At 62.1% G+C, this 115,343-nt stretch carries 91 protein-coding genes, 6 tRNA genes and 3 pseudogenes (1 of these 100 running past the window's edge); 53 read left to right on the forward strand and 47 right to left on the reverse strand.

Annotated features, from left to right (window positions below; translation table 11 throughout):
• Positions 1-200 precede the first annotated feature (200 nt).
• The 4 genes from BJP08_RS01670 to BJP08_RS01685 form a co-directional block, all read right to left on the reverse strand.
• Positions 201-288: transfer RNA gene (locus tag BJP08_RS01670), tRNA-Ser, on the reverse strand.
• 49 nt (positions 289-337) lie between these two features.
• Entirely contained in the window at positions 338-544 is a 207-nt protein-coding gene (locus BJP08_RS01675) for a CsbD family protein (protein WP_070363288.1), read from the reverse strand.
• 90 nt (positions 545-634) lie between these two features.
• A complete protein-coding gene (locus tag BJP08_RS01680; RefSeq protein ID WP_071567969.1) occupies positions 635-1,063 on the reverse strand; it encodes a nucleoside deaminase in 429 nt (142 codons plus the stop codon).
• A 41-nt stretch (positions 1,064-1,104) separates the two neighbouring features.
• Positions 1,105-1,578, reverse strand: coding sequence for a tRNA adenosine deaminase-associated protein (locus BJP08_RS01685; RefSeq protein ID WP_070975138.1), 474 nt, complete (start codon positions 1,576-1,578; stop codon positions 1,105-1,107).
• A 52-nt stretch (positions 1,579-1,630) separates the two neighbouring features.
• On the opposite strand from BJP08_RS01685, the gene BJP08_RS01690 reads away from it, so the two are divergent.
• Positions 1,631-2,662: a prephenate dehydrogenase gene (locus tag BJP08_RS01690; protein WP_255364726.1), complete on the forward strand. Its 1,032-nt coding sequence runs from the start codon at positions 1,631-1,633 to the stop codon at positions 2,660-2,662.
• Positions 2,663-2,747: 85 nt separating this feature from the next.
• Here the strand turns inward: BJP08_RS01690 and BJP08_RS01695 are convergent, their stop codons facing one another.
• The 4 genes from BJP08_RS01695 to mgtE all read right to left on the reverse strand — a co-directional run bounded on the left by BJP08_RS01695 (position 2,748) and on the right by mgtE (position 14,262).
• Entirely contained in the window at positions 2,748-4,661 is a 1,914-nt protein-coding gene (locus BJP08_RS01695; protein ID WP_071567970.1) for a hypothetical protein, read from the reverse strand.
• Positions 4,662-4,800: 139 nt separating this feature from the next.
• The gene (locus BJP08_RS01700; protein ID WP_071567971.1) at positions 4,801-12,312 is read right to left on the reverse strand and encodes a carboxypeptidase regulatory-like domain-containing protein; all 7,512 of its coding nucleotides are present in this window, start codon (positions 12,310-12,312) and stop codon (positions 4,801-4,803) included.
• A gap of 443 nt (positions 12,313-12,755) precedes the next feature.
• A tRNA-Arg gene (locus tag BJP08_RS01705) sits at positions 12,756-12,831 on the reverse strand.
• A gap of 69 nt (positions 12,832-12,900) precedes the next feature.
• Positions 12,901-14,262, reverse strand: a complete 1,362-nt coding sequence (gene mgtE / locus BJP08_RS01710) for a magnesium transporter (RefSeq protein ID WP_071567972.1) — start codon at positions 14,260-14,262, stop codon at positions 12,901-12,903.
• 253 nt (positions 14,263-14,515) lie between these two features.
• Between mgtE and BJP08_RS01715 the strand changes: the two genes are divergently transcribed.
• Positions 14,516-16,924, forward strand: coding sequence for a hypothetical protein (locus BJP08_RS01715; protein ID WP_071567973.1), 2,409 nt, complete (start codon positions 14,516-14,518; stop codon positions 16,922-16,924).
• A gap of 12 nt (positions 16,925-16,936) precedes the next feature.
• On the opposite strand, the gene BJP08_RS01720 is transcribed toward BJP08_RS01715, so the two are convergent.
• From BJP08_RS01720 to BJP08_RS01735, 4 genes are all read right to left on the reverse strand, one after another.
• On the reverse strand, positions 16,937-17,761 hold the full coding sequence (locus tag BJP08_RS01720; RefSeq protein ID WP_071567974.1) for a fumarylacetoacetate hydrolase family protein: 825 nt from the start codon (positions 17,759-17,761) through the stop codon (positions 16,937-16,939).
• 264 nt (positions 17,762-18,025) lie between these two features.
• A tRNA-Arg gene (locus BJP08_RS01725) sits at positions 18,026-18,101 on the reverse strand.
• A gap of 1 nt (position 18,102) precedes the next feature.
• Positions 18,103-18,194: transfer RNA gene (locus BJP08_RS01730), tRNA-Ser, on the reverse strand.
• Between the two features lie 81 nt (positions 18,195-18,275).
• Positions 18,276-18,360 (reverse strand) — tRNA-Ser (locus BJP08_RS01735).
• 62 nt (positions 18,361-18,422) lie between these two features.
• Here BJP08_RS01735 and BJP08_RS01740 point away from each other — a divergent pair.
• Positions 18,423-19,415, forward strand: coding sequence for an NAD(P)H-quinone oxidoreductase (locus BJP08_RS01740; RefSeq protein ID WP_083428345.1), 993 nt, complete (start codon positions 18,423-18,425; stop codon positions 19,413-19,415).
• Here the strand turns inward: BJP08_RS01740 and BJP08_RS01745 are convergent.
• Entirely contained in the window at positions 19,412-20,638 is a 1,227-nt protein-coding gene (locus tag BJP08_RS01745; protein WP_255364728.1) for an aminotransferase class V-fold PLP-dependent enzyme, read from the reverse strand. The two genes, BJP08_RS01740 and BJP08_RS01745, sit on opposite strands and share 4 nt — an antisense overlap.
• A gap of 158 nt (positions 20,639-20,796) precedes the next feature.
• On the opposite strand from BJP08_RS01745, the gene BJP08_RS01750 reads away from it, so the two are divergent.
• Together BJP08_RS01750 and BJP08_RS01755 are read left to right on the forward strand one after the other, a co-directional pair.
• Positions 20,797-21,648, forward strand: a complete 852-nt coding sequence (locus BJP08_RS01750; protein ID WP_083428360.1) for an ABC transporter permease — start codon at positions 20,797-20,799, stop codon at positions 21,646-21,648.
• A gap of 16 nt (positions 21,649-21,664) precedes the next feature.
• Positions 21,665-22,453 carry an ABC transporter ATP-binding protein gene (locus tag BJP08_RS01755; RefSeq protein ID WP_071567977.1) on the forward strand — a complete coding sequence of 263 codons (789 nt, stop codon included), beginning with the start codon at positions 21,665-21,667 and terminating at the stop codon, positions 22,451-22,453.
• Positions 22,454-22,594: 141 nt separating this feature from the next.
• Here BJP08_RS01755 and BJP08_RS01760 read toward each other — a convergent pair whose 3' ends face one another.
• Positions 22,595-23,731 (reverse strand): hypothetical protein, encoded by a 1,137-nt coding sequence (locus tag BJP08_RS01760; protein ID WP_143109981.1) that lies wholly within the window; start codon positions 23,729-23,731, stop codon positions 22,595-22,597.
• Positions 23,732-23,921: 190 nt separating this feature from the next.
• Here BJP08_RS01760 and BJP08_RS01765 point away from each other — a divergent pair, with 190 nt between their 5' ends.
• Positions 23,922-24,839: a glycosyltransferase gene (locus tag BJP08_RS01765; RefSeq protein WP_071567979.1), complete on the forward strand. Its 918-nt coding sequence runs from the start codon at positions 23,922-23,924 to the stop codon at positions 24,837-24,839.
• Here BJP08_RS01765 and BJP08_RS01770 read toward each other — a convergent pair.
• Both BJP08_RS01770 and BJP08_RS01775 read right to left on the reverse strand, forming a co-directional pair.
• Complete coding sequence (locus tag BJP08_RS01770) at positions 24,826-25,218, reverse strand: GtrA family protein (RefSeq protein ID WP_070363298.1); 393 nt, start codon at positions 25,216-25,218, stop codon at positions 24,826-24,828. The two genes, BJP08_RS01765 and BJP08_RS01770, sit on opposite strands and share 14 nt — an antisense overlap.
• Positions 25,219-25,223: 5 nt before the next feature.
• Positions 25,224-25,667, reverse strand: a complete 444-nt coding sequence (locus BJP08_RS01775; protein ID WP_071568072.1) for a hypothetical protein — start codon at positions 25,665-25,667, stop codon at positions 25,224-25,226.
• 31 nt (positions 25,668-25,698) lie between these two features.
• On the opposite strand from BJP08_RS01775, the gene BJP08_RS01780 reads away from it, so the two are divergent.
• The 8 genes from BJP08_RS01780 to BJP08_RS11970 all read left to right on the forward strand — a co-directional run bounded on the left by BJP08_RS01780 (position 25,699) and on the right by BJP08_RS11970 (position 37,211).
• Complete coding sequence (locus BJP08_RS01780; RefSeq protein ID WP_071566682.1) at positions 25,699-25,917, forward strand: hypothetical protein; 219 nt, start codon at positions 25,699-25,701, stop codon at positions 25,915-25,917.
• Positions 25,918-26,016: 99 nt separating this feature from the next.
• Complete coding sequence (locus tag BJP08_RS01785) at positions 26,017-27,432, forward strand: FAD-binding oxidoreductase (RefSeq protein ID WP_071567980.1); 1,416 nt, start codon at positions 26,017-26,019, stop codon at positions 27,430-27,432.
• Positions 27,433-27,459: 27 nt separating this feature from the next.
• The gene (locus BJP08_RS01790; RefSeq protein ID WP_071567981.1) at positions 27,460-28,224 is read left to right on the forward strand and encodes a decaprenylphospho-beta-D-erythro-pentofuranosid-2-ulose 2-reductase; all 765 of its coding nucleotides are present in this window, start codon (positions 27,460-27,462) and stop codon (positions 28,222-28,224) included.
• Between the two features lie 50 nt (positions 28,225-28,274).
• Complete coding sequence (locus tag BJP08_RS01795; RefSeq protein ID WP_071567982.1) at positions 28,275-30,260, forward strand: galactan 5-O-arabinofuranosyltransferase; 1,986 nt, start codon at positions 28,275-28,277, stop codon at positions 30,258-30,260.
• Between the two features lie 11 nt (positions 30,261-30,271).
• Complete coding sequence (locus tag BJP08_RS01800; protein ID WP_369816366.1) at positions 30,272-33,616, forward strand: arabinosyltransferase domain-containing protein; 3,345 nt, start codon at positions 30,272-30,274, stop codon at positions 33,614-33,616.
• An 18-nt stretch (positions 33,617-33,634) separates the two neighbouring features.
• Positions 33,635-34,519, forward strand: a complete 885-nt coding sequence (locus tag BJP08_RS01805) for a cutinase family protein (protein WP_071567984.1) — start codon at positions 33,635-33,637, stop codon at positions 34,517-34,519.
• A 44-nt stretch (positions 34,520-34,563) separates the two neighbouring features.
• Complete coding sequence (locus tag BJP08_RS01810) at positions 34,564-36,414, forward strand: M13 family metallopeptidase (RefSeq protein WP_071567985.1); 1,851 nt, start codon at positions 34,564-34,566, stop codon at positions 36,412-36,414.
• Positions 36,408-37,211, forward strand: coding sequence for a hypothetical protein (locus BJP08_RS11970; RefSeq protein WP_071567986.1), 804 nt, complete (start codon positions 36,408-36,410; stop codon positions 37,209-37,211). Before BJP08_RS01810 ends, BJP08_RS11970 begins: the two co-directional genes overlap by 7 nt.
• A gap of 706 nt (positions 37,212-37,917) precedes the next feature.
• Here BJP08_RS11970 and BJP08_RS01820 read toward each other — a convergent pair.
• From BJP08_RS01820 to BJP08_RS01835, 4 genes are read right to left on the reverse strand one after another with little or no spacing between them, the layout of a single operon-like run.
• Complete coding sequence (locus tag BJP08_RS01820) at positions 37,918-38,682, reverse strand: VOC family protein (RefSeq protein ID WP_071567987.1); 765 nt, start codon at positions 38,680-38,682, stop codon at positions 37,918-37,920.
• Positions 38,683-38,970 carry an RNA-binding S4 domain-containing protein gene (locus BJP08_RS01825; RefSeq protein WP_070477226.1) on the reverse strand — a complete coding sequence of 96 codons (288 nt, stop codon included), beginning with the start codon at positions 38,968-38,970 and terminating at the stop codon, positions 38,683-38,685. It lies immediately after the preceding gene.
• Positions 38,971-38,972: 2 nt separating this feature from the next.
• Complete coding sequence (locus BJP08_RS01830) at positions 38,973-39,305, reverse strand: heavy metal-binding domain-containing protein (RefSeq protein ID WP_071567988.1); 333 nt, start codon at positions 39,303-39,305, stop codon at positions 38,973-38,975.
• A gap of 29 nt (positions 39,306-39,334) precedes the next feature.
• Positions 39,335-40,060, reverse strand: coding sequence for an SDR family oxidoreductase (locus BJP08_RS01835; RefSeq protein WP_071567989.1), 726 nt, complete (start codon positions 40,058-40,060; stop codon positions 39,335-39,337).
• 252 nt (positions 40,061-40,312) lie between these two features.
• Between BJP08_RS01835 and BJP08_RS01840 the strand changes: the two genes are divergently transcribed.
• Both BJP08_RS01840 and BJP08_RS01845 read left to right on the forward strand, forming a co-directional pair.
• Positions 40,313-40,879, forward strand: coding sequence for a sugar O-acetyltransferase (locus BJP08_RS01840; protein WP_071567990.1), 567 nt, complete (start codon positions 40,313-40,315; stop codon positions 40,877-40,879).
• Positions 40,872-43,064 (forward strand): ATP-dependent RNA helicase, encoded by a 2,193-nt coding sequence (locus BJP08_RS01845; protein ID WP_071567991.1) that lies wholly within the window; start codon positions 40,872-40,874, stop codon positions 43,062-43,064. The genes BJP08_RS01840 and BJP08_RS01845 overlap by 8 nt, the downstream gene beginning before the upstream one ends.
• Here the strand turns inward: BJP08_RS01845 and BJP08_RS01850 are convergent.
• Entirely contained in the window at positions 43,030-43,713 is a 684-nt protein-coding gene (locus BJP08_RS01850) for a Rib/alpha-like domain-containing protein (RefSeq protein WP_071567992.1), read from the reverse strand. The two genes, BJP08_RS01845 and BJP08_RS01850, sit on opposite strands and share 35 nt — an antisense overlap.
• A gap of 53 nt (positions 43,714-43,766) precedes the next feature.
• Between BJP08_RS01850 and BJP08_RS01855 the strand changes: the two genes are divergently transcribed.
• Complete coding sequence (locus BJP08_RS01855; RefSeq protein WP_071567993.1) at positions 43,767-45,230, forward strand: basic amino acid/polyamine antiporter; 1,464 nt, start codon at positions 43,767-43,769, stop codon at positions 45,228-45,230.
• A 16-nt stretch (positions 45,231-45,246) separates the two neighbouring features.
• Here BJP08_RS01855 and BJP08_RS01860 read toward each other — a convergent pair whose 3' ends face one another.
• Positions 45,247-45,837 (reverse strand): TetR/AcrR family transcriptional regulator, encoded by a 591-nt coding sequence (locus BJP08_RS01860; RefSeq protein WP_177221700.1) that lies wholly within the window; start codon positions 45,835-45,837, stop codon positions 45,247-45,249.
• 7 nt (positions 45,838-45,844) lie between these two features.
• Entirely contained in the window at positions 45,845-46,591 is a 747-nt protein-coding gene (locus tag BJP08_RS01865; protein WP_071567994.1) for a TSUP family transporter, read from the reverse strand.
• 25 nt (positions 46,592-46,616) lie between these two features.
• Here BJP08_RS01865 and BJP08_RS01870 point away from each other — a divergent pair, with 25 nt between their 5' ends.
• Positions 46,617-47,642, forward strand: coding sequence for an AbrB family transcriptional regulator (locus tag BJP08_RS01870; RefSeq protein WP_071567995.1), 1,026 nt, complete (start codon positions 46,617-46,619; stop codon positions 47,640-47,642).
• Between the two features lie 4 nt (positions 47,643-47,646).
• Here BJP08_RS01870 and BJP08_RS01875 read toward each other — a convergent pair whose 3' ends face one another.
• Positions 47,647-49,338 (reverse strand): DUF885 domain-containing protein, encoded by a 1,692-nt coding sequence (locus BJP08_RS01875; RefSeq protein WP_071567996.1) that lies wholly within the window; start codon positions 49,336-49,338, stop codon positions 47,647-47,649.
• A gap of 134 nt (positions 49,339-49,472) precedes the next feature.
• Here BJP08_RS01875 and BJP08_RS01880 point away from each other — a divergent pair, with 134 nt between their 5' ends.
• Together BJP08_RS01880 and BJP08_RS01885 are read left to right on the forward strand one after the other, a co-directional pair.
• Positions 49,473-50,543, forward strand: a complete 1,071-nt coding sequence (locus tag BJP08_RS01880; protein ID WP_071567997.1) for an ROK family protein — start codon at positions 49,473-49,475, stop codon at positions 50,541-50,543.
• An 84-nt stretch (positions 50,544-50,627) separates the two neighbouring features.
• Positions 50,628-51,920 carry a dicarboxylate/amino acid:cation symporter gene (locus tag BJP08_RS01885; RefSeq protein ID WP_071567998.1) on the forward strand — a complete coding sequence of 431 codons (1,293 nt, stop codon included), beginning with the start codon at positions 50,628-50,630 and terminating at the stop codon, positions 51,918-51,920.
• A gap of 6 nt (positions 51,921-51,926) precedes the next feature.
• Here BJP08_RS01885 and BJP08_RS01890 read toward each other — a convergent pair whose 3' ends face one another.
• Together BJP08_RS01890 and BJP08_RS01895 are read right to left on the reverse strand one after the other, a co-directional pair.
• Complete coding sequence (locus BJP08_RS01890; protein WP_083428347.1) at positions 51,927-52,550, reverse strand: TetR/AcrR family transcriptional regulator; 624 nt, start codon at positions 52,548-52,550, stop codon at positions 51,927-51,929.
• 14 nt (positions 52,551-52,564) lie between these two features.
• Positions 52,565-53,152: a TetR/AcrR family transcriptional regulator gene (locus BJP08_RS01895; RefSeq protein ID WP_071568000.1), complete on the reverse strand. Its 588-nt coding sequence runs from the start codon at positions 53,150-53,152 to the stop codon at positions 52,565-52,567.
• A 51-nt stretch (positions 53,153-53,203) separates the two neighbouring features.
• Here BJP08_RS01895 and BJP08_RS01900 point away from each other — a divergent pair, with 51 nt between their 5' ends.
• Together BJP08_RS01900 and BJP08_RS01905 are read left to right on the forward strand one after the other, a co-directional pair.
• Entirely contained in the window at positions 53,204-54,523 is a 1,320-nt protein-coding gene (locus BJP08_RS01900; RefSeq protein ID WP_071568001.1) for a M20/M25/M40 family metallo-hydrolase, read from the forward strand.
• 41 nt (positions 54,524-54,564) lie between these two features.
• Positions 54,565-55,104, forward strand: coding sequence for a hypothetical protein (locus tag BJP08_RS01905; RefSeq protein WP_071568002.1), 540 nt, complete (start codon positions 54,565-54,567; stop codon positions 55,102-55,104).
• A 3-nt stretch (positions 55,105-55,107) separates the two neighbouring features.
• Here the strand turns inward: BJP08_RS01905 and BJP08_RS01910 are convergent, their stop codons facing one another.
• Positions 55,108-56,277 carry an alpha-amylase family protein gene (locus BJP08_RS01910; RefSeq protein WP_071568003.1) on the reverse strand — a complete coding sequence of 390 codons (1,170 nt, stop codon included), beginning with the start codon at positions 56,275-56,277 and terminating at the stop codon, positions 55,108-55,110.
• A 50-nt stretch (positions 56,278-56,327) separates the two neighbouring features.
• Here BJP08_RS01910 and BJP08_RS01915 point away from each other — a divergent pair, with 50 nt between their 5' ends.
• Both BJP08_RS01915 and BJP08_RS01920 read left to right on the forward strand, forming a co-directional pair.
• A complete protein-coding gene (locus tag BJP08_RS01915; RefSeq protein ID WP_071568004.1) occupies positions 56,328-56,903 on the forward strand; it encodes a TetR/AcrR family transcriptional regulator in 576 nt (191 codons plus the stop codon).
• Positions 56,904-56,936: 33 nt separating this feature from the next.
• A complete protein-coding gene (locus BJP08_RS01920) occupies positions 56,937-59,066 on the forward strand; it encodes a hypothetical protein (protein ID WP_071568005.1) in 2,130 nt (709 codons plus the stop codon).
• A 222-nt stretch (positions 59,067-59,288) separates the two neighbouring features.
• Here the strand turns inward: BJP08_RS01920 and BJP08_RS11830 are convergent.
• Both BJP08_RS11830 and BJP08_RS01925 read right to left on the reverse strand, forming a co-directional pair.
• Positions 59,289-59,666 (reverse strand): annotated as a pseudogene (locus BJP08_RS11830) (SRPBCC domain-containing protein); the annotation flags it as partial.
• 36 nt (positions 59,667-59,702) lie between these two features.
• Positions 59,703-60,944 (reverse strand): annotated as a pseudogene (locus BJP08_RS01925) (glutaminase); the annotation flags it as partial.
• A 75-nt stretch (positions 60,945-61,019) separates the two neighbouring features.
• Here BJP08_RS01925 and BJP08_RS01930 point away from each other — a divergent pair.
• Together BJP08_RS01930 and BJP08_RS01935 are read left to right on the forward strand one after the other, a co-directional pair.
• Positions 61,020-62,447, forward strand: a complete 1,428-nt coding sequence (locus tag BJP08_RS01930; RefSeq protein ID WP_071568006.1) for an ATP-binding protein — start codon at positions 61,020-61,022, stop codon at positions 62,445-62,447.
• Between the two features lie 78 nt (positions 62,448-62,525).
• Positions 62,526-63,686, forward strand: coding sequence for a globin domain-containing protein (locus tag BJP08_RS01935; RefSeq protein WP_071568007.1), 1,161 nt, complete (start codon positions 62,526-62,528; stop codon positions 63,684-63,686).
• On the opposite strand, the gene BJP08_RS01940 is transcribed toward BJP08_RS01935, so the two are convergent.
• The 4 genes from BJP08_RS01940 to BJP08_RS01955 all read right to left on the reverse strand — a co-directional run bounded on the left by BJP08_RS01940 (position 63,658) and on the right by BJP08_RS01955 (position 65,762).
• On the reverse strand, positions 63,658-64,353 hold the full coding sequence (locus tag BJP08_RS01940; protein WP_083428348.1) for a metalloregulator ArsR/SmtB family transcription factor: 696 nt from the start codon (positions 64,351-64,353) through the stop codon (positions 63,658-63,660). The genes BJP08_RS01935 and BJP08_RS01940 overlap by 29 nt on opposite strands.
• Positions 64,350-65,006 (reverse strand): metalloregulator ArsR/SmtB family transcription factor, encoded by a 657-nt coding sequence (locus BJP08_RS01945; protein ID WP_083428349.1) that lies wholly within the window; start codon positions 65,004-65,006, stop codon positions 64,350-64,352. Before BJP08_RS01945 ends, BJP08_RS01940 begins: the two co-directional genes overlap by 4 nt.
• Positions 65,007-65,278: 272 nt before the next feature.
• Positions 65,279-65,542, reverse strand: coding sequence for a type II toxin-antitoxin system RelE/ParE family toxin (locus BJP08_RS01950; protein ID WP_071568008.1), 264 nt, complete (start codon positions 65,540-65,542; stop codon positions 65,279-65,281).
• Positions 65,526-65,762, reverse strand: coding sequence for a ribbon-helix-helix protein, CopG family (locus BJP08_RS01955; protein WP_071568009.1), 237 nt, complete (start codon positions 65,760-65,762; stop codon positions 65,526-65,528). The genes BJP08_RS01950 and BJP08_RS01955 overlap by 17 nt, the downstream gene beginning before the upstream one ends.
• 291 nt (positions 65,763-66,053) lie before the next feature.
• On the opposite strand from BJP08_RS01955, the gene BJP08_RS01960 reads away from it, so the two are divergent.
• Positions 66,054-67,358 carry a multicopper oxidase domain-containing protein gene (locus BJP08_RS01960; protein WP_255364730.1) on the forward strand — a complete coding sequence of 435 codons (1,305 nt, stop codon included), beginning with the start codon at positions 66,054-66,056 and terminating at the stop codon, positions 67,356-67,358.
• Between the two features lie 9 nt (positions 67,359-67,367).
• Here BJP08_RS01960 and BJP08_RS01965 read toward each other — a convergent pair whose 3' ends face one another.
• From BJP08_RS01965 to BJP08_RS11355, 6 genes are all read right to left on the reverse strand, one after another.
• Complete coding sequence (locus BJP08_RS01965; protein WP_083428350.1) at positions 67,368-68,678, reverse strand: hypothetical protein; 1,311 nt, start codon at positions 68,676-68,678, stop codon at positions 67,368-67,370.
• The gene (locus BJP08_RS01970) at positions 68,679-70,145 is read right to left on the reverse strand and encodes an MFS transporter (RefSeq protein ID WP_071568011.1); all 1,467 of its coding nucleotides are present in this window, start codon (positions 70,143-70,145) and stop codon (positions 68,679-68,681) included.
• 9 nt (positions 70,146-70,154) lie between these two features.
• Entirely contained in the window at positions 70,155-71,153 is a 999-nt protein-coding gene (locus BJP08_RS01975; protein ID WP_071568012.1) for a S66 peptidase family protein, read from the reverse strand.
• On the reverse strand, positions 71,153-71,749 hold the full coding sequence (locus BJP08_RS01980) for a hypothetical protein (RefSeq protein WP_071568013.1): 597 nt from the start codon (positions 71,747-71,749) through the stop codon (positions 71,153-71,155). Before BJP08_RS01980 ends, BJP08_RS01975 begins: the two co-directional genes overlap by 1 nt.
• 1,176 nt (positions 71,750-72,925) lie before the next feature.
• Positions 72,926-73,369, reverse strand: coding sequence for a hypothetical protein (locus BJP08_RS11350; RefSeq protein WP_143109982.1), 444 nt, complete (start codon positions 73,367-73,369; stop codon positions 72,926-72,928).
• 312 nt (positions 73,370-73,681) lie between these two features.
• Complete coding sequence (locus BJP08_RS11355; protein ID WP_143109983.1) at positions 73,682-74,077, reverse strand: hypothetical protein; 396 nt, start codon at positions 74,075-74,077, stop codon at positions 73,682-73,684.
• Positions 74,078-74,452: 375 nt separating this feature from the next.
• Here BJP08_RS11355 and BJP08_RS11975 point away from each other — a divergent pair.
• The 4 genes and pseudogenes from BJP08_RS11975 to BJP08_RS02005 all read left to right on the forward strand — a co-directional run.
• Positions 74,453-74,728: pseudogene (locus tag BJP08_RS11975) on the forward strand (hypothetical protein); the annotation flags it as partial.
• 389 nt (positions 74,729-75,117) lie between these two features.
• The gene (locus tag BJP08_RS11360) at positions 75,118-75,597 is read left to right on the forward strand and encodes a hypothetical protein (RefSeq protein WP_143109984.1); all 480 of its coding nucleotides are present in this window, start codon (positions 75,118-75,120) and stop codon (positions 75,595-75,597) included.
• A complete protein-coding gene (locus BJP08_RS11365; protein WP_071568015.1) occupies positions 75,597-75,914 on the forward strand; it encodes a hypothetical protein in 318 nt (105 codons plus the stop codon). The genes BJP08_RS11360 and BJP08_RS11365 overlap by 1 nt, the downstream gene beginning before the upstream one ends.
• The gene (locus BJP08_RS02005) at positions 75,914-76,306 is read left to right on the forward strand and encodes a hypothetical protein (RefSeq protein WP_071568016.1); all 393 of its coding nucleotides are present in this window, start codon (positions 75,914-75,916) and stop codon (positions 76,304-76,306) included. The genes BJP08_RS11365 and BJP08_RS02005 overlap by 1 nt, the downstream gene beginning before the upstream one ends.
• 475 nt (positions 76,307-76,781) lie before the next feature.
• Here the strand turns inward: BJP08_RS02005 and BJP08_RS02010 are convergent.
• Positions 76,782-76,865 (reverse strand) — tRNA-Leu (locus tag BJP08_RS02010).
• A 137-nt stretch (positions 76,866-77,002) separates the two neighbouring features.
• On the opposite strand from BJP08_RS02010, the gene BJP08_RS02015 reads away from it, so the two are divergent.
• The 9 genes from BJP08_RS02015 (at position 77,003) to BJP08_RS02055 (ending at position 88,436) form a co-directional block, all read left to right on the forward strand.
• The gene (locus BJP08_RS02015; protein WP_083428353.1) at positions 77,003-77,908 is read left to right on the forward strand and encodes a DUF3662 and FHA domain-containing protein; all 906 of its coding nucleotides are present in this window, start codon (positions 77,003-77,005) and stop codon (positions 77,906-77,908) included.
• Positions 77,909-77,953: 45 nt separating this feature from the next.
• A complete protein-coding gene (locus BJP08_RS02020; RefSeq protein WP_070363634.1) occupies positions 77,954-78,409 on the forward strand; it encodes an FHA domain-containing protein in 456 nt (151 codons plus the stop codon).
• The gene (locus tag BJP08_RS02025; RefSeq protein ID WP_071568017.1) at positions 78,406-79,794 is read left to right on the forward strand and encodes a PP2C family serine/threonine-protein phosphatase; all 1,389 of its coding nucleotides are present in this window, start codon (positions 78,406-78,408) and stop codon (positions 79,792-79,794) included. The genes BJP08_RS02020 and BJP08_RS02025 overlap by 4 nt, the downstream gene beginning before the upstream one ends.
• Before the next feature lie 2 nt (positions 79,795-79,796).
• Entirely contained in the window at positions 79,797-81,149 is a 1,353-nt protein-coding gene (locus BJP08_RS02030) for an FtsW/RodA/SpoVE family cell cycle protein (protein ID WP_071568018.1), read from the forward strand.
• Positions 81,146-82,603, forward strand: a complete 1,458-nt coding sequence (locus BJP08_RS02035) for a penicillin-binding transpeptidase domain-containing protein (RefSeq protein WP_071568019.1) — start codon at positions 81,146-81,148, stop codon at positions 82,601-82,603. Before BJP08_RS02030 ends, BJP08_RS02035 begins: the two co-directional genes overlap by 4 nt.
• Positions 82,600-84,141, forward strand: a complete 1,542-nt coding sequence (locus BJP08_RS02040) for a serine/threonine-protein kinase (RefSeq protein WP_071568020.1) — start codon at positions 82,600-82,602, stop codon at positions 84,139-84,141. Before BJP08_RS02035 ends, BJP08_RS02040 begins: the two co-directional genes overlap by 4 nt.
• Positions 84,142-86,178 carry a Stk1 family PASTA domain-containing Ser/Thr kinase gene (pknB, locus tag BJP08_RS02045; protein WP_071568021.1) on the forward strand — a complete coding sequence of 679 codons (2,037 nt, stop codon included), beginning with the start codon at positions 84,142-84,144 and terminating at the stop codon, positions 86,176-86,178.
• Between the two features lie 52 nt (positions 86,179-86,230).
• Entirely contained in the window at positions 86,231-86,500 is a 270-nt protein-coding gene (crgA, locus tag BJP08_RS02050) for a cell division protein CrgA (protein ID WP_070363346.1), read from the forward strand.
• Positions 86,501-87,032: 532 nt separating this feature from the next.
• Positions 87,033-88,436 (forward strand): hypothetical protein, encoded by a 1,404-nt coding sequence (locus BJP08_RS02055; protein WP_071568022.1) that lies wholly within the window; start codon positions 87,033-87,035, stop codon positions 88,434-88,436.
• A 288-nt stretch (positions 88,437-88,724) separates the two neighbouring features.
• Here the strand turns inward: BJP08_RS02055 and BJP08_RS02060 are convergent, their stop codons facing one another.
• The 3 genes from BJP08_RS02060 to BJP08_RS02070 form a co-directional block, all read right to left on the reverse strand.
• Positions 88,725-89,381: a rhomboid family intramembrane serine protease gene (locus tag BJP08_RS02060; protein ID WP_071568023.1), complete on the reverse strand. Its 657-nt coding sequence runs from the start codon at positions 89,379-89,381 to the stop codon at positions 88,725-88,727.
• 302 nt (positions 89,382-89,683) lie between these two features.
• Complete coding sequence (locus tag BJP08_RS02065) at positions 89,684-90,916, reverse strand: MFS transporter (protein ID WP_071568024.1); 1,233 nt, start codon at positions 90,914-90,916, stop codon at positions 89,684-89,686.
• A gap of 118 nt (positions 90,917-91,034) precedes the next feature.
• Positions 91,035-92,276, reverse strand: a complete 1,242-nt coding sequence (locus BJP08_RS02070) for a Fic family protein (protein WP_071568025.1) — start codon at positions 92,274-92,276, stop codon at positions 91,035-91,037.
• Positions 92,277-92,846: 570 nt separating this feature from the next.
• Between BJP08_RS02070 and BJP08_RS02075 the strand changes: the two genes are divergently transcribed.
• The 10 genes from BJP08_RS02075 (at position 92,847) to BJP08_RS02120 (ending at position 107,291) form a co-directional block, all read left to right on the forward strand.
• A complete protein-coding gene (locus BJP08_RS02075; protein WP_071568026.1) occupies positions 92,847-93,143 on the forward strand; it encodes a hypothetical protein in 297 nt (98 codons plus the stop codon).
• Positions 93,144-93,214: 71 nt separating this feature from the next.
• Entirely contained in the window at positions 93,215-94,729 is a 1,515-nt protein-coding gene (locus BJP08_RS02080) for a class I SAM-dependent DNA methyltransferase (protein ID WP_071568027.1), read from the forward strand.
• A complete protein-coding gene (locus BJP08_RS02085) occupies positions 94,730-95,863 on the forward strand; it encodes a restriction endonuclease subunit S (protein ID WP_071568028.1) in 1,134 nt (377 codons plus the stop codon).
• Positions 95,864-97,543: 1,680 nt separating this feature from the next.
• On the forward strand, positions 97,544-97,858 hold the full coding sequence (locus tag BJP08_RS11180) for a helix-turn-helix domain-containing protein (RefSeq protein WP_083428364.1): 315 nt from the start codon (positions 97,544-97,546) through the stop codon (positions 97,856-97,858).
• Positions 97,779-99,059 carry a type II toxin-antitoxin system HipA family toxin gene (locus BJP08_RS02095; RefSeq protein ID WP_071568029.1) on the forward strand — a complete coding sequence of 427 codons (1,281 nt, stop codon included), beginning with the start codon at positions 97,779-97,781 and terminating at the stop codon, positions 99,057-99,059. The genes BJP08_RS11180 and BJP08_RS02095 overlap by 80 nt, the downstream gene beginning before the upstream one ends.
• Positions 99,060-99,202: 143 nt before the next feature.
• The gene (locus BJP08_RS02100; protein ID WP_083428354.1) at positions 99,203-102,589 is read left to right on the forward strand and encodes a DEAD/DEAH box helicase family protein; all 3,387 of its coding nucleotides are present in this window, start codon (positions 99,203-99,205) and stop codon (positions 102,587-102,589) included.
• Positions 102,590-102,691: 102 nt separating this feature from the next.
• Positions 102,692-104,038, forward strand: coding sequence for a citrate transporter (locus tag BJP08_RS02105; protein WP_255364732.1), 1,347 nt, complete (start codon positions 102,692-102,694; stop codon positions 104,036-104,038).
• A gap of 1 nt (position 104,039) precedes the next feature.
• On the forward strand, positions 104,040-105,059 hold the full coding sequence (locus BJP08_RS02110) for an asparaginase (RefSeq protein ID WP_071568031.1): 1,020 nt from the start codon (positions 104,040-104,042) through the stop codon (positions 105,057-105,059).
• A gap of 87 nt (positions 105,060-105,146) precedes the next feature.
• Positions 105,147-105,806: a GntR family transcriptional regulator gene (locus BJP08_RS02115; protein WP_071568032.1), complete on the forward strand. Its 660-nt coding sequence runs from the start codon at positions 105,147-105,149 to the stop codon at positions 105,804-105,806.
• A 33-nt stretch (positions 105,807-105,839) separates the two neighbouring features.
• Positions 105,840-107,291, forward strand: coding sequence for a DUF5129 domain-containing protein (locus BJP08_RS02120; RefSeq protein ID WP_071568033.1), 1,452 nt, complete (start codon positions 105,840-105,842; stop codon positions 107,289-107,291).
• 490 nt (positions 107,292-107,781) lie between these two features.
• Here BJP08_RS02120 and BJP08_RS02125 read toward each other — a convergent pair whose 3' ends face one another.
• Genes BJP08_RS02125 through BJP08_RS02135 form a run of 3 tightly spaced genes read right to left on the reverse strand, consistent with a single transcriptional unit; the run spans position 107,782 to position 111,538 of the window.
• Positions 107,782-108,303 (reverse strand): peptidylprolyl isomerase, encoded by a 522-nt coding sequence (locus tag BJP08_RS02125; protein WP_071568034.1) that lies wholly within the window; start codon positions 108,301-108,303, stop codon positions 107,782-107,784.
• Positions 108,304-108,344: 41 nt separating this feature from the next.
• The gene (gene metE, locus BJP08_RS02130) at positions 108,345-110,597 is read right to left on the reverse strand and encodes a 5-methyltetrahydropteroyltriglutamate--homocysteine S-methyltransferase (protein WP_071568035.1); all 2,253 of its coding nucleotides are present in this window, start codon (positions 110,595-110,597) and stop codon (positions 108,345-108,347) included.
• Complete coding sequence (locus BJP08_RS02135; protein ID WP_071568036.1) at positions 110,594-111,538, reverse strand: methylenetetrahydrofolate reductase; 945 nt, start codon at positions 111,536-111,538, stop codon at positions 110,594-110,596. Before BJP08_RS02135 ends, metE begins: the two co-directional genes overlap by 4 nt.
• A 241-nt stretch (positions 111,539-111,779) precedes the next feature.
• On the opposite strand from BJP08_RS02135, the gene BJP08_RS02140 reads away from it, so the two are divergent.
• Complete coding sequence (locus BJP08_RS02140) at positions 111,780-112,340, forward strand: hypothetical protein (RefSeq protein ID WP_071568037.1); 561 nt, start codon at positions 111,780-111,782, stop codon at positions 112,338-112,340.
• Between the two features lie 3 nt (positions 112,341-112,343).
• Here BJP08_RS02140 and BJP08_RS02145 read toward each other — a convergent pair whose 3' ends face one another.
• Positions 112,344-112,910 (reverse strand): TetR/AcrR family transcriptional regulator, encoded by a 567-nt coding sequence (locus tag BJP08_RS02145; RefSeq protein WP_071568038.1) that lies wholly within the window; start codon positions 112,908-112,910, stop codon positions 112,344-112,346.
• Between the two features lie 88 nt (positions 112,911-112,998).
• Between BJP08_RS02145 and BJP08_RS02150 the strand changes: the two genes are divergently transcribed.
• Positions 112,999-113,610, forward strand: a complete 612-nt coding sequence (locus BJP08_RS02150; protein WP_071568039.1) for a hypothetical protein — start codon at positions 112,999-113,001, stop codon at positions 113,608-113,610.
• Positions 113,607-115,343, forward strand: the 5' portion of a protein-coding gene (locus BJP08_RS02155; protein WP_071568040.1) for a YhgE/Pip domain-containing protein. It continues 357 nt past the right edge of the window; the window shows 1,737 of its 2,094 coding nt (coding positions 1-1,737); it begins with the start codon at positions 113,607-113,609; its stop codon lies off the right edge, out of view. Before BJP08_RS02150 ends, BJP08_RS02155 begins: the two co-directional genes overlap by 4 nt.

The following is a 115,343-nucleotide window of genomic DNA, read 5'->3' on the forward strand; positions in this document are numbered from 1 at the left end:
AGGACGCCCAGCCCTCTACGACAACGCTATCGACACCGACTACACCCACTCAATCGGCATTCAAAAAGGCCAAATCTAACCCCCGCGACACGCCGAGCCAGACACACATTTTGACCCTTAACCCGGCACTCGCGCACTCGGGCCCCCAAAAACCAAAAAACAACGCACCCCAGGCGAACCCAGAGTGCGTTGTTTTTAATTGGCGGTAGCGGCGGGATTTGAACCCGCGGAGGTTTTACCCTCACTCGCTTTCGAGGCGAGTACCTTCGGCCGCTCGGACACGCTACCGCAAACCAGAGTAACGGTTCTTGCCCGAGCAACCAAATCAAGGCGGGGACTAGTCGTTCAGTTTGTCCTCGACCTTGGCGGCTACCTCGTTTGCCTTGTCCTTGACGGAGTCGGCAGCCTCGTTGACCTTATCCTTTGCATCGCCAATGAGCTGGTTGGCCTTGCCTTCGTTCTCGAGGGACTTGTCGTCGGAAAGCTTGCCAGCTGCTTCCTTAGCGGTGCCCTTCAGCTTGTCTGCTGCTCCTTCAAAAGCCATGTGATTGCTCCTTTTCGTTTCGTTCTTAAGCTAACGGTTCCCCATCGTAGCCACTTTGGCAGGGCGGCACTGTAACGATTCGGTTAAGTATTAGCGCAGGTCCCGGAAAAATTCGGCGAGCAGTTCCGCGTTTTCGGGTTCCATGATCCCGCCGCGGACTTGGATTTGGTGGAGGTGGTGAGGGTCGCGGAGGGCGTCAAGCAGGGAGCCAACGGCGCCGGTTTTGGGCTCGAAGGCGCCGAAGATGAGCGAGTCGATGCGGGCGCCGAGCAGGGCCCCGGCACACATGGTGCAGGGTTCCAAGGTGACGACGAGCTCGCAACCGTCAAGGCGCCAGGTCCCGAGGGTGCGCGCGGCGTCCCGGATCGCTTCGACTTCAGCGTGGGCGGTGGGGTCTTGGCGTTGTTCGCGCCGGTTGACGCCGCGGCCGATCACCTCGCCGCCAGCGTCGAAGACGAGGGCGCCGACGGGCACGTCGCCGGGCGGGGTCGTTGCCGCGAGGTCGAGCGCTTGTTGCATGCGGGCGGTGGCGCGCCGCTGCCAGCTTGAGCAGGCCACCGTTACCGCAGTGCTTCGTGAAGTTCGTCGGCGAAGCCGAGGGCGTCGGCGATGTCGTCGATGAGGTCGGCGGGTTCTTCGTCGGCGTCGAGGAGCAGGCTGAGGCGTTCTTCGGTGAGGCCGAGGTCGGCGAGGATGTCGAAGTCGCCGTCGGCCCAGCTGTCGGTGTCGTCGAGGTCGATGTCGGGGATGTCGCAGCCGGCTTCTTCGAGGGCGTCGGCGGCGTAGTCGTCGTCGACGGCGATGGGGGCGTCGCTAAGGAGGATGCGTGCCCTGTTTGGGCCTGGGCGCAGCACCACAACGTACTCATTTTCGACGTTGAGCAGCGCAAACGCCGGGCCTTCGCTGCGGAGGCGGCGTACTGCGGCGATGGTGTCTTCCAGCGAGTCGAAGCTGTCGTTGTAGCGGTGCACGGACCATGCGCCGTCGTGCTGGGCGACTGTCACTGCGTACCCGTCTGGAAATTCCTGTGCCATGTCTCACGACATTAGCCTGCACGCAGTGAATTTGTCACTAGAATGTGAAACCGTGACTGCCTCATTCCTACATTCTTCGCGCCACCTGCCTCCCGTCTGCATTGTTGGGCTGGGGTTGATCGGTGGCTCCATCATTCGCGACCTCACCGCGGCCGGCCACGATGCGTTCGGCTACACGCACTCGAATGCGGGCACGAGGGCTGCGCAAAAAGATGGTTTCGACGTCACCAACGACCTCGAGGCCGCACTGCAGAAGGCAGAGGCGCAGCAGGCCCTGATCGTGATCGCGGTACCGATGGATGCGGTGGCGACCGTCCTGGACGCCATCGCGGAGCACGCCCCGAGCTGCGGCATTACAGACGTGGTCAGCGTGAAGCAGCCGGTGTACGACCTCGTGCTGGAGCGCGGTCTCGAGGAGCGCTACGTCGGCGGGCACCCGATGGCGGGCACCGAGTTTTCGGGCTGGTCGGCGTCCCATGAGGGGCTGTTCCAGCGCGCGGCGTGGGTGGTGACGTATGACTACGCGGAGAGCGTCGACAAGGTGCCGCAGACGTGGGCGAGCCTGTTCGCGGACGTGTGCAGCCTGGTGGCGGTAACGGGCGCTGAGGCGGTGCCGGTGTCGGTGAAGCGCCACGACGAGGCCGTGGCCCGCGTGTCCCACCTGCCGCATGTGATCGCGGAGGCCCTGTCGGTGGTTGGAGATCGCGGGGGCACGTTGGCGCAGTCGTTGGCAGCGGGCTCGTTTAAGGGCGCGACGCGCGTCGCTGGCACGGACCCTTCGCTGGTGCGCAACATGTGCGAGACCAACGCCGAGAGCCTGGTGCACATCATCGACGAGTTCACCGAACTTCTTGCCGACGCCCGCTCCGCCCTCGCAAGCGACTCTCCTTCCATGAAGCGTCTCGCCGAGAACGGCCACCGGGCCCATACCCGGATGTTGGCGCGTTCGGGTGCGCGGCGTGAGTCGGTGTCGCCGGTGAAGATTTCTTCGCGTCCTGTGATGCGCCTGCACCCGGGTGCGCCGGGGTGGGTGAAGCAGCTGCGCCAGATCGAGTCGTTGGGCGGGCGCGTCGAGGTGTTCTAACTCGCGTTTGCTGGGTACGGCAAAGGCCCGAGGGGATCACTCCCTTCGGGCCTTTCCTATGCGCTGCGTACGCGCCTTATGCGCCTTATGCGTCGCGGCGACGTCCCATGAAGACGTACGCGCCGCCGATCAGGAACAGCACGATGCCGAGCGTGATCACGCCGGACATCGGGGTACCGGTATCGGCGAGGTCCCCGCTGCGGGTCGACGTGGTCGTCGAGGAGGACTTGCTGGAGCTGCGCTTGCTGGTGCTCTTCGCCGTGGAGCGCGTGCCAGCGGTGCTGCGGGACGTTGCGCTGGTGGTGCGGCCGGTGGACACGGTGCCGGAGCTCTTCGAGTTGGAGAACGTCGAGGTCGACTTGGTCGAGGTGGTCGTCGACTTCGAACCTGCAGCGCCTGCGCCGGCACCCGCGAGGGCGCCGAACGCGCCGAGCAGCGGCTTGACTTCCTTGAACACCTCAAGGATCTCCTGCGGCTTGGACATCGTGCTCGTTGCGCGAGTGTCCTTGGCCAGGGTGATTTCCTTGAGCAGGTCGTCCTTCTTGATCTGGACGGACTTGTTCTTGAACCCTTCCGGCACCTCTGCCAGACAGACGATGAAGCCCTTGTTGTTGAGTTCTGCGGGCAGGGTCGTCGACATGTAGCCGTCGGCGTCGGTCGAGCCGTCGAGCTCCAGGTTGTCCAGGCTCGGCACGATCAGGCGTGCGCCCTCAACTGGCTTCTTATCGCTACCGCTGCCTGCGTAGATCTCGACGTCGAGCGTGCGTGGCTCCGCGGCCTCTTCTTTCTTAGTGGTCGTGGTCTGAGTCGTTGTCGTTGCAGGCGTCGACGTCTCCTGCGTCGTTGGCTCGGTAGGCTTCGGCGTCTCCGTCACCGTGGACTCAGCGGCTTCCGCGTTTTCCGCAGGCTTGTCCGACTTCTCGGACGGCGTCTCCTTCTCCGTGTCAGCGTGCTTGATGGCGGTGAATCCGAACTTCTTGTCGGTGCCGAGCACCTCGCTGAGCGTGTCGTCGCCGTCCTGGGAGAACGTGGCCACGAGCTCGTCGCCAGGGCCGATCTTGAGCTGCGTCGGCTTGAACTCGACAGTGTTGCCGTCCTTGTCACCCGCAACGAAGACGTCGGTGTCCTTGGTCACCGCGTAGGCGACCTCGCCGAGGCGCTCGATGCCCTCAGCCTTCACGCCGTGGGCAACCTTCAGCGTGGTCACGCTGAGCTTGTCGGTATCGGTGTTCAGGGTCCACAGTGCCGGCTTGCCGTCGAGGGTCTCGGCATATGCGTGCAGGTATTCGCCCTTCGGGTCGGTCTTCTTCGAAGCTGTGCCCCACGCACCCGGTGCCTTGAAGTCCTTTGGCTTGCTGAAGGTATCCATCGTCACCTTGTGCTCAGTGAACACTGGGGTGGTGGTTGCGCTCAGCTTGTCCAGGTCGATGGCGTAGTAGGTGTCGCCGTCCTTCGAGAGTTCCTCCGACACGATCAGGCGGCCATGAGAGGTGATGGTCGCCGTAGTGATGTCGGTCGGAAGAGCGCCGTGCTCGGCGCGTGCAGCCCCAAGGTCCTCGACGAGGCCCGTCGCTGGGTCGATCTTCAGCAGGTGGTGCTCCTGCGGCGCGGTCGAGAGGGCATAGACGCTGCCGTCGCTCGGGTGCCCCGCGACCGCCGTGTACTTCCACGCACCGGATTCGAGCTCTACACCGCTCGTGCCGGTGCCCGGCTTATCGCTTGTCGACGCCCCCTTCGCCTTCGCTGGCGTCGTCGCCAATGCTGGCGCACCCGCAACCGACGGAGCGACACTCACGGTTGGGGTGGCGCTGGCGCTCGGCGTCACGCTGGAGGAGGCGCTGCTCGAAGGGGCGGTTGCTGTCGTGGTGACTGACGCCTGGGTGGGCGTCGCGGTCGTGGTGTCAGCGTTCGCTGCAACTGGGACGAGTGTGAATGTCCCGGCGAGCGCAGACGCCATCGCTAGGCGGCCGTAGTAGCCGGCGGTCTTCGAATTCTTCATTGTTCCCTCTCGTGTAGGTTGCGGGGCTGCAAACCCAATAATCCACTATTCAATGTACAAAACGCACTGGTACTTCTCAAGCAGCAACCCGCCACCATTTTTCGTGGTGGCGGGTTGCTTTTCGGTGTTGTCCTACGGCTTAGGCAGCTTTCTCTTTACTGCCCGTATTGCCTCCCTTGCTGGAACCGTCGACTCCGGCTTCGCAGGCCGCGTAGGCCAGGCCAACCGCAATGGCACCAACGGCGACCAGGATGACAGCCAGCACTCCCGGACCGGCGGCCGGGTGCAGCTGCTCAAGCTGACGGCTGATCTGGTTCATCCAAGCCGGGCGCTCGATCGCGAGCTGTGGCATCGCCTGGTTAAACTGCTTGACCACGGCGTTGAACTGGTCTTCGTAGATGACCAGGCTGCCCGCCATCGCGCCGACCAGCAGGCCGAGCGGGATGAGGTACATCGCCGGGTTAGAGGCCGAGGAGGTCTCCGTGATGCAGCGCCCAAGGGAGCTGCCTTCCTTCGGTGCCTCCACCTTCACGAACGGGATGTCAATGTTCGTCGTCCCCTCAGTGGTGACCTCAAACAGCTTGGTGGTGATCTTCCCACCCTTCGCTGCCTGCTCAGTGGAGATTCCGTACTTGCCACCGAGCTTCATGGTGTCGTCGGATGGGTTGGTGACGCGCAGCTTGTACTTGCCTGGCGTGACCTTTCCGTAGGCGAACTTACCGTTGCCGTCGACAGTTGCGCTCAAGGAGGTCTTGTTGTCCTCCGAGATGAGCTCCACCTTCGCCCCAGCCAACACGCCAGCTGGCAGCCCGCTGAGCTGGCCGGCAATGTTGCCGAGGAGCGGCTTGCCTTCGGAAACAATCACGTGCGCGTTGCCCCACGAGTTCTTGTTCGGGGACACCGTCAGGATTGATGGTGGGTCCTCCTCGAAGATGCCGCTTTCTTCCTTGATGCCTGGGCTACGCCGCGGCTGGTCGAGGTCCGCCTTGACCAATGCCTTGTTGTGGTGACGGGTGCCTGGCTTCAGCGGAGGCAGCACCGCGGAGAGGAAGACACGCTCACCTGGAAGAAGGGTCCGGTTCCAGTCGCTCGGCAGGTCGATTTCCATCGGCTTGCAGTCTTCGGAGTCGGATTCCGTCTTGTCTTCGTTCCACTCACACACCTGGTCCGTCAGGGTGACGTTGTACATCGGTGCGGAGCCACGGTTCATGATCTCGTACGTGAAGTACATGTCTTCGTCCACGTCGAGAGACACCGGCTTATCCTTATTGACGCCGAATCGCGCGTTGACCTTCTTCTCAACAGAGGCCGAACCAATGCGCGCCACAGCGTTATTAGGTGTCGACGCCACCATTTGGCCCTTGCTGTTCTTGCCGTGTACAGCCGCGATGTTATTGACGACGGACATGTCCTTCTGTGGAGGCATGACCGCGGAGAAGAACACGTGCTCACCCGGCGCCAACGCACCCTTGAAGTCCTTCGGCTTTACAACCTTGGCATCGCCGAGGAACGGGTCGTCGAGGGTGATGTCCGTGATGACTTCGTCGGTTTCGTTGGTGATCAGGAAGCCGTACACCAGGTCCCAGTCCTCGGGGAGGATCGGTGCGCTGTCCAAGTCGTCGGCGTCGTAACCGCGGATGCGCTTGCTCAGCTTGAGCTGCTTCTCCGTGAGGTGGACGCTCGGGATGGCGGCGTCCTTGCCAGGCTTCACCGGGACGTACATCGGGTCAACGTTTTGGATCCCCTGCGGGGTGAAGACCTCGATGGTGGTCGTACCCGGCAGCGCCTTGTCGAAGACGAACTTACCGTCCTTATCCGTGGAGACCTGCGTGGTCTTACCGCGCGAGTCGGTTGCGGTAACGATGACGCCTTCGATCGGCTTGCCGGTGCCGTCATCAATGACACCTTCCACGTTGCTTCGAGGAGCCTTTACGGTAACGAACCCAAGCTCAACCGCCTTATCCTCAGTGACCGTAACCTTCTTCGGCCATCCCTCCGGCTTTGGCCAGCCTTCTGGAACGTCAATGTCGATCGTGTAGTCACCTGGCTCGAGACGATCCGTGGTGAAGTAGCCGTCCTTACCGATCTTCACGGCTGGCAGTGTCTCGATAGGCTTGCCGTTTTCGTCCAAACGCGGCGTGCCGTCCTTGTGCTTGGCGGTACCAGTAATGCGCATGGTGCCGCCCTTGATCGAGTAGTTGCCGTCGTCGAGCAACCAACCGCTAATCGTGCCTGCTGCAGCGCCCGGCTTCGGGTTTGGCGTCGGCTTGCGGTTAAGGTAAATGCTCACGTCGTCATTGGTCCTACCAGCGGAAACCACGACTCGTTCATAGCGAGGCGCGTTGTAACCATTCGGCGCATCCACCTGGATGACATACTCGCCCGGCTCCAGACCGGTCGCGGTAAAGATGCCGCTAGCGTTCGTCGTGACCTGCGTCGAACCGCCACCAAGACGAAGGATATTCACCTTCGCACCGGAAATTGGGTCCACAGGCTTGCCCTCGTTCAGGCCAAGCACGCTGCCCTGCAACGCACCCGTAGTAGGTGTGGTCTCCACAGGAAGCTTCTCCAGCGTGATGTCCTGAGCGTAGTTATCGGTACCCGTCTCAATGACCACGGAAATAGCTGCTGGCTCGCGGTAGCCTTCAGGCTGCGCGATCTTCAGCTGGTAGTCACCAGATGGGATGCCGTCTCGGCGGAACGTACCGTCTGCGTTAATCGCAACCGGGTAGCGGCCAGCCGCGCCGACGAGCACCAGGCCCGTCTGCGGCAACGGGGCACCCGTCGACTTGTCGTAGACACCGCCGATGAAGCTACCGGTCTCGGCCTTCTCGGCACTCTTCTTCAGCGTGATTGTCGGAACCACGCGTTCCTTGCCAGCGTCGATCCTTACTGGGATGTTCTCCACGGGCTCGTAGCCAACTGGCTGCGTTACCGTAAGGCTGTACGACCCAGCTGGGATGGTGGCGTCGTCAAACGTGCCGTCCTCGGCGACGCTGACGTCGATAGTCTTGCCCTTACCAGTGGTTGGTTCGAGCGAGATGCCCACATTCGCAACTGGGTTGCCGGCTTCGTCCTCAACCTTGCCCTTGATGGTGCCCTTCGTAGGCTTCGCCTCAAGATCGATGTTCAGCGCGGTTTCCTCGGCAGGGTTAACCGTGGCCTTCAGATCACGAACCGGGAGGAACTTCTCCGGCTGCGCAACATCGACCGTGTACTCGCCCACTGGGACCTTCGTGAAGGAGAACGTGCCGTCTTCCGCGGACACAGCATCAATAGGCTGCTGGCCGGGACGGTGCAGCTTGACCCTGACGTTGCCAACAGGCTCGCCGTTTTCGTCACGGACTGTACCTGCGACCTCACCGATCTCCGCGATGAACTTGATCAGTCCGAGGTCAGCTTCCTTGGCTGGGTCCACCGTCAACGCCGGGACGCTCACGCGCTTGTAGTTCTCCGGGGACGTCACCTCAACCTTGTAGGTGTCCGCGGGAAGTTCTGGCACGACAATTTTTCCTTCATCGTTCCAAGTCAGATCAATGGGGTCGCCGGAGTGTGGGACCAGGCGGATCTCGGCGCCTTCGACGGATTTGTTATTCGAGAACTCGACCAGGCCCTTCAGGCTGCCTGGCTTGCGCTGCAGAATCACCTGCACCGGGTTCGTACCCTGGCCGAGCACAATCTCAAAGCTTTCGCTCTCGCCCGCAAGGTGGGTGCCAGTTTCCTCGACCTTCACCGTGTAGGTGCCAGGCTCCATCTTGTCGAACGCGAAGCCGCCGTCCTGATCGGTGGACTGAGTCCTGATCGCCTTGCCGTCCTGGATCAGCTGAGCCTCGACGCCTTCGATGGCATTGCCGCCGTCGTCGAGCACGGAACCGTTGAGGCGCTTGAGGTCGCGGGTAACCTCAATGATCACGCCGTTGCGGGTTTCGCCTGGCTGCAGTTCGGTGACCGTCAGGTTGTTACCGGTGTATTCGCTCGAGGGCTGGACCTCGAAGGACGAGTTGCCTTCACTGAGGCCCTCGACACCGAATGTGCCGTCCTCACCTGACGTGACAACTTCCTCCGTGCCATTGCTCTTCACGTGAATCGTTGCGCCTGCAACTGGATTGCCGTTTTCGTCGACGACGGTACCGTTGACCGTGGCCTTCCTGTTTTCCACGAAGACAAAGGTGGGATCGGTTTCAGCTCCTGGCAGGAGCACGACACCCGACTTGGAACCACCCTTATGGCGCTCCGTTGGCTCCACCTCGACCGTGTATGTGCCTGGGCGCAGACCGTCGAACGTGTACATACCTTTATCGTCGCCGGTAGCCGTGGTGACCTTACCGTTCGCGTCAATGGCCTTGATGACCGGTTTCTTAATCTCGCGCTGCTTTACGACGTCGCGGACTACAACCTGCATGGAAACGTCTTTGCGACGCAGCTCAATCGTGCGGTCGATTGCGTCCGCTGCATTCACCTGGAACTCAATGGGGGCAGCCTCGTCATATACAGCGGACCCTTCGACAGACACCTTGTAGGTACCGACTGGGACGCTTTCAAAGACGGCCTTGCCATCCGCAATGGTTGCGCCCCTATTAATCGGCGTCTTATCGAGGTCAAACTGCCTCCCCTCGAGCTTCACGCTGACACCACTTACCGGCTGGCCATCATCGTCAGTGACGTTAATGGTGACGGTGCCCGCGGCGCGGGTAACAGTGAACGAAGTCCTTGCAGTTTGTGCCCAATTCACCGTCACCGGCCCCACCGCGTAGCCGTGGTTGTCGCTCGCCTCAACCTTGACGGTGTAATCGCCGGCGGGAAGGTCTCCAGAGGTGTAGACGCCAGCGGGGCCTTCACTCCACCTGGTGTCGACCCCGGCGATGTTCAGCTTCGCGCCACTGACTAGCTCTCCGGCCTCGTTGCGGACAGTCGCCACGATTGGCGCCCGGTTTTCCTTCAGATCGAAATTGACCTTCGCAGTCTGCCCGGCCTTCACCGTGACAGACTTCGTCGTGTCGAAGAAACGGTTGTTACCAGGGTTCTTCACGGTAACTTCGTACTCGCCCGGGAACAGCTTCGCCTTGCTTGTGCTTGCGAACGAGAAGTTGCCATCGAGACCAACACCGACAGTACCGGTGTACCCGCTGTTGCTGCCCTTGCCTTTCACGTCCACTGAAACGCCGCCTGCAGCAAGTTTCCCGTCAATAGTGACGGTGCCTTCAATGCGGGAGGTAGCACGGCTCACCGTGATATCGTCCAGCGTTTGTGCCTGCGCCGGCTTCAGAGCAGTAATCGCCTTCGAAGCTCCCGCATAGGAACGATCGGCAGCATCATCAACAGTTACCAGGTCAGTACCGGCTGCCACCCTATCGAGCGTGTAATAGCCGGCACTGTTCGTGCGCGTCGTCTCAAGGCCTGCACGGACCAGCGCATTTGCTACGGGTTCGTTGTTATCGTAAACGACTCGACCGGTAATCCGGCCTGGATTCTTCCGCAGACTCACCTCACGGACAGGCATATTGGTCCGGGAATCAATATTGACAGTCCGAGGAGCATCCTCAAACGTGTACATGTCACCCAAGTCGCCCTTTGGAGAGGTCAGCGTGAGGTAGTAGTTACCTGGGTACAGCACCTGCTCAACGTAGCCGGGACCTTCAGTGATACCAGCACGAGGTTGCGCATCCTTCACCCTGTGGTTCGGGTCTGGAGTGACTGCCCACTTGATGCCTGGGACACCCGTGCCGTCAGAAAGGAACTGGAGACGAAGGTTCCGCGTCTTAAACCTTGGCTGCAAAGGATCCGTGAACTCGTACACAGTGCTGCTGTCGGTGCTATTCCCCGGAACAGTGTCCGTCAGCTCCTCGGTGTAGTCAGTCCCAGCGACTTTCACCTGAACCCGCGCCGTCGGCTTCACACCGTTGACAATGAACTGGCCGCGGCCGTCTGTTTCATCGGTCTTGCCATTGACAGTGACATCAACGCCAACAATTGGCTTACCAAACTCATCTTTCACCTCGCCCTTGTACGTGGCGAGGGAATCTGAAACCACAGCCTGAACTGTCTTGTAGTCGCCGGGGAAGACGGATGCGACTCCGTTACCAACGTTCTTGCCGTTTTGATCGATGAGCTTAACCGAGATCTCGCCCGGCTGAACGACTCCGAGGTCGTAGAACTTGCTACCGTCGTAACGCCTTTCCTCCGTACGACCGTTGTATGTCACGCGGATCTTGCCACCGTCGAAGTTCTCGTTGCCCGGGACGACGACCTCCACCCGCGCGTGAGCTTGCTTCAGCGTCGGGCTGAAGGAGATGCCGTCAACCTCACGATTGTTGACGTCTACATACCGCGAGACAGTATTGATGTAGTCACCGGAGAGCTCAAAACGGTAACGTCCGTTATCCAGCCCCACTACCTGGTACCACGAATCGGTTACTGGCGCCTCGTTCACCTGGCGATTGTACCGGTCATACACCTTCACCGTCAGGCTTTGCGCAACATTGTAGGAGCCAATAGAAGGCAGGAATACTCTGCCGTTCACTTCCTTGCGCTGAAGGTAGACGACGACATCGTTAGAATTTTTGCCCGGGATGGTAAACCGCTGCGGTGCCGACGGGAAGTACTCCCCCGAACCGCCGTAGCGAACTTCGTAATCGCCGTAATCCCCTGTGAGGTGCGCGGCAGTCCAGCCCCCATGCCAATAGGTGAACTCATTGCTTGACCCAAGGTCGGTGCGCTTAAACAGGAAATTACCGCCGGTGTTTTTCAGCGGTTTTCCAAGGCGGTTTTGAGGGTGGATCGTCACCTTTCCCTGAAGCACATCAAGCTCAATTTTCAGGTCGGCCTGCTTGCCGGCCTCAACCGTTACGGTTCCATTGAGCGCCTGGGTCTTGTCATTGAGGTACGCCTCCCATTTGTAGGTACCAGGATCAAGGTTTTCACTCCTAAATGATCCGTCATAATTGACGCCCACCTGTTTGTTATCGATCTTCAGCGAGACGTCGGACTTCTTGTAGTTACCCGGGACGCTGACGTTACCGCTTACCCAACCCTGTTGGGGCTTGCCGTCCTCGTGGCTATACCCCTTCAAAGGACCTGTGCCGAACTTGTTGAACGTCTCAACATCGAGCCCCTGCTCAGGCACAACTTCAAGCCACTCCAGGTGGCCCTGAAGGTAGCACGGCGCCGAAGCCGGGCACTGCGACGAAAGATCCAGCTGGTACGAGGTGCCGTTGTTCACAATGGAGAGATCAAACAAGCCCCAATCGCGTACCTGATTTTCAGTGCCCCGCATTTGCCGGACACGCACCTTACCGAGCGACGGAAGTGGACCCTTGCCGGTCCACTTCGGCGTAATGGTATAAATGCCGTAGTAAGGCAGGGGTGCATTGGAGTTTGGGTGAGCGTACCTCCACTGAACCCTTCGTACGGTTTCTTTCCTCTTAGTGTTCGGGTTCTCTTCCGAACTGACGGGCTTCGACTGAACAAAATCCGGATTCTTCTTCAGGTCCTCATCTGCCGCAGCTGATGGCAGCGCCACCTCGGCGGCGTGGTCGCTCACGGCGGGGACAGCCATCCCACCGAGCGCCAGAGAGAAAGCGGTCGCCGTAGCAACAGCCGCTTTGCGAATACTGGAAAACAGCCCACGTCCGGACCTACCGTTTCCGGTCATTATTGTCTCCTGATTCGTAAGTTATTGAGAGAAATTCGAAGCAGAGGAGCAAGCGCACAGACTTCTCCTAAGTAATCTGTACAAATATACGTCGTTTACCACTGCCGACTCAACCTAAGAGCTACATATACGCAGCGAAAGAAACACAAAGCCCATCGTCGCGACCCCCTACCTATCGACACCCTCTCCGACCTGCACTTTTAGACCAAATCACACGAACACACCACCAGAACCTTGCAAAACCCTGAGAATGGCAGATCCCAGCGATTCCCCAGGCCGCAATCGCCGAGGGCCGAGTGACAAAAGACGCAATTCAAAAACCGCGCCCAACATATGCGCAGGTTACCAAAGGGCTAGCCACTAGGGGGTGCGTCCTTTGTCACTGGCGCAACAAATAGGAAAGCAGAAACCCCAGCCCACACGCTGTGGGTTGGGGTTGTATTTGGTGCGCCCGGAGGGATTCGAACCCCCAACCTTCTGATCCGTAGTCAGATGCTCTATCCGTTGAGCCACGGGCGCGGTGTTTCGCTGCTTTGTAAGCAACGAAAGAGACTCTACACCGAAACGACGAGTGCAGCAAAACGCCTGTTAGATGCCCAGAACTGCCTTCGCGATGAAGAAGTAGATAATCAAGCCGGTCGCATCGCAGAACGTGGAGATGAAGGGATTGGAGAACACGGCAGGGTCGGCGCCGATGGTCTTGGCGATGATCGGCATGACGCCGCCCACGGTCGCGGCCATCGTGCACACCAGCAGCAGCGTCAGCCCAATGACGATACCGACCGACTGGCCGAACACCAGCCCTGCCAGCACAAAGCCCAACGTGCCGAGCACCGCGCCGAGCAGCATACCCACCCGCATCTCACGCCACGCGACCTTGGCCACGTCGCGGTTGCGGACGTCGTTGAGCGCCAGCGCTCGGGTCACAGTGGTGGCGGCTTGGTTGCCAGTGTTGCCGCCGGTGCCCGTCAGCAGCGGGATAAATAAGGACAGCACCACGGCCTTCTCCAGCGTGTCCTCGAAGATGCCGAGCACCTGCACAGTCAGGATCGCGGAGACCGCGAGCACCAGCAGCCACACGATGCGGCTCTTGACCAAGGCTTGCACGGGAGTGGAGAGGTACGGGCGTTTCAGGGACTCGGACGCACCGAGGCGGGCGGTGTCCTCGCTGTCTGCTTCCTCGACGATGTCATGGGCCTCGTCGTAGGTGAAGATGCCCACCAAGTGGTGGTCATTATCGACGACCGGCAATGCCAGCAGGTTCGACGACAGGAACCAGCGGGCGGTGTCCTCGGCGCCGTCGGCGGCGTAGGCGTACTGCGCTTCCCGCATGACTTCGGAAACGGGCTGGTTGGCGCGGGATTGGAAGAGGCGTCGTAAAGAAACGATGCCTACGAGCGTGCGCTGCGCATCGGTGACGGGGACGGTGTAGATCGTCTCCAGGTTGTCGACGTTCTCACGCAAATTATCGACGACCTCTTTGACCGTCATCTGCGGCGTGACCAGGGGAACCTCCGGCGACATCGCGCGGCCGACCGTCCCCTTCTCGTATCCGAGGACAACGTTGGTGACGCGCTGGTCGTCCTCGTCGAGCTCGTGCATGAGGCGGGCCGCAACCTCGGGTGGCAGCTCGTCGAGGAGTGCCACGCGGTCCTCGGCGCCGAGGGCGTCGAAGAAGCCGACGACGGCCTCGTCGCCAAGCGCGGCGACCATATCAGCCTGGTGGGCCGGGTCCAGCACGTCGAAAACTATCGCGGAACGTTCCGGCGACAGCAGACGCAGGATCTTCGCACCGTTCGTGACGTCGGTGCGCTCAATCATCGCGATGATGTCCTTGAGGCGGACGTGCTTCAGCTGTTCTTGGAGTTCCGTCAGCCCTTCAATTTCAGGGTCGTGATCCTCCAGCCGACGCTCGAGCTCGTAGAGCTGCTCGGGGTCATTAATCTTCATCTCCGCGTCCTTTCACCTCACCGCCACCGGCCAAGTCAAGCATTGCAAGCGTAGCCGCACCTACCCCCGAAGGTGGAATGGCACACCCCACAAAAACTCTATTAGCTGCACGTTTTGCCTATTCCAAAGTTTGCGGGCGCGGGCGCGGGGGTAGAAATGTTAGATTTTACTGAACAGAAACGATACCTCTCTGTGACATACCTGTGCTGCAGGTCCAGTACAGCGTTTCAGCTCTTGAGCAAAGGACAAGTTTATGGCATACAGCACGCGCTCAAAGCGCATCTCTATCGCCGCCGGTGCGCTTTCGATCGCGCTGGTCGCCCCATTCGTCAGCGTCTCGACGTCCGACCTCCCCGCAGCCCACGCACAGACAGTGGCGACGCAGGCCTCCGACTTCGACACGCCTGAAGAGGTCAACTTCTGGGACACTGATTCGGTCCAACTCAAAGACCTCGCCCTGAACCCGGGCGACAAGGTAGAGACCTACTACAGCTGGACGACGGTCGGCACGTACCGCTGGAAGGTCACCGCCGACGAGCTGGGCGTCCTGACCGTGGGACGCCCGAGCGACGGCTTGGCGTTCAGCAGCAAGGTCGGAAAGACCGTCGAGATCCCGGTCAAGGTCACCCCAATCGCCGGCGATCCATACGAGGCGACGCTGAAGATCGCCGTCAAGGACGAGAAGCCAGCCGAGGAAACCACCACGTCCGAGTCTTCCGAACCGGAAGCGCCAGCGGACCCTTCCGCGGCGCCATCTGAGCCTTCCGAGGCACCGTCTGAGCCTTCCGCGGCACCGTCTGAGTCCTCCGAGCCGGAGGCACCAGCCGAGTCGGAGGGGCCGTCGACAAGCGAGAAGGCCCCAGCCCCTGAGGCGCCGAAGCTCGACTTCGACAAGACCTACGAGGCCGAAAACTTCTGGAACAAAGAAACCGTCGCCGTGCCGGACGCCAAGCTCCAGCCCGGCGACAAAATCGCGTCGACCTACTGGGACAGCACCACACGCTGGCCGGTGGAAGTTGACGCGGAGGGCAACGTCACCATCGGCAAGCCGTGGAACAAGATCACCTTCAACAACGCCATCAAGGCAGGCAGCGCAGATATCCCTGTCACCATCACGCCGAAGGAAGGCGAGCCCTACTCCGGCACCCTGAAGGTCAAGCTCACCGACACCATGCCTCCCGCAGAGTGGGAAGGCGACCTGCCGGACTTCAGCAAGATCTACTCTGTCGACTTCGAGAAGCAGCGCGTGAAGCCGGTCCCAGGCCTGACCCTGCCGACGAACGTGACGATTGAGCGCAGCGGCGCGAAGTACCCACTCTGGTCCTTCACCAACGTCAACGGCGAAGTCCAGGTCAACGCACCCGCCACCTTCACCCCAGGCGTGTTCGACCTGCCAGTCAAAATTAGCGACGGCACCTCCACCGTCGAACGCACCATCCGCATCAACGCCACCAACCCGCAGACCACCGGTGGGGAAATCGCGAAGGGCATCGGCGGCGTTCTCGGCCCGATCCTGGGCGGCCTGATCGGCGGCGGCACCGGCGGCCTCGGGGGTACCCTCGGCAACCTGCTCGGCGGGCTGCTCGGTGGTGGCTCCGGCGGCTCCGGCGGCTCTGGGGATGGCAAAGGCGGCTCGGGTGGTGGGCTACTCGGCAACCTCAAGGGCATGCTCGATGGCCTGATCAAGATTGAGAACGGCGCGTTCCGCTTCGAAAACAACGGCAATAACAACGGCAACAACAACGGCCAAGTCACCGTCACCAACAACGCGAACCCGACCGTCAACATCTCCGACAACGGGTCCAACAACGGCAACCCGCAGGTCAGCGTCGTCGTCACCGACAACGCCAAAGTCAACGACAGCGGCAACAACAACGGCAACCCGAACGTTGTGGTCACGGGCAACGCCAACCCGACCGTGAACATCTCGGATAACGGGTCTAACAACGGCAACCCCAACGTCGTGGTGACCAACAACGCGAACCCGACCGTCAACGTCTCCGACAACGCGAACAACAACGGCAGCCCAGACGTAAAGATCTCGGACAACGCCAAGGCCACCGTCGTGGTGACCAACAACGCGAACCCGACCGTCAACGTCTCGGACAACGGCAACAACAACGGCAACCCCGTGATCACCAACAACGCCAACCCGAACGTACAGGGGCTCCCACTCAGCTCCGGCGGCGGCTCCTCGAAGCGTGGCCAGCAGGGCGGCGAAGGCCAGGGCAAGAGCGGTTCCTCAAAGGGCGACGGCGGTTCCTCGAACCTGAACGCACGCGTCGGCACCGAGGGCGGCAGCTCCGACCCACGCTGCATCGCCACGCTCGTCGGGCTCGGAATCCCGCTTCTGGCTATCGTCCCGGTCGTACTGTCGAGCCAGCTCGGTATCAACGTTCCGGGCGTCGATAAGAACGCGATCGACCGCACCATCCGCGACACCGCACGCTCCCTCAACATGGACGCGAGCACGCTGACCGCGGTCGGCGGTGGCCTGGTCGGCGTCGTGGTGACCCTGCTGGCGATCGCCGGCCTCCGCAGCTGCGTCCCGAGCGTCAAAGACGTCGACATCACCGTCGGCAGCTCCGGCAACCAGGGCCAGCAGCCGACCAGCTCGGTGACCACCACCGCGCCAGTCGTCCCCACCACCCCCGCGAAGTAAGGGCGCCGGGCGCTACTCGAACACAGTTCGGTTCGAGATGCGCCCCAACCCCTCAACCTCAATCGTGACGACGTCCCCGTCGCCCACGTAACGCTTCGGGTCACGCGCATGCCCAACCCCGCCCGGCGTACCAGTCAGGATGGTGTCGCCGGGGTTCAGCGGGTAAATGTGCGAAATGTACTCAATCAAAAACTCCGGCGTGAACACCAGGTCAGACGTCGAATCGTGCTGCACCACCTCGCCGTTGAGGCGCGTCGTCAGCTGCCCCGCCCCGCTCCACTCGTCGCGAGTGGTCAGCCACGGCCCGAACCCCGCCGACTTCTCCAAGGACTTACCCTGGTGCCACTGCAGGGTGGCGTACTGGTAGTCCCGCATCGTGTAATCGTTCGCCACCGCGTAGCCCGCAATGTGGTCAGCCGCGTCGGCCTCGGCCACCCTGCGCGCCCTCTTCCCGATCACCACCGCCAATTCCCCCTCCCAGTCCAGGGCACCCGTGGCCCACTCGGGAACGTGCACATCGTCATAGGGGCCGGTCAGCGCATCGGCGAACTTGATGAACAACGTCGGCACCTTCGGCAGCTCACGGCCCATTTCCTGAATGTGGTTCGCGTAGTTCATCCCAACGCAAATGACCTTGCCCGGCCGCGCCACAACAGGCGCCAGGTCCTCGTCCCGGAAGGTAACCTGCTCCCCTTCCACCGCGGCGAGCTCCTGCCAGTTTTCTTGGGCGAGGAGTTCCCCGACATCCTGAAAACCGAGGGTCACTGCAGTCGTTTCCCCGGTGCGTCGCGCGGCGGCTGTGCCCCCATCGGGGAGGCGAAGTGTCATCAGTTGCATAGTGCGATTCCTTTCGGTGCGTGCGTAGGCATGACGCTACCGTCGCAGGCATGTGTGCGCACCAGATTCGCTGATGGGCTGGGAGAAAATGCGGTACCCCAGCCGATTGAGTGACAAAAGACGCAAAGCGATAAATAGCGCCTGACATACGTGCAGGTCACAAAAGGGCTAGCGAATTAGAGGTGCGTCCTTTGTCACTGCCGACAAATAGGCAAATAGGAAAGCAGAAACCCCAGCTCACACGCGGTGGACTGGGGTTTGATCTGGTGCGCCCGGAGGGATTCGAACCCCCAACCTTCTGATCCGTAGTCAGATGCTCTATCCGTTGAGCCACGGGCGCGTGGCGGAGACGACAGGATTTGAACCTGCGGCCCTCCGCAAAGAGGGCAACTCCTTAGCAGGGAGCCCCATTCGGCCACTCTGGCACGTCTCCAGACCTTCGCCCATAGTACACGCACCACGAACGGGGAACAAAACGAAGGCCCCTCACCAACCGGTGAGGGGCCTTCTTGTGCGGAGACGAGGGGATTTGAACCCCTGGAGGTGTGACCCTCGCTGGTTTTCAAGACCAGTGCATTCGGCCGCTCTGCCACGTCTCCAATGTTGCGTGATTCTACAGCACCCCCTTGCCGAACGCGAAAATTCAGTACGCTGGCCCGGTATGAGCAGTATGAGCACACAGAACACTATGCAGGCCATCGTCCAGACTGATACCTCGGACCCGCGTGCCCTCGAACTGACTACCGTTCCCCTCCCGGAGCTGAAGGAGGGTGAGGTGCTGCTGAAGGTGCACGCCGCGGGTGTGAATCGCGGGGACCTGATGCAGGCGAAGGGGATGTACCCGCCGCCGAAGGGTGAGTCGGAGATTATGGGGTTGGAGTGCGCAGGCACCGTCGCTGATCCGGGCACGACCGGCCGCCAGCCGGGCGAGGAGGTCGGCTGCCTGCTGGCCGGTGGTGGCTACGCCGAGTACGTGGCGGTGCCGGAGGGCCAGCTGACGCCTAAGCCGAATAACCTCACCCTCACGGAAACCGCCGGCATTGTGGAGGCGGCCGCCACGGTGTGGTCGAATCTGGGGATGGTCGCCGGGCTGCAGGCCGGGGACAAGGTGCTCATCCACGGGGGTGCGGGCGGCATCGGCTCCTTCGCGATCCAGCTGTGCAAAGCCATAGGCTGCGAAGTCGCCGTGACGGCGGGGAGCGCCGAGAAGCTCGAGTACTGCAAGACGCTCGGCGCGGACAGGCTCATCAATTACAAGGAGCAGCGCTTCGAGGAGGAGCTCGCCGGCTGGGCGGACATCATCCTGGACGTCATGGGCGGCTCCTATCTGGAAGCCAACATCAAGACGCTGGCGGTGGATGGGAGGCTCGTCGTCATTGGGCTACAAGGTGGACCGAAGGGCACGCTCAGTCTGGGTCGCATGCTCACACGCCGCCAATCGGTCCACGCGACAACGCTGCGCGCCCGCCCACGCCCCATGAAGGCAGCCATCGTGGCAAGCACGGTGGAGCACGTGTGGCCACTCATTGAAGCAGGCCGCATCAGGCCCAACGTCTCCCGGACCTTCCCCCTTATCGACGCCCGCTGCGCCCACACCTACCTCAACTCCGGCGAACACACCGGCAAGGTCGTCCTGGAGATCGAAACCGTTTAGGCCAGGGAGGCCACGGTGCGGATCAGCTGCTCGATGTCCACTTCCGTATTAAAAGGACCAAGCCCGACGGCGACCGCGCCACCCATCTCGGCGACGCCCATGTCCTGGAGGAGCGGGGTGGTCGGGGCGGGCGTCGATACGATGCCGTTGGCGAAGAGCCGCTGGTGCACCGTCTCCGCCGGCACGCCGTGCACCCCGAATACCAGGCGCGGGGTGTGCTCCAGGTGGGCACCCTCGGCGGCCTCGCCGGAGACACCCACAATATGCACCGACGGCAGGGTACCCAGGAAGGTGTGCAGGTCGTCGCGCAGGCCGCGCATGTAGCGCTGCGTCAACCCCATCGAGAACTCCAGGCGGTTGCGGCGCGTCTTGCGGCGACCCGGCTCCTCCACCAAGCGCGCGTAGTGGTCGACGATCGCGGACACCCCGCCGGCCAGGCCCGTCGATACGTCGAGCTGCAACGCCGACATATCCAGCCTGCCGAACATCGCCTCATCCCGGAACACCAGCGCCGCCACCTGCGGCCCGCCGAGCTCCGCGACGTCAATACCCAAAATGTCCGCGCCGAAACTATCGAAATCCATTAGGTAATACGGCGCGTACGCCGAAACGTCCGCCAGCACCCACGCCCGGGAACGCTCCCGCACCGTGTCCGCAATATCCGCCACGCGGACCACAGACCCCAGCACCTCATGCGCCGCAGGGACCGCCACCAGGCGCGTCGAACCGTCCACCAGCTCACCAAACTGCCAGGCAGGCACATCACCAGTTGCCAAATCGGTCTGCGCCCAACGCAACTGCGCATCCCCCACACAACGCGCCAACGCATCCGTCAACACCGGGCGGTCCGCATTACACACCACCACCGACGAACGATGCCGAAACAGCGGACGCATCGCCAACACCAACGCCGAATACAACACCGGAAGCGACGGCCCCAACACCACACGCTCAGGCGAAACGTTGCACAGGTCGGCGATGGCGGAGCGGGCGTCGAAAAGAAAACTTTGCCCCTCGGGCACACCGACAGTCGGGCGAGCATGCGAACCGACCCGCGGCTCCGGGCGCGCCACCGCCGTCGACATACGGAACGACCGCGCAACCGCCGCCGAAACCCGCTCCGGGATCTGCGGACAATCATGCGCATTCATGTAGGTCCAGCCGTCAGAAAGAGAGGTGTACAGCCCACGCACACTAGCAACGTCATACGACTGCAACGACACCACGACCTCCTCCAGGCAACACTTCCAATCATTATGCACTCCCAAACACCGCAGCGCACGCCACCCACAGCACCCTGCCGAAACACCGCCAACCGCCCGTGCAAGCTAGGGTATGAACCGTGCACAATACAAACCAGCTCCGAAACGACGTCGCAAGGATGACCTCCGAGCCACACCACGACGACGCTCCGAAATCACAGTCGAAAACGCTGAAGCTGGCATTCCGCGACCTCATCCGCGGATGGGGCCAGCACGAACTCTGGCTCCAACTCGGCTGGCAGGACATCAAACAGCGCTACCGACGCTCCACCCTCGGCCCGCTCTGGATCACCATCGCGACCGGCGTCATGGCGCTCGCCCTCGGCCTCCTCTACTCCATGCTGTTCCAAATCAGCGTGCGCGACTTCCTCCCCCACGTCACCGTCGGCTTCATCATCTGGGGATTCATCTCCGGCTGCATCAAAGACGGCGCCGAAGTCTTCATCGAAAACGAAGGCCTCATCAAGCAGCTGCCGTCGGCCCTGTCCGTCCACGTGTACCGCCTCGTATGGCGCCAACTCCTCTTCCTCGCGCACAACCTGGTCATCTGGGTCATCCTGGTCCTCGCGTTCCGCATCGACCTCGGCTGGCAAGTCCTCCTCGCCATCCCAGCGATGGCACTCCTCGTGGTCAACGGCGTGTGGGTGACCATGCTCTTCGGCATCATCGCCACCCGATTCCGCGACGTCGCCCCGCTCCTAGAAGCGCTCGTGCAGCTACTGTTCTACGTCACCCCGATCGTCTGGACCACCCACACGCTCAAGGTGCAAGGGGGCGACGTCGCCAAGCGAGCCATGCTCGCCGAAATCAACCCCCTCTACCACTACCTCGAGATCGTCCGCGCCCCCATGATCGGCCAGGAACTCGCCGGCTACCACTGGATCATCGTCGGCGTCTGCACCATCATCGGCCTGCTGCTCGCCCTGCTCGCCATGCGCCAAATGCGCTTCCGCGTGCCGTACTGGGTCTAAGGAGAAGAAGTCACACATGGTTTCCATCGATACCTACAACGCCTGCGTCGACTTCCCAATTTTCGACGCCAAATCCCGCTCACTCAAAAAAGCAGTCATGTCCTCCGCCGGAGGCAAAATCGGCAAAAATGCCTCCAACACCGTGGTCGTCGAAGCACTCAAAGACATCAACCTCCACCTGCGCGAAGGCGACCGCGTGGGCCTCGTCGGCCACAACGGCGCCGGCAAATCCACCCTGCTACGTTTGCTCTCCGGCATCTACGAACCAACCCGCGGCGTCGCCGACGTCCGCGGCCGCGTCGCCCCCGTCTTCGACCTCGGCGTCGGCATGGACCCCGAAATCTCCGGCTACGAAAACATCATCATCCGCGGCCTCTTCCTCGGCCAGACCCGCAAACAGATGAAAGCCAAAATGGACGAAATCGCCGAATTCTCCGAACTCGGCGACTACCTCTCCATGCCACTACGCACCTACTCCACCGGCATGCGCGTCCGCCTAGCCCTGGGCGTGGTCACCTCCATCGAACCCGAAATCCTGCTCCTCGACGAAGGCATCGGCGCCGTCGACTCCGCCTTCATGGCCAAAGCCCGCGTGAGGTTAGCGGAACTCGTCGAACGCTCCGGCATCCTCGTCTTCGCCTCCCACTCCAACGACTTCCTGGCGCAGTTGTGCAACACCGCCCTATGGGTGGACAAAGGCGAAATCAGGAAAGCCGGCCTGGTCTCCGAAGTCGTCGGTGCCTACGAAGGCCCCGAAGCCGGCCAGTACGTCGACGACCTGGTCAAGCGGTTCCAGGCGGAGTAGGCGCCGGGCTGGTCTCCCTCCGTCCGCTCCGAAAAAGTTCCCGCGCCCGGGAATCATTTTGGGTTTTGGGGTGGTTCCGTTCGACCGACACTTGCATTTCCCCAGGTGGCGACACACGTCCACGAAGAAAGGTCCCGGTTTTCAAAATCCGTTGGGAACTTTTTCAGCCTGCGCAGCGCCCCGGCCTTCGCGCATCAGCTTTTCGATCAGGTCAAGGCACTCAAACATCGTGGCCGCCGAACACCGCGCCGGTGTCCAACCCTGCGCAATCATCTTCAGGGTGATCGAGGAGTCCTTATTGCGCTGTTGGTAATCGGAATGGTGCGCCCCGTCGTACATGACGGCAATCTTCAACTCGGGAATGGCAAGGTCAAACACAGTAACAAGCTGGCCACCGACCCTCAGCGGCACTTGTTCTTCTACTGTGCAGCCATGCCGGTCGGCCAGGGCGGCAACCAGCAGGCGCATTTCAGTCTCTTTTGGCGAGTCTGCCAATGCGCTGCTGTGCAGCAACACCTTGTGCAGCCATGCGGCATCGATTTTGTGCCTGGCTGCCTTGGCGATGCTACTGGGGGTGATGTCCCAGAAACGGCGCACGCAGTCCACTAGTTGGATGCCTCGGATCTCTTCGGGGGCCAACCCTTCTACAGTGATGGTGTTCCACCGGTGTTCACCGCGTTTGACCTGGACAAGCGCCTGGATTACGGCGGTAAGTGGTGTGACTGCTTGCAGTGATACACCCCGGTGGGTGACGGTCCATATTGCAAGTAAGGTCCGCGACCTGCGGATTGTTGGGCGGCAGGGGCCGCCGAGGCTGGTGTGACCGGAGGTGGTCACCAGGGTGGTGTCGGCGCCTTCGACGAGATACGGCAACCCGTAGAGCGCGAGCGCCGAGAATCCGGCGATGATGCAGCCACGTTGTTCTACTGCGTGTGCGATTGCACGCACTGCTGCCGGGGCGTGATAACTGAGGTTTCTGGGATGATAGCGAGCGTTGTTTTGGACTTGCCATGGTTGTAGGCAGTGCTCGGTACGCAGGTAGCGGCGCAGACTGACCTGGTGGTACGAGCGATCAGGTGTTCGCTGCTTTTGGTGGATCAGGGGCGTGTCGAGGTCGATGGTCATGCCGTTGTAGAGAGTGTTCATACCGTTTAGACGTAACAACGGCGTGTTCGGCTCCCTCGGTCCTGTTATTTTTCGACGCCCACAGCCCCGCCCGCCGCCCGCCGAGAAAGTTCCCCACGTTTTTTGAAAACCGGGACCTTTCTTGGTGGACATGTGTCGCCACCTGGGGAAATGTAAGCTCCGGTCGACCAGAACCGGCCTCAGACCCAAAATGGTCCCCGGCTCGGGAACTATTTCGAGGAGACTGCGAAGACCCCTTGGTTTGCAGGGGTTTCGCGGGCTAAAACGCCATGAACCCGGACGCACCACCACCCCGCCCAGCCGATGGTGCACAATATGAGGCATGACTGGAACTGGAACGGCACACCTGAAACGTAGTGGTTCGACGGCGGCGGTGATCGTGACGCATAAGCGTGTCGAGATGCTGCGGCATTCCCTGGAGCAGGTGGTGAACCAGACGCACCCGGTGCAGTGGGTGATCGTGGTGGATAACGGCGCTGAGCAGGCTGTTCGTGAACTGCTAGAGGAGTTGGCTGGGGATCGGGCGGTGTATTTGCCGTCGAAGACGAACTTGGGTGGTGCTGGCGGGTTCGCGTATGGCTTTTTGACGGCGCTGGCGTTGGGGGCGGACGCGATTTGGTGCGCGGACGATGATGGTCGCCCGGCGGATCACGGCGTGTTGGAGGAGCTGTATCGGGTGGCGGAGCAGCACCGGCTGCATGAGGTGAGCCCGGTGGTGGCGAATATTGGGGATCCGGCGAAGTTGGCGTTTCCGCTGCGCCAGGGCTTGGAGTGGAAGCGGACGACGGCTGAGTTGGAGGGGTCGTTTTTGCCGAATTATGCGTCCTTGTTTAATGGGGCGTTGATTTCGGCGGAGGCGATGGAGCGGATTGGTGTGCCGGATTATCGCCTGTTCATTCGGGGTGATGAGGTGGAGTATCACCGGCGTTTGTCGCAGTCGGGGCTGCGGTATGGCACGGCGCTGACCACGAAGTATTTGCACCCGGATGGGTCGGGTGAGTTCCACCCGATTATGGGTGGTCGGGCGCATGCACAGTGGCCGGATAATGAGTCGAAAAGGTATTTCACGTATCGGAATCGCGGCTACATCATTAATCAGCAAGGGATGAAGAAGATGAAGCTGCAGGAGGTGGTGCGTTTCGGGTGGTTCTTCTTGGTGGAGCGGAAGGACCCGAAGGGCTTCCTGCAGTGGCTGCGTCTGCTGCGGATGGGGGCGCGGGAGGACTTTAGGCGTCCTTAAAGATGACTTTGCTTTGGAGGACGAAGTTGGTCACGGTGGCAACGCCTTGGGCGATGACGAAGGACACGGCGTTCTTCCACGAATCTTGCAAGCCTAGCGACGACAACGGCTCGTCCGTCACCCTCCACAGCAACATCTGCACCGCGAAGGTGGTGGCGTAGAGGATGAACACGGCGCTGGCTTTTTTGGCGTCGATTTTGGCGTTGAAGGCGAACTTGGAGTTCAGCACGTAGGCGGAGATGGTCCCGAAGACCCAGCCCACGGCCTTGGCAAGATCGCGTTGGACGTCGAGGGCTTGGTCGAGGGTGTTGGTGATGCCGAAGTCGATGACGGCGCAGCCGATGCCGATGATGAGGAATGGCAGCACCTGCTGCTTCATCGCGCTCACAGTTGTTTCACCCCGAGGTACGCGAGGGCTGCGACGGTGCCGATCGCCACGTTGGGCTTTGCGACGCCCCTCCGGCCCAGCCAGCCTGCCAGTTTCTTCTGGGCCTGCACCCCGGCGGCGAAGGCGCCGACGGCGGCCACGGCGATGCCGCCGATAGTGAACCAGGTGGTGGCGATGGATTCGGCTTCGCCCTGTTCGGATTCGAGGACGGCGGTGAGGTCGTTGCGTGGGTCCTCGTCGAAGGCGTTGAAGGCGGCGATGGTGGCGAGGTTCGCGGCGCCGAGGAGGGTCCAGGCCAGCGCCTTCCGCGTGGTGAAGTCTGGGACGGAGGCTGCGGCGAGGATGTAGGCGGCTTGGATGCACTGGCCGCCGAAGGTGTCGTCGAGGGCGTTGTAGTCGATGGTGGGCTCGTCGACAAGTGATTGAATCGTGTCAGTCATGGTGTCCAATGCTACTAGTAGGGTGAAAAGCATGAGTAAGCATGAGGAGATTCATGAGGCGGCGCAGCGCGTCGAGGTGCCGCTGTCTGATTACATGGTAAGGCTGTTCGCGGAGGAGCTGCCGTTTGTGGATTCGATGTCGCGTGGTCGCATCTATGAGCTGCTGCGGGAGCATAAGGCTGCGGGGAAGCCGGAAATTACGTCGCAGGAGGAGCTTCCTGCAGAAATCAGGGAGCTTATGGACCTTTAGTATGATGCTTTTATAGGTTTTCCAACTTACATCATTTAGACTCGAACCGAATGTCTTCGCACTTCGGCGAAGCTACGACGACAAGAAGAAGCGAAAGAGATGGAACTACACACCAATCTTAAGTCACTCTACGGCTGGGGCCGCACCGCTCCGTCGACCGCGCATGTCCTGTCCACGCCTGACGTGGAGGTCATCAAGGAGGCCGTCGCACAGGTCGCGCACGATAACGAGAGCCTGCCGGAGCACGCTCGCCGCGGCATCATCGCCCGCGGCCTGGGACGCTCCTACGGCGACCCGGCACAGAACGGTGGCGGCCTGGTCATCGACATCAACGCGCTGAACAAGATTCACTCGATTGATCCGGAGACCGGCATCGTCGACGTGGACTCGGGCGTCAACCTGGACCAGCTGATGAAGGCGGCCCTGCCGTACGGCCTGTGGGTTCCGGTGTTGCCGGGTACCCGCCAGGTCACCATCGGTGGCGCGATCGGTCCGGACATCCACGGTAAGAACCATCACTCCGCTGGTTCCTTCGGCGACCACGTGGTCTCCATGGAGCTGCTGGTGGCGGACGGCCGCGTCCTGCACCTCGAGCCGGAAGGCAGCGCGGACGACCCGGACGGCACGCTGTTCTGGGCGACGGTCGGCGGCATGGGCCTGACCGGCATCATCCTGCGCGCACGCATCCAGATGACCAAAACGGAGACCGCGTACTTCCTGTCTGACACGGATCGCACCAGCACCCTGGATGAGACGATCGCGCTGCACTCGGACGGCTCCGAGGTCAACTACACCTACTCCTCCGCGTGGTTCGACGCCATCTCCGCGCCGCCGAAGACGGGCCGCTCCACCATCTCCCGTGGCTCGCTGGCGACGCTGGCGCAGCTGGAGGAGTACGCGCCGAAGCTGGCGAAGGACCCGCTGCGTTTCAAGGCGCCTCAGCTGATGACGGTGCCGGACATCTTCCCGTCGTGGACCATGAACAAGCTGACGCTGTCCGCCATCGGCGAGGCCTATTACATGATGGGCGCCCCGAGCAAGAACGACATCAAGAACCTGACGCAGTTCTACCAGCCGCTCGACCTGATTGGTGAGTGGAACCGCGGCTACGGCAGCGCGGGCTTCCTGCAGTACCAGTTCGTGGTGCCGACCACCGCTGTGGAGCCGTTCAAGGACATCATCTACCAGATCCAGTCCTCCGGCCACTACACGGCACTGAACGTGTTCAAGCTGTTCGGCGAGGGCAACCGCGCGCCGCTGTCCTACCCGATGAAGGGCTGGAACGTCTGTGTGGACTTCCCGATCCGCCCGGGCCTCAACGAGTTCCTGGACCGCCTGGATGACCAGGTGATGGAGTTCGGCGGCCGTCTCTACCTGGCGAAGGAGTCCCGTACGTCGGCGGAGAAGTTCCACAAGATGTACCCAGGTCTGGAGGGCTGGCTGAAGACCCGCCGCGAGATCGACCCGACCGGCGTCTTCGCTTCCGACATGTCCCGCCGCCTCGAGCTGAACTAGCTGAATGAACTGAAGGAGATTTTTCACATGTTGAATGCAGTAGGCCAAGCGCAAAACATTCTGCTCGTGGGTGGCACCTCGGACATCGGCCTCGCCATTGTGCGCGAGTTCGTGTCCCGCGGAGGCAACCCGAATGTCACGCTTGCAGCTCGCAAGAACTCCCCGCGTATCGACGCCGCCGTTGCTGAGGTCACCAACGCAGGTGCAGGCTCCGTTGAGGTCCTGGACTTCGACGCGACCGATTTCGCGTCTCACCCGGACGTGATCAAGCAGGTGTTCTCCGGTGGCGATGTTGACGTCGCCGTGGTTGCCTTCGGCACCCTGGGTGACCAGGAGCAGCTGTGGCAGGACCAGGCGGCAGCCGTGGAGTCGGCGCAGGTGAACTACACCGCGTTCGTGTCCGTCGGCGTGCTGTTGGGCCAGGAGATGAAGCGCCAGGGCCACGGCACCATCATCGCGATGAGCTCCGTTGCGGGCCAGCGCGTGCGTCGCTCCAACTTCGTGTACGGCGCGTCGAAGTCTGGCATGGATGCCTTCTACCTCCAGTTGGGTGAGGCGCTTCGTGACTCCGGCGTGAAGGTGACTGTGGTTCGCCCAGGCCAGGTGCGTACCAAGATGACGGATGGGCTGGAGGAGGCTCCGCTGACCGTCGATAAGGAAGAGGTAGCGCAGGCTGCCGTTGAGTCGGCGCTGAAGGGCGAGCCGAGCGTGTTCGTGCACAAGCTGTTCGGCCCGATTTCCTTGGTGCTGCAGCACATCCCAGCGGCGATTATGCGCAAGCTCAACTTCTAATTCCCGGCGGGGAACGTGGTGGATGCGCTGCGATGTGCCAAACTGAGTGCATGACAGATACATCCATCCAACCCACGCTGGAGTTCAAGACCGTCGACTACGAGCCTGACTCTGTGTCATGGACGTCGGCGGTCTTGCGCATGCTTGCGGCCGGTGCCAGCGCGGCGGTGGTGACGTTGGCGGTGTGGTACGTGCTGCACTCCACGTCGCTGCCTGCGTTTAATACCTCGATGGTGACGCGCGCCCTGTCCACGGGCGGCTCTTTCGTTGTGATTCTGTGCGCGGCGTTGGCGTGCTGGGCGTGGGTGCGGAAGCGCCTGTCGCGGCCGGTGCGCGTGCTGTGCCAGGCTGTCTGCGGGCTGGCCCCGGCTGGTCTGGTGATTACGGCGTTGGGGATCCCGCTGGCGTCGACACGCCTGTGGCTGGACGGCATCCAGGTGGATCAGGGGTTCCGTACCCAGTTCTTGAGCCGGATGACCGAGGTGGCCACCAACCAGGACATGAACTACCTGGACCTGCCTACCTTCTACCCGATTGGGTGGTTCTGGCTTGGCGGGCGCCTCGCGCACCTACTGGGCATGGAAGGCTGGGAGGTATACCAGCCGTGGGCGCTGGTATCGCTGGCTGCTGCGGCGTGCGCGCTGGTACCGATTTGGCGCAAGCTGTGCGGCTCCCTGCCGGTATCCACGCTGATCGCCCTGGTGTCGACGGGCATCGTGCTCACCGAGACTCCTGACGAGCCCTACGCGGCGATCGTCGCCCTCTTCGCCCCCGCGGCCGCTGTCACCGCGTACAAGGCGCTGACGGGCTCCTGGCAAGCCACGGTGGTGCTGGCGCTCTACCTGGGCGTTTCCGCCATGTTCTACACCCTGTTTACTGCGATCGCCGCGCTGACCGTTGTGGTGATCGCGGTGCTGTTGTGGTTCCGCCGCAAGTTCGCGCGCGGCCCCGTCGTGCACCTTTTGGCTTCCGGGGTGGGTGCGCTGTGCATCGCGGCGATCGGTTGGGCGCCGTACCTGTACGAGTCGGCCTTCGGCGGTTTCGACGTGCGCCACACCGCGAACCACTTCCTGCCCGCCCAGGGCACGGTGATCCCGCTGCCGTTCTTCTCCCTGTCCATCATCGGCGTGCTGTCGGTGTTGGGTCTGATCTTCATGGTTGGGCGCCTGCATGTGCCTGAGGTGGCGTCGTTAGCTGTGATGGTGGTGGTCTGCTACACCTGGGTGATCGTCTCGATGTTTGCGTCGCTGCTGGGCACGTCCCTGCTGGGGTTCCGCATCGAGGTATTGCTCATGCTGCTGTTTTCCACGGTGGGCATTTTCGCGGTGGCGGACTTGCGCACTGCGGGCGTCGATTATTACTACCCGGGGCACTTCAAGGAGCGCACGCAGCGCGTGATCACCGCGGTGCTCATCATCGTGGTGGCTGCGGGCACGCTCTCGTTCGTGCAGCGCATCCCGGCGGTCAACGAGGCACACATTGACCAGGCGTACTCGGATACGGACGGCTTCGGCGAGCGCGCCGACCGCTTCCCGCCGGACCCGGGCCGCTACTACGGCGAGATCGACGAGTTCATCCAGTCCCACGGTTACACCCCTGGGGAGACCGTGGTGTACACGGATGAGATCAACTTCATGGCGTTCAAGCCCTACCACGGCTTCAACGCGTTCACCAGCCATTACGCTAACCCGCTTGGGGAGTTCCACCTGCGCAACGAGGCACTTTCGCAGTGGGCGAAGCTCTCCTTCGACGCCCCCGAGAAGCTCGACGCAGCGATGCAGGAGGCGAAGTGGACGGCGCCGCAGGCGTTCATTTTCCGCGGAACCATGAGCGATGACCCGCGCGAGGACGCCACCGAGAACCGGGACGCGGCGTGGAAGACGCACATCGGCCACAACATCTTCCCGAGCGAGCCGAACGTGCGCTACGAAGGCCTGTTCTTTAACCCAAAGGCGTTCCCGAGCTCGGCGTGGGACGCGAAGCAGATTGGTCCGTTTGTTGTGGTGGTTCGCAATGCTGCCACGCCTGAGAAGTAGAGTATGCCCCTGTGACAACTGAGACATCCGTGAATCCCGTGAACCCACAGAGTGCGGCGGGCACGCCTGGCGCGCAACAACCCCGGCGCGCCCCGCGCCAGCTGGTGCTGACGACCGTCGTGTCTGGCTTCATCGCCTTCGTGTTACTGCTGCTGACGCCGCTGCTGCCTGTGACGCAGGTGCAGTCGTCGGTGCAGTGGCCGCAGGGCGACTCGGTGGGGTCGGTGAACGCCCCGCTGATTTCGCTGGCGCCGCAGGAGATTGACATGACGGTGCCGCTGGAGGCGACGCGCCACCTGCGTGAGGGCCAGAGCATTATTGTGTCGACGCTGCCTGCCTCCTCGGAGGAAGCGACCGACCGTGGCCTGTTTGTGTCTGCGCCTGATGGCGGGCTGGTGGTCAGCTCGATTAATAAGGTGCTCTTCGAGTTGAGCCCTGGTGAGCTGGCGGGCCTTGGCCCGGATAAGCAGCTGCGGGTGCATATCACGGATGAGCAGGCGGAGATTTCGGTGCCAGGCACCAGCTTCGAGGAGGTCCTCGACGACGATGATTATCGCCCGCAGCTCAGCGGGTTGTACTCGGAGCTGAAGGAGGAGGCGTCGGCACAGCTTATCGACGCCGGGCTCGCCGCCGACATCGAGATCAACTCTCGCTTTACGTCCAGTCCGACCCTGGTGAAGTCGCTGGCGATGTGGCTGGGCCTGGCTGCGATGGCGGTGAGCCTGTGGGGGCTGTGGCGCCTGGACCAGCTGGATGGGCGTCGTATCCCGGTGTTCAACCGTCGTTGGCGCACGTTCAAGCCGCTGGACGCGGTGGTGCTGGCGGTGCTGGGGTTCTGGCACGTGTTCGGCGCGAACACCTCGGATGACGGCTTCCTGTTGACGATGGCGCGGGTTGCGAACGACTCGGACTACATGGCGAACTATTACCGCTGGTACGGCGTGCCAGAGGCGCCGTTCGGTTCCCCGTTCTATGACGTGTTGGCGCTGCTGGCGAGGGTGACGACGGCGTCGATGTGGATGCGCCTGCCGACGCTGCTGGCCGCCATCTTGGTGTGGTGGCTGATTTCGCGCGAGCTGCTGCCGCGCTTCGGTTCGGTGATTGCGGACCGCCGCATGGCGTACTGGACGGCGGCGTTCGTGTTCCTGGCGTTCTGGCTGCCGTACAACAACGGCACCCGCCCGGAGCCGATTATCGCGATGGGGTTGACACTGACGTGGGCACTGTTTGAGCGCACGATCGCGACGAAGCGGCTGGCCCCGGCGGCGCTGGGCACGGTGGTGGCGGCGTTCACGCTGGCCTGTGGCCCGACGGGCCTGGCGGCGGTGGGCGTGTTCCTGATCTGCCTGCCTGAGGTGTTCCGCATCATGAACAAGCGGCGCGCGATTGCGCCCGGTATCGCGTACGTGGCGGCGTTTCTGGCGGCGGGCTTCGCGGTGATGGTGCCGGTGTTCAAGGACCAGACGCTGGCGACCGTGTTGGAAGCCACCAAGGTGCGTGGCGAGGTCGGCCCGGCGCTGTCCTGGTACTCGGAGTGGGTGCGTTACGGCACGCTGTTCCAGGAGGCTGTCGACGGCTCGCTGTCGCGCCGCTTCCCGATGCTGGTCTTCGCCTTCTGCGTGGTCCTCATCCTGTTTTCGATGGCGCGCCACGGCGCTATCCCGGGCACCCCGGCGAAGCCGACGCAGCGCCTAATGCTGATCATCGGGCTGTCCACGTTCTTCTTGATGTTTACCCCGACGAAGTGGACGCACCACTTCGGTATCTACGCGGGTATCGGTGGCGTGGTTGCGGCGCTCGGCGCGGTGGTACTGTCTCACTTTGCGCTGCAGTCGGCACGCAATCGTACGTTCGCGATCGCCGCGGTGCTCTTCCTGCTCTCCCTGAGCCTGGCGGGTTGGAACGCCTGGTGGTACGTGTCCTCCTTCGGCGTGCCGTGGTGGGACAAGAACCCGCAGGTCAAGGGCATCGAAGCGAATACGGTGCTGCTGGGGATCACGCTGGTGGTTGCCCTGGTGGGCGTCGTCCAGTGGCTGCGGCCACGCTCCGACTCCCCTGATTCCGTGCGGGAGCGCGCTGCGGCGTCGCGCTGGGCGGGCGTGATGTCGGCGCCGATCGCCGTCGCCGCGATCCTCATGGTGGCGTTTTCCTGCCTGACCTTCGTGAAGGCGTTCGCGGAGCAGGCTCCGAACTACTCGGTGGGCATGGGCAACGTGAAGACGTTCAAGGGCGACGTCTGCGCCCTCGGCAGCGAGATCTTGCTGGAAACCGATACGAACGACTCCTTCCTCACCCCTGTCGACGGGGTACCGCTGGGCCGCTCGCTGGACTCCGGCGTGAACCGCGCCTTCCACCCGGACGGCGTGCCTGCCACGATCGCGGACGACAACGCGGACACAACGGATACGAAGACGGGCGATGAAACCGCCATCGAGACGGTCCAGTCGGACGCGAACGAGGAGCAAACGTTCTCCTCAGATGCCCGCAGCACGGAGGGCAACCGCCCGTTCACGCTGCGCGGCGTCAACGGTTCCACGGTGCGCCTGCCGTTCAACCTGGACTACAACCGCATTCCAGTGCTGGGCACGTTCGACGAGCGCGCAACACGCACGGCATACCTGGAAACCACTTGGTTCGAGCTACCGCAGCAGCGTGACGACGCCCCCCTGCTCGTCACGTCCGTGGCCGGCAAGATCGCCCACCACGACATTAATGGCGTCGAAAAGGACGGTGCCGAGCTGGCGCTGGAGTATGGTGTGCGCGGCGACGACGGCTCCATCACCACCCTGGGTGAGGTAGAGATGCTGGACCAGGGCCCGACACCGAAGTGGCGCAACCTGCGCTACCCCATCGCCGACCTGCCAGAGGAGGCGAACGTTGTGCGCCTCGTCGCCGAGGACGCCTCGCTGGCGGAGGACGACTGGATGGCGCTGACCCCACTGCGCAACCCGACGCTGCAGCCGCTCAACGAGATGTTCGACTCGAACACCCCGGGCCTGCTCGACTGGTCGGTGGCGTTCCAATACCCGTGCCAGCGCACCTTCAACCACTTCGCGGGCGTCACCGAGATCCCGGAGTTCCGCATCATGCCGGACGCACCGGGCAAGCAGCAGCTCTCCGGCTTCATGGACTTTTTGGGTGGCGGCGCGCTGTCCACCGCGGAGGCCGTGAACTACTCCTACCAGGTGCCGGGCTACATGAAGGGTGATTGGCAGCGTGACTGGGGTTCCCTGTCGCGCTACCAGCTGCGCACGAACTCGGTTGGCGAAGTGCCAGCGCTCGCTGAGATCCAGCTGGAGGAGGTCACCCGTTCAGGGTGGTGGACCCCAGGCCCGATGAAGATTCGGGAGGTCTAGGCGCTAAGATGAGGCGCCATGCGCGCTTTCTCATCCCTCCGCTCCCTACTTGTTGCCGCCGCTGCCGCCGCCCTTGTCGCGGTTGGTGCGGCGGCGCCTGCATCTGCGCAACAGCTGCAGCTGCCGGCGCCGATTGCGCCGTCGTTCCGCCTGCCGAGCCTGCTGAAGTCGCAGGGCTGCAAGTCGGAGTACTTGATTGCGGTGCCGGGTGGCGTCAATACGATGCCTGGGCTGCCGCGCAACCTGCCGCACGGCGGGAACGTGTGGCTCACGGGTGTGCTCACCCAGCTGTTTACAGGCGGCCAAGTCCAGCCGCTGTGGATCGCGTACGACGCCGCCCCGTTCGCCACTACGCAGTACCGGACGGCGTCGAATCGCGGCTACGCGGAGACGAAGAAGGCCGTTGCGGGCATCGCGCACGCCTGCCCGAACGCGCGCTTCAGCTTCACCGGCTACTCCCTGGGCGCGGACATTGTGTCGCGGATGCTCAATAACATCGCGCATGACCGCGGCCCCATCGCGAAGGAACGGGTCGCTTCGGCCGCGCTGTTTTCCACCCCCTACCAGGGCGGTAACGGCGCGGTGCTCTCGGCGGGGACGTCGCCACACGTGCGGGGTGCGCTCGGCGAGCTGGAGGGCGGCTACGGCGAGTTGGGCGAACGGGTGCTGGAAATCTGCAACACCGGCGACATCGTGTGCTCCCCATCCGAGGAGCAGCGCAAGATCGTCGACCCTGCGATGGACGTCAACCTGAGCAGTGGCGAGATGCCGGGCTGGGTGGTTGACATCGCGCGCGCGAACGACGGGCGTACGAGCAGCATCGTCCGCTCGATCGGCGCCCACGGGTCCTACACGCTGCCGCAGCAGTTTGAGGCCGCGAACTGGATCGCCAACCACCGCTAGTCCCGTCAACGCGCATGTCCGCCCCACACGTTAGAGTTGTGGGCATGCATGATCTTTTTCATCACGTAAACGGCGAGTGGGTCGACTCCCACGAGATCCCGGCCGACCGCGGCATCGACGGCTCCTTCTACGCCCTGCGCGACAAGGCGGAGGAGGACGTCCACGCGATCGTCTCGGAGACCAGCGACCTGTTCGCCTCCTTCATGGATACCGACGCCATCAACGCCGCAGGCACCGCGCCCCTGCAGCCGGACCTGGACCTCATCGCGGTGAAAGACATCGAGGAGTTCGCCCACAACTTGGGCGTGCTCGACCGCACGGGTGTTGGCTCCCCGCTCGCCTTCTGGGTTGAGAAGGACTCCCAGGGCGAGGACAGCGTGCCCTACCTGGTGCAATCCGGCCTTGGCCTGCCGGACGAGGCCTACTACCGGGAAGAAGCCCACGCGGAGACCCGCGCCGCATACCAGAAGCACGTGGCCCGCATGCTGGCGTTCCTGGACCCGGCCTACCTGCTGGGGCTCACGCCTGAAGTGGCGGCGCAGCGCATCATGAACCTGGAAACCCAGGTGGCGGCCAGCCATTGGGATGTGGTGCGCAGCCGGGACGCGATGGCTACTTACAATCCGGTGGAGCTGGCGGAGTTGCCGTCGATAATTGTGACGCTGCTGCGCGGCGCCGGGCTTCGCGACGGCCGCGTAATCAACATGATGCCCTCCTTCACCGAGGACTTAGCGACGATGCTTCGCCCCGAAACGCTTGCCGACTGGCAGCTGTGGGCGGCGTGGACCGTGCTGCGTTCCCGCGCGAGCGTGCTCACTGAGGAGATCGGGCGCGCCAACTTCGAGTTTTACGGCACGGTGCTGTCCGGCGCGACGGAGCAGCGTGACCGCTGGAAGCGCGGCGTCGGCCTGGTGGAGTCGCTGGTCGGCGAGGAGATCGGGAAGGAGTACGTGGCGCGCCACTTCCCCACCGAGTCGAAGGAGCAGATGCTCTCCCTGGTGGACTACCTGGTTCGGGCCTACGAGCAGCGCATCAGCACACTTCCGTGGATGACCCCGGCGACGCGCGAGCGCGCCCTGGAGAAGCTGCGCCTGTTCCAGGCGAAGATCGGCTACCCGGAAACCTGGCGCAGCTACGAGGGCCTCACCTTTGACCCTTCCGGCGAGCAGCTGGTGGCCAACGTGCGCCGCGGCGCCGCCTTCGAGCACGACTACCAGCTGGGCAAGGTCAGCAAGCCCTCGGACCGTTCCGAGTGGGTGACCACGCCACAGACCGTCAACGCGTTCTACAACCCGGTGGTCAACGACATCACCTTCCCCGCCGCGATCCTCCAGCCGCCGTTCTTCGACCCGGAGGCGGACCCGGCGCGCAACTTCGGCGCGATCGGCGCCGTGATCGGGCACGAGATCGGCCACGGTTTCGACGACCAAGGCTCGCGTTACGACGGCCACGGCAACCTCAACTCCTGGTGGACCGACGAGGACCGCGCCCACTTCGAGGAGCGCACCGCGAAGCTGGTGGTGCAGTTCCAGGGTCTGGTGCCTTCCGTGCTGGAAGGCCAGGACGTCGCGGGCGTCAACGGCGAGTTCACCCTGGGCGAGAACATCGGCGACCTGGGTGGACTTGGTATCGCGGTGGTGGCGTACCAGCTCTACTGCGAGGACAATAACGTCGAGCCGAACCTGGCGGAGCTCTTCCTCGCGTGGGCCCGCGTGTGGCGTTCGAAGGCGCGGCCGGAAATGGCGGCGCAGCTGCTGGCGATTGACCCGCACTCGCCGAACGAGTTCCGCTGCAACGTCATCGCCTCCAACGTTGACGAGTTTTACGAGGCCTTCGACGTGGAGCCCGGCTCCCCGATGTGGATCGCCCCGGAGGATCGGGTGAAGATATGGTAGACGAATCGTCGCTGAAACCCGGCGAGGAGGGCGCGCACTACCCGCTCAATGAGCAGGGCTCCGAAGAGTTCCAGGTCGGTGGCGTGGAGCGCACCCTGCCGGAGTCCGAGCAGCTCGCGCAGCTGGTGTCCTACATCGAGGCGTCCTACGAGGACTCCCCGCAGTACTTGGCGTTGCTGCCGGACCGGATTACGCACGCCGCGATGCTGATGCTGGGTTCCGCGGTGGACCACCAGATGCCGGGCGTGGCCCTGACCGGGGACGTCTCGGTTGAGGACGCCCCGCTGGGCCAGCTGTTCACCTCCTCCAAGGCGCCCGTCAAGGGCGGCGTGTGGGTGGTGTCCTGCTACGACGGGCCAGCGGACGCCCGCGAGTTCTCCTGGCGCCCCGAGGTTGCCGCCTGCGCCGAGCAGGCCGGGGCCCGCGCCTACGACGTGGACGACCCGGCCGACGTCGCCGCCGCCGTGCACGCCGCGCGCCAAGAGGGCGCGGATGTGGTTGCTGTGTGGGGAACGGGCGCCTCGTGCGCGCTGCTGCCTGCGGGCGCGGACGCCTACGTGCTCACCTTCCCCACCGAAGCCACCGAAGCCGCCGGGTCAGCTGGGGCCTTCGCGGAAGCTGACGCGAAGGTGCTGCTCCAGCGCGCGTCCGACGCGGCTTGGGAACAGCCCTCAGTCGAGGGGGCGGAAGTGAAAGAGTACGTCTCCACCGGGGTGATTGCCACCCCGGCCCAGTACCGGCGCAAGGTCCTCGATGCCGCGGAGTTTCTTGCCGGACTTGCTCCTGCCGAAGGCTGACGCGGGTGTGGCGTCGTGGCGCTGCACGACGCCACGCCGCACGTCGACGGTGTTGTGGTAGGCGCTGCCGTTCGTCAGCGCCGCCACCGCCCACGTCTCATCCAGCGTGGTGCCCCAAGACACCGAGGCGGTTGCGGTGGACGCTTCGTTGGCCCAGCCCATCTTGGAACCCTCCACGCCGCGCAGACGCGCAGTGCCGAACTGCTGCCCAAACCCGTCAGAGGCCACCAGCGACTGCCGACGCATCCCGTCCAGCAGCGGCTCCGCCACCGGGTCCCACAGGATCGCCGCGACAAAGGTGGCCACGTCCCTCGCCGAGGTCAACGTAGTACCCCACGCCCCGACGCGCTGCGTGCGCTCCAGTGAAAAGTCGGCAGCGATCTCGTCGATCGCCTGCGGGTAGCGGGCGTCGAGCTCCTCTGCGATGGCGTCGTTGGAGACGCGCACCATCTCCTCAACCTGCGCCTTCTCCTCCTTGGTGCCGTTGTAGAGCACCCAGTAGCCCAGGTAGAGCTTGGCCAAGGACAGGGCGGCGCGGGGTTCCTCGCCCGCCGGGGAGATCGACACCCGACCGTCCGGGTGCACCACCGCCAACGCAGTGCGCTCCCGCGTGTAGCCGGGGTTCACGTGAAAGCCCTGCAACGCAGGCATCAGCGCGCACACCAGTAGCGCCGCAATCCACTTCTTCAACACGGTGCTTCGCGCCCTAGAGGTTCAGGATCGAGTCCGCTTCGCTGACGTCCTCACTGACCGGCTCCGGCACCTCGCACAGGTACACGTTCGCGCCGGTGGCGTCCTTCGCCCCGAGCATCGGGCCGAACGGGCTCACCGTCGGGCCAGCCAGCACCTGGCCTCCGCCCATGCGCACCGCGTGGGATGCCGTCTCAACGTCCTTGACGCCGAAGTAGGAGTGCCAGACCGCCGCCAGGCCGTGCTGCTTCAGGCGCGGGTCCAGACGCAGGCCCAGGAACGCCGCGCCCTCCTGCAGCGCAATGTAGTAGCCGGTCTCCTTGCGCATCTCCCAGTCGAACAGCTCACCGTAGAAGTCAACCGTGGCCTCATCCGGCGCGACGCACTCGTACCACACCGGCACCCCCGGCTCACCAGCGGCGACGAAGGCGTCCTCCCCCGCGGGCCGCATCAGGCCGAACAGGCCACCGGATGGGTCGGCGCACACCGTCATCACCCCGAAGTCCACCTCCTGGGAGCTCAGCACCTTGCCGCCCAGCGACTCCACACGCGACTCAATCGAGCCATCCGCATCCATGAAGTACGTCACCCACAGGTCCCGCTCCTGCTTGGTCGGCACGAAGCCCGCAACCGGCAGGCCGTCCTTCCGGGCAACCCGGTACGTCTCACCCGTGACGTCCCACCCGAGTACTTTCGAGTAAAAGTACGCGGACTTCTGCACGTCCTTGGTCAAACAGTCCTGCCAGTACGGCATCCCTGGTGTTCCCTGAAACGCAGGCATCTACATGTTCCTCCACTTTTCCGGATCGAAATCGTCGTTGGCGGTGCGCTCGTCGAAGTAGTCGCCGTCATCCCCGCCGGTGCTCACGGTCGCGGTCTGGGTGCCGACGGTGACGGAGTCGGCGTCGAAAAGCAGGTGCCCGCGCGCACGCACCACCTCCCCATTGACACTCACCTCGCCGGCGTTGATGAGCTCCTTGGCGTGCCCGCCAGACTCCACAAGGTTGGCCACCTTCAAAAACTGGCCGAGCTTAATGCTCTCCCCCGAAATCACCACATCAAACGCCATGGTTACACCACCGGCGGAGCAAGCTTCACCGCAGTACCCACCGCGGACACCAACATCATGCCACCGTCGGCGCCCATGGACTCGTAGTCCACCTTCACGCCAACCACCGCATCAGCCCCCATCTCCGCTGCGCGGTGCCACAGCTCGTTCAGGGCCTCCTCGCGGGCGCGGACCACCTCAGCCTCCCACGCAGCGGCGCGGCCACCGACGATGTTGCGGATCCCGGCCGCGAAATCCTTGAACACATTCATGCCGACGATCGCCTCGCCGCCCACAATGCGCATGTACTCAGCGATGGTGCCCCCATCGACGGAATTAGTAGTGCTTAGAATCATGCAGCCAGTCTAAGCCACCGCCCAGACACTTAGCGTTCAGCCTGGTCAGTCGGCATGATCGACAACGTATCAATGTTCACGTGCGCCGGCAGACTCGCCACCCAACGCACCGCCTCCGCAATGTCCTCCGCGGTCAAGTTCAACTTGCCCTCGTACACCGCGTCCGCGCGCTCCGCGTCGCCCGCGAAACGGTTCAGGGAGAAGTCCGTCTTCACCCGTCCCGGGTCAATCTCCGTGACACGGATGTTGTTCTCCGCCTCCTCCCGGCGCAACGCCCGCGTGATCCCGCGCAGCCCGTACTTCGCCGCGTTATAGCCACTGCCGCCCTTGTACGCATCAGTGCCGGCCACGGACCCAATGTTCACCACCAGCCCGGACGCCTCCAGCAGGCGCGGGTACAGGGCCTTCGTCACCCGCATGGTGCCGAGCACGTTCGTCTCGTACATCCACTGCCAGTCGTCGGGGTTGGCGTCGCGAAGCAGGTCGAGGCCCTTCGCGCCACCCGCATTATTCACCAGCAGCCCCACCGGCCCCTCAATTATCGACGCCAACTCCGCCACACTCGCCTCATCCGTCACATCGAGGCGCACCGGCACGCCCCCGATCTCGTCCGCGATGGCCTGGCAGCGCTCCACCCGGCGCGCCGCCACGTACACCTTCCAACCGTCCGCGGCGAGCGCCCGAGCACACGCCTCCCCGATCCCGGCGGAGCCTCCCGTTACTACGGCTACTTTCGTTGTCGTTGTCTCTGTCATGGGTGGCAGTGTAGCGCTCGTGCGGGCTCGGCTCGGACCGATGCTCGTTGAAATAGTTCCCGCGATCGGGAACCATTTTGGATTTCAAGCCCATTCCCGTCGACCTGCTGCTGGGTTTCCCCAGGTGGCGACGCATGTCCACGAAAAAAGGTCCCGGTTTCACGGTGCTCTTGGGAACTTTTCCGGGCACAAGGGGCGCGAGGAGCGGCAGGCGGGGCCGTAGGGGCTACACACCCCGGTACCCTGGCGGGTATGTATTCGATGGAGCAGATGCGATCGGGTCAGTGGTACCTTCCCGGCGGTGAGGAGGCAGACGCCCAACACGCCCGGACATTCGAGCTGATGCGCCAGGTCAACGCCCTGGGCAACACCGACCAGCCGAGGGCAAACGAGCTTCTACACCAGGTGTTTTCCAACAGTGAGCACGTGCCAGGCCTGTTCGCGCCGCTGCATGTGGAGTATGGGGTGAACACCCGGTTCGGTAAGGGGTGCTTCATGAACTTCAACTGCGTCATCCTCGATATTGCGGAGGTAACCATCGGGGACGGGTCGATGTTCGGGCCGGGCTGCCAGCTAATTACGGTGGGTCACCCGGTTGAGGATGCGGTGAAGCGGGCTGAGGGGTGGGAGCGCGCGCAGCCGGTTCGGATTGGGAAGGACTGTTGGTTCGGGGCGGGCGCGATGGTGATGCCGGGTGTGACGGTGGGCGATCGTTGCGTGGTGGCCGCGGGCACTGTGGTGACGAAGGACGTGCCGGATGACTGTCTGGTGGCGGGGGTGCCGGGCGTCGTGAAGCGGAGGTTTGAGCGGGATGCCTGAGCGCGCGTTTGACCTGGGCAAGATTGGGGAAGGGCTGCCCGTCGCGAAGGTGATTGGCGGGCTACCGTGCACGGGGCCGCTGGTGGTGGAGGCGCCGCCGGGGACGGGTAAGACGACGCTGGTGCCGCCGGCTGTGGCGAATATGCGCGGGAAGACGCTGGTCACGGCGCCGCGGCGTGTGGCAGTGCGTTCGGCGGCGAAGCGCCTGGCGGACCTGGATGGGTCGCGGCTTGGGCAGCGGGTGGGCTACTCCATTCGCGGTGAGCATCAGGATGGTTCGCTGGTGGAGTTCGTGACGCCGGGTGTGCTGCTGAACCGCCTGTTGCAGGACCCTGGACTTGAGGGTGTCAACGCGGTGATCATCGATGAGGTGCACGAGCGCGGCCTGGATACCGACCTGGTGCTGGCGATGTGCATGGAGACGGCCGTGCTGCGCGATGACCTCTACCTGTGCGCGATGTCGGCGACGTTGGACGCGCGCCGCTTCGCCGACCACATGGGCGCCGCGGTGCTGTCCACGGAGGCGGCGACGTACCCCGTCGAGGTGTCCTATGCGCCGCACGCGGGGCGGATGCAGGGTTCACGCGAGTTCTACCGGCATGTGGCGGCCCTCGCGGAGGCGCCGGAGCGCACCCTGGTGTTCGTGCCGGGGGTGCGGGAGGTGGAGCTCGTCGCCAGTTTTCTTGACGACGCCGCTCCGCTCCACGGCCGCTTGTCCTCCGCGGAGCAGGACGCCGCGTTGTACGGGGATGCCTCGGTGGTCGTGTCGACGAACGTTGCGGAGTCCTCGGTGACGGTGCCGGGGGTGCGCCGCGTGGTGGATGCCGGGTTGAGCCGGGTGCCGCGACGCGATGCCCGCGGGATGACCGGCTTGGTGACGGTCTCCGCGGCGAAGAGCAGCGCGGATCAGCGGGCGGGCCGCGCGGGCCGCTTGGGGCCCGGCACGGTGGTGCGGGCCTACTCGGAGGCGGACTACCAGCACTTCCAGCCGGATGCGGCCCCGGAGATCGCGACGAGTGACCTCACGCAGGCGGCGTTGCAGTTGGCGGCGTGGGCGTCGCCAGACTTGCCGCTGCTCGACCCTCCCCCGGCGCACCACCTGGCGGCGGCGCAGGAAACGCTGCGGCTGATCGGCGCGCTGGACGGTGGGCACCGCATCACCGCTCTCGGCGAGAAGCTGGTGCGGATGCCGGTGGATCCGCGGCTGGGGGCCGCGTTGGTGAAGTTCGGCTCGGGAGCGGCGGACACGGTAGCCAAGCTTGCTGACCAGCCCGCGAAACGCCTGGCCAGACTGGTGCACAAGTCAGCGCCGGTGCCACCGGGCGACGTGATCGCGGCGGCATACCCGCAGTGGGTGGCTAAGCGCGATGGCGGCGAGTACCTACTCGCCTCGGGGACGAGGGCGCGGCTGGACGCGCCGATCGGCACCCCGGAGTGGATCGCGGCCGCGGAGGTACAGCGCACGGCGCGGGGTGCGGTGATCCGCGCGGCGGAACCGCTCGCGATGCCGGAGGAGCGCGTCGAGGAGCACGTGCGCGCATCGCTCGTGGATGGGAAAGTGCGCGCACGTAGGGTGAAAGCCATCGGCGCCATCGAGCTGAGCGCCACCCCGATCCGCCCCGAACCCCACGAGGTGGAGGCAGCACTGCGCGACATCAGCTTCGAGGATTTCACGCTTGACGACGCCGCCTCCGCCCTCAAGCAGCGCCTCGACTTCCTGCACGCCACCGTCGGCGAGCCGTGGCCGGACGTGACGAAGGGCGATTACTCGCTGGAGGTGGCGCAGTTGGCGAGGGGGGCGTCGATAAGGGAGCTGGACATGCGGCAGGCGCTGATGCGGCAACTGCCGTGGCCGGAGGCCTCAAAGCTCGACGAGCTGGCGCCGACGCGCATCGCGCAGGGCAAGCTCGACTACTCGACAGGTCGGCCCGTGGTGCGGCTAAAGCTGCAGCTGGCGTTCGGGCTCGCGGACTCACCCGTGGTTGGCGGGCAGCGGGTGCTGTTCCACCTACTCTCACCCGCCGGGCGCGAGCTGGCGGTCACGGACGACCTGCGCAGCTTTTGGAACGGACCCTACCAGGAGGTACGCAAGGAGATGCGGGGGCGCTACCCGAAGCACCCGTGGCCGGAGGACCCGTGGACGGCGACGCCTACTTCTCGGACGAAGCGCACGATGAATAAATGATGCCGCCGCCGACAAGGCCCGCGACGGTCAACACCGCCGCGATGCCGAGGTCCGCACTGCGGCGGTTGTACTGACGCGGCTTGAGGTGGATCTTCACCGGCTGTGGCAAGTTTGTGATCTGCAGGTTGATGCTGTCCTGCAGGGCAACGATCGGTAGCCCCATTTGGGTGGCAAAGCCGAGCGGGATCATCGCCAGCAGCGGAATACCCACCGCGAGGGAAGTCTGGGAGCACTTCGGGGTGATCTGCTCAATGCCGAGTGGCTTCAGGAAGCCTGGCGCCACGCCCTCGTCGGTGCCGGGGTTCGCCACGGTGACGCGGACCGGGATGATCTCGGTGGATTCGTCGCCGTAGTGGGCAACGACCGGCCACTGGTAATCGCCAGGGTCGACATCAAATGAAGGCGCGAGCTCAATTGCGCCATCCGCCTCGGAAAGGTGCGCCCAGCTGGGGATACTCGTGCCACTGAACCAGGCTTGGCCCCTGGGCAAAGGTGGGGGTAGGGTTTCCGTGCTACCGATAGTTACGGTGGTAACGGGGTAGTTGCCCTGCACGATCGCCTGTCCGTGCGCAGCTTCTACCGCCACGGCGTGTGGGGAGGTGCAGGCAAGCATGACTGCACACGCAGCTGCTGTAATCCGGCCACGCATGACCGACCTCCTTCGACGCTTCACGGCTCTCATCATAAGGTAACTTATTCTCCATGACTAATGCCCCTTCACACACGGTGACCATGTGGACCCTGGTGTCACTCATTATTGGTTCCACCATTGGCTCCGGCATCTTTGCGTTGCCGCAAAATATTGGCTCCGTGGCAAGCCCCGGCGCAATGCTCATCGGCTGGGTGATCGCCGGGGTGGGCATGCTCTCTATTGCGTTCGTGTTCCAGATCCTGGCGCGTCGCAAGCCGCACCTGGATTCGGGCGTGTACTCCTACGTGCGCGCGGGCCTCGGCGACTTCATCGGGTTCACCTCTGGCCTGGGCTACTGGCTGGGCTCCGTGATGGCGCAGGTCGGCTACGCCACCCTGTTCTTCTCTACGGTGGCCTACTACTTCGCGCCGCTCAACAACCGGTGGGTGCTCGCGATCGCCGTCTCCGTGATGACGTGGGGCATCTTCATTATGCTGACCCGCGGCGTGAAGCAGGCGGCCGTGATGAACGTGGTCACCACGGTGGCCAAACTGGTGCCGATCCTCTGCTTCATCGTGCTGGTCGCCTTCCTCGGCTTCTCCTGGGACAAGTTCACCCTAGACTTCTGGGGCGAGGGATCGACCATCCCGTTCTCGCAGCAGCTCCAGGGCATCATGCTGTACACGGTGTGGGTGTTCATCGGTATCGAGGGCGCATCGGTGTACTCCAAGCAGGCCAAAACCCGCAAGGATGTGGGCCGCGCGACCATTATTGGCTTCCTGTCCGTGCTGTTCCTGCTGGTCCTGGTATCCACGCTTTCCTACGGCGTGCTCACCCAGGAGGAGCTGGCGGCGCTGCCGGAAAACTCGATGGGTGCGGTGCTTGAGGCGGTCGTCGGCCCGTGGGGTGGCGTGTTCATCTCTATCGGCCTGTGCCTGTCGGTGCTGGGCGCGTACGTGTCCTGGCAGATGCTGTGCGCCGAACCGATCGTGCTCATGGCGAACGACGGCCTGCTGCCGCAATCGCTGGGCGTCGCAAACAAAGCGGGCTCCCCGTTCCGCGCGCAGCTGATCTCCACCGTGGTGATCCAGCTGTTCGTGATCATCTTCTTCGCCAACGAGACGTCCTATAACGCGATGGTGCAGCTCGCGACCATCATGTACCTACTGCCGTACATTTTCTCCTCGCTGTACCTCATCCTGCTCGCGGTGCGCGGCAAGGGGCTCACCCACCCGAACGCCGGCATCCGTTTCGACGACTCCGGCCCGGAGGTCAGCCGCGGCGACAATCAGCGCCACCTCATCGTGGGCGCCGTCGGCTTCATCTACTCGATGTGGCTGATCTACGCCGCCGACCCGGTCTACGTGCTCTTCGGCGCGCTCGCTGTGGTGCCGGGCATCATCCCGTACGTGTGGACGCGCATCGCGAACAAGGAACGCCTCTTCAACAGCTTCGAGTGGGTTGTTGTGGCGATCGTGGTTGTTGGCGCAATCGCAGCCGTGGTCGGCCTGGCCAACGGCTCCCTGCAGCTCTAGGCAGCTTTAGGCAGCTCTAGTCGTTGCGGCGGTCCGGGTCCACGGCGAGCTGTGGCCACAGGACCGTCGCGGTGTTTTCGGCGTGCCGCTCCGCGGACGCCTCACTGAACGCCTGGCGCATCACGATGCCGCCGAGCAGCATGCCCACGAAAGCGTAGGGGTTGATGTTCGGGTTGTACAGGCCCTTGTCCATCCCCTTGCGGATCCCCTCCACCATCCGCTCGAGGATCTCGGTCTCGAGGCGCAGGCGCCACTGGGACACGAAGGGCTCCGCGCTAGCGATGATGGAGCCGATCAGCCGCACGCCCAGCTGTTCGTCAAGGTAGTGCTGCAGTTCAATCATGTATTTCACGAACTCGGCGCGCGTGGTGGGGAGGTAGATCGGGATCTGGATCGCGATCGAATCCAGCGCTGCGGTGATCATCTCGCGACGGTCGGCGTAGCGGCGGTAGATCGTCGTCTTTGCGACGCCACAATCCGCCACGACTTCGTCGATCGTTACAGAATGCAAACCCCGATCGCGGGCAATGCTCAGCACCGACGCGAAAATTTTCTGCTCGGTTGCGGCCCTGCGAGCCGGCCTAAGAATCTTCTGCTTCTCTTCCACGCCGTCATTATTGCACGAATTCTTGCCAGCCAAGCCGGGCGCAGAGAACAACTACGAGCGTCAACAAGGCGATTCGGACCAATTTGGACCCGCCGTGCAGCACGGTGCGCGCCCCGAGCTGCGCACCGATCACGTTGGCGATGGCGAGCGCGATAGCCAATGACCAGTCCACGTAGCCCCCGGCGATGAACACGCTCAGCGCGCCGATGTTCGTCGCGGTGTTGACTACTTTCGCCATCGCCGCGGATTCGAGGAAGGTCTGGGAGAAGACGGCCGTGAACGCCATGATGAGGAACATGCCGGTGCCGGGGCCAAAGATGCCGTCGTAACCCCCGATGAGCAGGGCCGCCGCCGCGCCGAGCACCACCCGGCGCGGCGTGAGGATGCGGTTGCCCTCCTCACCGAAGCTGGGCTTGCACACGACGAAGATGCCCACTGCCAGCAGCAACACGATGATGAGCGGGCGCACCACGGAATCGCTGACGAGCGCGACGGCGAGCGCGCCACCGGCGGAAGCGCACATCGCGGCAAGCGCAAACCCCCACGTGCAGCGCGGCACCCCGACTTTACGCACCATGGTCACCGCGGCGGAGGAGGTGCCGGTGAACGCTGCGAACTTGTTCGTCGCCAGGACGGCGGCTGCGGGCATGCCGGTGGTCGACATCAACACCGGGATCAGCACCAGGCCACCGCCGCCGATAACGGCGTCGATCCATCCGGCGACCAGTGATGCAATCAACAGGGCGACAATCATGAGCTAAAGAGTAGTATCAACAGCCATGCTTCGTTGGTGTGTTGTCGTCCCGGTGTCAGTTGCTCTCGGTTGGACGTTCAGCGCACTGCATTTGCCGGCCGCGTGGATTCTGGGGGCGATCGTCGCGTCGGGGGCGGTGGCGCTGCGCAGCGGGCGCGACCTGCCAGTCAACGAGTATTTGTTCCAGTTCACCCGCGGCGTGATCGGTGTGCTGGCGGCGCTGCCGCTGGTGGGCATCCCGCTGGGGCAACTCCTGCCATTCATCCTGCCTGGTCTGGTGGCTACGGCGAGCATGATCGGGTTGGCGTACGTGGGCGGCGCGGTGCTCGCGCGCAAGGGGGTCTCACAGGAGACGGGGGTGTTGTCGCTGCTCGCGGGTGGTGCGTCGCTCATGCCGGTCATCGCGAAGGAGATAGGTGCCGACGTCCGCTACGTCGCCCTCACGCAGTACCTGCGCCTGCTGGTCGTGTCGATGACGCTGCCGGTGGTCGCTGGGCTGCTGACCACGAAACATGGCTCCATCACCGGGCACCTGGATCCTTACTGGTGGATGTGGTTGTTGGTCCCCGCGCTGGTGGTGGTTGGCCAGCCGATTGCGAAGGTGCTGCGGATCCCGAGCCCGTCGATTTTCGGCCCGATGATCCTCACCGCCGTGGTGGGCTCCTTGATGGAAGTGACGATTGTGCCGCCGGAGCCGCTGAGCATCGCGGCGTTTCTGTGCCTCGGCTGGGTGTGCGGCGGTGGCCTGTCGGTCCCGGCGTTGAAGCAGTTCTCCCGCCTGCTGCCGATCACGATCGCCTACATCGTGGGCCTCATGGTGGCCTGCGCCGGGGTGGGCTGGCTGCTGACGCTGTGGCTGAACATCAGCTTTTACGAGGGCTACTTGGCCACCACGCCAGGCGCACTCGAGACGGTGCTGGCGCTGACCGCAGAAGGCGGGGTTGGCCCGGCGGTCGTGGCGATCCAGCTGATCCGCCTGATCTGCATCCTGTTGTTCGCAGGGTACCTGCCGAAGTTGATCGGCTGGCAGAAGCGCAGGCGGAACGGCTAGCGGCCTAGTCGTGGTGGTTGAGCACCTCGTGGGCCAGCATGTCCATCGGCATCGAACCGAGCTTGAGCGCCTTGTCGTGGAACTGACGCAGCGTCATGCCCTGCTCCAGGGCGCTGTCGCGCAGTGAGCACCAGTCGCGGTAGCCGATGGCGTAGCTTGGCGCCTGGCCGGGCCAGCCCAGGTAGCGGTCCAGTTCGAAGGCGATGTGGGATTCCGGCATTGCGGAGTTGTCGCGCAGGAAGGCCTTGGCGTAGGCGGCGTCCCACACGCCGGTGCCGTCCGGGGTGGTCTTCTTCAGGTGGACGCCGATGTCGATCATGACGCGGGCGAGGCGGAGCCGGCGGGCGTCGAGAAGCCCCATGCGGAAGCCTGGGTCGTCGAAGTGTCCGTGCTGCCCCATGAGTTCCTCGGCGTAGAGTGCCCAGCCCTCGCCGTGCGCGGCGTTCCAGCACGCGGTGCGGCGCCACAGGTTGAGGTCGTTGCGCTGCATGATCGCGGTGCCGATCTGCAGGTGGTGGCCCGGCACACCCTCGTGGAAGACGGTGGTGAGCTCCTGCCAGGTATGGAAGACTTCTTGACCTTCCGGCACGGACCACCACATGGTGCCGGGGCGGATCAGATCGTCGGATGGCGGGGTGTAGAAGATACCGCCGGAGCCGGCGTCGTCGATTGCGCACTCGACCTTGTGCAGGCCCTCCGGGATGGTGACGTCGACGCCGTCGAGGTCCCGCATGACGGTGTCGTTGACGGAGTTCATCCACTCCAGCAGGGCGTCGGTGCCGCGCAGCGTGTAGCGCTCCTCCTCGTTGAGGCGCTTGTAGGCACCCAGGATGGTGGCGTCGGGGCCGTAGAGCTTCTGCGCGAGCGCGCGCTGCTCAGCGACGGTTTCCTTCAACTGTTCCTTGGCCCAGGTGTAGGCCTCGTCGAGGTTGATGTCGCGGCCGAGGAAGAACTCGGAGAAGAGCTCATAGCGGTCGCGGCCGACGGCGTCGTCGTGGCGGCCGTGCGGCGCGAGTTCGGTGGACAGCCAGGTGGCCATCTCGTCGAAGGCTGCCTTCGCCTTTTCGACGACGGCCGAGTCCTCCGGCAGGCCGAGCTGGTCGAAGACGCTGTCGTCGTCGGCGAGGTCGCCGCACTGCTTGATGACGGCTTCGATCTGGCGGTAGGCCGGCACGTTGCCTGCCGACGCCGCCTCCGAAAGCGACGCGCGGTAGCCCGCGAGCGCCGTCGGCACCTTGGACAGGCGCGACTCGATGTGCTCGAAATCCTCCTTGCTCACCTTCGGCATCAGCGCGAAGGAGTCCCGGATGGTCTGCACCGGCGAGTCGATGTTGTTGAGGCGGCGCAGGTCCTCGCCCTGGTGGTGGAGTTCCAGCTTGAAGGCCATCCGGTCGCGGAGCAGCGCGGCGGTGAGGTTGTCGACGTCGTCGAAGTCGTCTTCGTCGTCGGAGGCGTCCGTGGAGTCGTTGAGGGCGTCCACGTCGGCAACGACGTCGCGGATCCGATCTGCGACGGCGCTGTAGTAGTCCGGGCTGAAGTCCTGCAGGTCCCCGTCGTGGCCCTCGAGGCCGATTTCCGTTGCCAGGGTGGGGATCAGCTCGGCGAGGTCGTAGAGAAAGTCTTCGCAGGTGGCGTCGAGTAGCGATGGCTCGCGTTCGGACTCGGACGCGTGGTCCTCAAGCAAAGGATTGGTCATGGGTAGGCAGTGTAACCGAGGGAGCCGTTTTCCGCGCACCCCTACACACCAGACAAACCGCATTGTCTACCAAAAGAGCCCATCCCACCTCGAGAACTGGACAAAGCGGTCTAGTGCCGGGTACATATATTCACATGCCCGCGACAAGGACTGCGTTCCATCACCCGACCACCCCGGCCGCCAAGTGCCTGCACCTCATTCGCCTGCAGGAACAGTGCGTACGCCGCGACCTCATCGCGGCCACCGGCCTCTCGCAGCCCACCATCACCCGCGCCGTCGCCGCGCTGGCGAACTCCGGCTACATCGTGGAGCGCAGCGACCTCTCCGAGTCCACCGGCCGGGGCCGCCCCACCATGCCACTTGAGCTCGGGGAGCCAACCTGGCTGTACGCCGGGGTGGCCGTCGGCACCTTAAGCACCTACATCGCCCTGTTCGACCTCAAGGGGCGCACCCTACGCAGCATCGACGTCGACATCCCTGTCGCCCACATGAGCCCGGACGACTTCGTGCAGCACATCATGGCTGGCCTGCACCGGTTGACCGCCGGGATGGGCCGCACACTCGCGACGGTTGGTGTGACCACCTCGGGCACGGTCAACGAGGACGGCGAGGTCACCGCGGCCAACCTCGGCTGGTATGGGGTGCCCATCCGCCAGCAGATGCGCGAGCAGTTCGGCGTGCCCGTCGAGGTCGTCTCGATCAGCCAGGCGATCGTCGGCTCGGAGATGCAATCGAGCCTGGACATCGACACTCCGCCGGTGATGGCGTTGTTCGCCGACGACTCGCTGGCCTGCGCCATGTCCACCCCGACGGGTGTGATGGCCATCGACGTCACCAGCGACCACCTGACCACGCAGGGGCTCCTCGACACCATCGGGCAGCCCGCCATACAGTCGCTGCAGGAGGTTGTCGCGCTCGCGGAGCAGCAGCCCACCACGCGCCAGGCGCTCGACCAGCGCGCTCGCGGCCTCGGCTCGCTCGTTGCCACACTTGCCGACGCCCACTCCCCCAGCACCGTCGTCATCGCCGGCAGCGCGTTCATCGACGACCCCCAGGCGCCGGCGATGTTCGCCCGCACTGTGGTCGGCGAGGCCGAGCACACCCCGCAGCTACGCATGATCCCCTCGCACCGCGAGATCGTGCGGGACATCGCGCGCGCAGTTGCACTGGACAGGGTGCTACGTGAACCGCTCTGTCTAGTCTAGATTTGACGCATTTCTACAGGCTAGGTGTAGTATTTAGCTTCGTTTAGTACCGATTAGTCTATAAATCTACACCTGGAGAACTTCATGCACCTTCCAAAGTGGATGACTGGGTTCGGCGCCCAAGTGATCGCCGGCCTGATCATCGGCCTCATCCTCGGCCTCGTTGCCGCGGCTAACGACATCACCTGGCTCAGCGAAACGCTGAGCTGGGTCGGCAGCGCCTACGTGCAGCTGCTAAAGCTGCTCATCCCTCCGCTCGTGTTCACCGCGGTGGTCACCTCGATCGCGAACCTGCGGAAGGTGACCAACGCCGCGCGCCTCGCCTGGCAGACCCTGCTGTGGTTCGCCATCACGGCGTTCTTCTCGGTGGTCATCGGCATCATCGTCGGCGCCGTCATGCAGCCCGGCGCGAACTCGTCTGTCGACGCCTCCTCCGCCGCCGAACCAAGCGGCTCCGGCTCCTGGCTCGGCTTCCTCAACACCGTCATCCCGTCGAACTTCTTCGGCCTGGGCGTGAAGGTCTCGGAGACGAGCGCCTCGGTGAACTTTAACGTGCTGCAGATCCTCGTGATCTCCCTACTTATCGGCGTGGCCGCGATCAAGGCCGGCAAGGCGGCGGAGCCGTTCCTGCAGTTCTCCGCGTCGTTCCTGGAGGTTATCCAGGTGGTGCTGTGGTGGATCATCCGGCTTGCCCCGATTGGTTCGGCGGCGCTCATCGGTAAGGCGGTTGCCACCTACGGTTGGGAGGCGCTGGGCAACCTCGGCCAGTTCGTGCTGGCGATCTACGTGGGTCTCGCCCTCGTGATCTTTGTGCTGTACCCGGCTGTGCTGGCCGTCAATAAGGTGCCGGTGGTCGGCTTCTTCCGCCGCGTGTGGCCGGTGACTACCCTCGGCTTCGTCACGCGCTCCTCGATGGGCGTGATGCCGGTGAACCAGCGCACCGTCGAGGAATCGATGGGCGTGCCGCGCGAGTACGCGGCCTTCGCCATGCCACTCGGCGCTACCACGAAGATGGACGGCTGCGCCTCCATCTACCCGGCGATCGCGGCACTGTTCGTCGCACAGTTCTACGGCGTTGACTTGGGTGCGATGGACTACCTGCTCATCGTGATCGTTGCGGTGCTGGGCTCCGCGGCGACCGCGGGCACCACCGGCGCGACCGTCATGCTCACCCTGACGCTGTCCACCCTGGGCCTGCCGCTGGCGGGCGTGGGTCTACTGCTGGCCATCGAGCCGATCATCGACATGGGTCGCACCGCCGTCAACGTCACCGGCCAGGCTGTCGTCGCCGCCGTCGTGTCGAAGCGCGAGGGCATCCTGGACGAAAAAATCTGGGACGCCGCACACAACGGCGCCCCAGCTCCACAGCGGGTCTAGCGAGACCTACTGCTCGATATCCGCCCCGCCACCCGTCGCGCGTAGCGCTCCGATCACAAGCTCGAGCGCCGCGCGAACGTTTTCCACACGCTGAGCGGTCTCATCGTTCTCGCGGTCGCGCAGCATGCCGTCAATCAGGATGTCCTGCGTGCCCGCCGCCAGGAAGCGGGCAGTGTCGCGCAGCGTCTCCTCCGACAACTCGATAGGGTTACCCGCCTCGATCTGCGCAAAGATCTTCTTCAGGTAGGCATCCGTCAGGATCTGGCAGATCTTCTCGTTGAGCCGACCATGCACCGAGGAGTTAATCAGGTGCTTGACCGCCTTGTCGTAGCGCCCCAGGTGATGTACCAGCCACTCCACCTGATCGGGGTACGTCTCGTCGATCACGATGTCATTGACGAACGCCTGGTAAGCAGGCAGGCAGATCTCGCAGGCCGCGGCCAGGATGAGTGCGTCCTTGTCGTGGAAGTGCTCGTAACACGCCTGCCGGCTCACCTGCGCATACTTCACAATCTGGGACAGCGAGAGTTCATCCACCCGGTAGTGAAGCAGCAGCTCCTTCGTCGCGCCAAGTAACGCCGTACGCGTACGGACCGCGCGCGGATCCATACTAAGTTCGCGTGATGTCATACCAGCAGGATACCTCACTGAGGCAGGCTCATCGCCCTACCAAACACTCCGAACACACTCATCGCGCGCTTGACGGCTTCCTCATAATTCTCGGACTCCGTCGCCGACTTCATAAAGATCGAGAACGCGCCCGAGCACAGGTAGGAAGCCACGTCGGCTGCCTCCTCGTCGGTCATCGGGGTGACCTCGGTGCGGATCGAGTTGACCATGTCGTGCAGCATGGGCATCTCTGGCGTCGTAAAGCACGCCATCAGCGTTGCGTGCGCTGGGCCGTTGAGCACATTGCGCAGCAGACCGCGCACCTCTGCAAGCTGTGTGAACAGTGCCTGCAACGCCTGCGGCATCTCATGGGTCTTGTTGTATGTATCGATATAATCGTTGACCGCTGGCGCCAGCGCCCGCTGAATGGCAGCCCTGACAGCAGCACCGCGATCCTTGAAGTGCTCGTAGAACACCTGGCGGCTCATCCCAGCCTGGTTCACAATCTGGGACACCGTAATGTCCTCAACGCGGTTCTCATTCAACAGCTCAGTGGTTGTGTTGATGATTGCGTTTCGCGTCTTCACAGCGCGAGGGTCCTGGCTGCGTTCCCTTCTCGCCATCGGACACCAACTCCTCTCTCAATCGACCACAAAACACCTACTATGCCAGTCATGGACCTACATAGCGCAACAGTGGACCTATTACGAACACTCCTCCAAAATACGTGTGTCAACGACCTTACCCCTACTTCGGGGGGAGAATACCGCAACGCCGCCGCCCTCGAAACGTTCTTCGAAGGCACTCCCGTGCGTGTTCAAAAGTTTGAACCCGCAGCTGGGAGAGTATCAATCGCGTTCACCATCGAAGGCACCGACCCGACTGCGGAGCCCCTCACACTGCTCGGGCATACGGACGTAGTGCCCGTCGATAAGGAGCAATGGACCAAGGACCCCTTCGGCGCCGAGATTATCGACGGCCGACTCTACGGCCGCGGCGCCACCGACATGCTGTACATCACCGCAGCGATGGCCGCAGCCACCCGCGACGTGGCCCTGAGCGGGAAACGCCCGCGCGGCACGCTCACCTTCGTGGGCGTGGCGGACGAGGAGGCACGCGGCGGGCTCGGCGCCGGGTACCTCTCGCAGCTGGACCCGGAACCGTTTAGCTGGAAGAACTGCCTCTCGGAGGAGGGCGGCTCCCACCTGCCGGTGCGTGACGGCTCGGACGCGATCGTCGTCGTCATTGGCGAGAAGGGTGCGGCGCAGCGCCGCCTCGTAGTGCGCGGGGACGCGGGCCACGGCTCCGCCCCGCACGGCCGCGACATGGCCGTCACCAAAATCGGGGAGGTTGCCCGCCGCATCGCTTCGGTGCAGCCCTCCGTGACCACGGAGCAACCCTGGCCGGACTACATCCGCGCCTGGAAGTTCGACCCCGAGACCGAGGCCGCCCTGCTACACGGCGAGGGCTACGAGGCGCTCGGCGACCTGGCGCGCTACTCGCACGCCATGAGCCACCTGAGCATCGCACCGACGGTGCTGCGCGCGGGCGAGGCCATCAACGTGCTGCCGTCCATGGCGTACATGGAACTGGACATCCGCCCACTGCCCGGCCAGAGCCAGGAGTGGATCGACGAGCAGCTGCGCGAAGCCCTCGGCGACCTAGCAGACGAGGTGGAGATCCAGCACCTCATCACCGAGGACGCCACCATCTCCCCCACCGACTCACCGCTGTACGAGGCCATTTGTGACACCTACGCCGAGTTCTTCCCCGACGCGGTGGTGGTCCCGACCATCGCCACCGGCGGCTCGGACCTGCGCTTCGCGCGCCGCAAGGGCGGGGTGGGCTACGGCTTCGCGCTGCACGCCCGTGAACGCCACCTGGGCCAGGTGCTCGACCTGCTGCATGGCCACGACGAATACGTGGATATCGAGGACGTGCACCTCACCGTGGACGCCTACCGCAGCCTGTTCCGACGCTTCCTCGGCGCCTAAACGGGTGTGACAGATGGGGCTGGTGTGACATACTGGCGGGCATGAAAATTCGCACAGCCACACTCACCGCGCTCATGGCCGCCACGCTCTCAACCGGCGTGGCAGGCGCAGACGCCATCGACGACGCCCTAGCCAAACTGCCCGCAGGCCAGATCTCCTGCGACCAGGCATCCCGCTACTGGACCAACGACGCCGACTTCAACACCAAGAAGCGCCAGGCCCAGACCATCGCGGCCTTCGACCGCCGCGGCCCACAGATCCAGGCCGCGCTCGGCCGCGTAGAAGAAGCCGCCAACCGCTGCGGACTGCGCGGCACCACCGGCACGGCTGCAAACAAGCAGCAACCTGCGCAGCAGCCGGCCCGCCCAGCGCAGCAGACTGCTCCCGCACCGACCCCAGGTCCCGCACCGGCTCCCACACCCGCGCCGCAAGGCACACCAGTGATCACGCTGGCCCCCGCCAACGTGCCCACCTTCGACGTCCCAGTCGCGGGCGCGGTCACGCTGCGCCTGCCGGACCTGGCCGTCATCGTCCAGGAGCTGCTGGCCAAGCACACAGCGGGTTCCTCCCTGCCGTTCTAGCGGCTAGACAGCAGACCACTCGTAGCAGGTCTCGCCCCCGGCCGTGATTCGCACGCCCGGCGCGGGATCCAGCCAGGCGGTCACCGTCGCGCGCTCCGAACCGGATTCGAGCGCCACGGTGATCGCCTCATTTGTTTTGTCGGTCACCTCGAGGGTGGCGGTTTCGAGCCAGCGGTGGTTGCGTCGAAAAGCGATGAGCTTCTTGTGCTCCTCGAAAATCCACTGCCCCAGGCTCGAAAGCTCCGCGGGGCTGGCTGGCAGCGGCGGGCGCACCGGGTCGTCGGCGGCGAAGCCCTCCCCGCGCAGGCCCTCGAAGCCCTGCTCATCGCCGTAGTAGATGCTGGGCATGCCGGGCAGCGCCATGAGCAGCGCCGTGGCCACGAGCGCGCCGTCCTGCCCCACCTTCGAGGCAATCCGGTCCACGTCGTGGTTGCCGACGAACGTGTTCGGCACCATGTGCTCGCACAAATCGCGGTGGCGGCCCAGCGCGTGGTCAAGCTCCCAGAAGTTCACGTCCTTGATGGAGGACCACAGGGCCTTCCACAGCTCGTACTGGGTGACGGTGTCCAGGGTGCCGGCGGCGGCGATCTCCGCGTAGTCGCCGTGGATGACCTCCCCCAGGAAGAGCGCGTCCGGGAAACGCTCGCGCACACGCGCCAGGACGGTGCGCCAGAACTCCGGCGGCACCGAGTACGCCACGTCTAGGCGCCAGCCCGTGATGCCGCGCTCGAGCCAGTAGCACATGACGTCGGTGACCAGGTCCGCCACGCGCGGGTCCTCGTGGTGGAGGGTGGCCAGCTCGCCGTGCCCCTCCCAGTCCGTGTCGCCGGCCAGGCCCTGCGCCACCAGCGGGTGGGTGCGCGCGACGTGGTTGAACACGCCGTCGAGCATCACGTGGATGCCACGCTCGCGGCAGGCGGCCATCAGGTGGTCGAAGTCCTCGTTGGTGCCCAGGCGCGGGTCGATCTGGAAGTGGTCAAGGGTGTCGTAGCCGTGGGACACCGATTTGAAGATCGGGCCGAGCAGCAGCCCATTGCAGCCGAGCTCGATCAGGTAGTCCAGCCAGGGCTCGAGCTGCCGCAGGCGCGGCGCTGCGTCGTGCTCCTCACGGATCGGTGCGCCGGTGGCGCCCAGGGGGTAGACGTGCCACCAGATGATGTCTGACGTGGACAAGTTCCTCACACTTTCTATTGAGCAAAACTCAGTACTGTAGGGTGGTGTCCATGACTCAACAACGACGGAGGCTCAGCGTCGAGCAACGCCAGGAAGAAATCCTCGCCGCTGCCACGGACATCTTCTCCACCACACCTTACGTGGAAGTTTCCACCCAGGACATCGCCGACGCCTGCCACGTCTCCCAGGGCCTCCTCTTCCACTACTTCGACTCCAAGGCCGGGCTCTACACCGCCTTCCTCAAAGCACACTCCCAACCGCTTTTCGACGACCACCTCGACCCCAAAATCGACACCCACGAGGCCCTGCGCAGCACCCTGGAGCGCTACCTCAACCACGTCGCCGAGCACCCATTCGTGTGGCTCGCCGGTCGCCGCGGCGGCGCCGAACCCACCGAAGCCATCAACCTGCGCATTGAGATGCGCGACGCCTCCGTCGAAACGCTCTGCACCCTGCTCGGCCGCGACGACGAACACGCCGCACGCGCCGCCTCCGGGATGCTCGGCTTCCTCGACGCCGTCTGCATCGACTGGGTCGACGAAGGCTGCCCCGCCACCGACCGCGACGACATCATCGACACCGCCATCGGCGCACTCACGGGGGCACTCGACGCTACACAGAAGTAGTACTTCGAGAGGTCTATCCCCTAAGCTTTGCGCATGCACAAGTTGACCTCCGGCGCCCTCGTCGTCGCCCTCACCGGCACCGCCGTCACCGTCCCCGCCACCATCAACCCCACCGCCCACTACGCCGAAGCCCAAGGCATCCTCGGCCTCGGCGGGCAGGCGTTGCAGGGGCTCGTCGAAAAGGGCGAAGCCAAAGTCGCCGAACTCGAATCCCAACTATGGAAAGCCGAGCTAGCGCTCAAGGGCGCGCAGGCCCTCATGGAAATGAAACGCTGGGGCGTCGTCCTCGCCATCGGCGAAGAAAACAAAAAGGCCAAGCAAGCCGAATACGACCAGCAGAAACTCCTCGTCGACTCCGCCGAACTCCTCGTCCGCACCACCAAAACCTCCCTCGACGCCGCCCGCAAAACGCTCGCCGTCACCAAAAAGCAGCTCGAGGACTTCAACGGCAAAGACCCCTCCGCCTACGAAGACGCCCCCGAAGCCGACACCAAACCCGTCGCCCTGCCCACCAACCTGCGCGAAGCACTCGAGAGCATCACCGCGCAGCAGGAAACCGTCGCCAAGCGCCAAGCACTTTTCGACGAAGCCGACTCCGCCTACACCAAACGCAAAAAAGAAGTCGACTCCAGCTGGTTCAGCTGGCTCGCCCCCTCCAACACCAAGGAACTCGAGGGCCTGAAGAACCGTCGCGACGCCCGCAAAGCCAAACTCGACCTCGAACAGGCACGCCTGGACAACATCAAGCGCTCCATCGAACTCTTCGAAACCGTCGAAGCGGAAACGCCTTCACATGAGGGCCACGGCGCCGACCGCTACGACGCCACCACCCCCACCAACATCGACGACGCTTCTCGACAGCTCGAGTTCGCCAACAGCACCCTCGAAGCCGCCACCCACCGCAAAGCCAACATCGAAGCCAACCTCGCCGCACTCACCGGATGGCAAGAACGCAACCCATTCACCGGCTTCTGGCACAACGCCGACAAGTGGGGACTCGAGCGAGCCCTCCGCGCCGCGGACAACGACATCGCCGACGCCACCAAACGCATCGCCGACAAGGCCGCCGCGCTGGAAGATCTGAAGAACGCCCCCGTGGAGACACCGGAGGTTGAGACGCCTTCTGAGACGGTGGAGCCTTCGGCGGCTGCCGAACCTTCTGCGGCTGCCGAGCCTTCAGCGGCTGCCGGGCCGACCGAGGATTCCGCCGCGCGGACACCGGAACCGTCGGAACCTGAAGCGCCTGCCGAGCCCGAAGCTTCTGAGCCGGCCGCCGAGCCAACCACCGAGCTGTCCGCGGCAACCTCAACACCAGCGACAACGTCTACCGTAGCTTCGGAGGAGTCCGCCCCGCGGACACCCGAGGCTACCGAAACCGTCGAACCCGCAGACACTTCCGCCGAGCCCGAAGACCAAATCGATATCGACGAGCTCACCCAGAACCTCGACGAAGCAAAGAAACTCGAGCAGGACATGCTCGATCTGCAGAAGCTGCTGCAGCAGTACATCAACAAGCCTGAATCTGAGACGGCCAAGCCGTCCGAGGCATCCGAGGCTGAGGTCTCACCAACGACCGTGACCGAAGTGTCCGCGGCAACCTCAGCACCAGCAACAACGGCTACCCCAACCTCAACCGAGGTGACCGCCGCGCGGACAACTACTTCAGCAAAGCTGTCCACGGTAACCGTCGTCCCAGCAACCTCGTCCGAGGTGTCCGCCGCGCGGACAACCGAGGTGCCGGAGCCGTCAACGAAGCAGTCCGCGACAGCCTCGGTACCTGCGACGAAGCCGGAAGGTTCCGCGCCGCGGACAACCGAAACGACTGAATCGGCCGCTGATCATTCCGCCGCGCGGACAACTACTTCAGCAAAGCTGTCCACGGTAACCGTCGTCCCAGCAACCTCGTCCGAGGTGTCCGCCGCGCGGACAACTGAGGCGGCGGAGCCGTCGGCGAAGCAGTCCGCGGCAACCTCGGTACCTGCAACAAGGCCGGGAGGTTCCGTGCCGCGGACAACCGCGCAGACGCCAGAAGCTACGCAGCAGGCGGAGGGGCCGTCGACAAGTAGTTGGCTGTGGCTGATCCTGCCGCTGCTGCTGGCGCTTGGATTCGGCGGTGCGGCGTACGCGGACCTGATTCCGGGCGTGCGGCTGCCGAAGATGTAGCGAAGTGCGCACCAGATTCCTTGTTTTCGCTTAGCGCCAGGCTAGTTTGGAAAGCCCAGGTCGCGGAAAGCGCATGGGGGGATTTGGTGTCACCCCAGCCGGAGTGAGTGACAAAAGACGCAACCCCAATCTGTCTAGCCGTTCGAATACCGTGGTAGTAAATGTGCTAGATGTTTGAGGTTGCGTCCTTTGTCACTGGCTCCCTAAGAAAAGATAGAAAACCTACTCAGACTTGCTCTCGCGCTTGATGAGCGGCTGTAGCTTGTCGCGGAGGCGGGCTTTCCAGTCGGCGGCGGCCTCCTCGTAGCCGTCCTCGTGGGGGTGCATGCCGCGGTGGGTGAATTTGACGCGGGTGTCGCCGTCGGGGGCGTCTTCAAGTTCGAAGATGATGTCGGTGTCGTCCCACTCGGGGTCCTCGAGGAGGTTGCCGGTGGGTTCGACGCGCCAGACCAGGCGGTCGCCTTGCTCGGCTTCGGAGACGTAGAGCTCGGCGAATTGGTCGTCGTTTTGGAAGTGGAATTCGCCGCCGGCGGTGTCGGCGGAGCCTTCGATGGTTTCGTCCCACCACTCCTGCGGCCTCGTGATGGCGCGGAAGACTTCGGTGCGGCTCGCCGGGACTTCGAAGGAGGTGGAGAAGTCTTTGACGGCGCGGAATTTGGTGCCGTCGGAGAATTCGTAGTCGGGCATGGCGCCGTCGGGGTCGTAGATGGAGACGTCGAAGCCTTGGTCGCGGATCTGCTTGATGCCTTCTTTAATCAGCAGGCGGCCGGCCTTGTTGAAGGAGGTGACGTGGGAGACGTCGAGGACCAGGCGGTTGCCGGCGAGGCGGTATTCGCCGAGGTCGTGGAGGATTTTCTCGGCGGCGGTGAAGTTGATCATGCCCTGGAGCTGCACGACCGTCTTTGCTTCTCGACGATCCACCGTCCGGATCCCTGGCGCCGCGTAGTAGTCGGCGCTCATCAGGTTGAGGCCGAGGGATTCGGACAGCTCGCGGAAGATCTTCACGCCGCGTACCGAGTTGCCCTGCTTGTCCAAGCGAGGGCTGAGCGACGCGATGCCGAGCTGCCCCGGCATCGTCCCGATGAGGCCACCGGCCACACCCGACTTGGCGGGGATGCCCACATTGACCATCCAGCGGCCGGAGCCGTCGTACATGCCGGCGGACGTCATCACGGCTTGGGTGACTCGGCTGGCTTTCGCGGACATGATGCGCTCGCCGGTGATCGGCTGGACGCCGCCGTTTGCCAGGGTGGCGGCCATGACGGCGAGGTCGCGGACGGTGACCAGGATGGAGCACTGCTGCGTGTAGGAGTTCACGGCGTCGTGGGCCTGGTCTTGGACCATGCCGAACTCCCGAAGCAGGTGCGCGATGGACAGGTTGCGGTGCGCGGTGGCCAGCTCGTCCTCGAGGATATGTTGGTCGATGCGCAGCTCACGGCCCGCAAGCCGGGAGAAGAACGACCGAATCTTCTCGACGCGGTCTTCGACGCTCGAATCCGCCCCGTTGATGAGTTGGTTCACGGCGATGGCGCCCGCATTGATCATGGGGTTTGAGGGGCGGTTGGTGGCGTCGTCAAGTGAGATGGCGTTGAAGGCCTCCCCGGAGGGCTCAACCCCCACAACCTTGTGTACTTCTTGGGCGCCGAGTTCCTCGAGTGCGAGGGCGTACACGAACGGCTTCGAGATCGACTGGATGGAAAACTCGTAGCTGTCGTCGCCGACGGAGTAGAGGTGGCCGGACGTGGTGCACACGGCGAGGCCGAGCTTGTTTGGGTCGGCGGTGCGCAGCGACTCGATGTAGTCGGCGGGCTCTCCGGCGTCGTCGTCGCGGACGAGGTCGAGGATCTTATCGAGGTACGCAGGCACTGGGGTTGGCATGCCGACCAGCTTACTTCCCACATAACATCCCACATAACATCCCACATGTGGGATGTTGGGTGGTATGTTGAGTTTATGCAGGTAGCAGAAGTATCGAAGATCGTCGCAGATCTGCGGTTGGTTGGTGAGACACCGCAAGTTGAGGTGAAATCGAACGTCGGGAAGAGCATTCTGGAGACGCTCTCCGCGTTTGCGAATACGCGGGGTGGGGTGATTCTCGTTGGATTGAGCGAGGACGCCTCTTTCACTCCGGTTGATGGGTTCGATGCGCAGCGCGCCCAGGATGCGATCGCGTCGCGCTGTGACCAGCTTTCTCCGGTGCTTCGGCCGCTCGTAACGCCGGTGCCGTTCGAGGGGTCGGCGATTATAGTCGTCGAGGTGCCCGCCCTTCCCCCGCGCGAGCAGCCCTGCTACGTCAAGGAACGGGGGATGTACAAGGGCAGCTTCACCCGCACCGGCGAGGGCGAGCGGCGCCTCGAGTCCTACGAAATCGATCGTCTGCTCGAGGAACGCACCCAACCAACGTGGGATGAAGAGCCAGTGACAGACGCCTCTCCTGACGACCTGGATACCGACCTGCTCACCCCCTACCTTGCTCACCAGAAATCACTGCGGCCACGCACCTTCAAGCAAGGTGATGTGACGGCAATGCAGCGCCTCCGCATCCTCGACGGTGAGCATCCCACACTCGCTGCGCTTCTCACCATGGGCGAGTACCCGCAGCAGTTCTTCCCACGCCTAACCATTACGTTTACCCTTCTACCCGGCACTGAGATCGGGGAAGTCGCCGAAGGGATTCGGTTCCTGGACAACGCGACGCTCACCGGCACGATTCCCGAGATGGTCGAAGCGGGCGTCGAACTTGTGAAGAAGAACATGCGCACCGCGAGCGTCATTGGCGATGTGTACAGGAAAGACATGCCGGACTACCCGGTGGAGGCAGTACGCGAGGCGCTGGTCAATGCTGTCATGCACCGCGACTACTCCCCCGCCGCGCGCGGCGGCCAGGTCCAGATAATGATGTTCGTCGACCGTCTGGAGATCACGAATCCCGGCGGCCTCTACGGTGGCGTCACCACGGAGAACCTCGGCGACGCCGGGGTCAGCAACTCGCGCAACCAGCGGCTTTCTACGTTCCTGGAAGAGCTCCGTTTTGACGACGGCGGGCCCGTCGCGGAAAACCGTGGCTCCGGAATCGCCGTGATCGAGCAGGCGCTTGCCAAAGCGCTCATGCCCCCACCGACGTATGCGAACTCGCTCACGCACTTCACGATCACCTTCCACAAGCGCAGAATCATCGCGGCAGAGCGGCACGGGACGGCCATCGACCAAGTGAAAGATCTCCTTGCCACGAAGGAATCCTGGTCCACTACCGAGCTCGTGGCGGAGACACAGCTGAGCCGAACCGCGGTCCAAAATGCGCTGAATCGCCTGGTAGATGCGGGTGATGCGGAGCGAACGGAGCCACATAAGAGCCCCCACCAGCGCTACCGCGCAACATAACATCCCACATAACATCCCACATGTGGGATGTTGGGTGGTATGTAGGGCCTGCGATTAAACACGGGTATATTCGTGTTTATGTTCATTGACGAGAAACCGAACCCGAAGCAGGCATACCTGAGCGACGAGCACGCCGAGATCATCAAGGCGACGCTCCCGCCGGTAGGCGCGAATATCCAGACGATCACGAAGACCTTCTACAACAAGATGTTCACCGCCCACCCCGAGCTCATCGCGGACACGTTCAACCGCGGCAACCAGAAGCAGGGCGCGCAGCAAAAGGCGCTGGCGGCGTCGGTAGCGACGTTCGCCACGCAGCTGGTGGACCCCGACGCACCGGACCCAGTGATGATGCTGGACCGCATCGCGCACAAGCACGTCTCGCTGGGCATCACGGCGGACCAGTACCAGATCGTGCACGACAACCTGATGGCCGCCATCGTCGAGGTGCTTGGTGACGCCGTCACCCCAGAAGTCGCCGAGGCCTGGGACAAGGTGTACTGGCTGATGGCCGACGTCCTGATCAAGCACGAGGGCAAGCTCTACGAATCGGATGGCGTGGAGGCAGGCGACGTGTTCCGCACCGCCGCCGTCACGGAGAAAACCCAGCTCAGCGGCACCGTCTACGCCTACACCCTGGAGGGTGACTTCACTGCGCCGCGCCCGGGCCAGTACACGTCGGTGGGCGTGAAGCTGCCGGATGGGGCGCGCCAGCTGCGCCAGTACTCCATCATCGAGGGCGACGCCTCCCACTACCGCATCGCCGTGGAGACCGAGGGCGAGGTGTCCACGTTCCTGCGCGACCACGTCAACGTCGGCGACACCGTCGACGCCACCCTCGCCGCCGGCGACCTGGTGCTGCAGCCCGGCACGAACCCGGTGGTGCTGATCTCCTCCGGCATCGGATCCACGCCGATGACCGGCATTTTGGGGCACCTCGCGGCGGAGGGCTCGCCACGCAAGGTCACGGTCGCGCACGTCGACGAATCGCAGCAGTCGTGGGCACAGGCGGATGAGATGCGGATGCTCGTCGAGAAGCTTGACGACGCCTCCCTGCACCCCTCCTTCCGTGCCGAAGGCCAGCGCCTCAACGTCGCTGACCTGGATGTTTCCGGCGCGGACGTATACCTGTGTGGCGGCGAGGGCTTCCTGCAGTCCATCCGCGACGACCTCGCCGAACTGGACCCGGCGAACGTGTACTTCGAGCTATTTAGTCCGAACGACTGGCTGATCGGTTAACCAGCCGGGCCCCGCACTGCCCCGGCGCGTCGAACGGCATGAAGTCGAGGTGGTGGGGGCCAATGGTGGCGTCGATAAACCCCTGGTGCAGTGCGCAAATCGCGGCTGCGGGCGGGGTGCCGTCGGCGGCGACGAACGGGCAGGCCTGGAGGCCGACCTCCACCGAGGCATCGCCGTCGGCCTCGCGGACGAGGGGGTCGAAGCCCATCTCGCGCAGGGAGCGCAGCACCACGGTGGCGAGCTCCTCAAAATCCTCCGGTGGTTCGCCGAAACGGTCCGCATTGCGGCGCGCCCACGCGCGGCCGAAATCGCGGGCGGCATCCAGGTCATCGCCGGCCAGCGTCTCCGTGAGGGTCTCGACGAGGGTGACGTACTCATCCATCACCGCGTGCTGCTGCGGGGTGCGCACGTGGTACACGTGCGAGGGGCGTCCACGTGTGGAGCGGCTGGCGACGCGCCAGCCCACCAAGCCCCGTTCGGCCAGCTCATCGACGTGGCCGCGCGCGGTGTTGACGTGGATGCCCAGCTTCTTGCTCAACTCGCTAAGCAAGGCGCCCTCTGGGAACGAATCGAGCGCATCCAAGACCTCACGCTGCTTCGGGCTCAACTCGGCGACGCGACGCATCAACTCCGCGGTGGGCAGGGGGATGGCGGCGTCGATAGTCATAGTTCGATCTCGCACTGCGACGGGCGGCTGTATGGCACCAATCTGTGCATCATGCCGCCACTGAGTTCCTCCAGGAAACCGGCGTGCAGGGCACAGATGACGGAACTCGGCGCGCTCACGCCCACCGACGTGAACGGGCAGGCGTTGAGGCTGATATTGCCGGACGGGTTCGGGTAGGAAGGGTCGAAGCCGAGGTCCCGCAAAATGGTGATGAGGGCGCTGAGCTGGCTCGACCTTGTGGAGCCCGCCTGCACCTCGCGGCCGTCGTGGGTCTGGCGCGCCCACAGGCGACCAATTTCCTTCGCCTTCTCCTCGTCGCCCTCCGTGAGGCACTCCGCCATCGTCCTGACCAGGCCGATGTACTCGCGGGTGACGGCCGCATGCTTCGGGGTGCGGGTGTGGAAAATGTTGCTCGGGCGGCCACGGCCCTCGCTCGGGGCCGTCGTGACACTGACCAGATCCCGCGACAGCAACTCCTCCAAGTGCCCACGGATCGTGTTGGGGTGCATCCCCATTTCTTCGGCAAGGACACCTACCTGCGCACCGTGCGGATGCATGGCTAGACGATCGAGCACCTCGCGCTGTTTCACGCTCAACTCTGCGGCGCGGGCCATCAGGTCCGTCGTAGGTTGAGGCGGGGTCGCCGAATCCACGTGTCCTCCTTCGGTCAGAGCTCTTCACCAGCTTAAACCGAAATCGCCGATTTTCCCTATTTCAGGCCGTATTAAATGGAAGAACGTGGCTAGGCCAGCATCAGACATGCGGGCGAGCCGATCCATGCTCGTAACAATGAGCTGATCGACGTGACGCAGATACCCCAGCCGCCCAGAGCTATTCGAGTTTCCGGTCTAGGTTCTGCCTGATAGAACTCACCCGGACATAGCCAACCTTTGCTCTACAACAACGTCCTGGTGTTCGTCCAACTCTATCCATACACGTGGCTGCGATGATCCACGTCAACGACTACGACGGTGACCTTCTTATCGTAGATATCGGCGATAACCCGGTAGTCCCCCACACGCCACCGCCACAGGCCCGATTTATCCCCCACGAGTGCCTTACCGCGCACACGAGGGTCATCAAGGCCTGCCACTTCGTGCAGCAGCCTACTCACGCGACGCTGAACCAGCTTATCCAGCTTGCGAAACGCCTTCGCCGCACGAGGGGTAAAACTAATCTCCCAAGCCACACTCGGCCTCTAGGTCCGCCAATGAAATGGTCTTCAACTCCCCTGCACGCACCGCCTGAGCATCCGCTTCAAGCCCGTAGATGTACTCCAGCTCGCCCAAATGCGCATCCAACGCCCGACGAAGATAAAACGCTCCTGGACGCCCCGTACGAGCACTCAACGCATCCAAACGACGCTTTTGTTCCTCATCAACCCGCACACTAATCACTGAACTAGCCATGTAAACAAGTATACATCCTGCACCTCGCCCCCTTACCTGGTACTTCGCTATCGGCCTTCAACCACGCAGCTAAGTCGATATCAATCATGCGGGCGAGGGACAAGATTTGCGCGAACGCCTCCTCAACTGTTCTCCCATAAAAGACGGTGGCGCCCTGTAGGCGGCTGCACTGGATACGTCATTGTGCTATTTTAGCCAACGTAGTCCCTCGGATCTGGGTCACAGACATCGACTCTGTGTTCCCCCGAGGGTTTTTCCCTATTTTAAACCGTATTTATTACGATCGGCACCGTGAATAAAAAAGGGCAGACCTCCGACGGCCTGGCGTGGGGCATCATCGCCGTATTCGTAACACTGGTGGTGGCGTTCAGCGCGCTGACCTCGACCGCAGGCAACGATGGCAGCTCGGCGCCAATCGACACCAGCGGCGCCACCACCCTCGACGTCGACATCCACGGCATGGCATTCACACCAAATCGTATCGACGTCCCCTCCGGCACCCGCCTCATCCTCACCATCACCAACTCCGACGACCAACAGCACGACCTCAAGCTGGGCACCGAATACACCGGACGCATCGACCCCGGCGACACCGTCGTCCACGACTTCGGCGTCTTCACCGAGTCCACGCAGGGCTGGTGCACGATCGCCGGACACAAGGCGATGGGGATGGTGTTCGACGTCGTCGTCGGGTCGGTGAGCCCGAGCGCTACGCCGAGCGCCGCGCCCAGGCCGGTAGTCGCCGCGGACGGGCCTGACGCCGGACTCGTCTACCGCGATCCGGCGCTGCCACCCGCGCCCGATGTGACTGTCCACGAACACACTTGGCACGTCACCGAAGGCGAGCGCCAGGTCGCGCCCGGCGTCACCCAACCCGTTTGGACCTTCGATGGAGAAATGCCAGGTCCCGTACTGCGGGGGCGCGTCGGTGATCTGTTCCGCGTCACCATCGTCAACGACGGCACGATGGAGCACTCCATCGATTTCCACGCAGGTGAGGTCAACCCCGATACGAACATGGCCCAGATCGCCCCGGGCGAATCGCTCACGTACGAGTTCGAAGCCCGCCGGTACGGAATCTGGATGTACCACTGCGCAACAATGCCGATGAGCTTGCACATCGCCAACGGGATGTTCGGTGCCGTCGTCATTGACCCACCGGACCTCACGCCTGTCGACGCCGAATACGTCCTCCTGTCACACGAGGTCTTCCTCGGCGAAGACGGTGCCGACCCCGAGCGAGTCGCCGCCGGGCTCTACGACCTCACCGCGTTCAACGGCTACCCCAACCAATACCAGCAGCGGCCGATTCCGGCCCGCGTCGGCGATACCGTCCGGGTGTGGCTCTTCAACGTCGGTCCCGACAACCCGCTGAGCTTCCACGTGGTCGGCGAAATCTTCGACACCGTGTTCAAGGAAGGCCAATACCAGATCCGAAATGCCCCAGATACCGGCTCACAGGCGCTTGGTCTCCTCGCCGCCCAGGGCGGGTTCGTTGAGATGACCTTCGACGAACCCGGTACCTACACCTTCGTGAACCACCAGATGACCGACGCCGAAAAGGGACAGCGTGGCCAGTTCGTGGTCACGCCCTAGGAGCTCGGCTCAGGCAATCCCGCCGAAGGCCGCCACAATCGTGGCCACCAGCGCCAGCGCGAGAGCGGACTGCCCAGCGGGGCGCTCCACGTGGGCGCCCGCCACCGGGGCCTCGCGCTGCCCCCGCAGCACCGCCACCTGCGCTTTCACCGCCCTGCGCAGCAGTGGCAGGTACGCCACCAGCACGGCGAACACGAGCAGGCTCATCACCACCCGCAGCCAGGACTGCTCTGTCAGCAGCCACACCGCCAGCGCGAGGTTGTACAGCACGACCCGGAAGTAGGTGCCCCGGGATAGTTCCAGCAGCCCGGCGCGCACCGCCTTCGGGCCGCCGCCCATCGTGGTGGGCAGCAGGTAGCTCATGGTGCCAATCAGCAGTGGCGCTACGAAGCCGAGCAGGAGCGCCAGCGTGGGGATCTCCGGGACCGTCCGCACGAGCCCTACGGCGTACCAGAGCATCGTGCCGATTAACCAAAACATCGCCACGAATACGGACAGGCCCGGGTAGGTGATGCGGTCGCGTGGGTCGCGCAGGACGTCGATAACGTTGACCAGGAACCCCTGGAAGAGCCACAGCCACGCACCGACGTAGACGAACGCACCAACCGCGACCACCTGCGAGATTCCCAGCAGTGCGCCGACGACGGCGCAGCCAATCGCGGCCACCGCGCCCCAAATGGCCACGCGGGTACGGTCGCGCATGCCGTTGATCCGCCACATCGTTGGGAACAGGACGCTCAGGCTCGACATCGCGGCCAGGCCCACAAAGCCGCCAACGTTGGTAAACAGGTGCGCCTGGCGAATCTGCTCCTGCCAGGTGCCCGGCAGGCCCATCGACAGGGCCGCGCCGAAGCACACCCCTACCAGCAGGCAGGCAGCCGACGCCACGTACCCAATCGCCGCGGGTCGGTGCCGCTTCTCCGGCCCGGCGTCACGCACCAACCCGGCAAGTACCACCGCGTGCCACAGCACCGCACCCGCTACCAGGCAGCCGCCGACCCAGGTGACCAACCAGTGCAGCTCCCACCAACTGGCCAGAACCTGGCCCACAAGCACCAACACGACGCCCGCGTTCAGGATCCAGGTGCGCCACAACTGGGCAGGGCGCGCTTCCTCGGGAAGGCGCTGCTGCAGGAAACGCTCGGTCAGGTTCACGCTCCACAGCACAATCGAGTTCGCCACGATGCCAAGGGTGAAAATGTGAATCAGCAGCCACGCCGGTTCGGGAAACAGCGTGTGCGTCAGCCCAATCAGGATGAACACCCACATCCAGATGCTCACCGGCTTGGACGCCTTCCGGTGCCAAGTACGCGCACTCATTTAGGCCGCCACCTTCGCGTCGCCGGACTTTGGGTTGTCGTGGAAGCACCACCAGGTCACAGTACCGAAGACCAGGGCTGCGCAGGCGATCATCACGAGGACGTTGTGGTACGCCCCAGCGTAGGCCGGGGCGGCAAGGGCGTTGGTGGAGGCGTCGTAAATCGCGTCCATGCCGAGTGGCTGCAGCTGGGCGGGCAGGTTGCGCACCATCCACATCGGCAGCAGCGAGCCGGTCAGCGCGACGGTGACGAGGGTGCCGAACTCGTAGGAGACCTCCTCGACGCCCGCCGCCATGCCGGAGCGGTGCAAGGGCGCGGCGCCAATAATCGCGATCGAGGACACGCTCATCACCGAACCCGCCGAAAAACCCATCACGGCCAGCGCCGCGATCTCGATGCCGAGGCTGCCCGCGTCCGAACCCCAAATCAGGGCCGCGACACCCGCAGCCGCGCCCAGGAAACCGCCGCCGATCAGCGGCAGGAAGCCAATCTTGTGCAGGTAGGCGCCCCCAAGTGTCGACGCCGGAATCGCCGCCGCCGCCATCGCGATGATGGTCGCACCCGCGTGGAGGGGGGAGAAGCCGTCGACAAGCTGGAGCTTCTGCGTGGTCATCAGCTCGGCGCCCGCCATGAAGAACATGCCACCCGCTGCGGCGACGACGCCGCCCGTGAACATGCGGGACTTGAAAATGTCGAAAGTAAGCAGCGGGTCCGAAAGCTTCCCCTGCCTGCGCACGAACAGCACCGCCCCAAAAACGCACAGCACCGCCGCCACCACGAACAGGGACCAGCCAGAGTTCGGGTTCACCAATTCTTTGATAGCCATGGTCAAGCCCGATAGCGCGAACAAGGCATACACCGACGACACCACATCCCAGTGCTTCGCCGGGTTCGGCATGTTCTCCGGGGCCAGCCAGAACGTCAGGCCCAGCGCGATGAGCACGATCGGCACATTAATAAGGAAGACGGAGCCCCACCAGAACGCCTCCAGCAGCGCGCCGCCAACCAGCGGGCCCAGCGCCGCACCCACCACGGCCACCGACCCCCAAATACCGATCGCGGTGTTGCGCTCCCGCTCGTCCGAAAACGTCAAACGGATCAGCGCGAGCGTTGCCGGCATCATCACCGCAGCACCCATGCCGAGCAGCCCGCGCGCACCCACCAGCAGCCACGCCGACGGCGCGAACGCCGCCGCCAACGACGCCACCCCGAACACCACCAGCCCCACAATGAACATCAGACGATGCCCCAGCTTGTCGCCCAGCGTGCCCGTGCCCAGCAGCAGCCCCGCCAGCACCAACGGGTAGGCGTTAATAATCCACAAGCCCTGGGTCGGGGTGGTGTGCAGCTGCTCGTTGAGCTCCGGCATTGCCGTATACAGGATTGAATTATCCAGCCCGATCATCAGCAGACCGAGCGAAATCACTGCAAAGAAAGTCCAGCGCTGACTTGGCGTCGAATCAGTCATAGCAACAAGCTACACCCGAGGAAAGCTAATCGACGCCTCTCCCCCCTCCACCGAAACATCCACACGGCCGCCCACCGGGAACGTCAACAAGGGGTTCGTGTGCCCAAACGATGCGTTCGCCACCACCGGCTTCCCCCTCAACTCAGGTATCGACGCCACCATCTCCTCCACCATCAACCTCGTGACACGGCTCGCGGTCTGGAAACGCCCAATCACCAAACCTTCAATCCCGTGACCATCCGGGGCCTGCAGCAACGACACCAGCTCACGCCGGAAATCCATCACCGTGTACTTCCCCGTCACCTCCGCAAACAACACCGCATCATTCAACGACGGCATAAACTCCGTGCCCGACAGCAACCCCAACGTGCCCAAATTCGACCCAAGCGCAATCCCCTCAGCGCGGCCCTCCTGGATCACCCACCAGCCATCATCCGGCTCCTGCACCCGACCATCCTGATTAATAAACCAATCATCGTCCGTGAACCAGTCCCCCGGCTCCCACACGATCGGCCCGTCCGTAAACGCCGCCTGCACAAACGCATCACGCGTCACCTCCCCGAAATCACGCATCCCCAACGTCGACCAGTGCGGCCCCACGTACACCACCTGGCCCGTCTTCGCATACACCGCATTCGCCAACGCCGACACATCCGAATTCCCACACAAAAACTTCGGGTGCTCCGCAATCACATCAAAATCCAGGTGCGGCAGGATCTCGTTGCTCGTGAAGCCGCCGATCACGCTCATGATGCCGTCGACAGAAGGGTCGGAGTAGGCGTCGATAAGATCCTCAGCCCGCAACTTACCCGGCGCGGACCAAAACATGTCCGACACCCGCACATTCGCCCCAAAACTCACAGACAGGCCAAGCTGCTCCAAACGGCGCGTCGCCAACTCGGCCACGAACCGCCCCGCCGGGCCCTGCTCCACATACGCCAACGAACGCGCCGGAGCCACCACACGCACATGATCGCCCACCGACAACGGGCGAGGATACAACGCCATCAGTACAAATACACCGACGCGTTATTACCGCCCTGGCACCGGGCTCCCCCACCCGCCGGCCAGCACGACATCGTGTACGTCTGCCCCGTCACCGGGCTATACACACTCAACGACCCCGGGAACTCACCCGTGGCTGCAGCCTGCTCATTAAACACAGCCAACACGTTGCCTGCGAACTCCGACGACGTATTCCGGGTCTCCGCCGTCGCGTTCGAGAACCCCACACTCGACTCCATCGGCTCACGCCGGTTCACGTTAGGCTTGTTGCCCTGGCTGTTCTGGTTGCCCTGGCTATTCTGGCCGTTCTGGCTTTCTGGCGCGACCGTCTCAACCTCCGTCACAATCACCGGATCCTGCTGCTCCCCATTCGACCCATCGGAACGCACAAACAAAAACGCCACCGCACCCGCCAGCGCCAACAACACCAACGTCCCCAACACCGACAACGCCACCACCAGGCCAGTATTACTCTTCTGCTGCTGGGGTTGGTAAGGCTGTTGGTAGTACGGCTGCTGGTACTGCTGTTGTGGCTGCTGTTGAGGTGCCCACTCGTCAGTGCCGGGGTGGCTCTCGTTTGACTGGTACGGGTTCGTCATGGGGGTTCCTTCAGGGATATGCAACAATACTGCAGCTCACCTTACTAGGTGTGCGCTGCTGATATGCGGCGTGGACGCTCCATCTGGAACTTTGCACCAGATTCCAGGTCGGCATTTTCGCGACCTGGGGAAACGCCACTCGGGTTGCCTGAAAAACCGGGATTGTGGTGCACAGCCCACTCACAGGAGTGACAAATCTGACATCGCTAATTATCTAGCACTTTTCTGACCTGGTGCTTTAGATAGCTGATCGAATTGGGTTGCGTCTTTTGTCACTGGCTCCCTGACCAAGTGCCAAATTCCTTCACCAAGAATCAGCGATCTGGGGGAGGATGCCGCAAAAGCTAGCCACGAAAGGGGATCCTGATACACAGGAAACCCTATGGTGAAGCAATCCAGGACTTGCGAGGATCTTCTCTGGCTATTTTTCGCACCTGGCTTCCCACCAATGCCCAGCTCGGGTAGCCCTCGTCCACTGCACGACGTATAGAAAACATATCGTTAAGCCGCCCTCGCACGTTGGTCTCCAACAGCTTCTCCTGATGGGGCACTCGATTACGTAGGCGAGTCAGCTTTTCAAAACGTCTCCCGATATTTTCCCTCGAACGATCATCGCTAGTCACATTCGGAAATGCCATATGCAGGCAGCTCTTCCACAAGATCTTGGCGTTCGCCCTGTGATCAGGAAGCGCTTTAATGCTGCGGTTTGCCGGTCAAGATTCTGATCTTTGGAGCTGACGCGCGCGTAACCAATTTTTTGACCCGCAACAGCCTCTGATTGTTCGGGAATGTCTAGAGGTAGTGACGGTTCTGTTTCATTACTCATGTACCCGCCCTAGCGAACAGTGGGTTAAACGCGATGGATGTAATCCCCGAACTGTTCATTTAGGGTGCGGCCCATGATTATCGCGACGATCAACGCGAGAGGTGGTGTGGGACTACAACGACGATGGGGATGATATGGCGTGGGAGTCTCTAAATCGCGCGATACGTGCGTCTGCTCGCCTGTCAAAAACTTTGGCCATTGGTGCTTCGCGAAGCGACTTAGTACCAGAAATGAAGCACCGGATATGTGCACCAGTGATTAGCCTAATCGTCCAGACTACACGCTGACACCTTAATCAAGAGGTGACGGCATTTATTATATGGATATTCCGTTGAATTTCTGGATCACAATCAAGCACAAATAGATCCCAGAGGGAACGCTCTGCCATCGCTCGACACATTAACGGCTTTTACATGACTGGTAAATTCCCTAGGTATTGTCTCTTCACCTAATGCCAAATCACGCCATAGTCGAGAGACACCAGCTCCTTCCATGGCGGGTTCGTCAACGTCTTTAGCCACACATGAAAGGCTATACAAACCCCATTCAGATTCATCAAAAGGGTAAGTGCCAAAGTCTCGCATATCCCTACGGAAATCTTGCATCATGACTTCGCGAATTACTTCGTCTCCCCCATGTGTAATTTCGTCAGTTACATAGAGTATCTGTGTGATCTCTCGAGCCTTATCCACTCTTTTTAAATACTGTTTATGGAATTGTTCAAGGTCAGACTCTCGAGCGAGGAAGTAAGTTGTAAAAAGAAGAGTTTCGCCCAACATATTAAATCGGATCACCGTCTACAGTGAAAGCTCCAGAATTTGTATACTTAGGCTGAGGGTAGCAGTGCCTTTTATGCACATTTTTTCCGAATTTGTTCGTGTACAAATCCGCATCTTTCTGCGCCTTTGTAGGATCTTTCGGATGATTGCCGTAAACAAACCCTACTATTGGGTTTCCCGATTCATTCTTTACCACTTGGCACTTCACTGTGTACATGCCCAGTTCATTTTTTTTCGCAGCCGAAAAAGCTGGAGCTGGGCTAACGAACAGTAGTGAAAAAGCAACCGGAATGGAAATAATCCACTTGGAGGTTTTAGAAATATTTCTTAGCAAAGTTCTACCTTGTCTATCTTATCTAGTCCACGAACAACCCACTTCACATTTTTCCTACTATGAGGGGAAACCTGTTCGCGAGAAGTATCTTTAGAACCCAAAATAGGAGACGTAACAGAAGTCATAACAACTTTGATTCTCATAGGCGCGTCGCAATTGTTATACACCTGGACAGCAGCCTTTTCCATTTTCGCTTCAACACACGATGGGGCAGTGTTAGCTGAACGGAACATCTGGCTAGAAGAATCTTCTTCCACCACTCCAGCCGCATAACCCTCGGGGATCGAAATGGACTCACCTTCGGATAGCTCCACAACCGAGTAAGCATCCTTTTCCAAACCAGAACTCCCCTCAACCGCCATGGCAGCCGGGGAAGAACAGGCAGCCATAGCGGTCGCTACTACAACTAAAGACCTAAAAACACGCATTTATTGCCACCAATCTCGTAACCCTTACTGGAAAGGTCAACCAATAGTACATTCGTCACGATAACTGAACTTAGTTACCTCCGCCACCATAATTATTTCTCGCCCAGTGCCCACCCTATTTCTATTAAAGGGTGAGCGCACTTCCCGGCATTTTTGTTGAGGTCATTCTTTCTTCCCAAAACATTGCTAAGCGAGAATGCGCGCCGGTACGCAGCATGAAGGATCTGCAAGGCTTGTATCCGAGGCACAAAGCACCTAAGAGCCGACTGTCGTGAACTGTAACCAAGTCGAATAAGCCAGCAGTTAACACACCTTATTTTCCGTAAACTGCCGACTATGGAAGAGAAAAACCTATCGTCATTAGTGTTTGGAAACGTCGTCCTTGAATCTCAGTTTTTGCGGACAACTCCTCGAATATATGCCGCTGACATGCGGTCTTATTCTTTACGACCCAGCCCTTATGCCACTCTCTCTGCCCCCTTAAATGATTTAAGAAGGCAGCTTCAACCTGACCATGCTGAGGCTATCGCTAAGAAAATCTTTGACTCCGTGGCTGAAGAGCTGAACGAAAAAATGCCGGCTTGGATTGATTGCCACGTCAAGGCGCTGGAGTTTTTCGGTAAACTGCCTGCGATAATCGTTTTTGATAATGCTGCAACGGCAACGTATCGACCGAAAAAGCACGCCACATACAGGATGGTCACCGACCGCTACGCGGCGTTTACGGACTATTACGGGAACACTGGTACCAACAAACCGCATCCGACAAACCCAACTCGAAGAATGGCCTGAATAAAGGCTAGGTTCTTTTTCGGAACTGTTTTCTTGCTTCCACTGGTGGAGTTTTGTGCGCGACGAGAAGTGATCGCTTGGGCTTTCACGCCTACGCGTTTGCGCAATCTTCTTAGTTGTAAATACTGAACGAAAGTTCCATAGACTTGAAAGCACTTTCCATTTACTGTCATAAGCAAAGTACAGATCCAACAGTAAGGGAGCTAAAGATGTCGATTAAAAAGCTTGCAAGAAAAACTCGTTCAGTATTGATTTTTGGTGCTGTTTTGGCTCTCGCTACCCCTGGCAGTGCGTTTGCCCAGGATGCAGAAACGCCCTTAGGCAGCGATGTAGTTTCTACTGCAGACATCGAATCGGGCTTTGAGTTGCTTTCCGGAGAAACCAAGACCGTAGACTTGTCGGATTCCACCCTGAAGCAGTCAGCGGAAATTCATGCTGATAGCGCGTCGGCTATGAGCTTCTACAGTGCATCAAACACTGCTCCTGGGTGTGTGTCTGTTGAGCGTCATCTGTCTACGATCAAGATCCGGAATAATTGCCCTACTTCTGTTCGCGTGAAAGTTATCATGACTGGTCCGGTAGGGTCCCAGGATATTGAGTGTACAGGGGTTGCTCCGGGTACTGAAGTCACCGTTGCCCGGTTGAAGGTTCCAGGCGTTACTCGTATTGACCGAGTGGAGAATTGCTAATGAAGAAACTTCGTACCTTGGCGCTTGCACTCGCTTTTCCTTCTGTAATGCTTGCCCAGGCGCAAATCGCTCAGGCAGCAGGCATTGTCAAAAATGAACTGGGCATGGTCACTGTGAAATGCCAAGTAGTGGAAAACACTCCCGGCAACCCTATTGTGGGCTTTGTTGTAGGTAACCATCCAACAAACCTTAATGCTGCCAAATCCGATGCAAATTTGTACGAAAGCAAGTTTAACAACGCCCATAAGAGGCATTGTTATCCTCAGCGGAAGTACCGCCCTTCGGGTGCCTATGACACGAATTGGAACCCCAAGTAATGTCCAGCGAAATTACCCTGACCAAGACCTATTTCCTTGCAAAGGAAAGGGATTTGCCTCGGTGTTATCAGCGCTATCTTGAACGAGTGGAGCGCGTAAAGCAGTTCACGACCGTCTATCTGGTCGCTGATGTGGAGGTTGATGAGTCGGATCCCGTTGTGAAACAGAACTTGCTCCATGATCTCCAGGCACAAAGTGATGAACCGGTTAACGAGGATGAATGGAATATGTATAGCTATTCCACCGCGTTAGGGACGATCGATGAGCCTATTGAGCCCGGGGCAGCCGTGTCACGTTTGTGGGAGGACATGCTTTTGACCGACGACGAGGAGTGGCCTCGGTCTTTTATCAGCACTGTTAATTTCTCGTCTCTTATGTCACGGCCGAAGTAACGAAGGGTTCGCGTAACTCTCTTGAGCTACTGTTCGCCCATTGTGTGAAGCTAACTAACCAGTTAATCGCCTGCGAGCACTCCCAAAACAGCCTCAACCGTCTATCGCAATCCGCCTTATCGACGTCCTCTCCGGCCATAGTGAAATACCTCTCGAAACGAGCGGCCCCGAGCATCGTCGCTAATGTTATCCTTTTCCGCCCACTCCCAACACACCAAGTTCCGGGTTGGTGTTTTCGCGACCTGGCGAAACGTCACGCTGGTTTGTTGGAAAACCGGGAGTGTGCTGCACAGGGAACTGACGCGAGTGACAAATCTGACGTCGCTAATTATCTAGCACTTTTATAACCTGGCACTTTAAATGCACGGACCAAATTGGGTTGCGTCTTTTGTCACTGTCTCCCACCGACGCAGCCCATGAAAGCAGCCCAAACGCAAAAAGAACCGGCCCTCCCGAAGGAGGGCCGGTCCGGTTGTGCCCGGGGGGGGACTTGAACCCCCACGTTCTTGCGAACACTGGCACCTGAAGCCAGCGCGTCTGCCAATTCCGCCACCCGGGCGGGCACTGGAACAATATAACACCCTTACATAGAGAAGTGCCAAATCGGCACGTCATGGGGCATAAAGGTGTTTCACGCTAGGTTGTGTCGGAATGCGCACCTATACTAACGGGGTTAAAGAAAGGAGGTGCATGCGGATGGGAGTCATGGATCGATTGGCAAAGCTGGACAGTTCGTTGCAGCGTGGCCTGGATAATTCGATGGCGGCGCTGTTTGGCGGCAAGGTGGTTCCGGCTGAGATCGAGGAGCTGCTGAAACAGGAGGCGCAGGACTCTGTTGTGGTGACTGACCATGATGAGTTTGTGGTGCCGAATGTGTTCGCGGTGGGTGTTTCTTCGAAGGATTTGGAGAACTTGTCGCAGGAGCGTGACCTGCCGGTGCACCTCGCGGAACAACTGACGCGGTATGTGCGCAACCAGGGCTGGTTCTTTGATGGGCCGGCGGTTGTGCGGATCGCGGAGGAGTCAGGGCTGCGTACGGGCCAGTTGCGGGTCAGTTCTTATATTGATCCGCAGCCGGAGGTCGCGAGTGGGTTTGATGCCATTGTGGCGGAGCCTACGAAGCGGTCGAAGGGTGGTCGGCACCGTCATGCGGCAAACCGGGATCAGGAGGATCACATGCATGAGCCAAATACGATGACGCCGGTGGAGGGTGGCGAAGCGACTGTGAGCCTGCTGTTGCAGGACGGGTCGTCGCGCACTTACTTGGTGCATGAGGGCTCGAATATTTTGGGCCGTTCGAATGATGCGGATTTCCGCCTGCCGGACACGGGTGTGTCGAGGCAGCATGCGGAGATTACGTGGGATGGCCAGGTTGCGGTGTTGGTCGATTTGCAGTCGACGAACGGCACGACGGTCAATGATGAGCCTGTGGAGAACTGGATGCTTGCCGACGGTGACGTGATCACCCTTGGCCATTCCCACATCGAGGTGCGGATCGTGGAGCCGAGGGCGTCGAGCCCGGCGACGCCGGACCCGGAGGAGGGCGCGCCGCGCTATACGGATGCGGCGTCGCACCCCCAGACAGAATTTTTCCAGGCCTAACGGCACAACAGGCTGAACAAGCCCCGATTTGAAGGAGTTCCTTTGTTGGATTCCGCGGTGATCCTGAGCGCACGCTTCGGGCTGCTCGCGCTGCTCTGGCTGTTCATTCTGCTGGTGTTGTGGGTGCAGCGGAAGAATGTGCGTGAGGTGGGTGGAGCTGGGCGTCGACAAGTGAAGCAGGCGGGAAAACCGCTGCAGTCGCGTGAGAAGGTCCGGCAGATTGCGGTCGTTGAGGGGCCGCTGCAGGGCTCGCACATGGAGATTGCGAGTGTGGAGCATGTGACGCTGGGCCGCTCGCCGGATAATGATTTCCAGCTTGGGGACGATTTTGCGTCCTCGCGGCACGCGCGACTGTTCCGCCGCGGCAGCGACTGGTTTGTTGAGGACCTGGACTCCCGCAACGGCACCTTTGTGCAGGGTATGCGCATTGACCAGCCGGAGCGGGTGTCGGTGGGGACGAATATCAAGATGGGGCGCACGATTGTGAGGTTGATGCCATGACGCTGCGGTTGAATTATGTGGCGGCATCGGACAAGGGTCTGGTGCGTGGAAACAATGAGGACTCCGCCTACGCGGGCCCGCACCTGCTGCTGCTTGCGGACGGGATGGGCGGCCACGCGGCGGGCGAGGTTGCGTCGCAGTTGATGGTCAGCCACATGGAGCACCTCGACCGGGATCCGGAGGACGCCGACATGTTGGCGTTGCTCGGGGCGGCTGCGGATGATGCGAACGCGACGATTGAGCGTTCGGTGGCGCAGCACCCGGAGCAGGAGGGCATGGGCACGACGCTGACGGCGTTGATGTTCAACGGCGCCGAGTTCGGCCTCATTCACGTGGGTGATTCCCGCGGCTATTTGCTTCGCGACGGCCAGCTTCGCCAGCTCACCGAAGACGATACGTTCGTACAATCCCTGGTCAACGAGGGGAAGCTGGACCCGGAAGACGTGTCGAGTCACCCGCAGAAGTCCCTGATTTTGAAGGCGTACACGGGCAACCCTGTGGAGCCGCACCTGGAGATGGTTCAGGTCCGTGCGGGGGATCGCGTGCTGTTGTGCTCGGATGGCTTGTCGGATCCGGTGACAGCGTCGACGATTGGGGAGGCGCTTGCGCAGGGCACGCCGTCGGTGGCGGCGCAGCGGCTGATTGAGTTGGCGTTGCGTTCGGGCGGGCCAGACAACATCACGGTGGTCATCGCTGATGTGGTGGAGGTCAAAGACGGCGGGCAGCACCCCGACTTGCCGACGGCCCCTGCGTTGGCGGGCGCGTTGGCGCCAGAGTTCGAGTCGACGCACCCGGACTCCTCGGCCTCGAGGGCGGCGGCGTTGATGCGGAAGTCGGAGACGATTCCGCCGAACCACAATCGTGAGGGCGGCCGTGATGGGTCGCAGCCGGGCGCGGGTGACGCGACGGCGGATGAGGAGGATGACCAGCGGTTTCGCCGCAAGGTGAACGTTTGGCCGTGGGTGCTGTCCGCGTTGGTGATTGTGCTGATGTTGTCGCTGGCGGCGGTGTTGTGGACGAACGATAGGCTCAACGACCGCTATTTTTTAGGCACCGACGGCGACGACGGCGACTTTGCGATTGAGCGGGCCGTCGGCACGTCGTTGTTTTCGGAGCCGCGCCGCGAGGTGATTCAGCGGGCGTGCATTAATGAGCAGAACAAGTTGCAGATTGTGTCGTCGAACTCGGTGCCGCAGGACTGCGTGATCTTCGGCGTGCATGATTTGCCGGAGAGCCAGATGAACACGGTGGAGAACTTCAAGGGCGGCACGTATGACGACGTACTGGGCATCCTGAACCGGTTGGCTGGTGAGGCGTTGCCGGTGTGCGTCGATAATGATGCCGCGAAGGACGCGCCGCAGGGTGCGTGCCGGGAGGTGAAGTAGCGATGTCTCGTGTGTTTCGGCGTGCGAAGGAGCTGTTGCTGCTGCTGTGCTCGGCGGGGTTGTTGCTGCTGATGTTGTTTGGCCTGGAGCTGAGCCAGGGCCGCACGATGTCGACGGAGATGCTCTACCTGGTCGGCGGGTTCGTGGGCGTGTACGCGATTGCCCACGTGGCGATTTCGCTGGCGGCGCCGTACGCGGACCAGCTGCTGCTGCCGCTGGTCTCCCTGCTCAACGCGATTGGCCTGGTGGTGATTTACCGCCTTGATCTGGCGGAACGCCCAGGGTACGCGCCGCTCGCGGAGCGCCAGGTGATGTGGTCCCTGGTGGGTGTGGTGCTGATGGTGTGCACGCTCGTGATCGTGCGCGACCATAAGGCGCTGGCCCGCTATTCCTACCTGCTGGGCCTGCTGGGCCTGGTGCTGTTGGCGTTGCCGCTGGTGTGGCCGCAGCCGCCCGGGTTCGCGGATGCGCGGATCTGGATCTGGTTGGGCCCGTTCTCGATCCAGCCGGGTGAGTTCTCCAAGATTCTGCTGCTGGTGTTCTTTGCCCAGCTGTTGGCGCAGAAACGCGCACTGTTTACGGTGGCGGGCAAGACGCTGCTGGGGATGAGCTTCCCGCGCCTGCGCGACCTGGCACCAATTTTGGCGGTGTGGGCGATCGCGATTGCGATCATGGCGGTGTCGAACGACTTCGGCCCGGCCCTCCTGCTCTTCGCCACGGTGCTGGGCATGGTGTACTTCGCCACAGGGCGTGCGTCCTGGCTGGTGATCGGCGCGGGACTGGTGGCCATCGGTGGGTACGCGGTGTACCAGGTCAGTGAGAAGATCCAGGACCGCGTGGCGAACTTCATGGACCCGCTGGCCAACTTCGACACCACGGGCTACCAGCCGTCGCAGGCGCTGTTCGGACTGTCCTGGGGTGGGCTGACGGGCACCGGGTTGGGCTACGGCCACCCGGAGATGGTGCCGGTGGCGCACTCGGATTACATCCTGGCGGCGATTGGTGAGGAGCTCGGGCTCGTGGGCGTGGCCAGCGTGCTGTGCCTGTTCGCCATCTTCATCACCCGCGGCTACTCGGCGGCACTGCAGGTCAGTGACACGTTCGGCAAGTTGTTGGCCGCAGGCTTAGCGACGACCATCGCTACCCAAATCTTCGTGGTCGCCGGGGGGATCTCCGCGATGCTCCCAATGACCGGCCTGACCACGCCGTTTATGTCCGCTGGTGGGTCGTCGATCATGGCGAACTACGTGCTGCTGGCGCTGCTGCTGCGGATCTCGAACGCGGCGAACAAGCCGGCAGAGTTTGATGCTTCGGCGATGGGTGCGAAGGCACCAGAGGCGGTGAGCGCGCGATGAACAAGTCCATCCGCTACGGCGCGGGCATTGCCCTGCTGCTGATTGTTGCGCTGCTGGTGAACTTCACCGTCGTGCAGGGTTTCCGCGAGGAGAAGTACGCGCAGAACCCGCTGAACTCGCGCACTGTGGTGGAGCTGCGCCAGATCAACCGCGGCCAGATCAGTGCCGGCGGGCAGGTGCTGGCGGAGTCCCACCCGCTCGAGGACGGCTCCTACCAGCGCGCGTACCCGAACATGCCGTGGTCGTTTGCTCCGGTACTGGGCTACGTGTCTGACCAGTACGGAACTTCCCAGATCGAGGCCGGCTACAACGGGCAGCTGACCGGGGCGGGCTCCGGGAAGTCCTCGCGCTTCCTGCGCACCGGGCTGGAGCAAGACGTGGTGGGCAACTCAGTCGAGCTGAGTATTGACCCGCACCTGCAGGCCCTGGCGTACGAGCAGCTTTCGAACCGCAACTACGAGGGCGCCATCGTGGCGCTGCGCCCATCCAGCGGGCAGGTGCTGGCGATGGCGTCGACGCCGTCGTACGACCCGAACGCGATCTCCAACCCTGACACCGCCGAGGGCGCTTGGGCCGAGGTGAACAACAACCCCGGCAAGCCGCTGCTCAACCACGCGACGCAGGACCAGCTGCCGCCGGGGTCGATCTTCAAGATCGTCACCACCGCGGCCGGGCTGCGTAACGGCTACACGCCGGATTCCCCGCTGACCGGCGCGCCGTCGATTACCCTGCCGGGCACGAACGTGCCCCTGACCAACTACGCGGGCCAGGCCTGCGCCGGGGGCGGGCAGGTGCCGCTGCGCACCGCGTTCGCCCTGTCCTGCAACACGGCGTTCGTGCAGATGGGCATGGCCGTCGGCGCCGACGCGCTGCGTGAAGCCGCACACGGATTCGGCATCGGCGAGCAGTACGACCTCGGCATGCCCACCGCGGCCGGTTCGCTCGGCGACCTGCCCGGCGACGCCGAGCTCGGCCAGTCCGCCATCGGGCAGCGCGACGTCACCATGACCGCGCTGCAGGCCGCCGTCATGGCGGGCACCGTCGCCAACGAGGGCCGCCGCATGGCGCCCTACGTGGTCAACCGCGTCCTCAGCCCCGACCTGCGTGAAATCGAAACCGCCAAACCCCACATGCTTTCGGACTCCATCACGCCCGAGGAAGCAAACACCATCAAGGACCTCATGTTCGGCTCCGAACGCGACACCTGGGGCTACGACGGCAACGGCTTCGCCTCCAAAACCGGCACCGCCGAACACGCCGAAGGCGCAGCACCCCACACCTGGTACGTCGCCTTCGACCCAGTGAAGGATGTAGCGGTGGGGGTCGTCGTCAAGAATGGTGGCGGCCTGGGCACCGGGGCGACCGGCGGGCAAGTCTCCGCACCACTCGGGCGCGCGGTGCTCTACGCGGCACCCGCAGCGCCAGCTGATGAGGAAGGAACCAACGCGCGATGAACTACGAAAACAAAGACGAACTCCAGAAGCTCATCGGGCCCGACTACCAGCTGCAATGGATCATCGGGCACGGCGGCATGTCCACCGTCTGGCTTGCCGACGACGTCCGCCACGAACGCGAAGTAGCCCTCAAAGTGCTGCGGCCCGAATTCACCGCCAACCAGGAATTCCTCACCCGCTTCCGCAACGAAGCCAACTCCGCGGAGGGCATCAACTCCCCCAACGTAGTCGCCACCTACGACTACCGCGAGGTGAAGGCCGACGGCGGGTTCCCCATGTGCTTCATCGCCATGGAATACATCCGCGGAGAATCCCTCGCCGACCTCATCGCGCGCGAAGGCCAACTCAAGGAAGACATGGCCCTTGACGTGCTGGAACAGGCCGCGCACGGCCTGGCCGTCATCCACCGCATGGGGCTGGTGCACCGCGACATCAAGCCCGGCAACCTCATGATCACCCAAAATGGGCAGATCAAGATTACGGACTTCGGCATCGCGAAAGCGGCGGCAGCCGTGCCGCTGACGCGCACCGGGATGGTCGTGGGCACCGCCCAGTACGTCTCCCCCGAGCAGGCCCAAGGCAAGAAAGTCACGGCGGCGTCCGACGTGTACTCGCTCGGCGTCGTCGGCTACGAGATGCTCGCCGGGAAACGCCCGTTTACCGGGGACTCCTCCGTCTCCGTAGCGCTGGCGCACGTCTCCGCCGAGCCGCCCGCGCTCCCCATCAGTGTGAGCGCCCCGGCGCGCGAACTCATCGAGATCGCCCTGCGCAAGACCCCAACCCAGCGATTCCGGGACGGCAACGAGATGCAGCTCGCCGTCGAACAGGTCCGCCAGGGCATGCGCCCAACGCAGCCGGGTGGCGAGACGGCCGTCATCGCCATCGAGCCCTCCCCGACCGCGTCCACCCAGATGCTCGCCGACATGTCCCGGCCGACCACGGCCCGGCCCGCCGCCCCGCGGCGCCGCCCACCTGTCCCGCCGCAGGCCCCGGCGCGCGCGGCGGTGCCTGCGCGGCCTGCCCCGGCACCCGTTGACGCTGCTGTTCCTGGGAAGCAGCGCGGCACCGCCGGCTACTGGGTCGGCATCGTGCTCGGCGTGATCACCCTCGCCGTCATCGGCGGCGTGGCCTGGGCATTCAACAACGGCACCCTCGGCGGCAGCACACCAAGCAGCACCGCTCCACGCCAAAGCGTGGTCACCCAAACCACCACCGTGGAAACCGCGCCCACCTACGAGGCACCCGTCGAGGAGCCGACCACGCACGCGCCCGACACCCCCACTGAGCACAGCAAGCACAGCACGCACAGCAGCGCCCCGGCCACGCTCACCATTGAAGACGAAACGCCAACGCAGTCGACCCAACGGCAGACCCACAGTCGGCCATCCGCGCCGGAGCAACAGCCGACGGAGGGGACGTCGATACATACTGAGGCGCCCACGACGCAGGCCCCCAACCCCCAGCCGGGCGGTGGGGAAATCGGCAACGGTGAACTAGACTTGCAAAATCTGCCAAACATCCTCGGAGGAAATGCGTAAATGACAACGATCGCCAACCGCTACGAGCTCGGCGCCGTCATCGGCACCGGGGGCATGAGCGACGTCTACGCAGCCACCGACACGGTGCTTGGGCGCGACGTCGCCGTCAAAATGCTCAAAATCGACATGGCGCGCGACGAAAACTTCCGCGAACGTTTCCGCAAAGAAGCCCAAAACTCGGCGCGGCTCAACCACACCAACATCGTCGCCGTCTACGACACAGGCACCGAAGAAGTCTCAGGTGTCGACGTCCCCTTCATCGTCATGGAGCGCGTCACCGGGCAAAACCTACGGGACCTCGTACGCGCGGAAGGCCCCTTAAGCCCCCAAAAAGCGGCCGCGTTCCTGCTGCCCGTCACGCACGCGCTGCAGGCCAGCCACGACGCCGGCATCATCCACCGCGACATCAAACCGGCCAACATCATGATCACCAACACCGGAGAGGTGAAGGTGATGGACTTCGGCATCGCCCGCGCGCTAGATGACTCCACCTCTGCCATGACGCAAACCTCCGCAGTCATCGGCACCGCGCAGTACCTCTCCCCCGAGCAGGCCCGCGGCAAAGCCGCCGACGCCCGCTCCGACATCTACGCCCTCGGCTGCGTCATGTACGAAGCCGTCACCGGCAAACCGCCATTCGAAGGCGAATCCCCCTTCGCCGTCGCCTACCAGCACGTCCAAGAAGACCCCATCCCACCGAGCGAGCGCGTCCCCGCCGACCGCGAACTGACCCCCAACGAGGCCGTCAACCTGGACAGCGTCATCCTCACCGCGATGGCGAAGCACCCGGCGGACCGCTACCAAACAGCCACCGAAATGGGCGAAGACCTGGCACTCCTCAAGCGCGGCGCCGTGACCAACGCCGCCCGCAGCCACCTCGCCGCCCCCGAACCCGAACCCGAACCCGTCGATGACGCCACCATGGTCTCCGAAACTGTCCAGGGCAACGCGCCACGCCGCACGCCGCGCCCCGAGCGGCCCGTCGGGCAGCTGCCGGAAAAGGCCGCCGCCGGTGCGGTCGGCGCTGGCGCTGGCGCCGGGGCGGCCGGACGCTACGCAGCCCACCGCCGCGAACACGAAACCACCACCCCAACCTGGATGAAGTGGCTCGCCATCGGGCTCGGCGCCGCCATCATCGGCGCCTCCGGCTGGCTCGCCTACTCCTACTTCTCCCCCACCAACGGCGAAACCAACAAGACCTCCCAAATGGTCATCATCCCGGACCTCGCCGACAAGCCACGCGCGGAAGCCGTCGCCGAACTCGAAAACCTCGGCTTCCAGGTCGCCGTGTCCGACGAACCCAGCCCCGACGTCAAGCGCGGCAACGTCATCGACACCAACCCAATCGCCGGCTCCGAACTCCAACGAGGCACGCTCGTCACCGTCACCGTCTCCTCCGGGCGCGAACTTACCGACGTCCCCGACGTCACGAACATGGACGCCCAAGAAGCCGCAAAGGTCCTCGAAGACGCCGACCTGGAACTGAATGCGGAGCTGCGTCGAGAAGCGAGTGAAGACGTGCCGAAGGGCGAGATCATCAGCCAGCACCCAGCCGCCGGCACCCAGATCTCCAAGGGCTCCAAGGTGACCGTCACCGTGTCCGACGGCCCCGAAATGGTCCAGGTGCCGTCGCTGTCCGGCGTCAACGTGAACCAGGCGTCCGCCACCCTCGGCTCCATGGGGCTGCAAGTCACCGTAAACAAGGTCGACTCCGAACGCCCGGACGGCGAAGTCATCGCCGTCGCCGGCGAAAACACCGAAGTCGCCAAGGGCACCACCGTCGAAGTGCGGGTCTCCAACGGCATGCTCATGACCATGCCGAACATCACCCGCATGAAACCAGCCGACGCCGACAAAACCCTACGCGACGCCGGCTGGAGCGGACGCCTCGTCGAAGGACCAACCGTCCCGACCGGCGCCCTCGTCGACAACGGACTCATCGGACACCAAGAAATCGCCGCGGGCGATACCGTCCGCCGCGACGCCGCCATCGGCTACAACCTCTGGCAGTTCAACGCCGAACGCCTGCTAAGGTAAAACACCTGACAGCTGGAAACGCCACCGCACTTGCTTGAAAAGGACTGACACAATGCCAAAGGCAAAAATCACCAAGGACCACCGCCCCGTATCCACCCCAACCGGTGTCTCCCGCACCCCGGTCAAAATCAACACCGGCGGCACCCCGATCTGGTACAAGACCATCATGTTCGGCCTGATGCTGCTCGGCCTCGGCTGGATCATCTTCTACTACATCGCCGGCGACCAGCTGACGTTCCTGGCGGAGCTCGGCCCGTGGAACTACGGCATCGGCTTCGCAGGCATGATCCTCGGCCTGCTCATGACCATGGGGTGGCGCTAGCCGCATTCCGGCGGATTTTTGTAGATGGTAGTAACAGGATGGTGGCTCCTAACCATCCCGTTACTACCTTTTGGGTTTCGGCGGTGCTGTGGCGGTGCCTGCAGCCTCGTTTCCCCAGCTCAGATCGTACGCTCGTTGAAATAGTTCCCGCGTCCGGGAACTATTTGGCGTGAAGGGCCTGCTCCGGTCGACCGGCTGCTGCGTTCCCCCAGATGGCGACGTTTGTCCACGAAGAAAGGTCCCGGGATCGCCGTGAGCCGGGGAACTTTTTCGGGGCGGGAGGGGGCGATCAGCCAGAACCGAACTCACGCCTTGCCCAGCGCGTATCCGCGCCCGGCGTACATGGCCGTGCGGATGACCCAGCCGTTGCCAGGCGCTGAACGCCGTGCAGGTTCCCCACAGGTGTTCGGTAGCGGGGTGGCACGGGGGTGGATTGTTGAACAATCCGTGGGGTGAAGGTGTACATATGAAATAGGGCCAGAAAGCCTCTGACCTGCTATTTTACTATTGTCACCTTATGAAAGGTATAGTCATGCGGTTTATTCGTTCCATGACGGGCGTTGTAGCGACCTTGGCATTAGCTGCCGGCACGCTGACCCCAGCCACGGCTCAGACGCTTGAGGAGTCGTACCCCGAAACCCCAGCGACCAATGATGCGCTGCCGATCATCCACACCTACAGGGGATCGGACCACTTGAAGGCGAACATCCTCAACCCGCGCCCGGTGTGCAACTCCACTGAGGACTACCGGACCATCGTGTACAAGGTGAAGGACAACTTCCTGCCGGTCGGCACGATTTCGACGACGAACCTGACCAAGAACACCATCCCGCTGACGCAGGACCTGGCGCGCACGCAGACGATTTCGGCGTCGGTAAATGGGTCGAAGACTGAGACGATCAACATTGGTGGGTCGGGCTCGAAGGATGGGCTGCAGGGCAACATCGGCTACTCGCTGGCAAAGATGCTGGGCTGGTCGGTGTCGGGAAGCTTGAGCTGGAACGTGGGCCAGAAGATCGGGCCGTACGAGGTTCCGGCGGGCAACACGGGCGAAGCGACGTACGGCTTCCGCACCGTCACCATGACGGGCACGCAGCAGCGCTGCCGCCCGAACGGCACGTGGGCGACGCCGACCGCGTGGGTGGCCAACATGCCGATCAAGAACGAGGTTCGTGTGAAGAACTACTCCACACCTGCAGGTTCGTGGGCACCGAACCGCGGCGCGCAGGTCACCGATACGGTGGAGAACCCGAACCCGGCGTACAACGAGGATGTTCAGAAGATCACCGAGGGTGAGAATCTTGACGACGTCACCACCATCGACGACAACGATGAAGCCAATGTGACCAACGTGGAAATCGACGGCGAGACCGCCGCGGTGATCACCGATGAGGAGTCGGATGAGGCGACGTCGGAGGAGAACACTGAGATCGAAGAGGTCGTCGATAATGCGGAGGCACCTGCGCTCGACCTGGTGCCATACTTCACGACGAGCTCCTGGAAAGCTTCCGGCTTTGCTGGGTCCGTGGCGCTGCGCGTGAAGAACGTGGGCACCGAGCGCTACTGGGCGGAGTTCCCGGCGCTGACGTTCCGCGTTGAGGTGCGTACCGAGTCCGGCCCGAAGGGTGTGGACCGCCTGATCACCACGACTAGCGCGAACGGCTCGCACATCCGTGACCTCGGCTACAACGCCAAGAAGGGCGCGCGCATCTTCGAGGTGACGCTGTCCAACCCGGTCAACGCTGGCGATGACATGCTGCTCGGCGCGTTCAGCTTCGGCGACGGCAAGACCAAGGAAGGCCGCCTGCACAACTACATGACAGTCACCCAGACCAGCCGCCTGGCCGGTGACGTGTCCCAGTGGAACGACCAGAACGTCGACTCCCGGGACGTGACCGTGTCCGACTTCGGCCGCTGGCTGAAGGGCACCTTCTAGGGAGCATTGTGTGTAATTCGTAGTGCCAAGTTATCCACAGGTTGTGGATGGTTCTGTGGAGAGGACCGTTATCCACACCTGTGGATAACTCTGTGCACAACCTATTCGCACATCGAGCGCCTGGCGTAATGAGCTGCAATGATGCCCATTCGCCAGGCGTTTTTTGTTGTGAATCGCTGACATGTTCTAGCGATATTCTAGGAATTACACGGTTGTGTTTATCCACAATGTGGACAACTCTGTGGAGTTCTCCACCGGTGTACAAACTTGGGGATAACGTGTGAAAAACTAGGCAACACCAATCACAAACGCCACAGCAGCCACAGCCGCTACGGCCGCAAGAGCGGACGCGAGCCACCTGACGCGCTTCTTCACCGACGTCACAGGCCAGCCCGCCAACAGGCCCACCACCAAACCGCCAAGGTGCCCCCACAGACTGATACCCGGGGACAGCACCGAGAAAGCAAGATTCGCGCCGACCAGCGCCAACGGCGCCCGGACGTTGACCTTCTGGCGCATCGACAACGCGAGCAACACGCCCATCAGCATGTAGAGGGCGCCGGACGCGCCGGCCGTGGGCACGTCGTAGTTCCACTCCAACACCGACGCCGACGACCCCAACACGCCCGCCGCATACAGCAGCGAATACGGCCCAGTACCCAGGCGTCGCTCCAACTGCGGGCCCAACAACGCCAACGTGATCATGTTCACGGCGACGTGGGAGATATCCACATGCAAAAAGCCTGCAAGGAGGGTGCGGAGGGTGGCGGAAGGGGCGTCGATAAATGGGCCGAAGAGCACCATGTTCTCGGCGAGGCTGGAGCCCCACACCACGTTGCTGATCGAATGCGACTGGAGCGCCGTAATCACGAACACGCCCAGGCAGACGACGGTGATCAGCGCGGTTGCCGGCGCGCCGCGGAAGAGTGAGCGAACGAATTGCATACGGCTACGGTACGGGGCGGCCTGGGGGTATCGCGAAATTGTGTGAAAGACGTGCCCGTATCTGATTTTTCACATCTGGGCACATATTTGTAGATATTTCAGGATAAGCGTCAAACTGAGCGGCCCGAGAATAGTTCCCCGCATCACGCCGGGATTGGGAACAATCTTTGTGGACATGCGTCACGACCTGGTGAAACGTCAGCGTTGGTCGACGGGAACGGGCCTGAAACGCAAAATAGTTCCCGGGTCGCGGGAACTATTTCGGAGGTGAGCCTGGCAGGCACCAAAAGCGCCAGCGCCGCTTACCAGGTCGGGCCGGGCAGGTGGGCTCGCCAGCCGAGGACCACGTTGATCAGGCAGCACATGGCAAGTATGGTGCCGATGACGAACAGAGTGGTGAAACCCACGACGGGAGCGGCGGCACTGAAGACCATCGGGATGAAGAATCCGGTGTAGGACACCGAGTAGTAGACGGCGGTCAGGCCGGCGAGCTCGTCGGCGTTGGCGATGCGTTGGACCTCGGAAAGTCCGGCGACCAGGGCCAGGCCGTAACCGGCGCCCATCGTGGCGGCGGCCGCAACGCCGATTGGCAGCGACAGCGACCGGGACGCTTCGGCGGCGAGGGCGCAACCAACGGTGATTACGCCCATCGCGACGGCGGACGCGCGGGCTGACCTGCTCGTGTCGATGACACGACCGAGCATCTGGATGCCGACGCCGCACCCGAGGGTCACGACCGTCATGAAGCCGGAGAACGCAATCGGCATGTCGTGTGCCGAGCTGGACAGCAGCTGCGGCAGCAGGGCGTACGCGGCGCCGGCACAGCCGAACACCCACGGGGCGACCGGCACGACGATGCGCACGAAGCGGCGGTGCGCGGCGGATGGGATGTGCAGCATCTCGAGCATGTCGCGAACGCGCAGTTCAAGGAAGGTTTCCTTCACGGTGCCCAGTCGTGGTGGGCGGGTTTCCGGAGTGTTGAGCAGCCAGTAGGCGGTGCCGAGGGTGAGCAGGATGTGCAGCACGTACGCGGTGTGCGTGGGCCACGGGCCCCACTGCGCCAGCACCGAGGCGAGCGCCGCGCCGATCAGAAAGCCAACGGTCAGGCACATCGACGCCTTCCGCGGCCCCGACGCCGGGTCCCCACCCGACTTCACAATCAACTCCGAGACCCACGTGGAGCCCACCGCCATCACGATGCCAAGCGCGAGCCCGCAGAGGACTCGGCCGGCGGCGATCACCAGCGGTTCGTTCGGGGCAATGGACAGCAGGAAGGACCCCGCGAGCGACAGCGGCGCGGCTGGGAGCATGGTGGGGCGTCGTCCAATGTGGTCGGACAGCGGGCCGCTGATCAGCAGCGCAGGGATGATGCCCAGCACGTAGGCGGCGAGCAGCCCATTGACGGTGACCTGCGAAAAGTGGGAGGTTTCGCGGTACATCACGAGCAGCGGGGTGAACTCGTTGCCGCCCCACGCGACAGCAACCATGCTGCCTGCGACGGGGAACCATGCGCGCGGATGAAATTGTTGAGTCATAATTAGTTCTTCACGTTGTCCGATTAGTAGCACGAATATATTGCTCCTCGGATCAGGTATGACCAAATCGCGCCTTACCAGGGGTCCAACTTTTCGACGATGGCTCCGCTACCGGCGACTATGAATCCAGCCCGAGCAGCCTCTGTCCCGCCTCGGCAAGCCCGACTACTAGCGGCTTCGCACTGAGCCGTTCGATGAGTCCCCGCCCTTCGAGGGAGTCCAACGCTGGGCGCACGGTCTGCTTCGATCGCTTCTGGTAGTTCGCAATTTCGTCCCAACTTGCACCACTTCTTGGGCCGAGCAGGTGCACTTGCCCGAGCAGAAACAGCGTCTGCCGCTCGTAGTATGTCAGCTTTTCCGGGTTGTCGTTCTTCCATGCTTTGTAGACCTCGGCGAGTCGGCGAAGCTCGTCGGATTTTTGAGTAAGGAAGACCAGACGTTCTTCCTGAGCATGCAACAGCGTTTGCACCATTGATTCAACAAAGAAGGTCCCCTCTCCTCTATTCATCGGGTGCTCAGCGTTGATAAACGCAGCGTAATATGCGCTCTTCTCCTTCATAATTCCGCTTGAGAGCGACAGTGCGGTTGGCGTCGAAAGCAGGTTACCTAAGCGCAGTGCCAGCAAGAATCTGCCGAAGCGTCCATTACCGTCGTAGAAAGGGTGCGTGTGTTCGAGCATGAAATGCTCAATAAACGCTAAGACAAGCTCGGGGCCGTCGTATAGGTCGTGAATCAGCAGCATGGTCCCTACGCGCTGGTTGATCTCGGCCTCGTCAGTGGCGCCGCGGTGGACGGGTTCTGCACTGCCATAGTCATAAATGCTGACGGGCGACTTTCTGAAGAGTTCACCGTCCAGCGTGTCGTCTTCGCCGATCTCGTCGCCTAGCAACGAGTCATACAGCTCGCGCACACTACGCAATGTGTTAGGAAGCTTCACAGGTTCGTCCGATTGGAAGAGCGCCATGTACGCGCTCGCCATCTCCTGAAACCGCTTCCTCGCTATCCCCGACCCGTTGTTTCGACGAGCCGCTTCGAGTGCTTCGCCGATCTCATGCCTGGTTGAGTGAATGTTTTCAATTTGGTTGGATGCTTGGATCTCATCAATCAACAGCGAATAGACGTAGTGGTGGCGCGCTGCTCCTGGCAGATTAATCCACAATTCTGCGAGGACAAGTTCATTACGCCACACTTGCTCCATCTTCGTCGCGAGCTCCCTGGTGACTACGACAAACAAGTCGTGCTCCCCTACCGGGTAGGAGAAACGAAGCGTTGAAGGTAGCTGCAGGCGAGACCGGTGTTCATGGTCGACGGTTTTCGCGTCGTGCTGGTGAAACACGGTTTTCAATGGTCGGTATGCCATGTTGCCCCTCAATCTTCTGAAAGTCTGGAAAAGCAGAACTTAGGTGTTGCTCGATACGCACCTATCTTATAGAAATCGCGGTTTTTAAAAGATAGCCCCGCCCCGGGAGGCTACTATCTTCTGTTCCGCGCGGCTATTCAACTACAGGCGTGATGAAATCCCAGGTAGACGGAATTTGGGACGCTTTTGATCCAGCGTCATTTCAAACCCGGTCACGATGATCAGGCAGCTTGGGAACTATTTCAAGCCGACGGACGTGCGACCTGGCGAAATGCGTTTGGCGGATGGTGGTTTCGGGGCTCAGCCGTGAAAAAGTTCCCCGTTTCAAACGTGAGCTGCACCAAATTCCCTCACGCGCGCTCGCCGACCTGGTCTTTTACAAATCGGGCTGCTCAGAAACGGGAATTTGGTGCAACCCACAAAGGCGCCCTCTACCAAAAACCCTGGTCAGAGGTTAGCTATATGTTTCGTGATCCGGTCCTGGGCTTCAGAACCGCGTGAGGACTTCCTCGACCGCCGACGAGAGGTGCCACATGAACCGCAGGCGCTATCTACCGCTACTTTGGGGGCATGATTGAGAAGAAGTTGACCATGCTGATTTTCGGAAACGTCGTGTTGGAATCAACCCTCACAGCATGTTACGTGCGCGTGTATTCAGATGATAAGCGCTCTTTTTCTATGAGCACGAACCCTCCAGTCGAGTTGAAAGTACCTCTTGATGAGCTGAAAAAGAACGCCTCAAGGGAACAAAAGGAAGCAATCGCTACCCACATTTTCGACGAGACCAGACACTTGCTGGACGCAGACTATCCAGGAGGCGCTGATGCTGCGACTCAGGAATTATTTGAATGGCTATGTGAGATTTAGAAGCTGAGTCTCATTGGATAGTCCGTGATGGCATCTCGCTACCTATCCCGGGTGGTTGTTAAAATGACGCCATGATTACAGGCGCACTAAAGTCCCAGGTAGACCGCATTTGGGACGCTTTTTGGTCCGGCGGCATCTCCAACCCCATCACCGTCATTGAACAATTCACCTACCTGCTGTTCATGCGCCAACTCGACGAACGCCAAGCACAAGCCGAGTTCCTCGCCAACACACTGGGTGGAAAGCCGGATGACACCCAAATATTTTACGACGCCACCCACAACCACCTACGCTTCTCCAAATTGTTGGCCGTCGACTCCCCCGAGGCACGCTTCACCGCGTTCCGTGAGGGGTTCGACTACATCAAACAGCTCGGCGCCGCGCGCGACAGCGGGTTTGTCACGCACATGAAAGACGCGGCATTCCTGATCCCGAACCCGGCAACACTAACAACGGTGGCGACAATGATCGCGAAGCTGGAGTTCTCGAATAAGGACATCACCGGCGACTTGTACGAATACATGTTGTCCAAACTGGCCACCGCCGGCACGAACGGACAGTTCAGGACACCAAGCCACATCATCGAACTGATCGTGGCGCTGACCGAACCAACAATCACCGACCGGCTCATCGACCCAGCCTGCGGCACCGCAGGTTTCCTCGCCGCCACCAGCGAATACCTGCGCGACGACTTCAAGGACGCCACCAAACTGCAGCGCGAGCAGTACCTCGCCTGCGGCCTGACCGGATTCGATTTCGATTCCACGATGGTGCGCATCGCCGCGATGAACATGGTCATGCACGGCTTTAGCGACCCGAACATTTCCTACCTCGACTCCCTGCAGGAACTGGCGCCAGAGCGGCTTGAGGCGTTCGATGTGCTGCTGGCGAACCCGCCGTTTGCGGGCTCGATTAATCAGGACATTTTGGATCCAAAGTTGGCGTCGATAAAGACGAAGAAGACCGAGCTGCTGTTCATCGCGAGGTTTTTGACCTTGCTGAAGCTGGGCGGCAGGGCGGCTGTCGTTGTGCCGGAGGGTGTGCTGTTCGGCTCGACGCGCGCGCACAAGACGCTGCGCAAAGAGCTTGTGGACAACCAGAAAATCGACGGCATCATCAAACTGCCGTCCGGCGCGTTTAAGCCGTACACCGGCGTGTCCACCGCCATCGTGTGCTTCACCCGCACCGACTCACCGGGCCAAAATGAGCACATCTGGTTCTACGACATCACCGCCGACGGGCGCTCCCTCGACGACAAGCGCAGCCCACTGCTCGCCGAGGAACTACTCGGCCCCTGGCCCGCTACTCCACTTGACGACGACCAGCTGCGCCTGAATAACCTCCCCGACGTTGTGGTCCGCTTCCACAACCAGGCCGCCGAACGCGACCGCGCCCGCACCGAAGCGTCCTTCACCGTGCCCGTCGGCGAGATCCGCGAGGCGGACTACGACCTGTCGATGAACCGGTACAAAGAAATCGTCTTCGAAACCGAAGAAACCCGCGACCCGCAGGACATCCTCGCCGACATCGACGCCCTCGACGCCCAAATCGCCACCGCCATGAGCACGCTCAAGGGGCTGATCTAGATGGGGTGGGAGATGGTGAAGTTGGGGGATGTTGCCGAGATTGTAATGGGGCAAGCGCCGAAGGGAGCAGACACTTCTGAAGAACCAGTTGGGATTCCACTGATTGCTGGCGCCGGAGACTTCACTGCCACCGGAATCAAATGCACCAAGTATGCATCAAAAACGCCACGCCTCTGCAAACCTGGTGACGTCATTCTTTCGATTCGGGCAACAATCGGAACTTACCGAATTGCAGATGACAAATACTGCATTGGCCGAGGCGTTGCAGCGATTCGCCCAAAATCTGAGTCCATTACGCACGAATTCCTACCATTCCTTCTCAGACACATGAAGCCGCAATTGATGCGGCAGGCACGCGGTGCAACGTTTCTCCAGGTGTCTAAGGCAGATATCGCTGACTCCCCAGCCCCTCTCCCTCCCCTGGAGGAGCAGCAGCGCATCGCGAAGATTCTGAACGCAGCATTATCGATGACGGAATTGTTCCAAAAGCAGCTTGGTGAGGTTTTGGACCTGAAGCATAACCTCGTTCATGCAGCGCTGGTCTCGTCGACAATTGAGAGAGTGCCACTACAGGAATTGGTTACTGTCAATCCGAAACAACGCCGCGGCATTCCCGATGAGACGCCAACCACCTTCGTCGCAATGTCAGACGTCGACGAGCGCCTTGGCCTTTGCTCGCACACTTCTGGCACGGTTGGAGAATACAAGAAAGGATACACGGCCTTCGCCCAGGACGATGTGCTTGTGGCAAAAATTACGCCATGCTTCGAAAACGGGAAGTCCGCAATTGCGTCGATTCCGACCGAGCTCGGCCATGGATCAACTGAGTTTCACGTGCTGAGAGTGAAAGACACTTCACGAACTTCGCCAGAAATTATTTGGTCGCTTATGAAGTCAAAAGCATTCCTCGCTGAGGGCGAAAACTCAATGCGTGGCAGCTCAGGACACCGCCGCGTACCTGACTGGTTTATCAAGAAGTATCCTGTCCCAGTTTTCGACAAAGAAAAAACGATGTCACTTACTAAACAGTTGACCTCACTAGACCAGGTCGCGGACCACATCAATCAGAAAATCGGTCTTTCCAAAGAGCTCTACGCCTCCCTCTCCTCTCGGGCTTTCTCGAGAGAGCTTTAGAGCTGACAGATAAAAGGACTCGTTAAAGACCACTTGGCAATCTACTCGAAACGGTTTCGAGTAGATTGTTTTGCGCTTTTCACGACTTGAAAGTTCGTTTCGAGTACGTTTCGAGCCATACGCAGAATTACATTTGGACTATCTTCCACCCGGTCGCATCTCGGACAATGTTGTAGGTCTCTTTTACAAACGCCTCGGGTCTATTCCGCGGGCGGACAATCCTCAAGGTTCCACTGTCCGCGGCACAGCCACTACCTGCGACTTTCCTGGCGTAAACCCGTCGAGGTGTCCGCCGCGCGGACAGGCAACCACACCGGCTTTCCGCGGGGCGGACAAGTTGTCACTGGATTCCGCCGCGCGGACAGATCTTCATCGCTCACCCGGAAGCCGGGTCATGTTGTTGGTGGTTAGCGTGGTGGGACGGAGAGGGCGTCAATAAGAAAGTATTCGCTGCTTCCACTGTCCGCGGCACCATCGTGACCAGCGAGCTTCTTGACGGCAACCAGTTGAGGTGTCCGCCGCGCGGACAGTCGGCAGCAGTGAACATGATGTGGATGACGGATGAAGGTATCCGTGGTGGGAGGGCCACCTATAAAAAGCTGCGACAGATTCCGCGGGGCGGACTGACATCCACCACTCACCCGGAAACCGAGGCGCGTTGTGAAAGGTAAACGTGATGGGACGGAGCCGGCGTTGATTAGAAAACCCGCCGCTGCTTCCACTGTCCGCGGCACCTCATCTACCAGCAACTTTCCCGGCGTGAAGCCGTCAAGGTGTCCGCCGCGCGGACAGGCAACCACACCGACTTTCCGCGGGGCGGACAGGTTGCCACCGGTGAATGTGGCTTCGGGGTTGCGGCAGAGTTCCGCGCCGCGGACACTCTGCAAAACCTCGGCTTCCAAGTCGAACTGTCCGCGGGGCGGACAGTGGGATCGTATTCGGGTGTCCGCGGGGCGGACAGTTGGCAGCAGTGAACATGATGTGGATGACGGAAAGGTACCCGTGGTGGAAGGGGCGTCGATAAGAAATTAACCGCTGATTCTGCTGTCCGCTGCGCAACCACTACCTGCGGCTTTCTTGAAGTAAACCTATCGGGGTGTCCGCGGGGCGGACAGGTTGCCACCGGTGAATGTGGCTTCGGGGCTGTGGCAAAGTTCCGCGGGGCTGATAACGGAGTCGGTGTTCAAGTGTCTGTCGCGTGGATGATCAGCAGCGGTCTTTGTCGCACACCCATCACTCACGAAAAGAGCAAACTCACATTGCCAAAGTGCAAAACCAAAGTGTGAAAGTGTAAAACTTTTTGCAATGAGGAGGGCTTCCCACGGTTCAAACTGTTAAACATGCAGATCATGAAAGTGTGAAACTTCAAAAACCATACTTTCAAAGTGCAAAAACTGTTGCTCTCAGACCGGTTACGTTTCACACGAAACGGAGGAGACGGTGATGGTCAAGCGAGTAAGTTTGTTCAGCTGAGCACCCGTGACACTCGTCCGTACGCTACGTGTGGCCGCAGCATTCCACAAAGTTAGGGTACTAAGTTTGGCCATCTGGCTGGATACGCAAACTTGTGGTTAGAAATTGTGAGTTCTCCTGCGATGCATGTAACCGTTCGGTGAAACTACAAAATGTAACCGTTCGGTGATATGATAAATAATCACCGAACGGTTACATGGAGGTATCATGGAACAGCGTACTTCTTACCAGCCTGAATCAGTATCCGAGTTGACCGCGGCAGTTCGAGATCGTCGTCTACAGCTTGGATGGACTCAACTTGAACTCGCGGAAAAGATTGGAATGAGCCGAAAATGGGTCAGCGACATGGAGCGCGGCAAACCCACCATCGAAATATATCCCCTGCTCAGGGCAATCGGAACAGTCGGGCTAGGAATAGAACTTCAACTCAAGGAAAGCAAAAATGTCCAAAATCCTACACGCATACGTAGACGGAAAGCTGGCGGGCTCGTTCGCGGAAAGCCGCGGCCAAATAACGTTTGAGTATGCCCTTGGAGCCACACAACCTATTTCACTTTCGATGCCAATAAGTTCCTCTCGTCACAAGAATAAGGCTGCAAGCGCCTGGCTATGGGGTCTCCTGCCTGACAACCAGGAGGCGCTCAGATCAATGGCCGTGGAAGCTGGCACATCTGCCACATCTGTATTCGGGTTACTTCAACACCATGGCAGAGACGTCGCTGGTGCGATACAGCTTCTTCCACCTGGTGAAGTACCCAGTGATGCCCGAAAAAAGAGCGTGACAACCGTGCAAGAACGTCTTTCAGACACAGAGCTCGAGCAGCTATTGCGGGAAACAACCGACAGGTACAGCGGTAAACCCGTCACCACTTTCGTTACAGATGCCTTTAAATTCTCCGTCGCCGGTGCGCAACCAAAAATTGCCCTTACCGCCGACGAGAACGAAGATTTTCTCCCCCCGAGCAAGGAATTCCCAACTACGCACATCATCAAACCAAACGATCCACAGAGCTCCAGCTATATCAAAGAGATGGACATACTTGAAGTTATGTGTCTTGCCGCAGCCCGTCGCGTTGGGCTCGACGCTGCGAATGCATACTTGTGGTACGCACCATCCGGGACAATGAGCGCCGTAGTAACAGAACGTTATGACCGCGCAATCAACGAAGACGGAACGATAGACCGGTTGCATCAGGAGGACTTCTGTCAAGCCATGAGCGTTTTGCCGGAAAAGAAATATCAGCATCAACACGGCGGACCCGGACTGAATGCGATTAGTAAATTTCTAGAAAGTACACTACCTGCTGTAGACGCTCCCCGTGTCATTCTTGATCTTTTTAGAGCTGCAGTTTTTAACGTGGGAATTGTAGGGACCGATGCGCACGCTAAGAACTACTCACTCATGATCGAGGGCTCTACAGTGTCACTAGCCCCGCTCTACGATACGATCTCTGCTGCTTCACACGTTCAGATTTATGACAAAGTCTTCTTCCCAATGAAAATAAATGACTCCTACAACATGATGTCGATTACCCCGGACGGCTTAGTGAAAGCTGGTACAAAGATGGGGATCCCGGAACAGCAAGCACACGATTCTGTCTATAGCATTCTTTGCAAACTCCCTGGTGCTATTGAAGATGTTGCTGCTGAGATGGGTGAGGTCGATCTAGGGCAATCAGTTCTTGATGGTTTAGCTCAGTTTTCTCCTGTGCGATACATTTAGTCGCTTTTCAACTTTCATTCACCACGCACAACAGACAAGGGCTGGCGCTGAAATTTGGTGCAGAGCAACCCCCAGCCAGCCACAACCCAACGGTATAGAATAGCGCGCAGGCGAACGCGCGCACCGGGAAGAAAGGCGATCAGGTGAGCATCACTCCACGTCCGTCCAACTTTGGCTTCGTTGGGCAGGTATGGCCCCAGCTCATCATTGAGTGTCGCAATGCGGAGGATGCCGCGCTGACGAACCCGCGCGCGTCGATGTTCCAGTCTCGGTTCGTGTTGGAGCAGGTCATTGGGCATATCGCGGCGTTGAATGGGCTGGAGAAGCAGTCCAACATCTTCGATACGCTGACCAACCCGGACTTCTCACGCCTGCTGCCGGAGACGGTGCGTTCCAAGATGCACATTCTGCGCAAGGCCGGCAACACCGCGGTGCATAGCGAAGCGCACATCACGAGTGATGAAGCGCTGCAGGCGTTGAAGCATCTGTATGACGTGATGGTGTTCGCAACTACGCACTTCTCGGGGAAGGCGATTCGGGGGATTGCGCCGTTTGACGTCGAGATCTTGAAGCAGGCACCGCGGCAGGCGGCGTTGAACCAGCGGCAGATGATGGCGCTGGCGGCGAAGGAGAAATCCGCACGGGAGCAGGCTGACCTGTACAAACTGCAGCTGGATGAGGCGCAACAGCGGGAGTTGGAGCAGGCTGCGGGGTATGAGGAGGAGATCGCGAAGCTGCGGGAGCAGATTCGCAAGCAGCAGGAGAAGTTGACGCCGCCGGCGCCGCAGTTGGCGGTGGACGAGGCGCAGACGCGCCGCGACATCATCACGCCGATGCTGGAGGAGGCCGGGTTTGTGCGCGGCCGCACGCTCATCGAGGAGTACCCGGTGGCGGGCATGAAGGTGGACTATGTGTTGCTGGATGCACAGGGTGTGCCCATCGCCGTTGTGGAGGCGAAGAAGGCCAGCCGCAGTATCAACGACGGCCGCCAGCAGGCCGCGATCTACGCCGACGCCATCGGCAACGCGACGGGACGTGTGCCACTAATCTTCTACACCACCGGGTATGAGGTGCGCTTTTGGGACAGGGACGCCGACCTTCCGGGCGGTGTCGGCTACGAAACCCGCACTATTGAGTCTTACCCAACAGTGCGCGCGATGGAGGCGCTGATCGCCCGGCGCGACAAGCGCCAACCGCTCAGCGCGCACAGCGCCACCATCACCGAGATCGCCGGCAGGCCGTACCAGTTGGAGATGATCCAGTCGGTCGCGGAGGCGTTCGGGAAGGGTAAGCGCCGCGCGCTGTTGGTCATGGCGACGGGGACGGGCAAGACGCGCGTCTCCATCGCCACCGTGTCCATGCTGTTGGAGGCCGGCTGGATCCGCAACGTGCTCTTCCTCGCCGACCGCAAAGCGTTGGTCACGCAGGCGCACGCGGCGTTCAACGAGCACCTCGCGGAGGCCGTGCCCGTCAACCTGACCACCAACCCCGCCGGCGAGGGCCAGGTGTACGTGAACACGTACCAGACGATGATCGGCATGATCGGCGAGGGCCAGCGCTTCAACTCCTTCGACTTCGACCTCATCATCGTCGACGAGGCCCACCGATCCATCTACCAGCGGTATCGACGCATCTTCGACTACCTGGACGCCCTCGTCGTCGGGCTGACAGCCACCCCGCGCAGCAACCTCTCCCACGACACCTACACCTTCTTCGGCTGCGAGCCCGACACCCCGACCGGCTACTACAGCTTGAGTCGCGCCATCGAGGAGGGCAACCTGGTGCCCTACGAGGTATTCTCCGGCAGCACCGCCTTCATGCGCCGCGGCATCTCCTACGGAGAGCTCACCCCCGAGGAGCAGCTGGAGTGGGAGAACGCCGAATGGGGTGTCGACGAGCACGGCGACCCACTCGCCGCACCCCAGGAGGTCAACGCCGCCGAAATCAACGCGAAGCTGCTCAACCGAGACACGATCCGGAAGGTGTTGCGGCAGGTCATCGGCAAGGGGTTGAAGGTCGACGGCGCGGACCGGCTGGGCAAGACCATCATCTTCGCCCGCAATCAGGCCCACGCCGACCTCATTGCCGACGAATACCGCACCATCTTCCCCACCACCGCCACCCGCGCCGAAGTGATCACCCACGGCGTGTACAACGCAGAAGCACTCATCGCCGAGTTCAAACAGCCCGACTCCGGCCTGGACATCGCCATCAGCGTGGACATGCTCGACACAGGTATCGACGTCCCCGAAGTGGTCAACCTGGTGTTCTTCAAGCCCGTCTACTCCCCCACCAAGTTCTGGCAGATGGTCGGCCGCGGCACCCGCCTGCGCCCCAACCTGTTCGGCCCCGGCGTCGACAAAACGTGCTTCTACATCTTCGACTACTGCGACAACGTGCGCCAATTCAGCGGCACCACCAATACCACGGAAGGCTCGCACCAGATCTCGCTGTCGCAGCGCAGCTTCACCACCCGCGCCCGCCTGCTACTGACGGCCACGGATGAGGTACGGAGGGACGTCGCAAAGCATCTTTCGGACGCCGTGCGCAGCGTGCCCCACCGCAGCATCCTCGTGCCCACCGAAGCGCGCGCCTACCTAGACATATTTAGCGACGCCACCCCCTGGCTCACCGCCGACGCCGACACCCACCAACAAGCCGTGAGCGCCCTCGCGCCACTACCCTTCGCCGCGACCGGCGACAAAGAACAAGCCCGGCGCTTCGACTACCTCATCTACCAGCTCGAACTCGGACTGTTCGAAGAGCGCGGCGACTGGGACGTGCTCGCAGAGAAAGTCGCGACCATCGCCGCGGCGCTACTGCAGAAAACCAACATCCCCACCGTGGCCAACAACGCAGCACTACTCGAGGCGATCGCCAGCCCGCAGTGGTGGGACGGCGTGACCTACAAGGACCTCGAACTCGCCCGCAAAACAGTCCGCGGACTCACCGTCTTCCTCGACAAAGCGCAACGCGCCGTAGTGATCACCGACATCGAAGACGAACTCGGCGAACTCGAACACAGCACCCTCCAAGCCACCGGCGGCACCCAGCGCGAAAGCTCCGTCGTCGAAGAAGAACTCCGCCGCGCACTCGAAGGCAACACCACCAGCCTGGCGCTGCGCAAACTCCGCAACGCGCAACAACTCAGCACGCACGACCTCGACGAGCTACGCGAGCTGCTCCTCAACGCCCACGTCGACGGCGCCGCCGAACTCGCCGAGACCCACCAAGCCAAACTCGGCCTCTTCCTGCGCGAAGTCGTCGGGATGGACGCCGACGCCGTCGAAGCGCACTTCAAGGAACTGTTGCACTCCACCGACCTCAACTCCGTGCAACGCACATTCCTCAACACCGTCGTCAGCGAGGTGATCCGCAACGGCGTCGTCGAAGCCCACGAGCTCACCCAACCGCCTTTCGACGAAAACGGCTCCATCATGGACATCTTCCATGAAAACGTCGGCGTGGTCCTGCAACTTCGCGACAGCCTCGAGCAGCTCAACAACACCGCCATGCCGAGCGCGGGGTAGCTTCCGCCGGGTTCATCCCTTTGTTCCCTCTTGATCAACATACTTTTTCCCCATACACGCAGCCACCAGAATCAGTGACTAAACACACATTCAGACGTATCTATGATCGATACGGGATTATATACAATATATATTGTAAAAAGATTATGCTTCTCATGGAAGGAGAAAGGCATGGCCACGTTAGCTCAACTACTGATGGCAGCAACCCTGATATTAATGCTGTTAGGCAGGACACCCCTATATACGACAGCCGTCATTGGCTCAACCCTTGCAGCACTCGTATTCGGTATCCCAGTTCTGGCTGAAGATGGTGCCACATCGCTCAAAGAACTCGTACTCGGCGGGTTAAACCCCGTGATCGCCGACATGGCTGGCGTCCTTTTGTTCATTGGCGTCATGGAATATGCCGGATATCTGAACGTCCTCGTAAATGCGATTATTCGTGTTGGCAACCGGCTCGGAGGCGGCCCAGGTGTAGCTGTAGCCGGCGGTTTCGGAGCCGGTGTAATCGGCGGATTCACTGGATTCACTCAGCCAGCCATTACCGCTGTTGTCACCGGTCCTGCCTCCGTTAAGTTGGGAGTGAACCCGAGCCAATCTGCTGGAACTCATGCTCACGCCGGTCACTTAGGAAACTTCGCTGGTTTCACACACCCGACACTCCTAGCAGTGATGGCACTCGTGGGTATCAAATTCGGTGCCATTAATCTCATCGGTCTTGTTACTGCCAGCACAATCTTTGCGGTCTCGTTCATCCGAATGAGGGCATCGCTCAAGGCTACGAAGAGCGATGCAAAATCAGCTGGGTTAAACGCACTCGAAGGCTTCGCACGAAAAGAAGGAGAACCTAGCGTTTGGTTCGTCCTCCTACCATTCGTTCTGCTCGTTATTGGTTTCTCACTTGGCTACCCGGTATTCCTCGTGGGTTTTGCAGTAAGCATTTTAGTTATGCTGCTTGCTCGCCTCAATCCCATGGAAGCCGAAGCCTCCATGTTAGAATCTGTGAAACGAGTCGCCGTCCCTCTTATTGCAACTGTCTCATTCCTATTCATGTCTGGAGTTATTAAGGCAGTTGGCATTACAGAACTTCTGGCGGACTGGTTTTCTCCTGCTTTAAACGCAGCGCCGATTCTCACCGTGGCTATCATCTCAGCAATTGCAGGTCTTCTCACTCAATCAAATAGCGCATCTGCAGCGATTATTCTTCCGTTCGTTAGCCTGGCCTTGGAAACTGGTGATGTCAATGCACTGGCGCTCGCCGCTGCTGCTTGCGGACCAACCGCTGTAATGCAGTACTTCCTCACAGGTGGTCCAGTTGCAGCTTTGGCCACGACAGTCCCCGTGGTTCCAGGATCAGATCTCAAAGAAGCCAACAAATTCCAACGCCCAAGCCAATTAGCTGGTCTAGCCGTAGTTATTCTGATCGCTGTGCTGATTGGAGGTTTTTAACATGTCGACCAAGGAAAACGCAACGTTACCCAGAATTGGAGTCGGCGCACTCGGTGGAACAATCGCCATGGCTGAAGTACATAGTGAAGTGAAAGGAGCTCAGCCGGCATTCGGAGCAGAGCAGCTCATTTCAGCAATTCCCGCGATCAAGAACCACGCGTTAATAGACGCTAAGACTATTGCAAATGTCGCCTCACCCTCCGTAACTATCGGGCACATCTTGGAGGCAAAACGCTTTGCGGAAGGATGTGTGCAGCAAGGCGCTGCAGGTGTCGTGCTCACACACGGTACAGACACACTCGAAGAGACAGCCTTTCTACTCGATCTTCTTTGGGCTCATAGTCAACCACTTATTGTCACCGGCGCAATGCGAACGGCTACGGCGGTAAGCGCAGATGGGCCTGCAAACTTATACAACTCAATCTTGGCCGCCGCTGACCCTACCTTGCGGGATTTTGGAGTCTGTGTATGTCTTGACGACGCAATCTTCCAAGCAAAATCTGTAACCAAGACAGACGCAAACACGACATGGACGTTTCAAAGCCCTAGTTGGGGACCAATTGCACGAATCCTCGAAGAAAACATTCGGACTGTCCATCAACCACGACCAAACAGGCAAACTATTGTTCTTCCAGAGCACCCAGAGCCAATCGACATCCCCATACTCGAAATTGGAATCGACACCAACCCAGAGCATCTCTCCCTACTGGCAGCCACCTCACCTCAGGGAATCGTACTATCATGTCCAGGGATGGGTCACATACCTGAGCGCATGATCCCCGCACTCGAGCAAGTACTTCAACAAGGTATTCCGGTCGTTGTCGCAACTAGAAGTCCCGGTGGCAGTACAGGAACGCACACCTACAGTTATCCTGGCGCTGAAGTAGATCTGATCAATAGAGGTGCAGTCTTAGCTGGTTTCATTTCTGCAAGGAAAGCTCGTTTACTCTTGTGGGCGGCACTTCAATCAGGAACAACCAATGCCAAACTAACGGAGCTGTTCAAAGCCATCGATGTTTAACTTCCCCGATATATATTTCAGATAGCATTCAAGTGGCTAAAATTTATTCTAGATTCTAGCCACTTGCTGCTTAAAATAAGGAAGTCGATGGGTAAATCTGAATTTTTACTAGACAATCAGACGCAGGCCGGCGCTGCGTATGAGAAGCTAAAAGCACTCATTATGAGCGGCCAGTTACCAGCAGGTGAACGTCTGAAACAGGTTGAACTCTCGAAGGAACTCGGGATCTCTGTTACCCCGGTTAGGGAAGCACTTCGTCGCCTTGCGCAAGAGGGGCTCATCGACAGTACTCCACATAAAGGTGCTCAGGTTGCACTGTTATCGCTCGATGCACTCAACGAGATCTATGAGATGCGTCGACTCATCGAACCACTATCAGTCAAACGTGCATTCGCGAAAATCACTAAGAATACCGCGAACGAAGCTCGTAGAATCTGTGATCAGATGAGCCAACTTGGTCCTGCACAAACAGCAGAGTTTATCGATCTCAACGCACGGTTCCATGCTCTACTTCTCGAAGACGACGGTTCTTGGACTTTCCGCGTGACCAGCCTATTACAATCAGCTGCAGCTCCCTACGTAGCAATGTCAATTTTTGAGCATCCCGACCAGATGCCCGAATCGAATAACGAGCATTACCAACTCGTCTCAGCTTTCGAAACCGGGGATGTACAACGTGCAGTTGACATCACGAAGCAACATTTATCCACAACGCGGGTGCTCGCTGAGCGTTATCTTCGGCGTTAACACGCACTTTGTAACTTCTATAAAATCACGACCATGAGCACATGGTCACAAGTTTTGAGCATTGGCGTGGCGGCACTGCTGGTCGGCGGTGGCATCGGTGTAGGCACCTACGCCACCATCGACGAACCCGACCCCGCGCACTACGCCATCGCCACCACCACGAAGGCGCCACACCTCCAGCTGACCAATCCCGACGGCCTGCTCACTCCATCTGACCAGGCACAACTCGAGCAGAATCTCCAGCGCATCACCTACCCGGAGGTGGTGCGCACCGTCCACATCCTCGCGTTCAACAACGCCGAAAACACGCGCGAGAACATCAACGACACCATCGAGGAATACTTCCGCGCCCACTACCCCGACGAAATCCTGGACAAACACGGCTTTCGCGACGGCACCCTCGTCCTCGCCGTGGACATGGCGCACCGCCACCACGCAATCTACGCCGCCGACGACGTCGACGCAGTCCTCGGGTTAGACAGCGAATCCCGGGCCACCCCAGTTATCGACGCCATGGTCCCCGGGCTACAAAGCAACAACGTCCCAGCCGCCCTCTTCGCCGGCGCGAGCCTAGCCATGGACACCGACCGCCTGCAGCAGGAGCGATACCAATCCGCCGTCGACGACCGGATCGGCGCTGGCATCGGCGCAGGCGCAGTGTCCGGGTCATTGGCCGTCGCCCTTGGCGCCGCTGGCGTTGCACGGCGCAACCGACGCCGCCGCTTGGTGGAGCAGGCGCGGGAGGACTACGCGCTCGTGACCAAAGAATACGCCAACCTCGCCGGGCGCCTCGACAGCATCGACGTCCGCGCCAACTCGCTGACCAGCTCGTTTGCGGACGCGGAGCTGCGTCGTCAATGGAGCGACGTCCACGACCGCTTCCTCAAACTCCACGACACCGTCTCCGGCGCAGGCGGCATCGGCAGCATCAACATCTCCGACGATGCCGCCGCCTACCGCGCCCGCAAACAACTCGCCGACACCGCCGAAACCCTCACCCACACCAGCTACGCCGAAGACAACATCAACCGCCTCTTCAACATCGAACGCGGCGACGCCACCGCCCGCCGCACCGACCTCGCCCGCCTCAGCGACGACATCACCCAGGCACGCCTCGCCATTGACGACACCACCCTCCGCCAAGAACTCATTTCCTTACAGGAACGCGTACTGGACCTAGACCGGGAACCCACCAGCCCCACCTTCCTCGACGACTACCTCCGCCTCCTCGCCGACTACCGAATCGTCCTCGACGCCGTCAAAGACAAAGAGTTCAGCGACGTCAAAGACCGCCACAAACTGGCCACCCCAACCATCTACGACAAGGACTACTGGTACCCCACCTACATCCCATTCGTTGCGATGCAATCCTGGCACGACACCAACGTCGCCGCCGCGAACTCGGCTGCGTCCTCCTCTTCGGGCAGCGTGAACACGACGTTCAGCTCCGGGTTCACGGCTGCCGGTGGGTCCGGGAGCTTCTAGGGGTTGGTTGGTTGGCTGGCCCTTGTGCCGGGGAACTATTGTGGGTCGGCGTGTGGTTTCTCGACTGCTAGGTTCCCGTTTGCCCAGGTCGTCCCGGTTCTTGGTCCCTCGTGGTTGAAATCGTTCCCAAGCTCGGGAACGATTTCAAACCGCCACATGTGCGAACTGGGAAAATGCGTTTGACGACTGGTGGTTTCGGGGCTCAGACGTGAAAAAGTTCCCCGCTCCACGTTGAACTGCACCAAATTCCCTCACGGACCGTTAACAACCTGGGCTTTTTGCAAATCTGACTCTTCGGGAAAACGGGAATGTGGTGCAACCGACAGCCGATCCAGTGACAAAAGACGCAATCCTCAAAAACGGCCCCGGCAAAACGCCTGGTCAACAATGGACTGGACGTTATGGGCTGCGTCTTTTGTCACTCACCGCACTCAGTACCTAAAAACACCAAAGGCCCCACCAAAAAGGCGGGGCCTGGCAAACTCGAAAATTACTCCACGGTGACGGAGTTGATCACGACGTCCTCGACAGGGCGGTCCATGCGGCCCGTCTTGACGTTGGAAAGCTCGTCGACGACCTTGCGGGATGCCTCATCGGTGACCTCGCCGAAGATGGTGTGGCGGTTGTTCAGCCACGGGGTCTCGGCGACGGTGATGAAGAACTGGGAACCGTTGGTGCCTGGGCCGGCGTTGGCCATGGCCAGCAGGTATGGGCGGTCAAATTGGAGTTCTGGGTGGAACTCGTCGGCGAACTGGAAGCCTGGGCCGCCGGTGCCGGTGCCGGTTGGGTCGCCGCCCTGGATCATGAAGTCGGGGATGATGCGGTGGAAGATGGCGCCGTCGTAGAAGGGGCCTTCGGTGGTGCCGGAGGCGTTCTTGGTGGAGTAGTCGAGGGTGCCCTTGGCTAGGCCGGTGATGGTGTCCACGGTGTGTGGGGCGTGGTTACCAAACAGGTCGACTTTGATGTCGCCGTGGTTGGTGTGGAACGTCATTGTCTGCGTCTTCTGAGTCATGGTGTACAGCGTACACGACCCTCCACGCCCCTCGTTCGGTGTTAGCGCTGGGCGAGCACCGCGTCGCGTGCAGCAACCAAGTTGCGTAGCGACGGCACCACTTCCTCATACTTGCGCGTCTTCAGGCCGCAGTCGGGGTTGACCCAGAGGTGTTCGGCTGGGACGTGACGCAGTGCTGCTTGGAGCAGTTCGGCGATTTCCTCGACGGAGGGGACGCGCGGTGAGTGGATGTCCCAAACGCCGGGGCCGATTTCGGAGTGGAAGGTGTCGTCGATGTCGGCGAGGAGTTCCATGCGAGAGCGGGCGGCCTCGATGGAGGTGACGTCGGCGTCGAGGCCGGCGACGGCTTCGATGATCTGGCCGAACTCTGAGTAGCAGAGGTGGGTGTGGATCTGGGTGGTCGGTTTGGCGTCGACGGCGACGAGTCGGAAGGAGCGGACGGCCCAGTCGAGGTAGGACGGGCGGTCCTTGGCGCGCAGTGGGAGGAGTTCGCGCAGGGCGGGCTCGTCGATTTGGATGATGCTGATGCCGGCTTCTTCGAGGTCGCGGACTTCGTCGGCGAGGGCGGCGCCGATTTGGTCGGCGGAGACGGACAGTGGGACGTCGTCGCGTTTGAAGGACCAGGCCAGGATGGTCACTGGGCCGGTGAGCATGCCCTTGACTGGTTTGTTGGAGAGGGATTGGGCGTAGGTGGCCCATTCGACGGTCATTGGGGCTGGTCGGGAGACGTCGCCGTAGACGATTGGTGGGCGGGTGCAGCGGGAGCCGTAGGACTGGACCCAGCCGTTTTCGGTGACGACGAAGCCGTCGAGAAGTTCGGCGAAGTATTGGACCATGTCGTTGCGTTCGGCTTCGCCGTGGACGAGGACGTCGATGCCGATTTTTTCTTGCAGTTCGATGACCTGCTTGATTTCTTGCTGCAGCGCTTCCTTGTATTGAGCGTCGCTCAGGGTGCCGTTGCGGTGCGCGGCGCGAGCTTGGCGGATCTCGGGGGTTTGTGGGAAGGAGCCGATGGTGGTCGTCGGCAAGCTGGGGAGGTTCAGCGCCTCGCGCTGGGCCTGCTGGCGCTCGGCGAACAGGGGCTGGCGCTGCACCTGACCTGCAGGAAGAGTGCCAAGACGCTTGGCGACGGCCTCGTCGTGGCGCAGCGGGGACTCCGCGCGGGTCCGCGCGACGCGGGCGGATGCGGCGAACGCGACCTCGGCGGCCTGCGGGCCGGCGCTCAAGGCGAGGGCTTCGGCGATCTTCTCGTCGGCGAAGGCGAGCCAGGTGGCAACGTCGACGGGCAGGTTGCGCTCGGCCTTGAGGGTGTGCGGCACATGCTGCAGCGAGGTGGATGTGGTCACTGACTTGGCGCCGAGGGTGGTGAGGATTTCGGTGCGTTCGGCGAGGTCGGCGGCCCAGACGTTGCGGCCGTCGATAAGTCCGGCGACGAGGTGCATCTCGGGCGCGACGTGGGTGCGGACCTGCTCGACGTAGTCAGGGGTGGCCTGCAGGGTCCATGGGGACAGGTCGACCTGGAGGGCTTCGGGCTTGAGCTCGCCGAGGACGGGCAGGGCGGCGTCGGCGGCGCCGTATGGGGTGGTCAGGTAGACGCTCGGGCGTGCTTCGGCGCCGAGCAGCGTGCTCCAGGCTTCGCGCAGGTAGCGCGCGGTCTCGGCGTCCGGGGTGTCAACGTCGGCGACGACGATCGGCTCGGCGACCTGGACCCACTCCACGCCGGCCTGGCGAAGCGCCGCGAAGACCTGGGCGTACGCATCGACGAGGGCCGGGAGCAGGGACCACTCCACCGGCTTCGACAGCGCGAGCAGCGTGACTGGGCCGACGAGGTACGGGCGAACCTGGTGTCCTGCCTCGCGGGCCTCCTCCACGATGCGCACGATGCGATCCGGCACCGGCGTAATCTCCTGCCCGGCGGCAACCTCGGGCACGAGGTAGTGGTAGTTGGTGTCGAACCACTTCGTCATCTCCAGTGGCACGCGGGTGGCGGTGCCGCGGGCAAGCGCGAACTCCTCGTCGAGGTCGGTGCCGCCGGCGACCAGGCCAACGGTCAGTGCGGTCTCCAGGACGTGGTCGTAGAGGGCGACGTCCGCCGGGATGGCGTATGGCTCGGAAAGGCCGAGGTCACGCAGGTGGTTGTACGTGTCGATGCGCAGGGCGCGCGTCGTGGAGCGGAACGTGTCCGCGTCGATCTGCCCGGACCAGTAGGACTCCAGGGCGCGCTTCAGTTCGCGTTGCGCGCCGATCCTCGGGTAGCCCTCGATGGTCGTGGTGGGGAATGCTACGGTGCTCACAGGTTGAGTCCTTTCAATAGTTCACGTGTTACTGCTAAGTCGTTATGTGTGTAAACATGCAGGCCACCGGCACCGGCCTGCAGAATCGTGCGCGCTAACTCAACGGTGAGTCGCATGCCAATCTGGTGCTCTTCCTCCGGTGTCCGCGCGGCTTCAAGCTGCTTGATGACGTCCACCGGGGGTGCCACACCGGACAACTCACCCATCCTGCGCACCCGGTTCACGCTGGTCATCGGCATGATGCCGGGGATCAGCGGGATGCGCACCCCGGCGAGCCGGGCACGTTCCGCGAAGCTGAGGTAGTCCTGCGCGTCGAAGAACAGCTGCGTGATGGCGAAGTCGGCGCCGAGGCGCCGCTTCGCCAGCAACACGTCCAGGTCCTGGTCGAAGCTGGTGCTCTCCGAGTGTCCGCGCGGGTAGCAGGCCACCGACAACGCCAGCTTGCCGGCGGCGAGGCGGTAGGCTTGCGCGTCGGCGACGTCCTGGATCAGGTTGAGCAGGTCCGTCGCGTACTGCAGGTGCGTGTCGGGCAGGCGGTCGAGTCCGGCTGGGATGTCGCCGCGAAGGGCGAGGAATCCGCGGACGCCGGCGTCGATAAGCTGGGTGATCCACTGCTCGAGCTCGGCGGGCGTGCCTGCGGTGCAGGCGAGGTGCGCGATGGGGCGCATGCTCGTGGTCTGCGCGATGCGTTCGATGAGGCGGGCGGTGCCTTCCAGCCAGTCGCTGCGGTGCGAGCTGGTGACCGACACGTAGTCGGGCTGGTAGGCGGCGAGCCCCTGGATGAGGGCGTCGAGTTTGGCGGAGTCGGCGTCGTGACGCGGTGGGATCACCTCGAAGCTGAGTGCCGTGCGTGCCCGCTGCGGGCGTGGCGCGAGCTCCTCCTCGCTGCCGTCCAACGGTGCCGACGCGGAGATCCGCGTTTCCAGCGTTGCCTGCCGCATCCGACTCACCTGCTTTCTGTTCTGTTGCTTCCTGTTGATGGGATGCGTTGAAATTTAAAACCGGCTGCAACGGCGCACAAGGACACAAACAGACAGAGCGGTATATACACAGGCCAGAGGCTCGCCCGTGGTGAATAATAATCCGGCAAACTGAACCGCTTAGTCTACTTTGCGCGGTTGTGCGGGCACATGTCCGTGCCTCCCGCTAGGGTGGTTGAGAGAACATAACGAAGGAGCACACATGAACCTCACCACTGCACGACTCGCACTGCGCGGCATCAGCGGCGCCTGGAACTACTTCCGCGAACTCAACAGCAAGCAGCAGCGCGACGTCTACGAAGCACTCACCGAAGCCATCAACGACGACAACATCGACGACCTCAACGACCTCGCCGACGTGCCACAGCTCGAGGGGATCTACGACGCCGCGCGCCAGCAGGCAGGCAAAGTCACCCGCGCTAGCCACGCACGTATCGACGCCCGCCGCGCCCTCCACGCCGCAACCGCCCCCGACCGCAAGGCCCGCCAGATCGCGCTGAAGAAGGAAGCGCGCAAGCGTGGGACCGGCTCGAAGGTGCTGCTCGCCTCCCTCGGTGCGGGCGCGCTCGCGGCCGGCGGCTGGGCCCTGTGGGAGTTCTACCTGCGCGAAAAGCTTGAGGAGCGCAACCACGAGCCGAAGCACGCGCTGCACGAGGAGCCCGCTGAGGGCACGGCCACGCTGGTGTACTCCACCGATTCCGCCGACGACCAGTTCGGCACCCTCGACGCCCTCGACGACGACCAGCGCCGCGCTACGAAGTAGCCGCTAGTTGGCGTCCACCCGCCACGCCAGCAGCAGGTGGTTGACCAGGCGTGTCTTCACGTCTGGGAAGAGGTCGCGCAGGTTTGCGCTCATCGGGCGGGTCACCACGATCAGCTCGGCGGCGATCTCGGAGGGGGTCAGCGCCGGGTCGACAAGGCCGTGGGGGGCGGCGAGGTCCAGCAGCTCTTGGACGCGCGCGAAGAACTCGTCGCGGCGCTGCCGCACCGTGGACTCGAGGGCGTGCGGTGGCTCGTCCGCCAGGGCCGCCACCAGCATGCCAATCCCGGAGTCGACGCACGCCCAAATAAAGGCGCGCCACTGCTCCTCCGGCGCGCTTTCAAACTTGGCCAGCGTGTCCCCCAGCTTCGCGTCAAGCACGTCAATGAACTCGAGGGCGCACGCCTGGCGGAGGTCGGCGCGCGTCGGAAAGTGCCGGTACAGCGTGGCGATGCCCACACCCGCGTGCTCCGCGATCTCACCAAGCGTGACCTCGGAGTTCGGGCGGGTGCGGAAGTTCTCCACCGCCGCCCGAATCAGCTGTTCGCGCTTCTGTCTCGCATCGGCCCGCATGATGCTCCCTTTCCGCTTGACATTAACTGATAGTCAATCCTACGCTTAGCACCATTCTGTAACGAAAATCAACCAAAGTAGGTGTTCAATGGACTGCATCCTACGAGCCGTCGACGTCGTCGTGCGCCCAGGGAACAACCCGGTCAACCTCGAGGTTGGCGAAGGGTTCACGCTGGTCACATCGCCGCGCGAGTCCGGCGCGTCCACGCTGAGCATGGCGCTCGCCGGCCGCTACGAACCGCACAGCGGCACCATCGAGCTTTTCGACGAGCCCACCACCGCCCGCCAGCGCTTCCCCGAGATCGCTCTGGCCGGCATCCCGCTCATCGACTCCGTCGAGCGCTCCGTACCCACAAAAGAAATCATCCGGGAGCAGATCTCCTGGGAGCTGCCGTTCTACCGACGCATCCCGCGTGACCTGCTCGGCCACGAGCTCGTCGAACCCTGGCTGGAGCCACTCCAATTCGACCTGGACGAGGACAAGCTGAAGCTCGGTATCGGCGACCTGAACATCGTCGACCGGATGCGACTGCGCGTGCTGCTCGCGCTCATCGCGCGACCGGACGCGCCGCTCATCATCGTCGACGACCCAGACCAGCTGCGTAACTTTGAGCTACGCAAAGAATTCATCGACAACTTGCGCGACGTCGCAGAACTCAAACCAGTGCTGGTCAACAGCGTGAACAAGGAGGACCTATGATCGCAGGGCTGCACATCGGCAGCAACTTCCGAAAGTTCGGTCACGGCAAACTGCCGCCGCTCGCCATCATCGCCATCACGCTCATCCCGCTGCTCTTCGGCGGGCTGTTCGTCTGGTCCTACTACGACCCGCTGGGCAACCTGCACAAGATGCCCGTCGCCCTGGTCAACTCGGACGAGGGTGAGCACGGCCTGACCGTCGTCGAAGAGCTCATGGAGGAGCAACCCATGGACTTCCGCCTCGTCAGCGCGGAGGAAGCCCAAAAGGGCGTCGCCGACGGCACTTACTACCTCGGCGTGGAGATCCCAAGCGACTTCTCCGAGGCGGCCGAATCCGTCAAGTCCGACAACCCCCACCAGGCGAAGCTGAACATCTCGCTGAACGAGACCAACGGGTTCATCCCCACCATGCTCGGCAACCAGGTGACCATGATCATGAGCTCCGTCATCTCGGAGAGCGTGAGTAAAGAAGTGGTCAACCAGCTCTTCGTCGGCTTCAACACCATCCACGAAGGGATGGAGAAAGCCGCCGACGGCGCCGGCAAACTCGACGACGGGGCCCACAAAGCCAAAGATGGCAGCGGCAAGCTCAAGGACGGCGCAGGCAAGCTCGAAGGCGGCGTCGGGGAGCTCGACAACGGCATCAAGAAGCTCGCCGACGGCGCACAGCAGCTCGACTCCGGCATCGGCGAACTCCAGCAGGGCGCCAACACCCTCAACGAGAAGCTCGGCGAGGCATCCCAAGGCGCCAACAAGCTTGCCGACGGCCTCTCCGCCCTCCAAGACGGCACCAACCAGCTGGGCGCCGGCGCCGCCGCCATCGCCGGCGGCGTCGGCAAGCTGACCTCCATCACGGACCAGCTCAACGTCGCCCAGAACACCTTCAACAGCATCAACGCCACCCTGGACCAGGCCATCCGCCAACTCGACGCCACACCAGTCCCCGGCGCCTCCGACCTGGCCAACCAGGCCCGCGGCCTGAAAGCCCAACTCAACGCCGACCAGTTCGTCGCCATGAACCCGCAGATGATCAACGACCTGACCAAACTGCGCAACGGCACCCAAGAGCTGTCCACCCAGCTCAACGACCCCACCGCCAAGTACCGCGCCGGCATGGACCAAGCCGCCGCCGGGGCACAAACACTGGCGCAGGGTCTGCGTATGCTGCACGACGGCTCCGGCACGCTCGTAGTGGGCGTCGGCAAGCTGAAAGACGGCTCCTCCCGCCTCGTCGTGGGAGCCAACTCCGCAGCCGACGGCACCTCCAAACTCGCGGGCGGCTCCAACCAACTCGTCGTCGGCCTCAACGACTTGAACGACGGCCTGGTCACCCTCAGCAACGGCACCGGCGAACTCAGCCTCAAACTCAACGAAGGCGCCGACGAAGCCCCCACCTGGGAAGGCGACCGCCTCGAAAAAGCCACCGAGGCCGCCGGCAACCCCGTCGTACACAACAACACCGGCGACGAACTCACCTTCTTCGGTAAGGGCCTCTCCCCCTTCTTCCTGTCCCTCTCCCTGTGGATCGGCGGCCTGGTGCTCTACATGATCCTCGCGCCGTTCTCACGCCGCGTCATCGACTCCGGCACCAACCCCTTCCGCATGGTCGCCCACACCCTGCTGCCGTCCCTGATCGTCGGCTTCGTGCAAGCCGTCCTGCTGTGGCTCGTACAGGTCGTCGCGATCGGCGTCGAACCCAAGCACCCGCTCGGACTCTTCGGCGTGCTGTGGTTC

Source organism: Corynebacterium sp. NML140438, from assembly GCF_001875725.1.
Classification (GTDB): Bacteria; Actinomycetota; Actinomycetes; order Mycobacteriales; family Mycobacteriaceae; genus Corynebacterium.

What these genes read in the sequence shown, in the direction of transcription:
- BJP08_RS01675 (WP_070363288.1), bottom strand. Translation starts at nt 544, where the DNA reads ATGGCTTTTGAAGGAGCAGCAGACAAGCTGAAGGGCACCGCTAAGGAA.
- BJP08_RS01680 (WP_071567969.1), bottom strand. Translation starts at nt 1,063, where the DNA reads ATGCAACAAGCGCTCGACCTCGCGGCAACGACCCCGCCCGGCGACGTG.
- BJP08_RS01685 (WP_070975138.1), bottom strand. Translation starts at nt 1,578, where the DNA reads ATGGCACAGGAATTTCCAGACGGGTACGCAGTGACAGTCGCCCAGCAC.
- BJP08_RS01695 (WP_071567970.1), bottom strand. Translation starts at nt 4,661, where the DNA reads ATGAAGAATTCGAAGACCGCCGGCTACTACGGCCGCCTAGCGATGGCG.
- BJP08_RS01700 (WP_071567971.1), bottom strand. Translation starts at nt 12,312, where the DNA reads ATGACCGGAAACGGTAGGTCCGGACGTGGGCTGTTTTCCAGTATTCGC.
- mgtE (WP_071567972.1), bottom strand. Translation starts at nt 14,262, where the DNA reads ATGAAGATTAATGACCCCGAGCAGCTCTACGAGCTCGAGCGTCGGCTG.
- BJP08_RS01715 (WP_071567973.1), top strand. Translation starts at nt 14,516, where the DNA reads ATGGCATACAGCACGCGCTCAAAGCGCATCTCTATCGCCGCCGGTGCG.
- BJP08_RS01720 (WP_071567974.1), bottom strand. Translation starts at nt 17,761, where the DNA reads ATGCAACTGATGACACTTCGCCTCCCCGATGGGGGCACAGCCGCCGCG.
- BJP08_RS01740 (WP_083428345.1), top strand. Translation starts at nt 18,423, where the DNA reads ATGAGCAGTATGAGCACACAGAACACTATGCAGGCCATCGTCCAGACT.
- BJP08_RS01750 (WP_083428360.1), top strand. Translation starts at nt 20,797, where the DNA reads ATGACCTCCGAGCCACACCACGACGACGCTCCGAAATCACAGTCGAAA.
- BJP08_RS01755 (WP_071567977.1), top strand. Translation starts at nt 21,665, where the DNA reads ATGGTTTCCATCGATACCTACAACGCCTGCGTCGACTTCCCAATTTTC.
- BJP08_RS01760 (WP_143109981.1), bottom strand. Translation starts at nt 23,731, where the DNA reads ATGTCCACCAAGAAAGGTCCCGGTTTTCAAAAAACGTGGGGAACTTTC.
- BJP08_RS01765 (WP_071567979.1), top strand. Translation starts at nt 23,922, where the DNA reads ATGACTGGAACTGGAACGGCACACCTGAAACGTAGTGGTTCGACGGCG.
- BJP08_RS01770 (WP_070363298.1), bottom strand. Translation starts at nt 25,218, where the DNA reads ATGAAGCAGCAGGTGCTGCCATTCCTCATCATCGGCATCGGCTGCGCC.
- BJP08_RS01775 (WP_071568072.1), bottom strand. Translation starts at nt 25,667, where the DNA reads ATGACTGACACGATTCAATCACTTGTCGACGAGCCCACCATCGACTAC.
- BJP08_RS01780 (WP_071566682.1), top strand. Translation starts at nt 25,699, where the DNA reads ATGAGTAAGCATGAGGAGATTCATGAGGCGGCGCAGCGCGTCGAGGTG.
- BJP08_RS01785 (WP_071567980.1), top strand. Translation starts at nt 26,017, where the DNA reads ATGGAACTACACACCAATCTTAAGTCACTCTACGGCTGGGGCCGCACC.
- BJP08_RS01790 (WP_071567981.1), top strand. Translation starts at nt 27,460, where the DNA reads ATGTTGAATGCAGTAGGCCAAGCGCAAAACATTCTGCTCGTGGGTGGC.
- BJP08_RS01795 (WP_071567982.1), top strand. Translation starts at nt 28,275, where the DNA reads ATGACAGATACATCCATCCAACCCACGCTGGAGTTCAAGACCGTCGAC.
- BJP08_RS01805 (WP_071567984.1), top strand. Translation starts at nt 33,635, where the DNA reads ATGCGCGCTTTCTCATCCCTCCGCTCCCTACTTGTTGCCGCCGCTGCC.
- BJP08_RS01810 (WP_071567985.1), top strand. Translation starts at nt 34,564, where the DNA reads ATGCATGATCTTTTTCATCACGTAAACGGCGAGTGGGTCGACTCCCAC.
- BJP08_RS11970 (WP_071567986.1), top strand. Translation starts at nt 36,408, where the DNA reads ATGGTAGACGAATCGTCGCTGAAACCCGGCGAGGAGGGCGCGCACTAC.
- BJP08_RS01820 (WP_071567987.1), bottom strand. Translation starts at nt 38,682, where the DNA reads ATGCCTGCGTTTCAGGGAACACCAGGGATGCCGTACTGGCAGGACTGT.
- BJP08_RS01825 (WP_070477226.1), bottom strand. Translation starts at nt 38,970, where the DNA reads ATGGCGTTTGATGTGGTGATTTCGGGGGAGAGCATTAAGCTCGGCCAG.
- BJP08_RS01830 (WP_071567988.1), bottom strand. Translation starts at nt 39,305, where the DNA reads ATGATTCTAAGCACTACTAATTCCGTCGATGGGGGCACCATCGCTGAG.
- BJP08_RS01835 (WP_071567989.1), bottom strand. Translation starts at nt 40,060, where the DNA reads ATGACAGAGACAACGACAACGAAAGTAGCCGTAGTAACGGGAGGCTCC.
- BJP08_RS01840 (WP_071567990.1), top strand. Translation starts at nt 40,313, where the DNA reads ATGTATTCGATGGAGCAGATGCGATCGGGTCAGTGGTACCTTCCCGGC.
- BJP08_RS01845 (WP_071567991.1), top strand. Translation starts at nt 40,872, where the DNA reads ATGCCTGAGCGCGCGTTTGACCTGGGCAAGATTGGGGAAGGGCTGCCC.
- BJP08_RS01850 (WP_071567992.1), bottom strand. Translation starts at nt 43,713, where the DNA reads ATGCGTGGCCGGATTACAGCAGCTGCGTGTGCAGTCATGCTTGCCTGC.
- BJP08_RS01855 (WP_071567993.1), top strand. Translation starts at nt 43,767, where the DNA reads ATGACTAATGCCCCTTCACACACGGTGACCATGTGGACCCTGGTGTCA.
- BJP08_RS01865 (WP_071567994.1), bottom strand. Translation starts at nt 46,591, where the DNA reads ATGATTGTCGCCCTGTTGATTGCATCACTGGTCGCCGGATGGATCGAC.
- BJP08_RS01870 (WP_071567995.1), top strand. Translation starts at nt 46,617, where the DNA reads ATGCTTCGTTGGTGTGTTGTCGTCCCGGTGTCAGTTGCTCTCGGTTGG.
- BJP08_RS01875 (WP_071567996.1), bottom strand. Translation starts at nt 49,338, where the DNA reads ATGACCAATCCTTTGCTTGAGGACCACGCGTCCGAGTCCGAACGCGAG.
- BJP08_RS01880 (WP_071567997.1), top strand. Translation starts at nt 49,473, where the DNA reads ATGCCCGCGACAAGGACTGCGTTCCATCACCCGACCACCCCGGCCGCC.
- BJP08_RS01885 (WP_071567998.1), top strand. Translation starts at nt 50,628, where the DNA reads ATGCACCTTCCAAAGTGGATGACTGGGTTCGGCGCCCAAGTGATCGCC.
- BJP08_RS01890 (WP_083428347.1), bottom strand. Translation starts at nt 52,550, where the DNA reads ATGACATCACGCGAACTTAGTATGGATCCGCGCGCGGTCCGTACGCGT.
- BJP08_RS01895 (WP_071568000.1), bottom strand. Translation starts at nt 53,152, where the DNA reads ATGGCGAGAAGGGAACGCAGCCAGGACCCTCGCGCTGTGAAGACGCGA.
- BJP08_RS01900 (WP_071568001.1), top strand. Translation starts at nt 53,204, where the DNA reads ATGGACCTACATAGCGCAACAGTGGACCTATTACGAACACTCCTCCAA.
- BJP08_RS01905 (WP_071568002.1), top strand. Translation starts at nt 54,565, where the DNA reads ATGAAAATTCGCACAGCCACACTCACCGCGCTCATGGCCGCCACGCTC.
- BJP08_RS01915 (WP_071568004.1), top strand. Translation starts at nt 56,328, where the DNA reads ATGACTCAACAACGACGGAGGCTCAGCGTCGAGCAACGCCAGGAAGAA.
- BJP08_RS01920 (WP_071568005.1), top strand. Translation starts at nt 56,937, where the DNA reads ATGCACAAGTTGACCTCCGGCGCCCTCGTCGTCGCCCTCACCGGCACC.
- BJP08_RS01930 (WP_071568006.1), top strand. Translation starts at nt 61,020, where the DNA reads ATGCAGGTAGCAGAAGTATCGAAGATCGTCGCAGATCTGCGGTTGGTT.
- BJP08_RS01935 (WP_071568007.1), top strand. Translation starts at nt 62,526, where the DNA reads ATGTTCATTGACGAGAAACCGAACCCGAAGCAGGCATACCTGAGCGAC.
- BJP08_RS01940 (WP_083428348.1), bottom strand. Translation starts at nt 64,353, where the DNA reads ATGACTATCGACGCCGCCATCCCCCTGCCCACCGCGGAGTTGATGCGT.
- BJP08_RS01955 (WP_071568009.1), bottom strand. Translation starts at nt 65,762, where the DNA reads ATGGCTAGTTCAGTGATTAGTGTGCGGGTTGATGAGGAACAAAAGCGT.
- BJP08_RS01965 (WP_083428350.1), bottom strand. Translation starts at nt 68,678, where the DNA reads ATGAGTGCGCGTACTTGGCACCGGAAGGCGTCCAAGCCGGTGAGCATC.
- BJP08_RS01970 (WP_071568011.1), bottom strand. Translation starts at nt 70,145, where the DNA reads ATGACTGATTCGACGCCAAGTCAGCGCTGGACTTTCTTTGCAGTGATT.
- BJP08_RS01975 (WP_071568012.1), bottom strand. Translation starts at nt 71,153, where the DNA reads ATGGCGTTGTATCCTCGCCCGTTGTCGGTGGGCGATCATGTGCGTGTG.
- BJP08_RS01980 (WP_071568013.1), bottom strand. Translation starts at nt 71,749, where the DNA reads ATGACGAACCCGTACCAGTCAAACGAGAGCCACCCCGGCACTGACGAG.
- BJP08_RS11355 (WP_143109983.1), bottom strand. Translation starts at nt 74,077, where the DNA reads ATGGCTGCCTGTTCTTCCCCGGCTGCCATGGCGGTTGAGGGGAGTTCT.
- BJP08_RS11360 (WP_143109984.1), top strand. Translation starts at nt 75,118, where the DNA reads ATGTCGATTAAAAAGCTTGCAAGAAAAACTCGTTCAGTATTGATTTTT.
- BJP08_RS11365 (WP_071568015.1), top strand. Translation starts at nt 75,597, where the DNA reads ATGAAGAAACTTCGTACCTTGGCGCTTGCACTCGCTTTTCCTTCTGTA.
- BJP08_RS02005 (WP_071568016.1), top strand. Translation starts at nt 75,914, where the DNA reads ATGTCCAGCGAAATTACCCTGACCAAGACCTATTTCCTTGCAAAGGAA.
- BJP08_RS02015 (WP_083428353.1), top strand. Translation starts at nt 77,003, where the DNA reads ATGGGAGTCATGGATCGATTGGCAAAGCTGGACAGTTCGTTGCAGCGT.
- BJP08_RS02025 (WP_071568017.1), top strand. Translation starts at nt 78,406, where the DNA reads ATGACGCTGCGGTTGAATTATGTGGCGGCATCGGACAAGGGTCTGGTG.
- BJP08_RS02030 (WP_071568018.1), top strand. Translation starts at nt 79,797, where the DNA reads ATGTCTCGTGTGTTTCGGCGTGCGAAGGAGCTGTTGCTGCTGCTGTGC.
- BJP08_RS02035 (WP_071568019.1), top strand. Translation starts at nt 81,146, where the DNA reads ATGAACAAGTCCATCCGCTACGGCGCGGGCATTGCCCTGCTGCTGATT.
- BJP08_RS02040 (WP_071568020.1), top strand. Translation starts at nt 82,600, where the DNA reads ATGAACTACGAAAACAAAGACGAACTCCAGAAGCTCATCGGGCCCGAC.
- pknB (WP_071568021.1), top strand. Translation starts at nt 84,142, where the DNA reads ATGACAACGATCGCCAACCGCTACGAGCTCGGCGCCGTCATCGGCACC.
- crgA (WP_070363346.1), top strand. Translation starts at nt 86,231, where the DNA reads ATGCCAAAGGCAAAAATCACCAAGGACCACCGCCCCGTATCCACCCCA.
- BJP08_RS02055 (WP_071568022.1), top strand. Translation starts at nt 87,033, where the DNA reads ATGCGGTTTATTCGTTCCATGACGGGCGTTGTAGCGACCTTGGCATTA.
- BJP08_RS02060 (WP_071568023.1), bottom strand. Translation starts at nt 89,381, where the DNA reads ATGCAATTCGTTCGCTCACTCTTCCGCGGCGCGCCGGCAACCGCGCTG.
- BJP08_RS02065 (WP_071568024.1), bottom strand. Translation starts at nt 90,916, where the DNA reads ATGACTCAACAATTTCATCCGCGCGCATGGTTCCCCGTCGCAGGCAGC.
- BJP08_RS02070 (WP_071568025.1), bottom strand. Translation starts at nt 92,276, where the DNA reads ATGGCATACCGACCATTGAAAACCGTGTTTCACCAGCACGACGCGAAA.
- BJP08_RS02075 (WP_071568026.1), top strand. Translation starts at nt 92,847, where the DNA reads ATGATTGAGAAGAAGTTGACCATGCTGATTTTCGGAAACGTCGTGTTG.
- BJP08_RS02080 (WP_071568027.1), top strand. Translation starts at nt 93,215, where the DNA reads ATGATTACAGGCGCACTAAAGTCCCAGGTAGACCGCATTTGGGACGCT.
- BJP08_RS02085 (WP_071568028.1), top strand. Translation starts at nt 94,730, where the DNA reads ATGGGGTGGGAGATGGTGAAGTTGGGGGATGTTGCCGAGATTGTAATG.
- BJP08_RS11180 (WP_083428364.1), top strand. Translation starts at nt 97,544, where the DNA reads ATGGAACAGCGTACTTCTTACCAGCCTGAATCAGTATCCGAGTTGACC.
- BJP08_RS02095 (WP_071568029.1), top strand. Translation starts at nt 97,779, where the DNA reads ATGTCCAAAATCCTACACGCATACGTAGACGGAAAGCTGGCGGGCTCG.
- BJP08_RS02105 (WP_255364732.1), top strand. Translation starts at nt 102,692, where the DNA reads ATGATCGATACGGGATTATATACAATATATATTGTAAAAAGATTATGC.
- BJP08_RS02110 (WP_071568031.1), top strand. Translation starts at nt 104,040, where the DNA reads ATGTCGACCAAGGAAAACGCAACGTTACCCAGAATTGGAGTCGGCGCA.
- BJP08_RS02115 (WP_071568032.1), top strand. Translation starts at nt 105,147, where the DNA reads ATGGGTAAATCTGAATTTTTACTAGACAATCAGACGCAGGCCGGCGCT.
- BJP08_RS02120 (WP_071568033.1), top strand. Translation starts at nt 105,840, where the DNA reads ATGAGCACATGGTCACAAGTTTTGAGCATTGGCGTGGCGGCACTGCTG.
- BJP08_RS02125 (WP_071568034.1), bottom strand. Translation starts at nt 108,303, where the DNA reads ATGACTCAGAAGACGCAGACAATGACGTTCCACACCAACCACGGCGAC.
- BJP08_RS02135 (WP_071568036.1), bottom strand. Translation starts at nt 111,538, where the DNA reads ATGCGGCAGGCAACGCTGGAAACGCGGATCTCCGCGTCGGCACCGTTG.
- BJP08_RS02140 (WP_071568037.1), top strand. Translation starts at nt 111,780, where the DNA reads ATGAACCTCACCACTGCACGACTCGCACTGCGCGGCATCAGCGGCGCC.
- BJP08_RS02145 (WP_071568038.1), bottom strand. Translation starts at nt 112,910, where the DNA reads ATGCGGGCCGATGCGAGACAGAAGCGCGAACAGCTGATTCGGGCGGCG.
- BJP08_RS02150 (WP_071568039.1), top strand. Translation starts at nt 112,999, where the DNA reads ATGGACTGCATCCTACGAGCCGTCGACGTCGTCGTGCGCCCAGGGAAC.